The organism is Escherichia sp. MOD1-EC7003, from assembly GCF_002965065.1.
Lineage (GTDB): Bacteria > Pseudomonadota > Gammaproteobacteria > Enterobacterales > Enterobacteriaceae > Escherichia.
This window is the reverse complement of the sequence record NZ_PTRE01000030.1, coordinates 1-107,502: the sequence shown is the minus strand read 5'-3', so window position 1 is coordinate 107,502 and position 107,502 is coordinate 1. Positions and strand designations below refer to the sequence as shown.

Here is a 107,502-nt window from a genome sequence, read left to right as displayed (position 1 = left end):
CCAAAACCTACCAGAATATGGTGTTGGTTTATTAGCGCTGATTTATGGGGATCCCTCAGCGCCAGTGTCGGGTTAAAATAAAACCTGCCTGCGCCACGCTGTAATTCCATCAAAAAACCAGGCTTGAGTATAGCCTGGTTTTTTACTGAACACTGATATTTTGTACAGTAATGTTTGACGAAACGGCATCAACCATCTTCGGTTTCTCATGCGATAAAAAGGTTCCTGCTTTATTCAATGATTGCATTTTCTGATTATCGGACGATTTCTGTTTGGGTTATATTAAGGCAATAAAGTGTAATGCTAATTATATATAAATGGCCGCATATATTCATTATATCTATTGAATTCATTGTTGTGGTGAAAAAATGACTTTAGAAGGAGCAAGGGGAAATGAACACTCTGCCGAGCGATTGTATTATAGTGGTTAGCATAAGTGATAATTTCATTGAAACGGTAGTGACCGGATATGATAACGTTGAAAAAATGCAACGGTTGGGTTTTTCTGGCGATAATGACCGATTTGGCAAAAATATCAGTAATGAAAATGATAAACTAAGTGTAATTAGTGAGCATTATTAATGCAGGTGCTTTATTTTGCTTTGGTTATGGTTGGTATCCATCAGAAATTATGGCTGGTTATATGCAGAAAGGTATTATTAATAGACCCTATAAAATAATCGCCTGGACTAATAAAACGACATATTTGATTGAAGAGCGTAATTAATTTGGAGGGACGATGAGAAAGGTTCGGATTACCATTACACTATACTCTTCAACGCAAAAATCGCATCGTGGCCCTTTGTTATCATCTAACCGTTTTTACGGCTGCCCTGTCTTTTTTAAAGGGATTAATGAATTATCTTCATATGGTTATGACTGCCGGATTTACATCGACGGCTATGGAAAAACGATTCACCCTGGCGAAACGGTACGCAATCTTGAGATAGCGTTCTTATATCCTGAACTTGTAATGCCGTGGATCAGCTGTGGCAGTCAGTTTCTGCTGTGGGAAGCCGGATTTATAGGTGAAGGCGTTATAACGGATATTTTACCCGCAGAAGTATAAGAAAAGGATGATGAAATGAGTAAGTTTCCTATTGTTAAATTGCATGAAAAATTCACGCTGGCGTCATGGGAACCCGTATTAGATTATAGTGGACTCGGTCAACTTATAAAAAATTATTTTCACATTGCAATTCCTGATGAGTATTTAACCTTTATTACCCTAATGGCAGACGTTGAATTAAAAGTGATGGATTCAACGTCGTATATCAGAATTTGGGGAGCCGCAGGCTGTAGTGAGCTGAATGCCGCATACCATATTCAGGATTATATTCCACACGCTCTGGCGATTGGCGATGATGAAGGCGGAAAAGTGATTTTTTATGCCGAAGGAAAAGAGGGGTTTGGTTTATATTTCGTCGGCTTCGGTAATTTAGATCTTGATGATGCGGTGTATATCGCCCCTTCATTAGATGCATTGTTAATTGAGGGAATAGGGGCAGAAATTTTTCTTGCTGCCTGAGTGATAATAAAAAAGAAGCACCTGTTACCCAGATGCTTCTCTTAAATCACTGCCCGTAATATGCCTTCGCACCATGCTTACGCAGATAGTGCTTATCTAACAACGTTTGCTGCATATCTGGCAATTGCGGAGCTAACTGGCGGCAGAAAATCCCCATATAAGCGACTTCTTCCAGCACGATGGCGTTATGCACCGCGTCTTCGGCGTTTTTGCCCCATGCAAACGGGCCGTGAGAATGCACCAGTACACCAGGCATTTGCGCCGCGTCGATACCCTGTTTTTCGAAGGTTTCAACGATGACGTTACCCGTTTCCCATTCATATTCGCCGTTGATTTCCGCGTCGGTCATTTTGCGGGTGCAGGGAATGGTGCCGTAGAAATAGTCGGCGTGGGTAGTGCCGGTTGCTGGAATTGACTGACCTGCCTGCGCCCAGATGGTGGCGTGGCGGGAGTGCGTATGCACAATGCCGCCAATGGACGGGAATGCCTGATAGAGCAACCGGTGAGTTGGCGTGTCGGAGGAGGGCTTTTTCGTTCCTTCAACCACTTCACCGGTTGCGATGCTGACCACGACCATATCGTCGGCGGTCATGGTGCTGTACTCGACGCCGGAAGGTTTGATCACAAAGACACCGCGCTCGCGATCAACGGCGCTGACGTTGCCCCATGTGAGCGTGACCAGGTTGTGTTTTGGCAGCGCCAGATTGGCTTCTAATACCTGACGTTTGAGATCTTCTAACATGTTGACTCCTTCGTGCCGGATGCGCTTTGCTTATCCGGCCTACAAAACCGGAACGCGTAGGCCTGATAAGACGCGTCAGCGTCGCATCAGGCGCTGAATGCCGGATGCGCTTTGCTTATCCGGCCTACAAAACCGAAACGTGTAGGCCTGATAAGACGCGCCAGCGTCGCATCAGGCGCTGAATGCCGGATGCGCTTTGCTTATCCGGCCTACAAAACCGGAACGTGTAGGCCTGATAAGACGCGTCAGCGTCGCATCAGGCGCTGAATGCCGGATGCCGCTAATCAGCGACGAAACCCGTAATACACTTCGTTCCAGCGCAGCGCGTCTTTAAACGCTGGCAGGCGGGTGTCGTTATCAATCACCGTGATTTCAATGTCGTGCATCTCGGCAAACTGGCGCATATCGTTGAGATTCAGCGCATGGCTGAAGACGGTATGGTGCGCGCCACCGGCGAGGATCCACGCTTCGGAAGCGGTTGGCAGATCCGGCTGCGCTTTCCATAGCGCATTCGCTACCGGCAGTTTCGGCAGGGAGTGCGGCGTTTTCACCGTGTCGATGCAGTTAACCAGCAGACGGTAACGATCGCCGAGATCAATCAGGCTGGCGACAATCGCCGGACCGGTTTGGGTATTGAAGATCAGGCGGGCTGGATCATCTTTACCGCCAATACCGAGATGCTGCACGTCAAGGATCGGTTTCTCTTCTACGGCGATCGACGGACAGACTTCCAGCATATGGGAGCCGAGTACCAGGTCATTACCCTTCTCGAAGTGATAGGTGTAGTCCTCCATAAAAGAGGTGCCGCCCTGCAGACCGGTTGACATCACCTTCATGATGCGAAGCAGGGCGGCAGTTTTCCAGTCGCCTTCGCCCGCAAAGCCGTAGCCCTGCTGCATCAGACGCTGTACGGCCAGACCCGGAAGTTGTTTCAGGCCGTGTAAATCTTCAAAGGTAGTGGTGAACGCATGGAAGCCACCTTGCTCCAGGAAACGCTTCATCCCCAGTTCAATACGCGCCGCTTCCAGCACGTTCTGCCGTTTTTCACCGTGGATTTGTGTCGCAGGCGTCATGGTGTAGCTGCTTTCGTACTCATCGACCAGCGCGTTAACATCGCCGTCGCTGATGGAGTTGACCACCTGCACCAGATCGCCAACCGCCCAGGTATTGACGGAGAAACCGAACTTGATCTGTGCGGCAACTTTATCGCCATCGGTGACCGCCACTTCACGCATGTTATCGCCAAATCGGCAGACTTTCAGATGACGGGTATCCTGTTTAGATACCGCCTGACGCATCCAGGAGCCGATACGCTCATGGGCTTGTTTATCCTGCCAGTGACCGGTAACCACGGCATGTTGCTGACGCATACGCGCGCCAATGAAGCCGAACTCGCGACCGCCGTGCGCGGTCTGGTTCAGGTTCATAAAGTCCATATCGATACTGTCCCACGGCAGCGCCGCGTTAAACTGGGTGTGGAATTGCAGCAACGGTTTGTTGAGCATGGTCAGGCCGTTGATCCACATTTTGGCCGGAGAGAAGGTGTGCAGCCACACCACCAGACCGGCGCAACGATCGTCGTAATTAGCGTCGCGGCAAATAGCGGTGATTTCATCCGGCGTGGTGCCGAGCGGTTTCAGCACCAGTTTGCAGGGCAGTTTCGCTTCCGTATTCAGCGCATTAACGACGTGTTCGGCATGTTGGGTGACCTGACGCAGAGTTTCCGGGCCATACAGATGCTGGCTGCCAATTACAAACCACACTTCATAATTATCAAAAATCGTCATTGTCGTGTCCTTATAGAGTCGGAACGGCCTGAGCAGCCTGTGCCGGGGCAGAAGTTGGAAGATAGTGTTGTTCGGCGCTCATCGCCCATTGCTGATAGCGGCGATAAAGCTGTTCAAAGCGTTGTGCCTCTTCGCTGCGCGGTTGCAGGGTTTTCTCTACTGCACTGGCCATTTTTTGCTGTGCTGATGGGATGTCTGCGTGCACTTTCGCGGCGACGGCAGCGAAAATCGCCGCTCCGAGCGCACAGCACTGGTCAGAGGCAACAATTTGCAACGGGCGATTCAGCACGTCGCAGCAGGCCTGCATAATGACCTGGTTTTTCCGCGCGATGCCGCCCAGCGCCATCACGTTATTGACGGCGATCCCCTGATTGGTGAAGCACTCCATAATTGCGCGTGCGCCAAAGGCGGTGGCAGCAATCAAACCGCCGAACAGCAGCGGAGCGTCGGTAGCGAGGTTAAGATCGGTAATCACCCCTTTCAGGCGTTGGTTAGCGTTCGGTGTGCGGCGGCCGTTAAACCAGTCGAGCACCACTGGCAGGTGATCCAGAGATGGATTTTTGGCCCATGCTTCGGTCAGCGCCGGAAGCAGTTGTTTCTGGCTGGCGTTGATTTGCTCTTTCAGTTCCGGATGCTGGGCGGCAAGCTGTTCCAGCGGCCAGCCGAGTACGCGACCAAACCAGGCGTAGATATCACCAAAGGCCGATTGGCCGGCTTCCAGACCGATAAATCCAGGAACCACGCTGCCATCAACCTGACCGCAAATACCTTTCACTGCCCGCTCGCCAACGCTCTGTTTGTCGGCAATCAAAATGTCACAGGTCGAAGTCCCAATGACTTTTACCAACGCGTTAGGCTGTGCGCCCGCGCCGACTGCGCCCATATGGCAGTCAAACGCGCCGCCGGAAATCACCACGCTTTCAGGCAGGCCGAGACGCTGCGCCCATTCCGGGCATAAGGTGCCCACCGGAATATCGGCAGTCCAGGTGTCAGTGAACAGCGGGGAAGGTAAATGACGGTTGAGGATTGGGTCCAACTCATCAAAGAAACTGGCTGGCGGCAGGCCGCCCCAGCTTTCGTGCCACAGTGATTTATGTCCGGCGCTGCAACGTCCGCGACGAATATCCTGTGGCCGGGTGGTGCCGGAGAGCAGGGCTGGCACCCAGTCGCACAACTCAATCCACGATGCGGCAGATTGCGCCACGGCGCTGTCCTGGCGAGTCACATGCAGGATTTTTGCCCAGAACCATTCGCTGGAATAAATACCGCCAATATAGCGAGAGTAGTCAACTTTGCCCGGTGTGTGACACAAGCGGGTGATCTCTTCCGCTTCTTCAACCGCGGTGTGGTCTTTCCACAATACAAACATCGCGTTCGGGTTTTCGGCAAACTCCGGGCGCAGCGCCAGCACGTTGCCGTCGGCGTCAATCGGTGCTGGCGTCGAGCCGGTACTGTCAACGCCAATTCCGACCACCGTTGCGCGCTGTTCGGCGCTAAGCTGTGTAAGCACGGTTTTCAGCGCCGCTTCCATTGACTCAATGTAGTCACGCGGATGATGACGGAACTGGTTATTCGGGGCATCACAAAATTGCCCTTTTTGCCAACGGGGATACCACTCTACGCTGGTGGCGATCTCTTCACCGGTGACGCAGTCCACCGCCAAAGCTCGCACAGAATCACTGCCAAAATCGAGGCCAATTGCAATCGCCATCGTTTCACTCCATCCAAAAAACGGGTATGAGGAAACAGTAGAGAGTTGCGAAAAAAAGCGTCAGGTAGGATCCGCTAATCTTATGGATAAAAATGCTATGGCATAGCAAAGTGTGACGCCGTGCAAATAATCAATGTGGACTTTTCTGCCGTAATTATAGACACTTTTGTTACGCGTTTTTGTCATGGCTTTAGCCCTGCTTTGTTGCAGAATGCTTTTAATTAGCGGGGTTAGCGGTTGGATTCGCGAGAAGAGCCAGTAAAAGACGCAGTGACGGCAATGTCTGATGCAATATGGACAATTGGTTTCTTCTCTGAATGGCGGGAGTATGAAAAGTATGGCTGAAGCGCAAAATGATCCTCTGCTGCCGGGATACTCGTTTAACGCCCATCTGGTGGCGGGTTTAACGCCGATTGAGGCCAACGGTTATCTCGATTTTTTTATCGACCGACCGCTGGGAATGAAAGGTTATATTCTCAATCTCACCATTCGCGGTCAGGGGGTGGTGAAAAATCAGGGACGAGAATTTGTCTGCCGACCGGGTGATATTTTGCTGTTCCCGCCAGGAGAGATTCATCACTACGGTCGTCATCCGGAGGCTCGCGAATGGTATCACCAGTGGGTTTACTTTCGTCCGCGCGCCTACTGGCATGAATGGCTTAACTGGCCATCAATATTTGCCAATACGGGGTTCTTTCGCCCCGATGAAGCGCAGCAGCCGCATTTCAGCGACCTGTTTGGGCAAATCATTAACGCCGGGCAAGGGGAAGGGCGCTATTCGGAATTGCTGGCGATAAATCTGCTTGAGCAATTGTTACTGCGGCGCATGGAAGCGATTAACGAGTCGCTCCATCCACCGATGGATAATCGGGTACGCGAGGCTTGTCAGTACATCAGCGATCACCTGGCTGACAGCAATTTTGATATCGCCAGCGTGGCGCAACATGTTTGTCTGTCGCCGTCGCGTCTGTCGCATCTGTTCCGCCAGCAGTTAGGGATTAGCGTCTTAAGCTGGCGCGAGGACCAACGCATTAGTCAGGCGAAGCTGCTTTTGAGCACCACCCGGATGCCGATTGCTACCGTCGGTCGCAATGTAGGCTTTGACGATCAACTCTATTTCTCGCGGGTATTTAAAAAATGCACCGGGGCCAGCCCAAGTGAGTTCCGTGCCGGTTGTGAAGAAAAAGTGAATGATGTAGCCGTTAAGTTGTCATAATTGGTAACGAATCAGATAATTGACGGCTTGACGGAGTAGCATAGGGTTTGCAGAATCCCTGCTTCGTCCATTTGACAGGCATATTATGCAAGCATTGCTGGAACACTTTATTACCCAATCCACCGTGTATTCATTGATGGCGGTGGTGTTGGTGGCTTTTCTGGAGTCGCTGGCGCTGGTCGGTTTGATTCTGCCCGGTACGGTGCTGATGGCGGGGCTGGGAGCGCTGATTGGTAGCGGCGAGTTAAGTTTCTGGCACGCCTGGCTGGCAGGGATTGTCGGTTGCCTGCTGGGCGACTGGATCTCCTTCTGGCTGGGCTGGCGTTTTAAAAAGCCGTTGCATCGCTGGTCATTTCTGAAGAAAAACAAAGCACTACTCGATAAAACTGAACATGCATTACATCAGCACAGCATGTTCACTATTCTGGTTGGTCGTTTTGTCGGCCCGACGCGTCCGCTGGTGCCAATGGTGGCGGGAATGCTGGATCTCCCGGTGGCAAAATTTATCACGCCGAATATTATCGGCTGTCTGCTGTGGCCACCGTTTTACTTCCTGCCGGGGATTCTGGCGGGTGCGGCGATCGATATTCCAGCCGGAATGCAGAGTGGCGAGTTTAAATGGTTGCTGTTGGCGACGGCGGTATTTTTGTGGGTTGGTGGCTGGCTGTGCTGGCGGTTATGGCGCAGTGGTAAAGTCACTGACCGTTTAAGTCATTATTTGTCGCGCGGTCATTTGTTGTGGCTGACGCCGTTAATTTCTGCCATTGGCGTGGTGGCGCTGGTGGTGTTAATTCGCCATCCGTTGATGCCGGTGTATATCGATATTTTGCGAAAAGTGGTTGGGGTTTAGGGGATAGCCTTGTGCGGGTTGCCTGATGCGACGCTTGCCGCGTCTTATCAGGCCTACAAAACGCACTACCCGTAGGTCGGATAAGGCGTTCACGCCGCTACAGATTAACCTTTAATTCCCAACAGCGCCGAAGCACTCGCCTTACCGCTTAACAACTCATCGGTTTTACCTTGCCAGGCGATACGCCCGTCGACGACGACTACCGAGCGCGTGGCGATCCGCGCCGCATCCTCCACACTGTGCGATACCATCAACAGCGTCATTTTTTGCTGCTGGCAGCTCGTGCTCACCAGCGTCAGCATCTCCTGACGCAGTGCCGGATCGAGCGCGGAAAACGGTTCATCAAGCAGTAGAATGGGCTGTTCGCGCACCAGACAACGCGCCAGAGCCACGCGCTGTCGCTGACCGCCGGAAAGCTCGCCCGGTAACCGCGTCATTAAATTATCAATTCCCATCTGGCGGGCGATAGCGTGCATTTTCTGCTGCTGTGCAGCGTTCAGTTTCAATCCTGGATTAAGCCCCAGCCCGATGTTCTGCGCTACCGTCAGGTGACTGAACAGGTTGTTTTCCTGAAACAGCATCGACACCGGCCGGCGTGACGGCGGCGTCGTGGTGTGATCAATACCGTCGATAGTCAGCGAACCGCTGGCTGGCGTCAGAAAACCAGCGACCAAATTCAGTAGGGTACTTTTACCCGCGCCGCTTGGCCCGAGGAGCGCCACCTGCTCGCCTCGTTCCACCGTTAAGCTAAAACGCATTGGCAAATGGTAGTAAAGCCAGGTGATATCAGTCAGTTTTAACATTTCGCCCCGGTAGTTTTTCAATCACGGTAAACAGCAGAAAACAGAGCAGCAGCAGAATTAACGCGGTGACCGCGCCGTCCTGGCTGCGATAGGAGCCAATTTGCTGGTAAAGATAAAATGGCAGGGTGCGGAAATCATCGTTACCGAACAACGCCACCACGCCAAAATCACCAATCGACAGCACACAAGCAAAGGCCAGCGCCTGCGCCAGCGGACGTTTCAGGGCGCGCAGCTCCACCACTTTTAAGCGCGACCAGCCTTCAATGCCCAGAGACTGGCACAGCATGCTGTAGCGGGCGGTGATATCGCGCATTGGGTTTTCCAGCACCTTCAGGGCGTAGGGGAGCGCCATTAACGCATTGGTGAAAATTACAATGCCGTCAGCAGATTGCGGCAGGCCAATAGTGTTGTTGAGCAGTAAAAAGAAGCCCGTTGCCAGCACAATCCCCGGCATGGCGAGGATCAGCATTCCGCTCATCTCCAGCGCCTGACCCGCCAGTAGTTTTTGCCGCGCCCGCAGTTCGCGACTGCTCCATAGCAGCATCATGGTCAGTATCACGCACAATACACCTGCCGCCAGCGCAATACGCAACGAGGTCCACAGCGCCTGCCACAGCACCGGTTGTGCCAGCACTTCCGGCAACTGGCGATTTACACCGTCGACGATCACCGCCAGTAACGGTGGCAGCAACAGCAGCAGTGCCAGCACAATTAACACCGTGTCGCAAATGCGGCTATGCAGACGATCGTCCGGGTCGCGCCAACCTTGCAGCAGCGTGGTGCCGGGCGCAATGGACTTACTCAATCGCTGACTCAACAGCACCAGCCCAAGGCAACACACCATCTGGATCAGCGCCAGCATCGCCGCGCGGGCGGGATCGTAGTCGTAACTCAGCGCCTGATAAATAGCCAGCTCGATAGTGGTTGCCTGCGGACCGCCGCCCAGCGACAGCACGGTGGCGAAGCTGGCGAAACAGAGCATAAAGATCAGCGCGGCAACCGGCGGGATGTGTCGCCGTAGCCACGGCCATTCAACGAAGCGGAAAAAATGCCAGCCACGCATCCCAAGTTGGGCGGCAAGTTGACGTTGTTCGCCGGGAATGTTTTCCAGTGCCTGGAGCAATAAGCGGCTCGCCATCGGCAGATTAAAAAATACATGCGCCAGCAAAATACCTTGCAGGCCGTAGGGCGAAAATGTCCACTCCAGACCAAGCGTTTGCCAGAGCGAGGCCAGCCACCCCTGGCGACCATAGACGCTAAGAATGCCAAAAACGGCGACCAGCACCGGGAGGATCAAGGTCATTGCGCACAGACGCAACAGCGCTAGTCGCCCCGGAAAGCGCCTGCGATAGAGGGCGCGGGCAAGGAATATCGCGGGCACGACAGAGAGCAGCGACGAGAGAAACGCCTGCCAGAAGGAGAAGCGCACCACATGCCACAGGTAGCTGTCCTGCCAGACTGTCGTCCAGTCACCCTGCGGCGCGTTCCACCACAGGGCGAGAAACGCCGCCAGTGCAACCGCTACCACCAGCGTGGCGGCGCTTACGCCTGGAATTAACCATCCGGGAATTAACGGCTGACGGCGCGTTGCCATTCGCTAATCCATGCCTGACGTTGTGCCGCTACTTCGGCTGGCGTGAACTCCAGCGTGGTTGCTGGTTTGGTTAATTGTTCAAAACCGGCGGGCAGCGTGACGTTTGCTACCGGATACATCCAGTTGCCCGTTGGGATCGCGTTCTGGAAGGCCGGAGAAACCATAAACTGAAGGAATTTTTGTGCCAGCTCTGGCTGCTTGCTGGCAGCGGTGCGGGCGGCGACCTCTACTTGCAGATAGTGACCTTCGCTAAAGTTCGCGGCGGCGTAGTTATCTTTCTTCTCTTCAAGAATGTGATAAGCCGGAGAGGTGGTGTAACTCAGTACCAGGTCGCTTTCGCCTTTCAAAAACAGGCCGTAGGCTTCGCTCCAGCCTTTGGTGACCGTGACCGTTTTCTTCGCCAGTTTCTGCCAGGCTTGTGGGGCGTCATCGCCATAGACTTTTTGCATCCACAACAACAGTCCCAGCCCCGGCGTACTGGTACGCGGATCTTCATAAATCACCCGCCAGTTTTGATCGCTCTCTACCAGCTCTTTCAGGCTTTGCGGCGGTTTTTTCAGTTTGTTCTTGTCATAGACGAAGGCGAAATAGCCGTAATCAAACGGTACGAAAGTGTCATTATTCCAGCCGCCGGGAACGTTCACGGCATTCGCTGCTACACCGCTTTTGGCAAACAGCCCGGTTTTACTGGCGGCATCTAAAAGGTTGTTATCCAGCCCCAGCACCACATCGGCTTTACTATTTTTGCCTTCCATCCGCAGACGGTTGAGCAGTGAGACGCCATCTTCCAGCGCCACCAGTTTCAGTTCGCAGTTGCAGTCGGCTTCGAAGGCTTTTTTAACCACTGGACCTGGCCCCCAGTCGGCGGCGAAGGAGTCGTAGGTGTAGACGGTCAGAACGGGTTTAGCGAAAACAGGCGCTGTACACAACAACAGCAGTGGAAGACATTTTTTTAACACTTTGCACCTCAAAAAAGAGTGGCAAAGGACTTGAGAAGGAGCCTCAAATCCCTTCGCCGGCGTTATCCGGATCAGGTTCGACGGGTATTTTCTCAGCGCACGCGTCCGCGTGGCACCCCGTTGAGAACGGCGTTAGTGTAGTGAGTTTACGGCGACGCGGCAATCATGGATCCGGCGGCGCAAACCATGCTGATTTAAAATCAAACCAGCCGAGGGTGTTCATGCGCAGGCCGCGCATACTGCGCTGCCCCTGAATAATTAGCCAGTGATGGATGAGCGGCACCATTGCTTTACTGGCAACCAGTTGCTGGCACCAGTTCGCCAGATTCATTTCGCCATTGCGCCAGCGGGCGGCGTCGGCTTGCCAGTCGATCGGAATACAGTGTTGTAGCAGCGGCACTTCGCACAGGTGCGCAAACAGCGAAAAATCCAGCGGCAGTGTAAAGTTGGCGCTGTTAAGCCAGATATCGCTTTCGATCTCTCCTTTATGCCACTGATCGTAGCTGATCTCTTGGATTTGCAATGTGACCTGATGACTTGCCAGAATCTGCTGCATGATCCCGGCAATGACCCGATGCTCAATATGATCCTGATAAAAAGTCAGCGTGAGGTTTTCCAGCCCAGCGGGTTTTTCGCAGTGCGTCGGGTGGGCATGATGCCAGCGAGGAAGCAGTCCATAAGCGGGGAACCACAGTTGCTGGTATTGTTCCTCGGCGAAATAGGCCAGATTCGTTGGAGAAAGCACATAACTTATCCAGTCCCTGACTTGCTGATTCGCCCCGCGGTGGGTGCGGCTGTCGAACAGTAAATAGTAGCAACCTTCTTCCTGGCGGCTTTCAATCTCTTTTTCCTCGCCCTGTGGCCCTTTTAGCAACAGACCTCCGGCTGGCTCATTGGAAATTTCCGGCAGAACCCAGACGTTTACTTCGTCGATTAATGCGCGATAACCGAAGAAGTCATCGAATGCCTGAATTTTCAGTTGATTGATGCTGTTGCGGATCACCGCATACGGACCGGTGCCGATGGGATGGCTGGCAAAATTACTGAGGGTTTCCCATTCTCGCGGCAGGATTATCGCCGGAACTTGTCCCAGCAGTAACGGCAACCAGCGGTCCGGCTGCGTGAGATGGATATCCAGCGTCCAGGGCGTCGGCGACACAATTTCAGCAATGTGGGAATAGAGCGGTAGCGTATTGCTTCGTTTTAAAGAAGCGATCACGTCGTTCATTTCCAGTTCACGACCATGATGAAAATGGATGCCAGGACGTAAAAAGAAACGCCAGTGAAGCGGTGAAATTTGCTGCCAGTGGTGGGCTATGTCCGCTTCCAGTTCCCCATTTTCCTCATTTACGCGCGTTAGCGAACTGAAGATTTGCCGGGCGATATGGGTTTCGGAACGGCGCAATGCGCTGCCGGGCAGCAGATTACGCAACGGGCGATAATAGAGCACGCGCAGGATGTGCCTCCCCTGACGGAAGCTACGCCCCAGATGAGAAACCAGCATTTGCCGCACAGTCGCTTTGTCGCCAACCAGCTGTACCAACTGATCGATACGATCCTGCTCCAGCAGGTCCTCTGCTCGCTGCTGTTGTAGCGCCAGCCCGGTATAGAGGAATGTTAAACGCGAGCGTTTGCCGCGCCCGACTTCCGCTTCCCACGTCAGCCAGCCGCGATCCTGCATGGTGTTGAGCAGGGTGCGCATATGACGACGGGAGCAGCTCAATAACTCTGCCAGTTCGTTGAGCGTCGTGTCCTGCGATTTACCCTCGCAGCATTGCCACAGGCGAATGAACTGTTGTTGCAGGCGAGCAGATGGCATAAAAGGGGAACTCCTGCGCAAAAGTCAGCAATTTTATAATCCCTATATTAAGCCAATAATTCCTGACGATGAAGCAAGGAGGTGCCCCATGCGTCAGTTTTATCAGCACTATTTTACCGCGACAGCGACGTTGTGCTGGTTGCGTTGGTTAAGCGTCCCACAACGATTAACCATGCTTGAAGAACTGATGCAGTGGGATGACCGCAATTCTGAAAGTTGACTTGCCTGCATCATGTGTGACTGAGTATTGGTGTAAAATCACCCGCCAGCAGATTATACCTGCTGGTTTTTTTTATTCTCGCCGCGCTAAAAAGGGAACATATGATCTGGATAATGATGATGGCTCGCCGTATGAACGGTGTTTACGCGGCATTTATGCTGGTCGCTTTTATGATGGGGGTGGCCGGGGCGCTACAGGCTCCTACGTTGAGCTTATTTCTGAGTCGTGAGGTTGGCGCGCAACCTTTCTGGATCGGACTCTTTTATACGGTGAATGCTATTGCTGGGATCGGCGTAAGCCTCTGGTTGGCAAAACGTTCTGACAGTCAGGGCGATCGGCGAAAACTGATTATATTTTGCTGTTTGATGGCTATCGGCAATGCGCTATTGTTTGCATTTAATCGTCATTATCTGACGCTTATCACCTGTGGTGTGCTTCTGGCATCGCTGGCCAATACGGCAATGCCACAGTTATTTGCTCTGGCGCGGGAATACGCGGATAACTCGGCGCGAGAAGTGGTGATGTTTAGCTCGGTGATGCGTGCGCAGCTTTCTCTGGCATGGGTTATCGGTCCACCGCTGGCCTTTATGCTGGCGTTGAATTACGGCTTTACAGTGATGTTTTCGATTGCCGCCGGGGTATTCACACTCAGTCTGGTATTGATTGCATTTATGCTTCCGTCTGTGGCGCGGGTAGAGCTGCCGCCGGAAAATGCTTTATCAATGCAAGGTGGCTGGCAGGATAGTAACGTACGGATGTTATTTGTCGCCTCGACGTTAATGTGGACCTGCAACACCATGTACATTATTGATATGCCGTTGTGGATCAGTAGCGAGTTAGGATTGCCAGACAAACTGGCGGGTTTCCTGATGGGGACGGCAGCTGGACTGGAAATACCAGCAATGATTCTGGCTGGCTACTATGTAAAACGTTATGGTAAGCGGCGAATGATGGTCATAGCAGTGGCGGCAGGTGTGCTGTTTTACACCGGATTGATTTTCTTTCATAGCCGTATGGCGTTGATGACGCTGCAACTTTTTAACGCTGTATTTATCGGCATTGTTGCGGGTATTGGGATGCTATGGTTTCAGGATTTAATGCCAGGAAGAGCGGGGGCAGCTACCACCTTATTTACCAACAGTATTTCTACAGGGGTAATTCTGGCTGGCGTTATTCAGGGAGCAATTGCACAAAGTTGGGGGCACTTTGCTGTCTACTGGGTAATTGCGGTTATTTCTGTTGTTGCATTATTTTTAACCGCAAAGGTTAAAGACGTTTGATGACGTGGACGATAGCGGAAAGCCCGGTCATTTGACCGGGCAAGGGAATTAATTCATAAACGCAGGTTGTTTTGCTTCATAACCCGCAATAGCGTCGTCGTGCTGCAAGGTCAGGCCGATGCTGTCCAGACCATTCATCATGCAGTGGCGGCGAAAGGCATCAATAGTAAAGCGATAGGTTTTCTCTCCCGCTTTCACCTCTTGCGCTTCCAGGTCTACATCAAAATGAATCCCCGGATTAGCTTTCACCAGCGCAAACAGCTCATCCACTTCTGCATCGCTTAATTTTACCGGCAGCAGCTGGTTGTTAAAGCTGTTGCCGTAGAAGATGTCAGCGAAACTTGGCGCAATCACCACTTTAAAACCGTAGTCGGTCAATGCCCACGGTGCGTGCTCACGCGAGGAGCCGCAGCCGAAGTTTTCTCGTGCCAGCAAAATGGAAGCGCCCTGATACTGCGGGAAGTTCAGCACGAAGTCCGGGTTTGGCTGTTGGCCTTTTTCATCCAGAAAACGCCAGTCATTAAACAGATGCGCGCCAAAACCCGTACGGGTCACTTTCTGCAAAAACTGTTTCGGGATGATTGCATCGGTATCGACATTGGCGGCATCCAGCGGAACCACCAGGCCTGTGTGTTTGATAAATTTCTCTGCCATGGTGTGCTCCTTATTTAATATTGCGAATGTCGGCGAAATGTCCGGTCACGGCAGCTGCGGCTGCCATTGCCGGGCTGACCAGATGCGTACGCCCGCCGCGCCCCTGGCGGCCTTCAAAGTTACGGTTGCTGGTGGAGGCACAACGTTCGCCCGGATTCAGACGGTCGTTGTTCATCGCCAGACACATTGAGCAGCCAGGCAAGCGCCATTCAAAACCGGCTTCAATAAAGATTTTGTCCAGACCTTCCGCTTCCGCCTGGGCTTTTACCGGACCAGAGCCGGGGACGACCAGAGCCTGTACGCCTGGCGCGACTTTCCGTCCTTTGGCGATTTCTGCCGCCGCACGTAAATCTTCAATGCGCGAGTTGGTGCAGGAACCGATAAACACTTTATCGATAGCCACTTCGGTCAGCGGAATACCCGCTTTCAGCCCCATATAGGCCAACGCTTTTTCTGCTGAGGCGCGCTCAACCGGATCGGCAAACGAAGCCGGATCGGGAATGCTGTCGTTCACGGAAATTACCTGGCCTGGATTGGTGCCCCAGGTGACCTGAGGGGCGATTTCTTCTGCTTGCAGAGTGACAACAGTATCGAAAGTTGCGCCTTCGTCGGTTTGCAGGGTTTTCCAGTAGGCAACGGCATCGTCGAAATCTTTGCCTTTCGGTGCATGTAAACGGCCTTTGACATAGTTAAAGGTCGTTTCGTCCGGCGCAACCAGACCTGCTTTTGCGCCCATTTCGATTGCCATATTGCACAGGGTCATACGACCTTCCATGCTTAAATCACGGATCGCCTCGCCGCAAAACTCCACCACATGACCAGTGCCGCCCGCGCTGCCAGTTTTACCAATAATCGCCAGCACGATATCTTTCGCGGTAATGCCTGGCGCGGCTTTGCCCTGGACCTCAATTTTCATGGTCTTCGCACGACCCTGTTTCAGGGTTTGCGTTGCCAGTACATGTTCAACTTCGGAAGTACCGATACCAAAGGCCAGCGCGCCAAATGCGCCATGAGTGGCGGTATGCGAGTCGCCACAGACAATAGTCATTCCTGGTAAGGTTACGCCTTGTTCCGGCCCCATCACGTGAACGATCCCCTGATAGGGGTGATTCAGGTCATACAGCTCGACGCCAAACTCTTTGCAGTTTTTGATCAGCTCCTGCATCTGGATGCGCGCCATTTCACCGCAGGCATTAATGTCTTTGGTCTGAGTGGAGACGTTGTGATCCATAGTGGCGAAGGTTTTCCCCGGCTGACGTACCGGGCGACCGTGCGCGCGCAGGCCATCGAACGCCTGCGGTGAGGTCACTTCATGTACCAGATGGCGGTCGATATATAACAGAGGGGTTTCGTTTTCGGCTTCGTACACTACGTGAGCGTCGAACAATTTTTCATATAACGTCTTAGCCATGATTACACCCCTTCAGCCACATAGCGGGCAATGATATCGCCCATTTCATCGGTACTAACGGCGGCAGCACCACGGGCTAAATCCCCGGTGCGAACACCTTCTTCTAATGCGCGGTTTATGGCGCGTTCAATGGTGGAAGCCGCATCATCGGCATCCAGACTGTAGCGCAGCAGCAGCGCCAGCGACAGAATTTGCGCAATCGGGTTGGCGATGTTTTTGCCTGCGATATCTGGTGCCGAGCCGCCCGCCGGTTCATACAGACCAAAACCTTGCTCGTTCAGGCTGGCAGAAGGCAACATGCCCATCGAGCCAGTGATCATTGCGCACTCATCAGAAAGAATGTCGCCAAACAGGTTGGAGCACAGCAGAACGTCAAACTGTGATGGATCTTTAATCAGCTGCATGGTGGCGTTGTCGATGTACATATGCACCAGTTCGACATCCGGGTATTCCGTAGCAAGCTCGCTAACAATCTCCCGCCATAAAATAGAGGATTGCAGCACGTTGGCTTTGTCGATTGAGGTGACTTTGCGGCGACGCTTGCGAGCAGATTCAAACGCGATACGGGCAATGCGCTCGATCTCAAAACGGTGATATACCTCAGTATCAAATGCTTTCTCATATTGTCCGCTACCTTCGCGGCCTTTTGGCTGACCGAAATAGATGCCGCCGGTCAGTTCGCGCACACACAGGATATCGAAGCCGTTAGCGGCAATATCAGCACGCAGCGGACAGAATGCTTCCAGCCCCTGATACAGTTTTGCCGGACGCAGGTTGCTGAATAATTTGAAGTGCTTACGCAAAGGCAACAGCGCGCCGCGTTCTGGTTGCTGGTCTGGCGGCAAATGTTCCCATTTCGGGCCGCCTACTGAGCCAAACAGCACGGCATCGGCTTGCTCACAACCTTCAACTGTTGCAGGCGGCAGTGGTTGCCCATGGTTATCAATGGCTGCGCCGCCTACATCGTAATGGCTGGTGGTGATACGCATCGCAAAGCGGTTGCGCACGGCATCCAGCACTTTCAGCGCCTGGGTCATCACTTCCGGACCAATACCGTCCCCCGGCAATACGGCAATATGGTAATTCTTCGACATCACACGGTTTCCTTGTTGTTTTCGTTGTGTTGAGCTTTGCGCTGTAACTCTTTTTCGACTTCTGCGGCCCGCCAGATATTGTTCAGTACGTGCACCATGGCTTTGGCAGAGGACTCGACAATATCGGTGGTCAGGCCGACGCCGTGGAAGCGGCGACCGTTGTAGTTGACGACAATATCCACCTGACCCAGCGCATCTTTACCGTGACCTTTGGCGGTCAGGCTGTATTTCACCAGTTCGACGTTATAGTCAGTGATACGGTTAATCGCCTGATAAACGGCATCTACCGGACCGTTGCCGTTGGCGGCTTCTGCTTTGACTTCTTCGCCGCAGGCCAGTTTGACGGCGGCAGTAGCAATATCGTTAGAACCTGACTGCACGCTGAAGTAATCCAGACGGAAATGTTCCGGCTCTTCTTGCTGTTTACCGATGAAGGCCAGCGCCTCCAGATCGTAATCAAACACCTGACCTTTTTTGTCTGCCAACTTCAGGAAGGCGTCGTACAGATTGTCTAAATTATATTCACTTTCTTTATAACCCATCTCATCCATGCGGTGTTTCACTGCCGCACGGCCCGAACGAGAGGTCAGATTCAGCTGGATTTGGTTCAGACCAATAGATTCTGGTGTCATGATTTCGTAGTTTTCGCGGTTTTTCAGCACGCCATCCTGGTGAATACCGGAAGAGTGTGCGAATGCGCCGCTGCCAACAATGGCTTTGTTTGCCGGGATCGGCATATTACAAATCTGGCTAACTAACTGGCTGGTGCGCCATATTTCCTGGTGATTAATGGCGGTATGGACGTTAAGAATATCCTTACGAACTTTGATAGCCATGATCACTTCTTCCAGGGAACAGTTACCGGCACGTTCGCCGATCCCGTTCATTGCACCTTCCACCTGGCGTGCTCCGGCATGCACCGCCGCCAGTGAGTTGCCGACTGCCAGGCCCAAATCGTCGTGGGTGTGTACGGAAATAATGGCTTTGTCGATGTTAGGCACGCGTTCATACAGGCCGCTGATGATTTCAGCGAACTCAAACGGCATGGTGTAGCCTACGGTGTCCGGAATGTTGATGGTGGTGGCACCGGCATTAATCGCTGCTTCGACGACTCGCGCCAGATCGGCAATGGGTGTACGCCCGGCATCTTCGCAAGAAAATTCAACATCATCGGTATAATTACGGGCGCGTTTCACCATATAGATAGCGCGTTCAATTACGTCGTCCAGCGTGCTGCGCAGCTTGGTGGCGATGTGCATTGGCGAAGTGGCAATGAAGGTATGAATACGGAAGGCTTCGGCGACTTTCAGGGATTCAGCCGCCACGTCAATATCTTTCTCCACGCAGCGAGCTAACGCGCATACGCGGCTGTTTTTGATCTGACGGGCGATGGTTTGCACTGATTCAAAATCGCCCGGCGAAGAGACGGGGAACCCGACTTCCATCACGTCAACACCCATACGCTCAAGGGCCAGCGCAATTTGCAGTTTTTCTTTCACACTCAAGCTTGCCTGTAACGCCTGTTCACCGTCGCGCAATGTGGTATCGAAAATAATGACTTGCTGGCTCATGGTTTGGGTCCTTGTCTCTTTTAGAGCGCCTCGCTTCGGGCATAAAAAAACCCGCGCAATGGCGCGGGTTTTTGTTTGACTGCGTGCTGGCTTAATGCTGAATGCCGCTCACTGGTCTACCGCGCAAAGAAGATGCGTTTAGTAGTAGTAGACCGATAAAGCGAATGATGTGAGTCATTAAATCAGCTCCAGATGAATGCGATATGCTTTTAGAGTTACTGGATACAAAAACGGATGTCAACCCTGATGCAACAAAAACATCCCGCCCGCGTGAGTTCTGCATCCGTCAAATTAGCTAATTGTGCTGTGGCTGTTAAAACAAGCGATATTAATTTCTGCTTAACCATACATACATTTCATTGCTTGACATACTTCAGAATAATTTATTGCATTTAATCAACGAAGCAAGAGTGGGTGAAACGTGCTGGTTACCCAAGCTATCCTGATGATTTATATTGAATTTATATGTTTTGTGAATTTCTTGATATTGATTTGGTGAATATTATTGTTGGATTAATGTTAAGGTTTGATGCATTAAATATATAAATTAATTATTAAAAAGGCACGTTTAATCCATTTTTATGATGATTGAGTATTCGTGGTACTTATGATTAGATCGTTTTCGCAACAAAAACATTATGGATTATTATGCTGTGGTAAATGACTCTTTCCTCGGCAGTGGATTCTGTTTTTATCAGAACCCGTATCTTTATGTTTTCCTAATTTTACGCATTTTCCTTTTTCTTATTTTATATGCATGATAAATCATATTCTTCAGGATTATTTCTCTGCATTCCAATAAGGGAAAGGGAGTTACGTGTGACAGTGGAGTTAAGTATGCCAGAGGTACAAACAGATCATCCAGAGACGGTGGAGTTAAGCAAGCCACAGCTACGCATGGTCGATCTCAACTTATTAACCGTTTTCGATGCCGTGATGCAGGAGCAAAATATCACCCGTGCCGCTCATGTTCTGGGAATGTCGCAGCCTGCGGTCAGTAACGCTGTTGCACGCCTGAAGGTGATGTTTAATGACGAGCTTTTTGTTCGTTATGGACGTGGTATTCAACCAACTGCTCGCGCATTTCAACTTTTTGGTTCAGTTCGTCAGGCATTGCAACTAGTTCAAAATGAATTGCCGGGTTCAGGTTTTGAGCCCGCAAGCAGTGAACGCGTATTCCATCTTTGCGTTTGCAGCCCATTAGACAGCATTCTGACCTCGCAGATTTATAATCACGTTGAGCAGATTGCGCCAAATATACATGTTATGTTCAAATCTTCATTAAATCAGAATACTGAACATCAGCTGCGTTATCAGGAAACGGAGTTTGTGATTAGTTATGAAGACTTCCATCGTCCTGAATTTACCAGTGTGCCATTATTTAAAGATGAAATGGTGCTGGTAGCCAGCAAAAATCATCCAACAATTAAAGGCCCGTTACTGAAACATGATGTTTATAATGAACAACATGCGGCGGTTTCGCTCGATCGTTTCGCGTCATTTAGTCAACCGTGGTATGACACGGTAGACAAGCAAGCCAGTATCGCGTATCAGGGCATGGCAATGATGAGCGTACTTAGCGTGGTGTCGCAAACGCATCTGGTCGCTATTGCGCCGCGTTGGCTGGCTGAAGAGTTCGCTGAATCCTTAGAATTACAGGTATTACCGCTGCCGTTAAAACAAAACAGCAGAACCTGCTATCTCTCCTGGCATGAAGCTGCCGGGCGCGATAAAGGCCATCAGTGGATGGAAGAGCAATTAGTCTCAATTTGCAAACGCTAACTGAATGCAGAATAGGCCAGACATTAATGTCTGGTTTATTCTGTATTTTTTATTGAATGTAGAATTTTATTCTGAATGTGTGATCTCGCTATTTTAGGATTAATTCAAAAAATAGATAAATTGCTGTAAGTTGTGGGATTCAGCCGATTTATTATCAATTTAATTCTCCGTAGTGGAGGATTTTATCGTTTCTTTTCACCTTTCCTCCTGTTTATTCTTATTACCCGGCGTTTATGTCTCTGGCGGCTAATTGCTTAAGCAAGATCGGACGGTTAATGTGTTTTACACATTTTTTTCCGTCAAACAGTGAGGCAGGCCATGGAGATGTTGTCTGGAGCCGAGATGGTCGTCCGATCGCTTATCGATCAGGGCGTTAAACAAGTATTCGGTTATCCCGGAGGCGCGGTCCTTGATATTTACGATGCACTGCATACCGTGGGGGGTATCGATCATGTATTAGTTCGTCATGAGCAAGCAGCGGTGCATATGGCTGATGGTCTGGCGCGCGCAACCGGGGAAGTCGGCGTCGTGCTGGTAACGTCGGGTCCAGGGGCGACCAATGCGATTACTGGCATCGCCACCGCTTATATGGATTCCGTTCCATTAGTTGTCCTTTCCGGGCAGGTAGCGACCTCGTTGATAGGCTACGATGCCTTTCAGGAGTGCGACATGGTGGGGATTTCCCGCCCGGTGGTTAAACACAGTTTTCTGGTTAAGCAAACGGAAGACATTCCGCAGGTGCTGAAAAAGGCTTTCTGGCTTGCGGCAAGTGGTCGCCCTGGACCAGTGGTAGTTGATTTACCGAAAGATATTCTTAATCCTGCGAACAAATTACCTTATGTCTGGCCGGAGTCGGTCAGTATGCGTTCTTACAATCCCACTACCACCGGACATAAAGGGCAAATAAAGCGCGCTCTGCAAGCGCTGGTGGCGGCAAAAAAACCGGTTGTTTACGTAGGTGGTGGGGTCATCACGGCTGGCTGCCATCAGCAGCTGAGAGAAATGGTGGAGGCGTTGAATCTGCCCGTTGTTTCCTCATTGATGGGGCTGGGGGCGTTTCCGGCAACGCATCGTCAGGCATTGGGCATGCTGGGAATGCACGGCACCTACGAAGCCAATATGACGATGCATAACGCGGATGTGATTTTTGCCGTCGGGGTACGGTTTGATGATCGAACGACGAACAATCTGACAAAGTACTGCCCAAATGCCACTGTTCTGCATATCGATATTGATCCTACCTCCATTTCTAAAACCGTGACGGCTGATATCCCGATTGTGGGGGATGCTCGCCAGGTTCTCGAACAAATGTTTGAACTCTTGTCGCAAGAATCCACCCATCAACCGCTGGATGAGATCCGCGACTGGTGGCAGCAGATTGAACAGTGGCGCACTCGTCAATGCCTGAAATATGACACCCACAGTGAAAAGATTAAACCGCAGGCGGTGATCGAGACTCTTTGGCGGTTGACGAAGGGGGACGCTTACGTGACCTCCGATGTTGGGCAACACCAGATGTTCGCCGCGCTTTATTATCCATTCGACAAACCCCGTCGCTGGATCAATTCCGGAGGCCTCGGCACCATGGGCTTTGGTCTGCCTGCGGCGTTGGGCGTCAAAATGGCGTTGCCAGAAGAAACCGTGGTTTGCGTCACTGGCGACGGCAGTATTCAGATGAACATTCAGGAATTGTCTACAGCGTTGCAATACGCGTTGCCCGTACTGGTGGTGAATCTCAATAACCGCTATCTGGGGATGGTGAAACAGTGGCAGGACATGATCTATTCCGGCCGTCATTCACAATCTTATATGCAATCGCTACCCGATTTCGTCCGTCTGGCAGAAGCCTATGGGCATGTCGGGCTTCAGATTTCTCATCCGCAAGAGCTGGAAAGCAAACTTAGCGAGGCGCTGGAACAGGTGCGCAATAATCGCCTGGTGTTTGTTGATGTCACCGTTGATGGCAGTGAGCACGTCTACCCGATGCAGATTCGCGGGGGTGGAATGGATGAAATGTGGTTAAGTAAAACGGAGAGAACCTGATTATGCGCCGGATATTATCAGTCTTACTCGAAAATGAATCAGGCGCGTTATCCCGCGTGATTGGCCTTTTTTCCCAGCGTGGCTATAACATTGAAAGCCTGACCGTCGCACCAACCGACGATCCGACATTATCGCGTATGACCATCCAGACCGTGGGCGATGAAAAAGTGCTTGAGCAGATCGAAAAGCAATTACACAAGCTGGTCGATGTATTACGCGTGAGCGAGTTGGGGCAGGGGGCGCATGTTGAGCGGGAAATCATGCTGGTGAAAATTCAGGCCAGCGGCTACGGACGTGACGAAGTGAAACGTAATACGGAAATATTCCGTGGGCAAATTATCGATGTCACCCCATCGCTTTATACCGTTCAATTAGCAGGCACCAGCGATAAACTTGATGCATTTTTAGCATCGATTCGCGATGTGGCGAAAATTGTGGAAGTTGCTCGCTCTGGCGTGGTCGGACTTTCGCGCGGCGATAAAATAATGCGTTGAGAACGATCTCAATGCGCAATTTGCAGCCCAACATGTCACGTTGGGCTTTTTTTGCGAAATCAGTGGGAACCTGGAATAAAAGCAGTTGCCGCAGTTAATTTTCTGCGCTTAGATGTTAATGAATTTAACCCATACCAGTACAATGGCTATGGTTTTTACATTTTACGCAAGGGGCAACTGTGAAACTGGATGAAATCGCTCGGCTGGCGGGAGTGTCGCGGACCACTGCAAGCTACGTTATTAACGGCAAAGCGAAGCAATACCGTGTGAGCGACAAAACCGTTGAAAAAGTTATGGCTGTGGTGCGTGAGCACAATTACCACCCGAACGCCGTGGCAGCTGGGCTTCGTGCTGGACGCACTCGTTCTATTGGTCTTGTGATCCCCGATCTGGAGAACACCAGCTATACCCGCATCGCTAACTATCTTGAACGCCAGGCGCGGCAACGAGGTTATCAACTGCTGATTGCTTGTTCAGAAGATCAGCCAGACAACGAAATGCGCTGTATTGAGCATCTTTTACAGCGTCAGGTTGATGCCATTATTGTTTCGACGTCGTTGCCACCAGAGCATCCTTTTTATCAACGCTGGGCTAACGACCCGTTCCCGATTGTCGCGCTGGACCGCGCCCTCGATCGTGAACATTTCACCAGCGTGGTTGGTGCCGATCAGGATGATGCCGAAATGCTGGCAGAAGAGTTACGTAAGTTTCCCGCCGAGACGGTGCTTTATCTTGGTGCGCTGCCGGAGCTTTCTGTCAGCTTCTTGCGTGAGCAAGGTTTCCGTACTGCCTGGAAAGATGATCCGCGCGAAGTGCATTTCCTTTATGCCAACAGCTATGAGCGGGAGGCCGCAGCCCAATTATTCGAAAAATGGCTGGAAACGCATCCGATGCCGCAGGCGCTGTTCACAACTTCGTTTGCATTGTTGCAAGGGGTGATGGATGTCACGCTACGTCGCGACGGCAAACTGCCTTCTGACCTGGCAATTGCCACCTTTGGCGATAACGAACTGCTCGACTTCTTACAGTGTCCGGTATTGGCAGTGGCTCAACGTCACCGCGATGTCGCAGAGCGTGTGCTGGAAATTGTCCTGGCAAGCCTGGACGAACCGCGTAAGCCAAAGCCTGGTTTAACACGCATTAAACGTAATCTCTATCGCCGCGGTGTGCTCAGCCGTAGCTAAGCCGCGAACAAAACGACGCGCCAGGTGAATTTCCCACTGGCGCGTCGAGTACGGGAATGGACATCAATATCCTTAAAGTAAATAAGACTATTCCTGGCTATTATTGATAAGTCTTTTTAAACCCGCCCGTTAATTAACTCATTTGCTGAAATTCGCAATAATTAAGTAATATCGGCAGTGCGTTTTTGCATTATTTTGTTACATGCCGAGATGAATTGCCCATTTAGCAAACACTTTTCTTTGCTTTTGCGCAAAACCCGTTGGCATCAAGCGCCACACAGACGCAACAGGGACTGTTAACCGGGGAAGATATGTCCTAAAATGCCGCTCGCGTCGCAAACTGACACTTTATATTTGCTGTGGAAAATAGTGAGTCATTTTAAAACGGTGATGACGATGAGGGATTTTTTCTTACAGCTATTCATAACGTTAATTTGCTTCGCACGTTGGACGTAAAATAAACAACGCTGATATTAGCCGTAAACATCGGGTTTTTTACCTCGGTATGCCTTGTGACTCGCTTGACAAGCTTTTCCTCCGCTCCGTAAACTCCTTTCAGTGGGAAATTGTGGGGCAAAGTGGGGATAAGGGGTGAGGCTGGCATGTTCCGGGGAGCAACGTTAGTCAATCTCGACAGCAAAGGGCGCTTATCAGTGCCTACCCGTTATCGGGAACAGCTGCTTGAGAACGCTGCCGGTCAAATGGTTTGCACCATTGACATTCATCACCCGTGCCTGCTGCTTTACCCCCTGCCTGAATGGGAAATTATCGAGCAAAAATTATCGCGTCTGTCGAGCATGAACCCAGTTGAGCGCCGTGTGCAGCGTCTTCTGTTAGGTCATGCCAGCGAATGTCAGATGGATGGCGCCGGTCGATTGTTAATTGCGCCAGTACTGCGGCAACATGCCGGGCTGACAAAAGAAGTGATGCTGGTTGGACAGTTCAACAAGTTTGAGCTGTGGGATGAAACAACCTGGCATCAACAGGTCAAGGAAGATATCGACGCAGAGCAGTTGGCTACCGGTAACTTATCGGAGCGACTGCAGGACTTGTCTCTATAAAATGATGGAAAACTATAAACATACTACGGTGCTACTGGATGAAGCCGTTAATGGCCTCAATATCCGTCCTGATGGCATCTACATTGATGGGACTTTTGGTCGCGGTGGTCACTCACGTCTGATCCTCTCGCAGCTTGGCGAAGAGGGGCGTTTGCTGGCGATCGATCGCGACCCGCAGGCTATCGCCGTTGCGAAGACTATTGATGATCCGCGCTTCTCCATCATCCACGGACCTTTCTCCGCGCTGGGCGAATACGTTGCCGAGCGCGATCTTATCGGCAAGATCGACGGCATTCTCCTCGATCTTGGCGTCTCTTCACCGCAACTTGATGATGCTGAACGCGGCTTTTCCTTTATGCGCGATGGTCCGCTGGACATGCGTATGGACCCAACCCGTGGGCAGTCAGCCGCTGAATGGCTACAAACCGCAGAAGAAGCCGATATCGCCTGGGTATTGAAAACCTATGGTGAAGAGCGTTTTGCCAAACGCATTGCCCGCGCCATTGTCGAGCGTAACCGCGAACAACCGATGACCCGCACCAAAGAACTGGCAGAAGTCGTGGCTGCCGCAACGCCGGTGAAAGACAAATTCAAACATCCTGCGACCCGTACCTTCCAGGCGGTGCGCATTTGGGTAAACAGTGAACTGGAGGAGATCGAGCAGGCGCTAAAAAGCTCGCTCAACGTGCTGGCCCCGGGTGGGCGGCTTTCGATCATCAGCTTCCACTCTCTGGAAGACCGCATTGTGAAACGTTTTATGCGTGAAAACAGCCGCGGTCCGCAAGTTCCGGCAGGGTTACCGATGACTGAAGAGCAGCTCAAAAAACTGGGTGGCCGTCAGCTGCGAGCACTAGGCAAGTTGATGCCGGGCGAAGAAGAGGTGGCTGAGAACCCTCGTGCCCGTAGTTCAGTTCTGCGCATTGCAGAGAGGACGAACGCATGATCAGCAGAGTGACAGAAGCTCTAAGCAAAGTTAAAGGATCGATGGGAAGCCACGAGCGCCATGCATTGCCTGGGGTTATCGGTGACGATCTTTTGCGATTTGGGAAGCTGCCACTCTGCCTGTTCATTTGCATTATTTTGACAGCGGTGACCGTGGTGACCACGGCGCACCATACCCGTTTACTAACCGCTCAGCGCGAACAATTGGTGCTGGAGCGAGATGCTTTAGACATTGAATGGCGCAATCTGATCCTTGAAGAGAATGCGCTCGGCGACCATAGCCGGGTGGAAAGGATTGCTACGGAAAAGCTGCAAATGCAGCATGTTGATCCGTCACAAGAAAATATCGTAGTGCAAAAATAAGGATAAACGCGACGCATGAAAGCAGCGGCGAAAACGCAGAAACCAAAACGTCAGGAAGAACATGCCAACTTTATCAGTTGGCGTTTTGCGTTGTTATGCGGCTGTATTCTTCTGGCGCTGGCTTTTCTGCTCGGACGCGTAGCGTGGTTACAAGTTATCTCCCCGGATATGCTGGTGAAAGAGGGGGATATGCGCTCCCTTCGCGTTCAGCAAGTCTCTACCTCCCGCGGCATGATTACTGACCGTTCTGGTCGCCCGTTAGCGGTGAGTGTGCCAGTAAAAGCGATCTGGGCCGACCCGAAAGAAGTGCATGACGCTGGCGGTATCAGCGTCGGTGACCGTTGGAAGGCGCTGGCTAACGCGCTCAACATTCCATTGGATCAGCTCTCAGCACGCATTAACGCCAACCCGAAAGGGCGCTTTATTTATCTGGCGCGTCAGGTAAACCCTGACATGGCAGACTACATCAAAAAACTGAAACTGCCGGGGATTCATCTGCGTGAAGAATCTCGCCGTTATTATCCGTCCGGCGAAGTGACCGCTCACCTCATCGGCTTTACCAACGTCGATAGCCAGGGGATTGAGGGCGTCGAGAAGAGTTTTGATAAATGGCTTACCGGGCAACCGGGCGAACGTATTGTGCGTAAAGACCGCTATGGTCGTGTAATTGAAGATATTTCTTCTACCGACAGCCAGGCCGCGCACAACCTTGCGTTGAGCATTGATGAACGCCTGCAGGCGCTGGTTTATCGCGAACTGAACAACGCGGTAGCCTTTAACAAGGCTGAATCCGGTAGCGCCGTGCTGGTGGATGTCAACACCGGTGAAGTGCTGGCGATGGCTAACAGCCCGTCATATAACCCAAACAATCTGAGTGGCACGCCGAAAGAGGCGATGCGTAACCGTACCATCACCGACGTGTTTGAACCTGGCTCAACGGTCAAACCGATGGTGGTGATGACCGCCTTGCAACGTGGCGTGGTGCGGGAAAACTCGGTACTGAATACCGTTCCTTATCGAATTAACGGCCACGAAATCAAAGACGTGGCACGCTACAGCGAATTAACCCTGACCGGGGTATTACAGAAGTCGAGTAACGTCGGTGTATCCAAGCTGGCGTTAGCGATGCCGTCCTCAGCGTTAGTAGATACTTACTCACGTTTTGGACTGGGAAAAGCGACCAATTTGGGGTTGGTCGGAGAACGCAGTGGCTTATATCCTCAAAAACAACGGTGGTCTGACATAGAGAGGGCCACCTTCTCTTTCGGCTACGGGCTAATGGTAACACCGTTACAGTTAGCACGAGTCTACGCAACTATCGGCAGCTACGGTATCTATCGCCCGCTGTCGATTACCAAAGTTGACCCCCCGGTTCCCGGTGAATGTGTCTTCCCGGAATCCATTGTCCGCACTGTGGTGCATATGATGGAAAGCGTGGCGCTACCGGGCGGCGGCGGCGTGAAGGCGGCGATTAAAGGCTATCGTATCGCCATTAAAACCGGTACTGCGAAAAAGGTTGGGCCGGACGGTCGCTACATTAATAAATATATTGCTTATACCGCAGGCGTTGCGCCTGCGAGTCAGCCGCGCTTCGCACTGGTTGTTGTTATCAACGATCCGCAGGCGGGTAAATACTACGGCGGCGCCGTTTCCGCACCGGTCTTTGGTGCCATCATGGGCGGCGTATTGCGTACCATGAACATCGAGCCGGATGCGCTGACAACGGGCGATAAAAATGAATTTGTGATTAATCAAGGCGAGGGGACAGGTGGCAGATCGTAATTTGCGCGACCTTCTTGCTCCGTGGGTGCCAGACGCACCTTCGCGAGCACTGCGAGAGATGACACTCGACAGCCGTGTGGCTGCGGCGGGCGATCTCTTTGTAGCTGTAGTAGGTCATCAGGCGGACGGGCGTCGATATATCCCGCAGGCGATAGCGCAAGGTGTGGCTGCCATTATTGCAGAGGCGAAAGATGAGGCGACCGACGGTGAAATCCGTGAAATGCACGGCGTACCGGTCATCTATCTCAGCCAGCTCAATGAGCGTTTATCTGCACTGGCGGGCCGCTTTTACCATGAACCCTCTGACAATTTACGTCTCGTGGGCGTAACGGGCACCAACGGCAAAACTACGACGACCCAGCTTCTGGCGCAGTGGTGCCAACTGCTTGGCGAAACCAGCGCGGTGATGGGCACTGTAGGTAATGGTCTGCTGGGGAAAGTGATCCCGACAGAAAATACCACTGGTTCGGCAGTCGATGTTCAGCATGAGCTGGCGGGGCTGGTGGATCAGGGCGCGACTTTTTGCGCAATGGAAGTTTCCTCCCACGGGCTGGTACAGCACCGTGTGGCGGCATTGAAATTTGCGGCGTCAGTTTTTACCAACTTAAGCCGCGATCACCTTGATTATCATGGTGATATGGAACACTACGAAGCAGCGAAATGGCTGCTTTATTCTGAACATCATTGCGGTCAGGCAATTATTAACGCCGACGATGCAGTGGGCCGTCGCTGGCTGGCAAAACTGCCGGACGCAGTTGCGGTATCAATGGAAGAACATATCAATCCGAACTGTCACGGGCGCTGGCTGAAAGCGAACGAAGTGAACTATCACGACAGCGGTGCGACTATTCGCTTTAGCTCAAGCTGGGGCGATGGCGAAATTGAAAGCCGCCTGATGGGCGCTTTTAACGTCAGCAACCTGCTGCTCGCGCTGGCGACACTGCTGGCGCTGGGCTATCCACTGGCTGATCTGCTGAAAACCGCTGCTCGTCTGCAACCGGTTTGCGGACGTATGGAAGTGTTCACTGCGCCAGGCAAACCGACGGTGGTGGTGGATTACGCGCATACGCCGGATGCACTGGAAAAAGCCTTACAGGCGGCTCGCCTGCACTGTGCGGGCAAGCTGTGGTGCGTCTTTGGCTGTGGTGGCGATCGTGATAAAGGCAAACGTCCACTGATGGGCGCAATTGCTGAAGAGTTTGCTGACGTAGCGGTGGTAACGGACGATAACCCGCGCACCGAAGAACCGCGAGCCATCATCAACGATATTCTGGCGGGAATGCTGGACGCCGGACATGCCAAAGTGATGGAAGGCCGTGCTGAAGCGGTGACTTGCGCCGTTATGCAGGCTAAAGAGAATGATGTGGTGCTGCTCGCGGGTAAAGGCCATGAAGATTACCAGATTGTTGGCAATCAGCGCCTGGACTACTCCGATCGCGTCACGGTGGCGCGTCTGCTGGGGGTGATCGCATGATTAGCGTAACCCTTAGCCAACTTACCGATATTCTCAACGGTGAACTAAAAGGGGCAGATATTACCCTTGATGCGGTAACCACTGACACGCGAAAACTGACGCCGGGCTGCCTGTTCGTGGCCCTGAAAGGCGAACGTTTCGATGCCCATGATTTTGCCGACCAGGCGAAAGCGGGAGGCGCGGGCGCACTACTGGTCAGCCGTCCTCTTGATATCGATCTGCCGCAGTTAATCGTCAAGGATACGCGTCTGGCGTTTGGCGAACTGGCTGCGTGGGTTCGCCAGCAAGTTCCGGCGCGCGTGGTCGCTCTGACGGGGTCCTCCGGCAAAACCTCCGTAAAAGAGATGACGGCGGCGATTTTAAGCCAGTGCGGCAACACGCTTTATACGGCAGGTAATCTCAACAATGACATCGGCGTACCGATGACGCTGCTGCGCTTAACGCCGGAATATGATTACGCAGTTATTGAACTTGGCGCGAACCATCAGGGCGAAATTGCCTGGACTGTTAGTCTGACTCGCCCGGAAGCGGCGCTGGTCAACAACCTGGCGGCGGCGCACCTGGAAGGTTTCGGCTCTTTGGCTGGCGTGGCAAAAGCGAAAGGCGAAATCTTTAGCGGCCTGCCGGAAAACGGTATCGCCATTATGAACGCCGACAACAACGACTGGCTGAACTGGCAGAGCGTAATTGGCTCACGCAAAGTGTGGCGTTTCTCACCCAATGCCGCCAATAGCGATTTCACCGCCAACAATATCCATGTGACTTCGCACGGTACGGAATTTACGCTACAAACCCCAACGGGTAGCGTTGATGTTCTGCTGCCGTTGCCGGGGCGTCACAATATTGCGAATGCGCTGGCAGCCGCCGCGCTCTCTATGTCCGTGGGCGCAACGCTTGATGCTATCAAAGCAGGGCTGGCAAATCTGAAAGCTGTTCCAGGCCGTCTGTTCCCCATCCAACTGACAGAAAACCAGTTGCTGCTCGACGACTCCTACAACGCCAATGTCGGTTCGATGACCGCAGCAGTCCAGGTACTGGCTGAAATGCCAGGCTACCGCGTGCTGGTGGTGGGCGATATGGCAGAACTGGGCGCTGAAAGCGAAGCTTGCCACGTACAGGTGGGCGAAGCGGCGAAGGCCGCTGGTATTGACTGCGTGTTAAGCGTGGGTAAACAAAGCCATGCTATCAGCACCGCCAGCGGCGTTGGCGAACATTTTGCCGATAAAACCGCGCTTATCGCGCATCTTAAATCACTGATTGCTGAGCAACAGGTAATTACGATTTTAGTTAAGGGTTCACGTAGTGCCGCCATGGAAGAGGTAGTACGCGCTTTACAGGAGAATGGGACATGTTAGTTTGGCTGGCCGAACATTTGGTCAAATATTATTCCGGCTTTAACGTCTTTTCCTATCTGACGTTTCGCGCCATCGTCAGCCTGCTGACCGCACTGTTCATCTCATTGTGGATGGGCCCGCGTATGATTGCTCATTTGCAAAAACTTTCCTTTGGCCAGGTGGTGCGTAACGACGGCCCAGAATCACATTTCAGCAAGCGCGGTACGCCGACCATGGGCGGGATTATGATCCTGACAGCGATTGTGATCTCCGTGCTGCTGTGGGCTTACCCGTCCAATCCGTACGTCTGGTGTGTGTTGGTGGTGCTGGTAGGTTACGGTGTTATTGGCTTTGTCGATGACTATCGCAAAGTGGTGCGTAAAGATACCAAAGGGTTGATCGCTCGCTGGAAATACTTCTGGATGTCGGTCATTGCGCTGGGTGTCGCCTTCGCGCTGTACCTTGCCGGGAAAGACACACCCGCAACGCAGTTGGTGGTCCCGTTCTTTAAAGATGTGATGCCGCAACTGGGGCTGTTCTACATTCTGTTGGCTTACTTCGTCATTGTGGGGACTGGCAACGCGGTAAACCTGACCGATGGTCTCGACGGTCTGGCAATTATGCCGACCGTATTTGTCGCCGGTGGTTTTGCGCTGGTGGCATGGGCGACTGGCAACATGAACTTTGCCAGCTATTTACACATACCGTATCTGCGACACGCCGGGGAACTGGTCATTGTCTGTACCGCGATAGTCGGGGCTGGGCTGGGCTTCCTGTGGTTTAACACCTATCCGGCGCAGGTCTTTATGGGCGATGTCGGTTCGCTGGCGTTAGGTGGTGCGTTAGGCATTATCGCCGTACTGCTACGTCAGGAATTCCTGCTGGTGATTATGGGGGGCGTGTTCGTGGTAGAAACGCTTTCCGTCATCCTGCAGGTCGGCTCCTTTAAACTGCGCGGACAACGTATTTTCCGCATGGCGCCGATTCATCACCACTATGAACTGAAAGGCTGGCCGGAACCGCGCGTCATTGTGCGTTTCTGGATTATTTCGCTGATGCTGGTCCTGATTGGTCTGGCAACGCTGAAGGTACGTTAATCATGGCTGATTACCAGGGTAAAAATGTCGTCATTATCGGCCTGGGCCTCACCGGGCTTTCTTGCGTGGACTTTTTCCTCGCTCGCGGTGTGACGCCGCGCGTCATGGATACGCGGATGACACCGCCTGGTCTGGATAAATTACCCGAAGCCGTAGAACGCCACACGGGCGGCCTCAATGATGAATGGCTGATGGCGGCAGATCTGATTGTCGCCAGTCCCGGTATTGCGCTGGCGCATCCTTCCTTAAGCGCTGCCGCTGATGCCGGAATCGAAATCGTTGGCGATATCGAGCTGTTCTGCCGAGAAGCACAAGCACCGATTGTGGCGATTACCGGTTCTAACGGCAAAAGCACGGTCACCACGCTAGTGGGGGAAATGGCGAAAGCGGCGGGGGTTAACGTTGGTGTGGGGGGCAATATTGGCCTGCCAGCGTTGATGCTGCTGGATGATGAGTGCGAACTGTACGTGCTGGAACTGTCGAGTTTTCAGCTGGAAACTACTTCCAGTTTGCAGGCGGTAGCAGCGACCATTCTGAACGTGACTGAAGATCATATGGATCGCTATCCATTCGGTTTACAACAGTACCGTGCGGCAAAGTTGCGCATTTACGAAAACGCGAAAGTTTGCGTGGTTAATGCCGATGATGCCTTAACAATGCCGATTCGCGGTGCGGATGAATGTTGCGTCAGCTTTGGCGTCAACATGGGTGACTATCACCTGAATCATCAGCAGGGTGAAACCTGGCTGCGGGTGAAAGGCGAGAAAGTGCTGAACGTGAAAGAGATGAAACTTTCCGGGCAGCATAACTACACCAATGCGCTGGCGGCGCTGGCGCTGGCAGATGCCGCAGGGTTACCGCGTGCCAGCAGCCTGAAAGCGTTAACCACGTTCACCGGTCTGCCGCATCGCTTTGAAGTCGTGCTGGAGCACAATGGCGTACGCTGGATTAACGATTCAAAAGCGACCAACGTCGGCAGTACGGAAGCGGCGCTGAATGGCCTGCACGTAGACGGCACGCTACATTTGTTGCTGGGCGGCGATGGTAAATCGGCAGACTTCAGCCCACTGGCGCGCTATCTGAATGGCGATAACGTTCGTCTGTATTGTTTTGGCCGTGACGGCGTGCAACTGGCGGCGCTACGCCCAGAAGTGGCAGAACAAACCGAAACCATGGAACAGGCGATGCGCTTACTGGCTTCGCGTGTTCAGCCAGGTGATATGGTTCTGCTCTCTCCGGCCTGTGCCAGCCTTGATCAATTCAAGAACTTTGAACAACGAGGCAATGAGTTTGCCCGTCTGGCGAAGGAGTTAGGTTGATGCGTTTATCTCTCCCTCGCCTGAAAATGCCGCGCCTGCCAGGATTCAGTATTCTGGTATGGATCTTTACGGCGCTGAAAGGCTGGGTGATGGGCTCGCGGGAAAAAGATACCGACAGCCTGATCATGTACGATCGCACGCTGGTTTGGCTGACTTTCGGCCTCGCAGCGATCGGCTTTATCATGGTGACCTCGGCGTCAATGCCTATTGGGCAACGCTTAACCAACGATCCGTTCTTCTTCGCGAAGCGTGATGGCGTCTATCTGATCATGGCATTCATTCTGGCGATCATTACGCTGCGTCTGCCGATGGAGTTCTGGCAACGCTACAGTGCCACGATGTTGCTCGGATCAATCATCCTGCTGATGATTGTGCTGGTGGTGGGTAGCTCGGTTAAAGGCGCATCGCGTTGGATCGATCTCGGCTTGCTACGTATCCAGCCTGCGGAGCTAACCAAGCTGTCGCTGTTTTGCTATATCGCCAACTATCTGGTGCGTAAAGGCGACGAAGTGCGTAATAACCTGCGTGGCTTCCTGAAACCAATGGGCGTGATTCTGGTGTTGGCAGTGTTACTGCTGGCACAGCCAGACCTTGGTACGGTGGTGCTGCTGTTTGTGACTACGCTGGCGATGTTGTTCTTGGCGGGAGCGAAATTGTGGCAGTTCATTGCCATTATTGGCATGGGGATTTCAGCGGTTGTGTTGCTGATCCTCGCCGAACCGTATCGTATTCGCCGTGTTACCGCATTCTGGAACCCGTGGGAAGATCCCTTTGGCAGCGGCTATCAGTTAACGCAATCGCTGATGGCGTTTGGTCGCGGCGAACTGTGGGGGCAAGGTTTAGGTAACTCGGTACAAAAACTGGAGTATTTGCCGGAAGCGCATACTGACTTTATTTTCGCCATTATCGGCGAAGAACTGGGGTATGTCGGTGTGGTGCTGGCACTTTTAATGGTATTCTTCGTCGCTTTTCGTGCGATGTCGATTGGCCGTAAAGCATTAGAAATTGACCACCGTTTTTCCGGTTTTCTCGCCTGTTCCATTGGCATCTGGTTTAGCTTCCAGGCGCTGGTTAACGTAGGCGCGGCGGCGGGGATGTTACCGACTAAAGGTTTGACATTGCCGCTGATCAGTTACGGTGGTTCGAGCTTACTGATTATGTCGACAGCCATCATGATGCTGTTGCGTATTGATTATGAAACGCGTCTGGAGAAAGCGCAGGCGTTTGTACGAGGTTCACGATGAGTGGTCAAGGAAAGCGATTAATGGTGATGGCCGGCGGAACTGGTGGACATGTGTTCCCGGGACTGGCGGTTGCGCACCATCTAATGGCTCAGGGTTGGCAAGTTCGCTGGCTGGGGACTGCCGATCGTATGGAAGCGGACTTAGTGCCAAAACATGGCATCGAAATTGATTTCATTCGTATCTCTGGTTTGCGTGGAAAAGGTATAAAAGCACTGATAGCTGCGCCGCTGCGAATCTTCAACGCCTGGCGTCAGGCGCGGGCGATTATGAAAGCGTACAAACCTGACGTGGTGCTTGGTATGGGCGGCTACGTATCAGGTCCGGGTGGCCTGGCCGCGTGGTCGTTAGGCATTCCGGTCGTACTTCATGAGCAAAACGGTATTGCAGGCTTAACCAATAAATGGCTGGCGAAGATTGCCACCAAAGTGATGCAGGCGTTTCCAGGCGCTTTCCCTAATGCGGAAGTGGTCGGTAACCCGGTGCGTACCGATGTGCTGGCACTGCCGTTGCCACAGCAACGTTTGGCTGGACGTGAAGGTCCGGTTCGTGTGTTGGTCGTGGGCGGTTCTCAGGGGGCACGCATTCTTAACCAGACAATGCCGCAGGTCGCAGCAAAACTGGGTGATTCAGTCACTATCTGGCATCAGAGCGGCAAAGGTTCGCAACAAATCGTTGAACAGGCATATGCCGAAGCGGGGCAACCGCAGCATAAAGTGACGGAATTTATTGATGATATGGCGGCGGCGTATGCGTGGGCAGATGTCGTCGTTTGCCGCTCCGGTGCGTTAACAGTGAGTGAAATCGCCGCGGCGGGACTACCGGCGTTGTTTGTGCCGTTTCAACATAAAGACCGCCAGCAATACTGGAATGCGCTACCGCTGGAAAAAGCGGGCGCAGCCAAAATTATCGAGCAGCCACAGCTTACCGTGGATGCGGTCGCCAACACCCTGGCCGGGTGGTCGCGAGAAACCTTATTAACCATGGCAGAACGCGCCCGTGCTGCATCCATTCCGGATGCCACCGAGCGAGTGGCAAATGAAGTGAGCCGGGCTGCCCGGGCGTAATTGTAGCGATGCCTTTTGCATCGTATGAATGTAAGAAGTTAATGGCGTAAAGAATGAATACACAACAATTGGCAAAACTGCGTTCCATCGTGCCCGAAATGCGTCGCGTTCGGCACATACACTTTGTCGGCATCGGTGGTGCCGGTATGGGCGGTATTGCCGAAGTTCTGGCCAATGAAGGTTATCAGATCAGTGGTTCCGATTTAGCGCCAAATCCGGTCACGCAGCAGTTAATGAATCTGGGAGCGACGATTTATTTCAACCATCGCCCGGAAAACGTACGTGATGCCAGCGTGGTCGTTGTTTCCAGCGCGATTTCTGCCGATAACCCGGAAATTGTCGCCGCTCATGAAGCGCGTATTCCGGTGATTCGTCGCGCGGAAATGCTGGCTGAGTTAATGCGTTTTCGTCATGGCATCGCCATTGCCGGAACGCACGGCAAAACGACAACCACCGCGATGGTTTCCAGCATCTACGCAGAAGCGGGCCTCGACCCAACCTTCGTTAACGGCGGGCTGGTGAAAGCGGCAGGCGTTCATGCACGTTTAGGCCATGGTCGTTACCTGATTGCCGAAGCGGATGAGAGCGATGCATCGTTCCTGCATCTGCAACCGATGGTGGCGATTGTCACCAATATCGAAGCCGACCATATGGATACCTATCAGGGCGACTTTGAGAATTTAAAACAGACTTTTATTAATTTTCTGCACAACCTGCCGTTTTACGGTCGTGCGGTGATGTGTGTTGATGATCCGGTGATCCGCGAATTGTTACCGCGTGTGGGGCGTCAGACCACGACTTACGGCTTCAGCGAAGATGCCGACGTGCGTGTAGAAGATTATCAGCAGATTGGTCCGCAGGGGCACTTTACGCTGCTGCGCCAGGACAAAGAGCCGATGCGCGTCACCCTGAATGCGCCTGGTCGTCATAATGCGCTGAACGCCGCAGCTGCAGTTGCGGTTGCTACGGAAGAGGGGATTGACGACGAGGCTATTTTGCGTGCGCTGGAGAGCTTCCAGGGGACAGGTCGTCGTTTTGATTTCCTTGGTGAATTCCCGCTGGAGCCAGTGAATGGTAAAAGCGGTACGGCAATGCTGGTCGATGATTACGGCCACCACCCGACTGAAGTGGACGCCACCATTAAAGCGGCGCGTGCAGGCTGGCCGGATAAAAACCTGGTAATGCTGTTTCAGCCGCACCGTTTTACCCGTACGCGCGACCTGTATGATGATTTCGCCAATGTGCTGACGCAGGTTGATACCCTGTTGATGCTGGAAGTGTATCCGGCTGGCGAAGCACCAATTCCGGGAGCGGACAGCCGTTCGCTGTGTCGCACAATTCGTGGACGTGGGAAAATTGATCCTATTCTGGTGCCGGACCCGACGCAGGTAGCCGAGATGCTTGCACCGGTATTAACCGGTAACGACCTGATTCTCGTTCAGGGGGCTGGTAATATCGGAAAAATTGCCCGTTCTTTAGCTGAAATCAAACTGAAGCCGCAAACTCCGGAGGAAGAACAACATGACTGATAAAATCGCGGTCCTGTTGGGCGGAACCTCCGCTGAACGGGAGGTTTCTTTGAATTCTGGCGCCGCGGTGTTAGCCGGGCTGCGTGAAGGTGGTATTGACGCGTATCCTGTCGATCCAAAAGAAGTTGACGTGACACAACTGAAGTCGATGGGCTTTCAGAAAGTTTTTATCGCGCTACATGGCCGCGGTGGTGAAGATGGTACGCTGCAGGGCATGCTCGAGCTGATGGGCTTGCCTTATACCGGCAGCGGAGTGATGGCATCTGCGCTTTCAATGGATAAACTACGCAGCAAACTGCTGTGGCAAGGCGCAGGTTTACCGGTCGCTCCATGGGTAGCGTTAACCCGCGCAGAGTTTGAAAACGGTCTTAGCGATAAGCAGTTAGCCGAAATTTCAGCTCTGGGTTTACCGGTTATCGTTAAGCCGAGCCGCGAAGGTTCCAGCGTGGGAATGTCAAAGGTAGTAGCAGAAAATGCTCTGCAAGATGCATTAAGATTGGCATTTCAGCACGATGAAGAAGTATTGATTGAAAAATGGTTAAGTGGGCCGGAATTCACGGTTGCGATACTCGGTGAAGAAATTTTACCGTCAATACGTATTCAACCGGCTGGAACCTTCTATGATTATGAGGCGAAGTATCTCTCTGATGAGACACAGTATTTCTGCCCCGCAGGTCTGGAAGCGTCACAAGAGGCCAATTTGCAGGCATTAGTGCTGAAAGCATGGACGACTTTAGGTTGCAAAGGGTGGGGACGTATTGACGTCATGCTCGATAGCGATGGACAGTTTTATCTGCTGGAAGCCAATACCTCACCGGGTATGACCAGCCATAGTCTGGTGCCAATGGCGGCACGTCAGGCAGGTATGAGCTTCTCGCAGTTGGTAATACGAATTCTGGAACTGGCGGACTAATATGTCGCAGGCTGCTCTGAACACGCGAAACAGCGAAGAAGACGTTTCTTCTCGCCGCAATAATGGAACGCGTCTGGCGGGGATCCTTTTCCTGCTGACCGTTTTAACGACAGTGTTGGTGAGCGGCTGGGTCGTGTTGGGCTGGATGGAAGATGCGCAACGCCTGCCGCTCTCAAAGCTGGTGTTGACCGGTGAACGCCACTACACGCGTAATGACGATATCCGGCAGTCGATCCTGGCATTGGGTGAGCCGGGTACCTTTATGACCCAGGATGTCAACATCATCCAGACGCAGATAGAACAACGCCTGCCGTGGATTAAGCAGGTGAGCGTCAGAAAGCAGTGGCCTGATGAATTGAAGATTCATCTGGTTGAATATGTGCCGATTGCGCGGTGGAATGATCAACATATGGTCGACGCCGAAGGAAACACCTTTAGCGTGCCGCCAGATCGCACCAGTAAGCAGGTGCTTCCGATGTTGTATGGCCCGGAAGGCAGCGCCAATGAAGTGTTGCAGGGTTATCGCGATATGGAGCAGATGCTGGCAAAGGATAGATTTACTCTGAAGGAAGCGGCGATGACCGCGCGGCGTTCTTGGCAGTTGACGCTGAATAACGATATTAAGCTCAATCTTGGCCGGGGCGATACGATGAAACGTTTGGCTCGCTTTGTAGAACTTTATCCGGTTTTACAGCAGCAGGCGCAAACCGATGGCAAACGGATTAGCTACGTTGATTTGCGTTATGACTCTGGAGCGGCAGTCGGCTGGGCGCCCTTGCCGCCAGAGGAATCTACTCAGCAACAAAATCAGGCACAGGCAGAATAACAATGATCAAGGCGACGGACAGAAAACTGGTAGTAGGACTGGAGATTGGTACCGCGAAGGTTGCCGCTTTAGTAGGGGAAGTTCTGCCTGACGGTATGGTCAATATCATTGGCGTGGGCAGCTGCCCGTCGCGTGGTATGGATAAAGGCGGGGTGAACGACCTCGAATCCGTGGTCAAGTGCGTACAACGCGCCATTGACCAGGCAGAATTGATGGCAGATTGTCAGATCTCTTCAGTCTATCTGGCGCTTTCTGGTAAGCACATCAGCTGCCAGAATGAAATTGGTATGGTGCCTATTTCTGAAGAAGAAGTGACGCAAGAAGATGTGGGAAACGTCGTCCATACCGCGAAATCGGTGCGTGTGCGCGATGAGCATCGTGTGCTGCATGTGATCCCGCAAGAGTATGCGATTGACTATCAGGAAGGGATCAAGAATCCGGTAGGGCTTTCTGGCGTGCGGATGCAGGCAAAAGTGCATCTGATCACATGTCATAACGATATGGCGAAAAACATCGTCAAAGCGGTTGAACGTTGTGGGCTGAAAGTTGACCAACTGATATTTGCCGGACTGGCATCAAGTTATTCGGTATTGACTGAAGATGAACGTGAACTGGGTGTCTGCGTTGTCGATATCGGTGGTGGTACAATGGATATCGCCGTTTATACCGGTGGGGCATTGCGCCACACTAAGGTAATTCCTTATGCTGGCAATGTCGTGACCAGTGATATCGCTTACGCCTTTGGCACGCCGCCAAGCGACGCCGAAGCGATTAAAGTTCGCCACGGTTGTGCGTTGGGTTCCATCGTTGGAAAAGATGAGAGCGTGGAAGTGCCGAGCGTAGGCGGTCGTCCACCGCGGAGTCTGCAACGTCAGACCCTGGCAGAGGTGATCGAGCCGCGCTATACCGAGCTGCTCAACCTGGTCAACGAAGAGATATTGCAGTTGCAGGAAAAGCTTCGCCAACAAGGGGTTAAACATCACCTGGCGGCAGGCATTGTATTAACCGGTGGCGCAGCGCAGATCGAAGGTCTTGCCGCCTGTGCTCAGCGCGTGTTTCATACGCAGGTGCGTATCGGCGCGCCGCTGAACATTACCGGTTTAACGGATTATGCTCAGGAGCCGTATTATTCGACGGCGGTGGGATTGCTTCACTACGGGAAAGAGTCACATCTTAACGGTGAAGCTGAAGTAGAAAAACGTGTTACAGCATCAGTTGGCTCGTGGATTAAGCGACTCAATAGTTGGCTGCGAAAAGAGTTTTAATTTTTATGAGGCCGACAATGATTACGGTCTCAGGCGACAGGCACAAATCGGAGAGAAACTATGTTTGAACCAATGGAACTTACCAATGACGCGGTGATTAAAGTCATCGGCGTCGGCGGCGGCGGCGGTAATGCTGTTGAACACATGGTGCGCGAGCGCATTGAAGGTGTTGAATTCTTCGCGGTAAATACCGATGCACAAGCGCTGCGTAAAACAGCGGTTGGACAGACGATTCAAATCGGTAGCGGTATCACCAAAGGACTAGGCGCTGGCGCTAATCCAGAAGTTGGCCGTAATGCGGCTGATGAGGATCGCGATGCACTGCGTGCGGCGCTGGAAGGTGCAGACATGGTCTTCATTGCTGCGGGTATGGGTGGTGGTACCGGTACAGGTGCAGCACCAGTCGTCGCTGAAGTGGCAAAAGATTTGGGTATCCTGACCGTTGCTGTCGTAACTAAGCCTTTCAACTTTGAAGGCAAAAAGCGTATGGCATTCGCGGAGCAGGGGATCACTGAACTGTCCAAGCATGTGGACTCTCTGATCACTATCCCGAACGACAAACTGCTGAAAGTTCTGGGCCGCGGTATCTCCCTGCTGGATGCGTTTGGCGCAGCGAACGATGTACTGAAAGGCGCTGTTCAGGGGATCGCCGAACTGATTACTCGTCCGGGCCTGATGAACGTGGACTTTGCAGACGTACGTACCGTAATGTCTGAAATGGGCTACGCAATGATGGGGTCTGGCGTGGCGAGCGGCGAAGACCGTGCGGAAGAGGCTGCTGAAATGGCTATCTCCTCTCCGCTGCTGGAAGATATTGACCTGTCTGGCGCGCGCGGCGTGCTGGTTAACATCACGGCGGGCTTCGACCTGCGTCTGGATGAATTCGAAACGGTAGGTAACACCATCCGTGCATTTGCTTCCGACAACGCAACTGTCGTTATCGGTACTTCTCTTGACCCGGATATGAATGACGAGCTGCGCGTAACTGTTGTTGCGACAGGTATTGGCATGGACAAGCGTCCTGAAATCACCCTGGTGACCAATAAGCAGGTTCAACAGCCAGTGATGGATCGCTACCAGCAGCACGGTATGGCACCGTTGACCCAGGAGCAGAAACCGGTTGCAAAAGTCGTGAATGACAACGCGCCGCAAACTGCGAAAGAGCCGGATTATCTGGATATCCCAGCATTCCTGCGTAAGCAAGCTGATTAAGAATTGACTGGAATTTGGGTTTCGAGGCTCTTTGTGCTAAACTGACCCGCCGAATGTATAGTACACTTCGGTTGGATAGGTAATTTGGCGAGATAATACGATGATCAAACAAAGGACACTTAAACGTATCGTTCAGGCGACGGGTGTCGGTTTACATACCGGCAAGAAAGTCACCCTGACGCTACGCCCTGCGCCGGCCAACACCGGGGTCATCTATCGTCGCACCGACTTGAATCCACCGGTAGATTTCCCGGCCGATGCCAAATCTGTGCGTGATACCATGCTCTGTACGTGTCTGGTCAACGAGCATGATGTACGGATTTCAACCGTAGAGCACCTCAATGCTGCACTTGCGGGCTTGGGCATCGATAACATTGTTATCGAAGTTAACGCGCCGGAAATCCCGATCATGGACGGCAGCGCCGCTCCGTTTGTATACCTGCTGCTTGACGCCGGTATCGACGAGCTGAACTGCGCCAAGAAATTTGTTCGCATCAAAGAGACTGTTCGTGTCGAAGATGGCGATAAGTGGGCTGAATTTAAACCGTACAATGGTTTTTCTCTGGATTTCACCATCGATTTTAACCATCCGGCTATTGACTCCAGCAACCAGCGCTATGCAATGAACTTCTCCGCTGATGCGTTTATGCGCCAGATCAGCCGTGCGCGTACGTTCGGTTTCATGCGTGATATCGAATATCTGCAGTCCCGTGGTTTATGCCTGGGCGGCAGCTTCGATTGTGCCATCGTTGTTGACGATTATCGCGTACTGAACGAAGACGGTCTGCGTTTTGAAGACGAATTTGTGCGTCACAAAATGCTCGATGCGATCGGTGACTTGTTCATGTGTGGTCACAACATCATAGGTGCATTTACCGCTTATAAATCCGGTCATGCACTGAATAACAAACTGCTGCAGGCTGTCCTGGCGAAACAGGAAGCCTGGGAGTATGTGACCTTCCAGGACGACGCAGAACTGCCGTTGGCCTTCAAAGCGCCTTCAGCCGTACTGGCATAACGACATTTATACTGTCGTATAAAATTCGACTGGCAAATCTGGCACTCTCTCCGGCCAGGTGAACCAGTCGTTTTTTTTGAATTTTATAAGAGCTATAAAAAAACGGTGCGAACGCTGTTTTCTTAAGCACTTTTACGTACAACTTATCTTCATTCGTGCTGTGGACTTCAGGCTTTAATGATAAGATTTGTGCGCTAATTACGTTTGAATACGATCGGGATGGCAATAACGTGAGTGGAATACTGACGCGCTGGCGACAGTTTGGTAAACGCTACTTCTGGCCGCATCTCTTATTAGGGATGGTCGCGGCGAGTTTAGGTTTGCCTGCGCTCAGCAACGCCGCCGAGCCAAATGCGCCCGCAAAAGCGACAACCCGCAACCACGAGCCTTCAGCCAAAGTTAACTTTGGTCAATTGGCTTTGCTGGAAGCGAACACGCGCCGCCCTAACTCGAATTATTCCGTTGATTACTGGCATCAGCACGCAATTCGCACGGTAATCCGTCATCTTTCCTTCGCAATGGCACCGCAAACGCTGCCCGTTGCGGAGGAATCTCTGCCTCTTCAGGCGCAACATCTTGCATTACTGGATACGCTCAGCGCGCTGCTGACCCAGGAAGGCACGCTGTCTGAAAAGGGTTATCGCATTGATTATGCGTATTTTACCTCACAAGCAAAATTCAGCACGCCCGTCTGGATAAGCCAGGCGCAAGGCATCCGTGCTGGCCCTCAACGCCTCAGCTAACAACAATAAACCTTTACTTCATTTTATTGACTCCGCAACGCGGGGCGTTTGAGATTTTATTATGCTAATCAAATTATTAACTAAAGTTTTCGGAAGCCGTAACGATCGCACCCTGCGCCGGATGCGCAAAGTGGTCAATATTATCAATGCCATGGAGCCGGAGATAGAAAAACTCTCCGACGAAGAACTGAAAGGGAAAACCGCAGAGTTTCGTGCGCGTCTGGAAAAAGGCGAAGTGCTGGAAAATCTGATCCCGGAAGCTTTCGCCGTGGTGCGTGAGGCAAGTAAGCGCGTCTTTGGTATGCGTCACTTCGACGTTCAGTTACTTGGCGGTATGGTTCTTAACGAACGCTGCATTGCAGAAATGCGTACCGGTGAAGGTAAAACCCTGACCGCAACGCTGCCTGCTTACCTGAACGCATTAACCGGTAAGGGCGTACACGTTGTTACCGTCAACGACTACCTGGCGCAACGTGACGCCGAAAACAACCGTCCGCTGTTTGAATTCCTCGGCCTGACCGTCGGTATCAACCTGCCGGGTATGCCAGCACCGGCAAAGCGCGAAGCTTATGCAGCTGACATCACTTACGGTACAAACAACGAATACGGCTTTGACTACCTGCGCGATAACATGGCGTTCAGCCCAGAAGAACGTGTACAGCGTAAACTGCACTATGCGCTGGTGGACGAAGTGGACTCCATCCTGATCGATGAAGCGCGTACACCGCTGATCATTTCCGGTCCGGCAGAAGACAGCTCGGAAATGTATAAGCGAGTAAACAAAATTATTCCGCATTTGATCCGTCAGGAAAAAGAGGACTCCGAAACCTTCCAGGGCGAAGGTCACTTCTCGGTGGATGAAAAATCTCGCCAGGTGAACCTGACTGAGCGTGGTCTGGTGCTGATTGAAGAACTGCTGGTGAGAGAAGGCATCATGGATGAAGGGGAGTCTCTGTACTCTCCGGCCAACATCATGCTGATGCACCACGTAACGGCGGCGCTGCGCGCTCATGCGCTGTTTACCCGCGACGTCGACTACATCGTTAAAGATGGTGAAGTTATCATCGTTGACGAACACACCGGTCGTACCATGCAGGGGCGTCGTTGGTCCGATGGTCTGCACCAGGCTGTGGAAGCGAAAGAAGGTGTGCAGATCCAGAACGAAAACCAAACTCTGGCTTCGATCACCTTCCAGAACTACTTCCGTCTGTACGAAAAGCTGGCAGGGATGACTGGTACTGCAGATACCGAAGCGTTCGAATTTAGCTCAATCTACAAGCTGGATACCGTCGTTGTTCCGACCAACCGTCCAATGATTCGTAAAGATTTGCCAGACCTGGTCTACATGACCGAAGCAGAAAAAATCCAGGCGATCATTGAAGATATCAAGGAACGTACTGCGAAAGACCAGCCGGTGCTGGTGGGTACTATTTCTATCGAAAAATCGGAACTGGTATCAAACGAGCTGACTAAAGCCGGTATTAAGCACAACGTCCTGAACGCCAAATTCCACGCTAACGAAGCGGCGATTGTTGCTCAGGCAGGTTATCCGGCTGCGGTGACTATCGCGACCAACATGGCGGGTCGTGGTACAGATATTGTGCTCGGTGGTAGCTGGCAGGCAGAAGTTGCCGCGCTGGAAAATCCGACCTCAGAGCAAATTGAAAAAATCAAAGCGGACTGGCAGGCACGTCACGATGCGGTACTGGCGGCAGGTGGTCTGCATATCATCGGTACTGAGCGTCACGAATCCCGTCGTATTGATAACCAGTTGCGCGGTCGTTCTGGTCGTCAGGGGGATGCCGGTTCTTCCCGTTTCTATCTGTCGATGGAAGATGCGCTGATGCGTATTTTTGCTTCTGACCGTGTTTCCGGCATGATGCGTAAATTGGGTATGAAACCAGGCGAAGCCATTGAGCACCCGTGGGTGACCAAAGCGATTGCCAACGCCCAGCGTAAAGTTGAAAGCCGTAACTTCGATATACGTAAGCAACTGCTGGAATATGATGACGTGGCTAACGATCAGCGTCGCGCCATTTACTCCCAGCGTAACGAACTGCTGGATGTCAGCGATGTGAGCGAAACCATCAACAGCATTCGTGAAGATGTGTTCAAAGTGACCATCGATGCCTATATTCCACCACAATCTCTGGAAGAAATGTGGGATATTCCGGGGCTGCAGGAACGTCTGAAGAACGATTTCGACCTCGATTTGCCGATTGCCGAGTGGCTGAATAAAGAACCAGAACTGCATGAAGAGACGCTGCGTGAGCGCATTCTGGCGCAGTCCATCGAAGTATATCAGCGTAAAGAAGAAGTGGTTGGCGCTGAGATGATGCGTCACTTCGAGAAAGGCGTCATGCTGCAAACGCTTGACTCTCTGTGGAAAGAACACCTGGCGGCGATGGACTATCTGCGTCAGGGTATTCACCTGCGTGGCTATGCACAGAAAGATCCGAAGCAGGAATACAAACGTGAATCGTTCTCCATGTTTGCTGCAATGCTGGAGTCGCTGAAATATGAAGTCATCAGCACGCTGAGCAAAGTTCAGGTGCGCATGCCGGAAGAAGTTGAAGAGCTGGAACAACAGCGTCGTATGGAAGCTGAGCGTTTAGCGCAAATGCAGCAGCTTAGCCATCAGGATGACTATTCTGCAGCCGCAGCGGCGCTGGCGGCGCAAACCGGTGAGCGCAAAGTCGGACGTAACGATCCTTGCCCGTGCGGTTCTGGTAAAAAATATAAGCAGTGCCATGGTCGCCTGCAATAAAAGCTAACTGTTGAAGTAAAAGGCGCAGGATTCTGCGCCTTTTTTATAGGTTTAAGACAATGAAAAAGCTGCAAATTTCGGTAGGTATTATTCGCAACGATAACAATGAAATCTTTATAACCCGCCGCGCCGCAGATGCGCACATGGCGAATAAGCTGGAGTTTCCAGGCGGTAAAATTGAAATGGGTGAAGCGCCGGAACAGGCGATGGTACGTGAACTGCAGGAAGAAGTCGGGATTACCCCACAACATTTTTCGCTGTTTGAAAAACTGGAATATGAATTCCCGGACAGGCATATAACGCTATGGTTCTGGCTGGTCGAAAGCTGGGAAGGGGAAGCGTGGGGTAAAGAAGGGCAGCCCGGTGAGTGGATGGCGCAGGCCAGCCTCAATGCAGAAGATTTTCCACCAGCCAATGAACCAGTAATTTCGAAGCTTAAGCGTTTTTAAGTCGGATAAGGCGTTTACGCCGCATCCGACATTTGCACATGGTGCCTGATGCGACGCAGACGCGTCTTATCAGGCCTACGTGGTTTATTAATTCATTGATAAATTAGGTTTTGTAGGTCGGATAAGGCGTTTACGCCGCATCCGACATTTGCACATGATGCCTGATGCGACGCAGACCGCGTCTTATCAGGCCTACGTGCGACATCAGACAAAATGTCACTGTTTTGCCTCTTCGCTCCAGTCATCGCTTTCGGAAAGATCGCCACTGCTGGGGATTCGTTTTTCTTCAGCAGCCCATTCTCCGAGGTCGATCAGCTGACAACGTTTGGAGCAAAATGGCCGAAACGGGCTGATTTCACCCCACACCACCGTTTTCCCGCAGGTTGGGCAATTCACCGTAATAGTTTCTGACATTTTTACTCCTTAGCAACAGGCCAGTTCGAAATCCAGACGTTCCGGTACCTGTCCGTTTTCACTGTCCAGCGGCATAAAACGAATGGCAAAACGGCTCTTATGACCGGAAATTTGCGGATAAAGCTGTGAATCGAGCGCCAGATTCAGGCGCAGTAAGTCGGCATCGCCGCCGTTATCCTGATAAAAACCATTCAGGCTGGTTTGTTTGCGGAAGGGAGCCGACTGGCGAATTAAATCCAGCACCATGGTAAGTGCCTGGGTGAGCGGGCTCAGGCTGGCAATCCAGGTTTCGACCTGGCTGTCGCGCTGCGCCTGGGGTAGATGCAGCCAAATGTGCAATGTAGGCAAATCAAAGCTGCAACAGCCGCCCGGGATGCTCAGTCGCTGACGCACCAGGGCTATCAAACGATCTTCACGCAGAAATTGCCCGATACGTGGCGCGGAAATCAACACGCTACCCATCATTTTTAACTGCTGAATTAATGCTTCAATGCGGTTCTGGTCCACGCCAGGCACGCCAATCCAGGTCTGGAGTTTACGCTGCTGGCGGTCAAGCTCTTTCAACAGCTCAGTGCGCACTTCGCCGCGCTCGAAAACATCCAGTAATTCACTGACATTACGGAAGAAATGCAGCGCGCCAGCGTGGTCAACGATGGGTAAATTAACGGTAAGTTGCTGAATTAAAAACTCAATGCGCAGCCATGTACGCATTTTTTCATTTAGTGGATGTTCAAAAAGGACCTGGGTCTGCATTACGGTTTTTCCTGTGAGACAAACTGCGACGCAAGCTGCAAATAGTGTGCGTGCAGGCGGGCAACATCCGATGCGATAGCATCCGGTGCGCCGTTATTATCAATGACGTCATCTGCCACGGCAAGGCGAGCTTCGCGCGGTGCCTGAGCAGCAAGGATTTGTTCGACATGCTCGCGAGTTACATCATCGCGCTGCATGGTGCGCTTAAGTTGCGTTTCTGGGCTGACATCCACCACCAGCACTCGATTCGCTTTTTTATACAGTGAGTTTTCTACCAGCAATGGCACAACCCACAGTACATAGGGGGAAGTTGCTTGCTGGATCTGGTGTTGCGTCTCTTGCTGAATCAGCGGATGCAGCAGGGCGTTAAGCCAGTTTTTCTCTTCCGGGTTGGCGAAGATCCGCTCGCGCAAGGCCCGGCGCTGCAATGTTCCATCAGCAGCAATCATGTTAGCGCCAAAGTGATCAGCAATGGCATGTAGCGCAGGTGCACCTGGTTCAACCACCTGACGCGCAATAATATCGGCATCAATGACGTTAATTCCGAGGTCAGCAAACGCATTGGCAACGGTACTCTTGCCACTGCCAATGCCTCCCGTTAAGGCAACTATATACCTCATAATTTATATTCCCGGGAATTCATCATGATTATCAAAACGTTAAGAATGAGCGCACAAAAGCGAAATTGATGAAACGTTCGCTCACTATTTACCAGGTAAATTTATGGGATTGTAGCGTAAAAAAAGACAATTTCGCAGTCTTGCGCCGCATTGATTAGTGCGTATGATAGCGTCACTGGAGTTGCGCTCTTACCCTTATAGCCATTAGCCCCAGGAATCTGCATATGCGTATTGAAGAAGATCTGAAGTTAGGTTTTAAAGACGTTCTCATCCGTCCTAAACGCTCCACTCTTAAAAGCCGTTCTGATGTTGAACTGGAACGTCAATTCACCTTTAAACATTCAGGTCAGAGCTGGTCCGGCGTGCCGATCATCGCCGCGAATATGGACACCGTAGGCACATTTTCTATGGCCTCTGCGCTGGCTTCTTTTGATATTCTGACTGCTGTGCATAAACACTATTCTGTCGAAGAGTGGCAAGCGTTTATCAACAACTCTTCCGCTGATGTGCTGAAACATGTGATGGTTTCTACCGGCACGTCAGATGCGGATTTCGAAAAAACCAAACAAATTCTCGACCTGAACCCGGCATTAAACTTCGTTTGCATTGACGTGGCGAACGGTTATTCCGAACACTTCGTGCAGTTTGTTGCGAAAGCGCGTGAAACGTGGCCGACCAAAACTATTTGTGCTGGCAACGTAGTGACTGGTGAAATGTGTGAGGAGCTTATCCTCTCCGGTGCCGATATCGTTAAAGTTGGCATTGGGCCTGGCTCTGTTTGTACAACTCGCGTCAAAACAGGCGTCGGTTATCCGCAACTTTCTGCGGTAATCGAATGTGCCGATGCAGCGCATGGTCTTGGCGGCATGATCGTCAGCGATGGCGGTTGCACCACGCCGGGCGATGTCGCTAAAGCCTTTGGCGGCGGTGCCGATTTCGTGATGCTCGGTGGAATGCTGGCGGGCCACGAAGAGAGTGGCGGTCGCATCGTTGAGGAGAACGGCGAGAAATTTATGCTGTTCTACGGCATGAGCTCCGAGTCTGCGATGAAACGTCACGTTGGCGGCGTTGCGGAATATCGCGCAGCAGAAGGTAAAACCGTTAAGCTACCGCTGCGTGGTCCGGTTGAAAATACCGCGCGTGATATTTTGGGCGGCCTGCGTTCAGCTTGTACATACGTTGGGGCTTCACGCCTGAAAGAACTGACCAAGCGCACCACGTTTATCCGTGTACAGGAACAAGAAAACCGCATCTTCAACAACCTGTAATCTCCCAATGCTGGCGTGGCGCAACACGCCAGCGTTAACCCATCCCACTCATCGCATCGCCTAAATGGAAAATTGGCAGATACATTGCCACCACCAGCGTACCGATAATTCCTCCGGTAATGACCAGCAACGCCGGTTCTAGCAAGGCGGCAAGGTTATCTGCCAGCGCCAGTGTGTTATCCCGATGATGATGGGCGAGGTTGTCTAACATGAGATCCAGCGAACCGGATGCCTCTCCTGTTCTCACTAACTGCAAACAGAGCGGGCTAAACTCACCGACATTTTTTAGCGCCAGCCAGATGGGCTGACCGTTACTGATATCGTGCTGGATTTGTGTCAGAAGTTGCACCCAGTACGGGCAGCGCATGGTTTCTCTAACGCTCTCTACGCCCTGTAAAAAAGTAATACCTGCACTTTGTGTCAGCGCCAGAATCGTAAAGATCTGAGTGAGTTTTTGTCCCCGCAGCAGTGACCCCATAATCGGGATGCGTAACAGCAATTTCTGCCGCGCGATAAGCCAGGTCGGGCGGCGCATCAGCAATTTATTGGCTATCGCCAGCAGAAAGGCGAACAACACCAGCAGCCAGCTCCATTCGCGACTAAAGTCTGCCAGCGTCATGATCCCCTGCGTTAGCGCCGGTAGTGGGGTGTTAAAGGTCTTATAAATAGCGGCAAATTCCGGCAGAACAAAATGCAGCATTGCCACAACCACCATGATTGCCATCGCTAAAATGATAATGGGATAACGCAACGCGGATTTTACTTTGTCGGTCAACTGACGATGGGCTTTTTGCTGACGCGCCAGTTCAAAGCAGCATTCATCCAATTTACCGGTCAGTTCACCCGTGCGGATCATCGCCTGATAGAGCGGCGGGAAAACCTCTGACCAGGGTAATAAGGCATTGGAAAAGGCAATGCCCTGTTCGAGATCGTGCGCCAGTGATTGCAGCAACGCTTGCCACTGCTTACTGGGATGCTGTTCTGCCAGCAGTGCCAGCCCTTCAGAAAGCGTTAACCCAGCTTTGAGTAGCGTCGCCAGTTGATGAATGACTTGCGCGCTTTTATCTCCTCGCCACTGCGCAGAATTGGTGGCGATTCGCTTCAGGCTTAGTGGGGTAACCATCTGTTGCTGTAGTGCCATAAGCAGCAAAGCACGGCTCTCTGCCCATCGCATCCCATCTTGCGCATTGCCGTCGCTGGTTATGCCATGCCAGCGCCAGAGTTGCTTACTCGCCATGAGGCATCCCCAATACGCGGATTAACTCCTCAAAGGTGGTTAAGCCTTGCTCCACGGCCAGGCAGCCGTTTTCAAAAAGCGTACGCATACCCGCCTGTCGGGCGTGCGTTTCCAGCGATTCAACGTCGGTATTAGCGGAAATAAGCTGACGTATGACCGGTGTTATGGGCAGAACTTCAAATAAGGCCGTGCGACCATAAAATCCGTGGTAGCAATGTACACAACCGGGGGCTTGCCAGCGGGGTAGCGGCGATGGCCATACATTGTCTGGAATATGAATGGGGTCCCCTTGCTGCAGGCGACAATGTGGGCAAAGTTTGCGTACCAGACGCTGGGCTATTAGCAGCGTAAGCGCCGATGAGAGCATCCAGCGGGCGACTCCCATTTGCTGTAAACGTACCAGCGTCTCGCAGGTGGAATTAGTGTGTAGGGTGGACAACACCAGATGACCCGTTTGCGCCGCTTTAATAGCGATCTCTGCTGTTTCGCCATCGCGAATCTCTCCGATCATGATGACGTCCGGATCCTGGCGTAATAACGCGCGCAAAACGCCCTGAAAGGTAAGACCGGCACGCGGATGGATTTGCGTCTGGTTTAGCCCGGCAATGGGGATCTCAATCGGATCTTCGACGCTACAAATATTAATATCAGCGGTATTCAGCGTTTGCAGGGCACTATAAAGCGTGACTGTTTTGCCGCTGCCGGTAGGGCCAGTTACCAGCACCAGTCCCTGTGGTTGTTGCAAGGCATGAGTAAAGTCCGACAGTTGTAACGGTTGCATTCCTAGCATGTTCACATCCAGTGCCTGGCTCACCTGCTGTAACAACCGTAATACTACCTTTTCACCGCCCCGGCATGGCAAGGTCGCAATACGAAATGGGATGGCGTTCCCAGCCAGTTCGACAGTGAATTGCCCGTCTTGCGGCAGACGATGTTCCGCAATATCCAGGTTTCCCAGCACTTTTAATCTGGCGGTTAATGCGACCCCGGCATCCGGTGAAACATCCGGTAAAGGATGCAGTACACCGTCGATACGCAAGCGGATGCGGTAGGCATTGTCCGCGGGTTCGATATGAATATCCGACGCGCGTTGTTCCAGCGCAGATTGTAACGTTCGAGTTAGCAACTCTGCTTTAGGCTGATGCTTCTCTTGTACCGCTACGGGTAATGTCTGTTGTGCGCGACTGGCGTGACCTTCCATTTGTTGGCGCGTCCAGCAGGTGATCTCAATACGTTTGGTGGTAGCGAAATGCAATGCGTCCAGTAGCTCATGCGAAGGTGCATCGACTACCGCAACATGAATCACCTCTTCGCTGGCATCCAGCAAGACTCCCTGATAACGCAGACACAGGGCGGTGAGCTGTGGAATATTCATTGTCGCTCCTTAGTTGGCGTCATCAAAGCGGAAGACATCTTCGCAGGCTTGCTGCAATGCGCTGTCACTTTGAATATTGCAGTTGCGCGTCCAGCCTGTGACGCCGTTTGCGTTATCCCAACCCGGCGTCATGACGACGCTTAGCCCATTGAGGCTCTCCTGGCCGGTGAGCGACACGACGCCCTTTGCCACACTCATGGCTGAAACATAGCGGGTGGTGGTAGGTGAGGGGATGCCATTGCTGCCACCGTCGCAGGAATCTAATCCACCATGTTCCAGCGCGCACAATTCTACGGCGGTACGGTAAGGCACAAAGGTTTGTAGCATGTCGGTGAGTGCGGCTTTGCGTAGGTAGTTTTGATAAGCGGGAATACCAATGGCGCTTAAAATGGCAATGATGCCAATAACCACCATCAGTTCGATAAGTGTAAAACCGCGTTGCTTGTCCATCTGTTTCGCTCCTTGATTTCGTTGGCGCTACTTTGGCAAACGCCATCGACGCAGGCGAGGGGCAAAAAACAAAACGGGAAAGCGGCTTCCGAGGTTTTTTATTACGTTGCAACGAAAGACAAGAAATTTGCGAGGCGTTACGAAGAACGTTGGGGAAGGGGAGATTATCCCCCCGCGATGGAGTGGATAAATCTGTCAGCAATTAGCGAAAGCGCATTGAAAGGTCGAGTGCCTGTACGTGTTTAGTTAGCGCATCGACGGAGATAAAGTCCACGCCCGTTTCGGCAAATTCGCGCAGTGTTTTGTCAGTGACGTTGCCAGACACTTCCAGTAGCGCCTTGCCGTTGATGCGTTTGACGGCTTCGCGCATCTGTTCTGTTTCGAAGTTATCCAGCATGATAATATCGGCGCCTGCTTTCAGGGCTTCATCAAGTTCTTCCAGATTCTCTACTTCGACTTCTACTGGCGCATCCGGATGCAGCCAGGACGCTTTTTCGACCGCCTGGCGCACTGAGCCGGAGGCAATAATATGATTTTCTTTGATCAGGAAGGCATCAGAAAGCCCCAGGCGGTGATTCGCTCCACCGCCGCAAAGTACCGCGTATTTCAGAGCCGAACGCAGGCCGGGTAAGGTTTTGCGCGTATCCAATAACTGCGTGTTGGTGCCCTCCAGTAATTCGACATAGTGGCGTACCTTACTGGCAACCCCTGAAAGGGTTTGCACAAAATTGAGCGCCGTGCGTTCGCCCGTTAACAGCGCGCGGGATGGGCCTTCAAGTTCGAACAAAGGTTGATTGGCGTTGATGACATCGCCGTCATCCACATGCCAGATTATGGTGACATCGTCGCCTGCCAGTTGAATAAACACCTCTTCAACCCAGCGTTTGCCGCAGAATACGCCATTCTCGCGGGTGATCACCGTGGCATGAGAGCGAGAATTTTCCGGTAAAAGTTTTGCCGTAATGTCATTGTTGGCATCGACTGTTCCACCTAAATCTTCCCGTAGCGCCTGGGCCACCGAGCCGGGGATGTCGAGATTAATGCGTTCCAGCAGCTCGTCACGTCGGGTGTCAGTGTTATAGCGGCGAGGCGGCATGTTAAAACTCCAGATAGCTAACGAATCATAAGGTAGAAACATGCTACTCTGAACCGGGTATTAGCACCACATATAAGGAGATCCTGCATGTTGTTAGAACAGGGGTGGCTGGTTGGCGCGCGCCGCGTTCCTTCACCACATTACGATTGCCGCCCGGATGACGAAACACCCACCTTGCTGGTGGTGCACAATATTAGCCTGCCGCCAGGCGAGTTTGGTGGTCCGTGGATCGATGCATTATTCACTGGAACTATTGATCCGCAGGCACATCCTTTCTTCGCTGAGATCGCCCATTTGCGCGTCTCCGCTCACTGCTTGATTCGCCGTGATGGTGAAATAGTCCAGTATGTTCCTTTCGATAAACGCGCCTGGCATGCGGGAGTCTCTCAGTATCAGGGACGCGAACGCTGCAATGATTTTTCTATTGGGATTGAGCTGGAAGGCACCGATACGCTGGCGTATACCGATGCGCAGTATCAACAGCTTGCGGCGGTTACGCGTGCACTGATTAGCCGCTATCCAGATATCGCTAATAACATGACGGGCCATTGTGATATTGCGCCGGATCGGAAAACCGATCCTGGTTCTGCATTTGATTGGGTACGGTTTCGTGCGCTGGTCAGCAAGGAGACAATATGACGCTATTTACAACCTTACTGGTGTTAATTTTCGAGCGCCTGTTTAAGTTAGGCGAGCACTGGCAGCTTGATCATCGTCTTGAAGCGTTCTTTCGGCGGGTGAAACATTTTTCACTCGGGCGCACGTTAGGCATGACCATTATTGTGATGGGCGTGACTTTTTTATTGTTACGCGCATTGCAGGGAGTATTGTTCAACGTTCCGACGCTGCTGGTGTGGCTGCTGATTGGTTTGCTGTGTATTGGCGCAGGTAAAGCTCGTCTTCATTATCATGCTTATCTGACTGCTGCTTCACGTAATGATAGCCATGCCCGTTCCACGATGGCTGGCGAACTCACTATGATTCACGGCGTCCCTGCAGGCTGCGATGAACGTGAGTATTTGCGTGAGCTGCAAAATGCACTGTTGTGGACCAACTTTCGTTTTTATCTTGCACCGCTGTTCTGGCTGATTGTCGGGGGGACCTGGGGACCCGTTACGTTGATGGGGTATGCGTTTTTACGTGCATGGCAATACTGGCTGGCGCGTTACCAGACGCCGCATCATCGTTTACAGTCCGGCATTGATGCCGTGCTTCATATGCTGGATTGGGTGCCTGTTCGTCTTGCGGGCGTGGTATATGCCTTGATCGGTCATGGTGAGAAAGCGTTACCGGCCTGGTTTGCTTCGCTGGGTGATTTCCATACTTCGCAATATCAGGTGTTAACCTGTCTGGCGCAGTTCTCTCTGGCGCGTGAACCGCATGTCGATAAGGTGGAGACGCCGAAGGCAGCGGTTTCAATGGCGAAGAAAACCTCGTTCGTGGTCGTGGTGGTGATTGCGTTACTGACGATTTACGGGGCGTTGGTGTAAAGATTATTGCCCTCACCCAGCACGGGTGAGGGCGTAGAGAGATTAATGCGCTTTTACGGCTTTGGCGGTTTTCTCTTTGAACAGATAACCGATGCCTAACACGACGAGCCATACCGGGATCAGGTATACCGAAATCGCCATTCCTGGCGTCATCAGCATAATCACCAGTACCGCCACCATAAACAGCAGGCAGATCCAGTTACCCAACGGATAGAGCAGAGCAGGGAAGCGAGTTACCACACCTTGTTCCTGCTTGGCGCGACGGAATTTCATATGCGCCAGGCTGATCATCGCCCAGTTGATCACTAGTGCAGATACTACCAGCGCCATTAACAGTCCGAATGCGGATTCTGGGGCAAGGTAGTTAATTAATACGCACAGTGCCGTAACCAGTGCAGACACCAGAATGGTGTTTACCGGTACGCCGCGTTTGTCGACAGACGCCAGCGCTTTTGGTGCGTTCCCTTGTTGGGCCAGACCAAACAGCATCCGGCTGTTGCAATATACGCAGCTGTTGTATACGGAGAGTGCAGCAGTCAGTACCACGATATTTAGCGCATTCGCCACAAAGGTATCGCCTAACTCGTGGAAGATCAGCACAAACGGGCTGGTGTCAGCGGTAACACGTGTCCACGGCATCAGTGAGAGCAGAACGGCTAACGAACCAATGTAGAAAATCAGGATGCGGTAGATAACCTGGTTGGTCGCTTTGGGAATACTTTGCTCCGGGTTATCAGCTTCTGCTGCGGTGATCCCCACCAGTTCCAGACCACCGAACGAGAACATGATAATCGCCATCATCATCACCAGTCCGGTGAAGCCGTGCGGCAGGAAGCCACCCTGATCCCACAGGTTGCTTACGGTCGCCTGCGGACCGCCGTTGCCGCTGAACAGCAGCCAGCCGCCGAAGATGATCATCGCCACCACCGCGATAACTTTGATAATGGCAAACCAGAACTCCATCTCGCCAAATACTTTTACATTGGTCAGGTTGATAGCGTTGATTACCACAAAGAACACGGCGGCAGAAACCCAGGTGGGGATTTCCGGATACCAGAACTGAATGTATTTACCCACAGCAGTCAGCTCTGCCATGGCAACTAAAACGTACAGTACCCAATAGTTCCAGCCAGAGGCGAAACCGGCAAAGCTGCCCCAGTATTTATAGGCAAAGTGGCTGAAGGAGCCTGCGACAGGTTCTTCTACCACCATTTCACCCAGCTGACGCATGATCAGAAAGGCGATAAAACCAGCAATGGCATAACCCAGGATGATCCCTGGCCCTGCGGACTGTATTACGGAGGCGCTTCCCAGGAATAGCCCTGTCCCTATCGCGCCGCCCAGCGCGATAAGCTGAATATGGCGGTTTTTAAGGCCGCGCTTTAGCTGCTCGCCGTGCTGTTGACCTTCCATCATGAATCCTCGTGCGGTGGTTGTTTTTTTGATCTACGCAGTGATGCGTGTGTAAGTTTGCAATTCCGTTTATTGTATTAATTTGTTTACATCGGTGAGGTTTTAATTGTTACAAAAAGACTTCCGTCAGATCAAGAATAATGGTATGCGGCAGTGAATGCACCCGCTTTATGCATGGTTGAAGATGAGTTGCTTAAAAAGAAACCGTTTGTAAAGTCTCGCCCCAATTATCCTTATCACAATGCGTGAATATAAATTCATCTTAATTGAATTAAAAATCACAAAATTGGTAAGTGAATCGGTTCAATTTGGATTTTTATAGTTTAATAATCGTTAAAAAATCTCTTTCATGCGTAAAGTCTACATTTGTGCATGGTTACAACTTTGAAACGTTATATATGTTAACTTGTTAAAATGTGCACAGTTTCATGATTTCAATCAAAAACTGTATGGACATGAGGTGAATACTTTGTTACTTTAGCGTCACAGATATGAAATTGGTAAGACCAATTGACTTCGGCAAGTGGCTTAAGACAGGAACTCATGGCCTACAGCAAAATCCGCCAACCAAAACTCTCCGATGTGATTGAGCAGCAACTGGAGTTTTTGATCCTCGAAGGCACTCTCCGCCCGGGCGAAAAACTCCCACCGGAACGCGAACTGGCAAAACAGTTCGATGTCTCCCGTCCCTCCTTGCGTGAGGCGATTCAACGTCTCGAAGCGAAGGGCTTGTTGCTTCGTCGCCAGGGGGGCGGCACGTTTGTTCAGAGCCGCCTTTGGCAGAGCTTCAGCGATCCGCTGGTGGAATTGCTCTCCGACCATCCTGAATCACAGTATGACTTGCTCGAAACACGACACGCCCTGGAAGGTATCGCCGCCTATTACGCCGCGCTGCGTAGTACCGATGAAGACAAGGAACGCATCCGTGAACTCCACCACGCCATAGAACTGGCGCAGCAGTCTGGCGATCTGGACGCGGAATCAAATGCCGTACTCCAGTATCAGATTGCCGTCACCGAAGCGGCCCACAATGTGGTTCTGCTTCATCTGCTAAGGTGTATGGAGCCGATGTTGGCCCAGAATGTCCGTCAGAACTTCGAATTGCTCTATTCGCGTCGCGAGATGCTGCCGCTGGTGAGTAGTCACCGCACCCGCATATTCGAAGCGATTATGGCCGGTAAGCCGGAAGAAGCACGCGAAGCATCGCATCGCCATCTGGCCTTTATCGAAGAAATTTTGCTTGACAGAAGCCGTGAAGAGAGTCGCCGTGAGCGTTCTCTGCGTCGTCTGGAGCAACGAAAGAATTAGTGATTTTTCTGGTAAAAATTATCCAGAAGATGTTGTAAATCAAGCGCATATAAAAGCGCGGCAACTAAACGTAGAACCTGTCTTATTGAGCTTTCCGGCGAGAGTTCAATGGGACAGGTTCCAGAAAACTCAACGTTATTAGATAGATAAGGAATAACCCATGTCAGAACGTTTCCCAAATGACGTGGATCCGATCGAAACTCGCGACTGGCTCCAGGCGATCGAATCGGTCATCCGTGAAGAAGGTGTTGAGCGTGCTCAGTATCTGATCGACCAACTGCTTGCTGAAGCCCGCAAAGGCGGTGTCAACGTAGCCGCAGGCACCGGTATCAGCAACTACATCAACACCATCCCCGTTGAAGAACAACCGGAGTATCCGGGTAATCTGGAACTGGAACGCCGTATTCGTTCAGCTATTCGCTGGAACGCTATCATGACGGTTCTGCGTGCGTCGAAAAAAGATCTGGAACTGGGCGGCCACATGGCATCCTTCCAGTCTTCCGCAACCATTTATGATGTGTGCTTTAACCACTTCTTCCGTGCACGCAACGAGCAGGATGGCGGCGACCTGGTTTACTTCCAGGGCCACATCTCCCCGGGCGTTTATGCACGTGCTTTCCTGGAAGGTCGTCTGACTCAGGAGCAGCTGGATAACTTCCGTCAGGAAGTTCACGGCAATGGCCTCTCTTCCTATCCGCACCCGAAACTGATGCCGGAATTCTGGCAGTTCCCGACCGTATCTATGGGTCTGGGTCCGATTGGTGCTATTTACCAGGCTAAATTCCTGAAATATCTGGAACACCGTGGCCTGAAAGATACCTCTAAACAGACCGTTTACGCGTTCCTCGGCGACGGTGAAATGGACGAACCAGAATCCAAAGGTGCGATCACCATCGCTACCCGTGAAAAACTGGATAACCTGGTCTTCGTTATCAACTGTAACCTGCAGCGTCTTGACGGCCCGGTCACCGGTAACGGCAAGATCATCAACGAACTGGAAGGCATCTTCGAAGGTGCTGGCTGGAACGTGATCAAAGTGATGTGGGGTAGCCGTTGGGATGAACTGCTGCGTAAAGATACCAGCGGTAAACTGATCCAGCTGATGAACGAAACCGTTGACGGCGACTACCAGACCTTCAAATCGAAAGATGGTGCGTACGTCCGTGAACATTTCTTCGGGAAATATCCGGAAACCGCAGCACTGGTTGCAGACTGGACTGACGAGCAGATCTGGGCTCTGAATCGTGGCGGTCACGATCCGAAGAAAATCTACGCTGCATTTAAGAAAGCGCAGGAAACCAAAGGCAAAGCGACAGTAATCCTTGCTCATACCATTAAAGGTTACGGCATGGGCGACGCGGCTGAAGGTAAAAACATCGCGCACCAGGTTAAGAAAATGAACATGGACGGCGTGCGCTATGTCCGCGATCGTTTCAATGTGCCGGTGTCTGATGCTGATATCGAAAAACTGCCGTACATCACCTTCCCGGAAGGTTCTGAAGAGCATACCTATCTGCACGCTCAGCGTCAGAAACTGCACGGTTATCTGCCAAGCCGCCAGCCGAATTTCACCGAGAAGCTGGAGCTGCCGAGCCTGCAAGACTTCGGTGCGCTGCTGGAAGAGCAGAGCAAAGAGATCTCTACCACTATCGCTTTCGTTCGTGCCCTGAACGTGATGCTGAAGAACAAGTCGATCAAAGATCGTCTGGTGCCGATCATCGCCGACGAAGCGCGTACTTTCGGTATGGAAGGCCTGTTCCGTCAGATTGGTATTTACAGCCCGAACGGTCAGCAGTACACCCCGCAGGACCGCGAGCAGGTTGCTTACTATAAAGAAGACGAGAAAGGTCAGATCCTGCAGGAAGGGATCAACGAGCTGGGCGCAGGTTGTTCCTGGCTGGCAGCGGCGACCTCTTACAGCACCAACAATCTGCCGATGATTCCGTTCTACATCTATTACTCGATGTTCGGCTTCCAGCGTATCGGCGATCTGTGCTGGGCAGCAGGCGATCAGCAAGCGCGTGGCTTCCTGATCGGCGGTACTTCCGGTCGTACCACCCTGAACGGCGAAGGTCTGCAGCACGAAGATGGTCACAGCCACATTCAGTCGCTGACTATCCCGAACTGTATCTCTTACGACCCGGCTTACGCTTACGAAGTTGCTGTCATCATGCACGACGGTCTGGAGCGTATGTACGGTGAAAAACAAGAGAACGTTTACTACTACATCACTACGTTGAACGAAAACTACCACATGCCGGCAATGCCGGAAGGTGCTGAGGAAGGTATCCGTAAAGGTATCTACAAACTCGAAACCATTGAAGGTAGCAAAGGTAAAGTTCAGCTCTTAGGCTCCGGTTCTATCCTGCGTCACGTCCGTGAAGCGGCAGAGATCCTGGCAAAAGACTACGGCGTAGGTTCTGACGTATATAGCGTGACCTCCTTCACCGAACTGGCGCGTGATGGTCAGGATTGTGAACGCTGGAACATGCTGCACCCGCTGGAAACTCCGCGCGTTCCGTATATCGCGCAGGTGATGAACGACGCTCCAGCAGTGGCATCTACCGACTATATGAAACTGTTCGCTGAGCAGGTCCGTACTTACGTACCAGCTGACGACTACCGCGTACTGGGTACTGATGGCTTCGGTCGTTCCGACAGCCGTGAGAACCTGCGTCACCACTTCGAAGTTGATGCTTCTTATGTTGTGGTTGCGGCGCTGGGCGAACTGGCTAAACGTGGCGAAATCGATAAGAAAGTGGTTGCTGACGCAATCGCCAAATTCAACATCGATGCAGAAAAAGTTAACCCGCGTCTGGCGTAAGAGGTAAAAGAATAATGGCTATCGAAATCAAAGTACCGGACATCGGGGCTGATGAAGTTGAAATCACCGAGATCCTGGTCAAAGTGGGCGACAAAGTTGAAGCCGAACAGTCGCTGATCACCGTAGAAGGCGACAAAGCCTCTATGGAAGTTCCGTCTCCGCAGGCGGGTATCGTTAAAGAGATCAAAGTCTCTGTTGGCGATAAAACCCAGACCGGCGCACTGATTATGATTTTCGATTCCGCCGACGGTGCAGCTGACGCTGCACCTGCTCAGGCAGAAGAGAAGAAAGAAGCGGCTCCGGCAGCAGCACCAGCGGCTGCGGCGGCAAAAGACGTTAACGTTCCGGATATCGGCAGCGACGAAGTCGAAGTGACCGAAATCCTGGTGAAAGTGGGTGACAAAGTTGAAGCTGAACAGTCGCTGATCACCGTAGAAGGCGACAAGGCTTCTATGGAAGTTCCTGCACCGTTTGCAGGCACCGTGAAAGAGATCAAAGTGAACGTGGGTGACAAAGTGTCTACCGGCTCGTTGATTATGGTCTTCGAAGTCGCGGGTGAAGCAGGCGCGGCAGCTCCGGCGGCGAAACAGGAAGCGGCTCCGACAGCAGCTCCTGCACCAGCGGGTGGCGTGAAAGAAGTTAACGTTCCGGATATCGGCGGTGACGAAGTTGAAGTGACTGAAGTGATGGTGAAAGTGGGCGATAAAGTTGCCGCTGAACAGTCACTGATCACCGTAGAAGGCGACAAAGCTTCTATGGAAGTTCCGGCTCCGTTTGCTGGTGTCGTGAAGGAACTGAAAGTCAACGTTGGCGATAAAGTGAAAACTGGCTCGCTGATTATGATCTTCGAAGTTGAAGGCGCAGCGCCTGCGACGGCTCCGGCGAAACAGGAAGCGGCAGCGTCGGCTCCGGCAGCAAAAGCTGAAGCCCCGGCAGCAGCACCAGCTGCGAAAGCAGAAGGCAAATCTGAATTCGCTGAAAATGACGCTTACGTTCACGCGACTCCGCTGATCCGCCGTCTGGCACGCGAGTTTGGCGTTAACCTGGCGAAAGTTAAGGGCACGGGCCGTAAAGGTCGTATCCTGCGCGAAGACGTTCAGGCTTACGTGAAAGAAGCTATCAAACGTGCAGAAGCGGCTCCGGCGGCGACTGGCGGCGGTATCCCTGGCATGTTGCCGTGGCCGAAGGTGGACTTCAGCAAGTTTGGTGAAATCGAAGAAGTGGAACTGGGCCGTATCCAGAAAATCTCTGGTGCTAACCTGAGCCGTAACTGGGTGATGATCCCGCATGTTACTCACTTCGACAAAACCGATATCACCGAGCTGGAAGCGTTCCGTAAACAGCAGAACGAAGAAGCAGCGAAACGTAAGCTGGATGTGAAGATCACCCCGGTTGTCTTCATCATGAAAGCCGTTGCTGCGGCACTTGAGCAGATGCCTCGCTTCAACAGTTCGCTATCGGAAGACGGTCAGCGTCTGACCCTGAAGAAATACATCAACATCGGAGTGGCGGTGGATACCCCGAACGGTCTGGTTGTTCCGGTATTCAAAGACGTCAACAAGAAAGGCATCATCGAGCTGTCTCGTGAGCTGATGACGATTTCTAAGAAAGCGCGTGACGGTAAGCTGACAGCGGGCGAAATGCAGGGCGGTTGCTTCACCATCTCCAGCATCGGCGGCCTGGGGACTACCCACTTCGCGCCGATTGTGAACGCGCCGGAAGTGGCTATCCTCGGTGTTTCCAAGTCCGCGATGGAGCCGGTGTGGAATGGTAAAGAGTTCGTGCCGCGTCTGATGCTGCCGATTTCTCTCTCCTTCGACCACCGCGTGATCGACGGTGCTGATGGTGCGCGCTTCATTACCATCATCAACAACATGTTGAGCGATATTCGCCGTCTGGTGATGTAATGAAAAAGCTGGCCTGACGGTCGGTTCAGATTGTTGACAATGTGCGCGTTGTTCATGCCGGATGCGGCGTGAACGCTTTATCCGGCCTACAGAAACATGTAATTTCAATAGATTGCAGAGATTACGTAGGCCTGATAAGCGTAGCGCATCAGGCAATTTTGCGTTTGTCATCATTCTCGTTTTTTCTGGTAATCTCATGAATGTATTGAGGATATCAGCGAATAGACAAATCGGTTGCCGTTTGTTGTTTAAAAATTGTTAACAATTTTGTAAAATACCGACGGATAGAACGACCCGGTGGACGATGGGCGTCATAAGAAAAACGTCAGACCGCCGGAGATAAATATATAGAGGTCATGATGAGTACTGAAATCAAAACTCAGGTCGTGGTACTTGGGGCAGGCCCCGCAGGTTACTCTGCTGCCTTCCGTTGCGCTGATTTAGGTCTGGAAACTGTAATCGTAGAACGCTACAACACCCTCGGTGGTGTTTGCCTGAACGTCGGCTGTATCCCTTCTAAAGCACTGTTGCACGTAGCAAAAGTTATCGAAGAAGCCAAAGCGCTGGCTGAACACGGTATCGTCTTCGGCGAACCGAAAACCGATATCGACAAGATTCGTACCTGGAAAGAAAAAGTGATCAATCAGCTGACCGCGGGTCTGGCTGGTATGGCGAAAGGCCGCAAAGTAAAAGTGGTCAATGGTCTGGGTAAATTCACTGGGGCTAACACCCTGGAAGTTGAAGGTGAGAACGGCAAAACCGTGATCAACTTCGACAACGCGATCATTGCAGCGGGTTCTCGCCCGATCCAACTGCCGTTTATTCCGCATGAAGATCCGCGTATCTGGGACTCTACTGACGCGCTGGAACTGAAAGAAGTACCAGAACGTCTGCTGGTTATGGGGGGCGGTATCATCGGTCTGGAAATGGGGACCGTATACCACGCGCTGGGTTCACAGATTGACGTGGTTGAAATGTTCGACCAGGTTATCCCGGCTGCTGACAAAGACATCGTTAAAGTCTTCACCAAGCGTATCAGCAAGAAATTCAACCTGATGCTGGAAACCAAAGTTACCGCCGTTGAAGCGAAAGAAGACGGTATCTACGTGACGATGGAAGGCAAAAAAGCCCCGGCTGAACCGCAGCGTTACGACGCCGTGCTGGTAGCGATTGGTCGTGTGCCGAACGGTAAAAACCTCGACGCAGGCAAAGCGGGCGTGGAAGTGGACGACCGTGGTTTCATCCGTGTTGATAAACAGCTGCGTACCAACGTACCGCACATCTTTGCTATCGGTGATATCGTCGGTCAGCCGATGCTGGCACACAAAGGTGTTCACGAAGGTCACGTTGCCGCTGAAGTTATTGCCGGTAAGAAACACTACTTCGATCCGAAAGTTATTCCGTCTATCGCCTATACCGAACCAGAAGTTGCATGGGTGGGGCTGACAGAGAAAGAAGCGAAAGAGAAAGGCATCAGCTACGAAACCGCTACCTTCCCGTGGGCTGCTTCTGGTCGTGCTATCGCTTCCGACTGCGCAGACGGTATGACCAAGCTGATTTTCGACAAAGAATCTCACCGTGTGATCGGTGGTGCGATTGTCGGTACTAACGGCGGCGAGCTGCTGGGTGAAATCGGCCTGGCGATCGAAATGGGCTGTGACGCTGAAGACATCGCGCTGACCATCCACGCGCACCCGACTCTGCACGAGTCTGTGGGCCTGGCAGCAGAAGTGTTCGAAGGTAGCATTACCGACCTGCCGAACCCGAAAGCGAAGAAGAAGTAATTCTTCGCTTGCCGGAACATTCGGTAAATTAAGAAGCGGCTGTCCTGGCCGCTTCAGATTGTTGATAAAGTGCTCGTTGTTAATGTCGGATGCGGCATAAATGCCTTATCCGACCTACAAAATCATGCAAATTCAATATATTGTAGATGCCATGTAGGCCCGATAAGCTTGCGCATCGGGCAATTCGATGTTTGTCACCAGTCTTAAGCGGCTAACAATGCCGCTTTTTTTACGCCTGCATTTTACCTTTCCAGTCTTCTTGCTCCACGCTCAGACAACCGTTCGCGTACCGCAGATCGTTGTTCGTTATTTAATCGGGTCGTGTGGTTACTGTCATTTAGACGCTGCGGGCGGCTCTCCTGAACTTTCTCTCGAAAAACCTGACGTTGTTCAGGTGATGCCGATTGAACACGCTGGCGGGCGTTATCACGTTGCTGTTGGTTCAGTGGGCGCTGCTGTACTTTTTCCTTAAATACCTGGCGCTGCTCTGGTGATGCGGACTGAATACGCTCACGCGCTGCCTCTCTTCGCTGCGGGGTCTGTGGGTTAGTCTGCATTTTCTCGCGGACTGCCTGGCGCTGCTCAGGAGAGGCCGACTGATAACGCTGACGAGCGGCGTCCTTTTGTTGCTGGGTCAGTGGTTGGTGACGGCTGAACTCGCGGAAGTCGTCATAGCTCCCATCGTGTTCAGCTTCATTAAACCGCTGTGCCGCTGCCTGACGTTGGGTATCTCGTGTAATGACTGGTGCGGCGTGTGTTCGTTGCTGAAACTGACTTGCTGCCGCCTGACGCTGGCTGTCACGTGTTGGAGCAGGGAGCTGTGTGGCGCTCATGCCGCCGTTGACATCGGTTTGATGAAATCGCTTTGCCATATCCCGATCATGATAAGGTACGCCATCACGGTAATTTGGGTTGTGCCGCCATGCCATATTCTTGTCAGTGAGATGCTCACCGGTGATGCGATTGAAATTGTTGACGTCGATATTGATGTTGTCACCGTTGTGTTGCCAGCCATTACCGTTACGATGATCGCCATCGTGATGGTAATCATCATTGTCATGATGATGATGGTCATGATCGTCGTCATCCCAGTCGATGCTGCTGAATAACGCGTATGTAGTGGCGACGCCCATACTGTAGCCGAATCCACGCACAAAGCTGTCAACAAAGGGTTCCCCCGCAGGCGGTGGAAGATAAACCGGGGGATAAGCGGTATTGGCCCAGTTCCCATAAACCACGGTTGGGTTATAGTTCGGAATATAAACCACATCCGGATTGGTTGGTTCGATGGTTATTACGGTCGGCGCAGGTTCTGCAATGACGGTGCTGGTTGTTGAAACGGTATCAGATAACGTAACGGGGGCTTTAACGGACTGTTTTACCGGTACAACTTTCTTCGTTGTCGTAATGACTTTCTGTTCGGTTGATGACTTCAGCGAGCCGGTTTGTTGCGCCAGTTGACGCAAACGCTGTACCGAGTCCATTACATCCTGCGGCTGCGCCAGAAACGCATCACCCAGGTTTTGCACCCATTGCGGGTTTTCGCCCATCAACGCCATCAACTGTGGGAAGGCCACCAGTGATTTGACGCTGGCATCCCACGGCTGGCCAGAAACTGCCTGAATAGCCGCATCGCCTTGCTTGAGGGGGTTATCGTGCGACCATTGCACTGCGTGCGCAACGTTTGCCGGATAGGTCGAGGCCATCAGTACTTGTGAAAGCAGGGCATCGGGGTACAGCGCGACAGGCGCAACCCATTGATCTATTTGAGCAGTGCTGAATGCGGATTTGACGACGGCGGGCGTTACAGGCGGCGCGGAGACTGTTGCAGGAAGCGTAACCGTAGCAGCGTCAGACACAGCCAGTTCTGCCGATTGCGGTTCCACAGGCGCTTCCACTGTGCGGCTTTTTATATATAGTCCGGCAGAGGCGGCACAAAGCCCGGCACTGCAAATTAGCGCCAGCACATGGGGTTTAAACGGCAAAGTCATTTTCATAATTCGGATCTCAAGGAAATCGCAATGGTCGGCGAACTGCCACCCGCAGGTGCTGTGAATCCGAGTATAAAGAGACGGTAGTTTAAATTTTGACTAATCTTGGGATTTGTTGATAAAGGTGATTATCACCATGCGAATTAACGAGGTTTTTACGGAGGGAAACCATCTCTAGACCATCCTTAACGATTCAGCCACTTTTTATGTTGCTTTTTTGTAAACAGATTAACATATCGTCAAAATCCTGCTATTCTGCCCGTTGCGGTACTGGGCATTTACCCTACAAACTGCTGTCTCACAGGAGCGTGAAGAGAATCGCCTGCCGCACTATGACAATGAGAGCGAGGAGAACCGTCGTGCTAGAAGAATACCGTAAGCACGTAGCTGAGCGTGCCGCTGAGGGGATTGCGCCCAAACCCCTGGATGCAAACCAAATGGCCGCACTTGTAGAGCTGCTGAAAAACCCGCCCGCGGGCGAAGAAGAATCCCTGTTAGATCTGTTAACCAACCGTGTACCCCCTGGCGTCGATGAAGCCGCCTATGTCAAAGCAGGCTTCCTGGCTGCTGTTGCGAAAGGTGAAGCCAAATCCCCACTGCTGACTCCGGAAAAAGCCATCGAACTGCTGGGCACCATGCAGGGTGGTTACAACATTCATCCTCTGATCGACGCGCTGGACGATGCCAAACTGGCACCGATTGCTGCCAAAGCACTGTCCCACACGCTGCTGATGTTTGATAATTTCTATGACGTAGAAGAGAAAGCCAAAGCAGGCAACAAATACGCGAAGCAGGTAATGCAGTCCTGGGCAGATGCCGAATGGTTCCTGAATCGTCCGGCACTGGCTGAAAAACTGACCGTTACCGTCTTCAAAGTGACCGGTGAAACTAACACCGATGACCTCTCTCCGGCACCGGATGCGTGGTCACGCCCGGATATCCCGCTACACGCGCTGGCGATGCTGAAAAATGCCCGTGAAGGTATTGAGCCAGACCAGCCAGGTGTTGTTGGTCCGATCAAGCAAATCGAAGCTCTGCAACAGAAAGGTTTCCCGCTGGCCTACGTCGGTGACGTTGTGGGTACGGGGTCATCGCGTAAATCCGCGACCAACTCCGTACTGTGGTTTATGGGCGATGACATTCCGCATGTGCCGAACAAGCGCGGCGGCGGCCTGTGTCTCGGCGGGAAAATTGCACCAATCTTCTTTAACACGATGGAAGACGCGGGTGCACTGCCAATCGAAGTCGACGTCTCTAACCTGAACATGGGAGACGTGATTGACGTTTACCCGTACAAAGGTGAAGTGCGTAACCACGAAACCGGCGAACTGCTGGCAACCTTCGAACTGAAAACCGACGTGCTGATTGATGAAGTACGTGCCGGTGGTCGTATTCCGCTGATTATCGGGCGTGGCCTGACCACCAAAGCGCGTGAAGCACTTGGTCTGCCGCACAGTGATGTGTTCCGTCAGGCGAAAGATGTGGCTGAAAGCAACCGTGGCTTCTCGCTGGCGCAGAAAATGGTGGGCCGTGCCTGCGGCGTGAAAGGCATTCGTCCGGGCGCCTACTGCGAACCGAAAATGACTTCTGTAGGTTCCCAGGACACCACCGGCCCAATGACTCGTGATGAACTGAAAGACCTGGCGTGCCTGGGCTTCTCGGCTGACCTGGTGATGCAGTCTTTCTGCCACACCGCGGCGTATCCGAAGCCGGTTGACGTTAATACTCACCATACGCTGCCGGACTTCATTATGAACCGTGGCGGTGTGTCGCTGCGTCCGGGGGACGGCGTAATCCACTCCTGGCTGAACCGTATGCTGCTGCCGGATACCGTCGGTACTGGCGGTGACTCCCATACCCGTTTCCCGATCGGTATCTCTTTCCCTGCTGGCTCTGGTCTGGTGGCATTTGCTGCCGCAACTGGCGTAATGCCGCTGGATATGCCGGAATCTGTTCTGGTACGTTTCAAAGGTAAAATGCAGCCGGGCATCACCCTGCGCGATCTGGTACACGCGATCCCGCTGTATGCGATCAAACAAGGTCTGCTGACCGTTGAGAAGAAAGGCAAGAAAAACATCTTCTCTGGTCGCATCCTGGAAATTGAAGGTCTGCCGGATCTGAAAGTGGAGCAAGCCTTTGAGCTGACCGATGCGTCCGCTGAGCGTTCTGCCGCTGGTTGTACCATCAAGCTGAACAAAGAGCCGATCATCGAATACCTGAACTCTAACATCGTTCTGCTGAAGTGGATGATCGCGGAAGGTTACGGCGATCGTCGTACCCTGGAACGCCGTATTCAGGGCATGGAAAAATGGCTGGCGAATCCAGAGCTGCTGGAAGCCGATGCAGATGCAGAATACGCGGCAGTGATCGACATCGATCTGGCTGATATTAAAGAGCCAATCCTCTGTGCACCGAACGATCCGGACGACGCGCGTCCGCTGTCTGCGGTACAGGGCGAGAAGATCGACGAAGTGTTTATCGGTTCTTGCATGACTAACATCGGTCACTTCCGTGCCGCGGGTAAACTGTTGGATGCGCATAAAGGCCAATTGCCGACCCGCCTGTGGGTGGCACCGCCAACCCGTATGGACGCCGCACAGCTGACAGAAGAAGGCTATTACAGCGTCTTCGGTAAGAGTGGTGCGCGTATCGAGATCCCTGGCTGTTCCCTGTGCATGGGTAACCAGGCGCGTGTGGCAGATGGTGCGACGGTGGTTTCCACCTCAACCCGTAACTTCCCGAACCGTCTGGGTACGGGGGCGAACGTCTTCCTGGCTTCTGCGGAACTGGCTGCTGTTGCGGCGCTGATTGGCAAACTGCCGACGCCGGAAGAGTACCAGACCTACGTGGCGCAGGTTGATAAAACAGCCGTTGATACTTACCGTTATCTGAACTTCAACCAGCTTTCTCAGTACACCGAAAAAGCCGATGGGGTGATTTTTCAGACTGCGGTTTAATAAGTAAGCGCACGCGCTGCGCATAAACGACACAATGCCCGGTGAATGAGATTCCCGGGCATTTTTTATTTCTAAACCATCGCCGTTCCGCTGTTTTTCTCCGGTAAGGCTGCGATAATTACATCAATGGCGCAATGCGATTTCGGCGCATTGCCGGGAGCAGAGGAACACACTATGGATTACGAATTTCTGCGCGATATTACCGGAGTGGTAAAGGTGCGTATGTCCATGGGGCATGAAGTGGTCGGGCACTGGTTTAATGAAGAAGTGAAAGAAAACCTGGCCTTGCTTGACGAAGTGGAAGACGCCGCGCGCATGCTTAAAGGCAGCGAACGTTCATGGCAGCGAGCCGGACATGAATACACGCTATGGATGGACGGTGAAGAGGTGATGGTTCGCGCCAATCAACTGGAATTCGCTGGCGATGAAATGGAAGAGGGGATGAACTACTACGACGAAGAAAGCCTGTCGCTGTGTGGCGTTGAGGATTTTCTTCAGGTGGTGGCGGCGTACCGTAATTTCGTTCAGCAGAGGTAAATAAATCAGACGGAGCCTCTGTGCTCCGCCTGAGTCGTTAAACAGTTGGAATATTGCGCCCGTAATAAATCTCGCGCATTTCTTTCCACAGCGCAGCGGTAATTTCCTGGCGCTCGCTGTCGGTTAAATCTTCCGGTTTGGTGTGGAACATGTAGTGCTTAAGGTTGAACTCTTTAAGCAACATCTTGGTATGGAAGATATTTTCCTGATAGACGTTTACATCCACCATGTCATACAGCGCCTTCATATCCTCGGACATAAAGTTCTGAATCGAATTAATCTCATGGTCGATAAAGTGCTTCATACCGTTAATGTCGCGGGTAAAGCCGCGCACGCGATAATCAATGGTCACGATATCGGATTCAAGCTGGTGGATCAGGTAATTCAGTGCCTTCAGCGGAGAAATCACGCCGCAGGTAGAGACTTCAATATCGGCGCGGAAGGTACATAAACCGCCTTCAGGATGGCTTTCCGGGTAGGTATGTACACAAATATGACTTTTATCGAGATGGGCAACCACCGTTTCGGGCAGTGGGCCGGGGTGTTCTGTTTTGTCGATAAGCTTCGGGTCGACCGGTTCTTCGCTCACCAGAATAGTGACGCTGGCACCTTGTGGTTCGTAATCCTGGCGGGCGATGTTAAGAATATTGGCCCCGATAATGGAACAAGTTTCTGTCAGGATTTCGGTCAGGCGGTTGGCATTATAGAGTTCATCGATATACGCAATATAACCATCGCGCTCTTCGGCAGTTTTGGCGTAGCAGATATCGTAAATACAAAAACTCAGACTTTTGGTCAGATTATTAAAGCCATGTAGTTTCAGTTTTTTCAATTTCTTATCTTCTCCTTAGGACGGCTGGGAAGCCAGTGCGTTTTGTAGATACTGCGGTAAGGCAAAAGCTGCCGTATGGATTGCCGGATTGTAATAACGACATTGCAGGCCAGAGGCGAGAAAACGCGCCTGAATAATTTCGGTAGAGAGATGGCGTAAGGCGTCGTTATCTGTCGCCCATGCAAAGGTCATGATGCCGCCGTAATAAGTCGGGATCGCCGCCTGATAAAAGCCAACGTCGCTGAAGTAATGGCTGAGTTTGCGATGGCTGTCGATGGCTTCTTCCTGCTGTAAAAAGCAGACACCGTTCTGCGCGACGAAAATACCGCCAGGATTCAGGCAACGTTTGCAACCTTCATAGAATGCAGATGTGAACAAACTTTCGCCAGGTCCGATGGGGTCGGTGCAGTCGGAGATGATCACGTCGAAGGTCTGGCTGGTTTGATTAACGAAATTGACGCCATCGTCGATCACCAGTTTAAAGCGCGGATCGTCGTAGCTACCGGCGTTATGGTTGGGCAGATATTGACGGCAGAACGACACGACACCCGCATCAATTTCCACCATCGTGATTGACTCAACGTTTTTATGTCGGGTCACCTCACGCAGCATGGCACCGTCGCCGCCGCCGATAATCAGCACATGTTTCGCGTGGCCGTGGGCCAGTAGCGGAACATGGGTCATCATCTCATGGTAGATAAACTCGTCGCGCTCGGTGGTTTGTACTACGCCATCCAGCGCCATTACGCGACCAAATGCGGCGTTCTCAAAAATGATCAGATCCTGGTGATCGGTCTTTTCATGATACAGAACGTTATCTACCGCAAAGTACTGCCCAAACTGGTCGTGTAGCGTTTCATGCCACTGCTTTTTTTCGGCCATGGGTTGATACCTCCTTTGTTAACACCCGTAAAAAAAGGGCGCAACATAATAGCTAATATTGACCGTGAATGCACGGTCAATATTTCTACAAAAAGGTAACAGGGATTATTTGACGTAGGCAAGCAGGCTTAAGGAATCGCGGGCCAGGGCTTTGCACTTTTTTGCGACGGGAATGCCAATGCCGCTAAGATCGCGGTAGCTGTCTTCACCGAGGGCTTTCATGTCGAAGGTGTCGTAATTGCTGAGATCCCACTGGTTTTGCTGGGCGAAAAAGACCAGTGCGCGACGAATTTGCCCGTTAGGTAAGTTCTGGTAACCACAATCGTTCTTCAGAAAGACAAAAACTGCCGTTAAATCGGCCATATCTTCGGCTTCAGACTCGCTGAGCGCGTAACTGTTTGCGCAGATGGCCATCAAGCTGCTGAATAACACTGTTCTGAAAAACGTCTTCATTGCTTCTACCAGGGGCTTAAAGAAGATAAACGTTAGCACACTGCGAGCGAGGCGACGACCATTATTGTTGATTAAATTGTGTCTGCGGCTTGACCTTCCTGTAAGGAGAAGGTCTATGCTCAACGTTTGATTTTGTTTCGCCTGCTTAAGAATAAGGAAATAACTATGCAACGTCGTGATTTCTTAAAATATTCCGTCGCGCTGGGCGTGGCTTCGGCCCTGCCGCTCTGGAGCCGCGCAGTATTTGCGGCAGAGAGTCCAACGTTACCGATCCCTGATTTGCTCACGACCGATGCCCGTAATCGTATTCAGTTAACTATTGGCGCAGGTCAGTCCACCTTTGGCGGGAACACCGCAACTACCTGGGGCTATAACGGCAATCTGCTGGGGCCGGCGGTCAAATTACAGCGCGGCAAAGCGGTAACGGTTGATATCTATAACCAACTGACGGAAGAGACGACGTTGCACTGGCACGGGCTGGAAGTCGCGGGTGAAGTTGACGGCGGCCCGCAGGGAATTATTCCACCAGGCGGCAAACGCACGGTGACGCTGAACGTTGAGCAACCTGCCGCTACCTGCTGGTTTCATCCACATCAACATGGCAAAACCGGGCGTCAGGTGGCGATGGGGCTGGCTGGACTGGTGGTGATTGAAGATGACGAGATCCTGAAATTAATGCTGCCAAAACAGTGGGGTATCGATGATGTCCCGGTGATTGTTCAGGATAAAAAATTTAACGCCGATGGACAGATTGATTATCAACTGGATGTGATGACCGCTGCCGTGGGCTGGTTTGGCGATACGTTGTTGACCAATGGTGTAATCTACCCGCAACACGCTGCCCCGCGTGGTTGGCTGCGCCTGCGTTTGCTTAATGGCTGTAACGCCCGCTCGCTCAATTTCGCCACCAGCGACAATCGCCCGCTGTATGTGATTGCCAGTGATGGTGGACTGCTGCCTGAACCGGTGAAGGTGAGCGAGCTTCCGGTGCTGATGGGCGAGCGTTTTGAAGTGCTGGTGGAGGTTAACGACAACAAACCATTTGATCTGGTGACGCTGCCGGTCAGCCAGATGGGGATGGCGATTGCACCGTTTGACAAGCCGCATCCAGTAATGCGGATTCAGCCGATTGCTATTAGTGCTTCAGGTTCCTTACCCGACGCGTTAAGTAGCCTGCCAGCCTTACCTTCGCTGGACGGATTAACGGTACGTAAGCTGCAACTCTCTATGGACCCGATGCTCGATATGATGGGAATGCAGATGCTGATAGAGAAATATGGCGATCAGGCGATGGCCGGGATGGATCACAGCCAGATGATGGGGCATATGGGGCACGGCAATATGAAGCATATGAACCACGGCGGGAAGTTCGATTTCCACCATGCTAATAAAATCAACGGTCAGGCATTTGATATGAATAAGCCGATGTTTGCGGCGGCGAAAGGGCAATATGAGCGTTGGGTTATTTCTGGCGTGGGTGACATGATGCTGCATCCGTTCCATATCCACGGTACGCAGTTCCGTATCTTGTCAGAAAATGGCAAACCGCCAGCGACGCATCGCGCAGGCTGGAAAGATACCGTTAAGGTAGAAGGTAATGTCAGCGAAGTACTGGTGAAGTTTAATCACGACGCGCCGAAAGAACATGCTTATATGGCGCACTGCCATCTGCTGGAGCATGAAGATACGGGGATGATGTTAGGGTTTACGGTGTAAAAATACGTATTCGGAAATATGCCCGGATCTCTGCGGGCATTAAACGGATGACAAACGCAAAACTGCCTGATGCGCTACGCTTATCAGGCCTACGCGGTATCTGCAATATATTGAATTTACATGACGATGTAGGCCGGATAAGGCGTTCACGCCGCATCCGGCATGAACACAGCCTGATGTGCTACGCTTATCAGGCCTACGCGCCATATGCAATGTATTGAATTTGCACGATTTCGTTGGCCGGATAAGGCGTTCACGCCGCATCCGGCATGAACACAGCCTGATGCGCTACGCTTATCAGGCCTACGCACCATATGCAATGTATTGAATTTGCACGATTTCGTAGGCCGGATAAGGCGTTCACGCCGCATCCGGCATGAACACAGCCTGATGCGCTACGCTTATCAGGCCTACGCGCCATATGCAATGTATTGAATTTGCACGATTTCGTAGGCCGGATAAGGCGTTCACGCCGCATCCGGCATGAACACAGCCTGATGCGCTACGCTTATCAGGCCTACGCGCCATATGCAATGTATTGAATTTGCACGATTTCGTAGGCCGGATAAGACGTTCACGCCGCATTCGGCATGAACACAGCCTGATGCGCTACGCTTATCAGGCCTACGCGCCATATGCAATATATTGAATTTGCACGATTTCGTAGGACGGATAAGGCGTTCACGCCGCATCCGGCATGAACACAGCCTGATGCGCTACGCTTATCAGGCCTACGCGCCATATGCAATGTATTGAATTTGCACGATTTCGCAGGCCGGATAAGGCGTTCACGCCGCATCCGGCATGAACACAGCCTGATGCGCTACGCTTATCAGGCCTACGAGCCATATGCAATGTATTGAATTTGCACGATTTCGTAGGCCGGATAAGGCGTTCACGCCGCATCCGGCATGAACAAAGCGCACTTTGTCAGCAAAGTGCGCAAGTCTTACTTCACATCATCCGGCAGCGCATAAGCCACAATATAGTCGCCCATCTTCGTACCAAATGAACCGTGACCGCCTGCGGAGATCGCCACATACTGCTTACCATTCACTTCATAGGTCATCGGTGTAGCCTGCCCCCCCGCCGGTAAACGGCCCTGCCACAGTTTTTCACCGTTGCTCATGTTGTAAGCGCGCAGGTAGTTATCTGCCGTAGCAGCGATAAACAGCACGTTACCCGCCGTGGAGATTGGCCCGCCCAGCATCGGCATCCCCATATTGAACGGCACCGGAACGGGCATCGGGAACGGCATGCTGTCCTGCGGCGTACCAATACGTTTCTTCCACACCACTTCGTTGGTTTTCAGATCCAGCGCTGAGATATAGCCCCATGCTGGCTGTTTACACGGCAGACCAAACGGTGAGAGGAACGGATTGAGCGTGACGCCATACGGTACACCGTACTGCGGTTGAATGCCGGATTCCGTACCCGTGCCTTTGGCATCTTTCGGCTGTTCCATCGGATTACCCGGACCGCGCGGGATCAGCTTCGAAACAAACGGCAGTGCCATTGGGTTGGCAATCGCCACTTCACGATTCGGATCAACGGAAATCCCGCCCCATTCGAACATCCCCAGGTTACCCGGGAAGACCAACGTACCCTGTTCAGATGGTGGGGTGAAAATGCCTTCATAGCGCATCTGGTGGAACATCACGCGGCACACCAGTTGGTCAAACATGGTGGCGCCCCACATATCCGCACCGCTCAAATCTTTCGTCGGACGGAAGCTCAGTTCAGAGAACGGTTGAGTTGGGGTAACGTAATCACCTTTCGCTGCGCCTTGTGGCACCGGTTTTTCCGGGGCCGGAACCACCAGTTCACCATTACGACGATCGAGCACAAAAATGTTGCCAGTTTTCGCCGGCGCGTAAATGACCGGCACCTTCTGACCATTAACGGTGATATCAGCCAGCGTCGGCTGTGCCGGAAGGTCCATATCCCACAGGTCATGGTGAACGGTCTGGTAGCTCCACGCCAGTTTCCCGGTAGTGGCATTCAGTGCCAGAATCGAGCTGGCATAACGCTCCTGTTCCGGTGTGCGGTTACCGCCCCAGATATCTGGCGTGGTCACGCCCATCGGCAGATAGACCAGATCCAGTTTCGCGTCATAGGCTGCAGGTGCCCACGAGTTTGGCGAGTTAAAGGTAAAGGTGTGCTCGTCAGACGGGATCGCATTCGGATCTTTTGCTCCCGGATCAAAAGCCCACAGCAGCTCCCCGGTGTTGACATCAAAACCACGGATCACGCCTGACGTTTCGCGGGTTGAGAAGTTATCGGTGACTGAACCGGCCATCACGATGGTTTTATCGGTGATAATCGGCGGCGAAGTCGGCTCATACAGGCCCGGTTTGGTGTCTGGCATATTGCTTTGCAGATTGAGCACGCCTTTATTGGCGAAGGTTTCGCACAGCTTGCCGTTGTCAGCGTTAATCGCAATCAGGCGACCGTCATTCACCGGAAGAATGATACGACGCGGGCAATCTGCCATCACTTCCGGGGAAGCAGTTTCTGCTTTAGCTTCATGATAAGAGACGCCGCGGCAGGTTACGTGCTGGAAAGACTCGTTGGTTTTCAGCTCAGGATCGTAATGCCATTTCTCTTTGCCGCTGGCGGCATCGAGCGCAAACAGACGCTGGTGAGCGGTACACAGGTAAAGGGTGTCGCCCACTTTAATTGGTGTCACTTCATTGGTGATTTCACCCGGATCGTTCGGCTGTTTCACATCACCTGTGCGGAACACCCAGGCTTCTTTCAGGTTATGGACGTTATCGGCGTTAATTTGCTTCAGTGGTGAAAAGCGTTGGCCTTCCTGATTGCGACCATACGCGGGCCAGTCCTGATCGGCAACGGGTGAGATAGCTTCGGCAGGTGTGGCATCGGCGCTTAAGGTGCCGTTGATTTCCTGCGGATCGTTAAATCCGGCCCAGGTCAGGATACCTCCGCTAATCAACAGTGCGACCACCAGTGCGGCAACTGCGCCGCTGGCAGGAATGACCAGGCGACGCCAGACAAACGGTAGGATTAGCCAGATGCCGAAGAAGACCAGAATGTCGCTGCGCGGAGTCAGTGCCCAGAAGTCGAAACCGACTTCCCAGATGCCCCAAATCATGGTGCCAAGCAGCAGAGCGGCGTACAGCCAAAGTGCGGCGCGTTTACTGCGCCACAGCATCCAGCTGACGCCGAGCATCACAAGGCCAGCGATAGGGTAGTACCAGGAGCCGCCAATCGCGACCAGCCAGCCTCCACCAATGAGTAGATACAGCCCGCAAAGCGCTGCAAAAAGAGCTGTTAGCGTGACGAGTAATCGTCGCGAGCCTGTATTGTTAATTGCCATAAAGAGACACCATTTCAATTCATTAATATTTTAGTAGCAATTAATTATAGATTTTAACATGCGTGATCGTCATCACAATTCGAGCTTTATTAACAGACTCCGCGAATGAATCGTTTTGCTGGTATACTGCGTGTCTTGCGCTTTGTTGCGGTGCAAAAAACTGCCCGTGCGAAGTGATTTGTTTTTAAATCATATGGTTAGAGATATGAAACATACTGTAGAAGTAATGTTTTTTATGTTCCTGACTTTTCTAGTGTTTACCCGCTGAATATAAAAAATCAATCAAAATCATTATGTTGTAGTGATTTTGTGTTCATGCTCGATTTCATTTTTTCTGGATATTAATATTTCACGTGTATCAATGCGTGTATCAATATCGGAACGGTGATGATGTCTGGAACGAATAAGCTCAGCGACAGGAAACTAAAGGCGCTGCAAGGAACGCATAGGGATCGTGTTGAAATGCTTGCTGACGGAGAGGGGTTAGGGGTCAGGTTATCAACTAAAGGGCATGTGAGCTGGGTTTTTTCATATCGCCTTGGAGGGCGTGAGAGTTCAGTTATTCGTCTTACTCTAGGGAATTACCCTGATATTAGTCTGAAAGATGCCAGGATGTGGCGTGAGCGTTGCCGTCAATGGTTGGCTAATGGTCTTGATCCAAAAATTGAACTCCAACTTTTTACTGAAGAATCCCGTGCTCCTGTTACTGTTCGAGATGCGTTGGAATATTGGTTGGTCAATTATGCAAGACATAAGCGCAAAGATGAGGAATTGATTAGGGCGCAATTCTGCAAACATGTCTACCCCAGAATAGGCCATTATCCGTTATCACGGTGCGATACTCGCCATTGGGTAAAATGTTTTGATGAGATTCGCGCTATAAGTTCAAAAACGGCGGGGCGTATGTTTCAACTCTCCAAGCAGGCATTGCGGTTTTGCAATGTTCGGCGTTATGCCATCAGTGATGCCCTTGTTCATTTAACGTTAACCGATGTAGGGGAATCTGCCGGACAGCGCGACCGTGTTTTGAGTGATGCCGAACTATCAGATCTTTGGTATTTTGCAAAGGAGAAACATCGGGATATTTATTTTTCTAGATTAATAAAGTTGCTTATTGTCTTTGGGGCTAGAACTGTAGAGATTCGCCGTTCTCATTGGATTGAATGGGATTTTAATGAATGGGTTTGGATTGTTCCAAGAAATAACAGTAAAAGTAACAAAAAGATTATTCGGCCAATTCCCGAAGGTATAAGAGACTGGTTAAAAGAGCTAAAACAGGAAACCGGGAGGACGGGCTTACTTTTGGGTGAGGAGAGAACGCATAGAGCTGTTTCTCTGAAAGGTCGCAGAATGTATAAAATATTCGGACATAATGAAAAATGGACGCTACACGATTTAAGACGGACATTTTCAACTGGGTTAAACAACATGGGGGTAATGCCTCATATTGTCGAGTCATTATTAGGTCACGTATATAATGCTGGCTCCGCAGAATTTAACTATAATCTTAGCCAGTATATCCCATTCAAATTAAAGGCTCTAAATGACTGGCTTGAATGTTTAGAAAAAATGGTTAAAGATAAATAATATGTGAGCGAAAAGAATGACGTTACCACTAAGAGATTACTATCCTATTGAGCGCGCGGCAAAGTTATTAGACTGCGATATTGATGATCTTATTCATTGGGCTGTGACAGGCTGCATTCGTATTTGTATAAAAATTGAATCTGCATATGGAGTATTAAATATCCCAGATGAAAAAGATGTGGTTAATTTCGATTGTCTGCGTAAGTTTCTGGATTCAGAACCATGTAAATCACGGTTATCTGACCTTGATGCCATTTCAGAAAGGGCGGCAGAACACCATGGTTTTAATTATATAAAAACCAAGTCGAGAATTATATTTGATTCAATGTGCGAATCTCTAAGTCATTCATATGTAGCGCCCAAATTTGGTGACATAGCAATTGATACTGCATTTGCTTTGTTAAATTATTATAACAGGGGGTTATATTATGGGGAAAATTATCACATATATAGTGTATATCGAATAGCAACGGATGAAAGAGCTGTGGCAGTTGTACCACCAGTATTTAAAGGTATTCAAGAAAAATACCATAAGTATTTTGTTGAAATAGGCGGTATTTTCGCTTTGGGGGGAAGTTTTTTTGCCAACTATGATTTTAATAAGAAGTTTAAAGCCAACCGAATAATTAATAGCAATATTATAATTGCTTCTGACGTTGATATACATATAGGAGTAATTGTTACTGAGGATGTTTCTTTTGATATTGGTGATTTATATATCTTAAAGAGTGATTTTTTAAAAATACAAAATGCTACAAGCTCCAATAGCGAGTTAAGAAAAGATTATGTTAATCCATTGGCAGACACTTTATATTTGTGTGCGGGTAACAATATATTAAGCTCTGAGGATGGAGAGAAAGATATATGCACCAATAAAAACAATATAGAACGATTATCTAAAACAATGAAGGATTTTTTTCGTGCGATGCTTGTTATTCATTATAAAGAACTCGAAAACAATCCGGTAAAACTTGCTGATATATTGACCGCGGAAGCAAAAGAGGCAGGACTCAATATGCGCTTTGATAAAAGTACTATATCAAGATGGATTAAGGCATCATCTCAGTAAGACCAGCAAGCATCTTAATAAGACCTTTAATACTTGCTTTCAAAACTCCGTAAAACAAAAATCTCCCCCGAAAGTTCAGAAACATAGGGGGAAATATGACTCAATCCGCATTCATTCCACCAACTCCAGAACAGCGCCGCACCATACTCGCCGAGTATGGTTTTGACTGCGAAGAACGCATCAGGGAAGAGAAGTGTAAAAAAATGACCACGCTTTCACGCTCCCGGCGCTGGGAACTGGAGAAGATCGGTGCTTTTCCTCCCCGTCACTCTTTGGGGCGTTGCTCATGTACCTGGCTGTTAAGTGATGTTTTGTGGTGGCTACGTAATCCGCCAGTTATTGCCAAAGTGAATAACCCATACGAAAACGCCAAAAAGAAAAGGGAGAGGGAATCCGGTAGCGCCAGAGTTGAATAAGCCCGGGCGGCTTATTGCAGCCCATCGCTTGGCGGCAAAACTTACTGATGTGAACACGTTGCTACACGTGAGGGGGAGAGGTCGGGCGCTGACAGCAGAGCAAAAAAAAGAAGCTCGCTAAAGCCAGCGAGCCAACCAGTCAAGGATGTGCATTTAGTGCACCTGAAACCAACAATAAGAAATAATAGGCAGAAATGATTATGGCTTTTTTACTCTTAAAAATCAATCACTCAGCGCAAGCGCGCCAAAATAATTTGCAATATTGCTTGACTCGCTTTTTTGTCATGGCGTATCGTTTGCCCGCACCTCATAAAGCGGGTGCCGGGTTTAGCAGCCTGATTGACAAAGCGGGTAGCCGCTATATTTCCGTAATGCGGTTTTTTTGTGCCCGTAATACCACCCTTTCCCGTATTATGGCGGGGCGTAATGGGGAGGCCGTAAGGCCTGCTGGTTTCTTTGTCACCAGTCTGCTAACCCTGTTACGTCCCGCCACCATGTTTAGCAGCGTGCTGGCGAGACTCCGTAAATTAGACAAAGGAGCCGCCAAAATGGCTATATCAACACGCCCTGATTTTATCTGGCGCTTTATGCAGTGCCACGGTAAAAATATCCGCCTTCATACCGTTACCGCTGCCAGTGAGCGCGAAGCGCGCGCCATGCTTCCGGCATCCCGTCTGGTCTTTGTTGCCCGTATCCGTGTCCGGGAGGCGTGCCATGTTTAAGCTCCTTATCACCCTGATTAACTACCAGAACGGCGACGTTCGCCAGATGATTCATTCCTGGGAATATCCGACTTATGACGATGCATGGCGTGATGCCTGTCGTATGGCATATTCCCGCAATGACAAACAGGGGCGATTAACTCACAAATGCGCAGTAAAAATCATGGAGGGGTAACGATGTACGAGATTCATATTAAATTGCGTAATGTGGTAACAGGAGAGGAAGAAAACTTCCACACGATACGTAAATATAAATCAAAAGGAAAAGCGGCAAGGGACGTTATCAGGTATACGGAAGAAATTGCGCCGAAATATCAATTGCCAGAAGAAGAGCTCACAGCATCAGTGGTAAAGGTGAAGAAATGAAAACCCGTTCAGCATCCCGTAAAAATAATGGCAGTGGTGAAAAACGTTTCTTTGTGTTGGGTTATGCCGTTAATAAGCGCGGGTTAACCAAACATGCACATGCAACGGTATACGGAACGGGACCGGGCGAAGCCATACGCCGCGCAGCCGAAGGGCTGGAAGAGCTGGGAATGACACATTTCAGAGCGTTGAAGGTGACGCAGCTTTCCGCCTGATTCCCGAATTGTCCACTGATAACTGAATTCAATTTATATTTCGGCCTTAACTGGCCGGGGAGTTTTTATGTCTGAAAATCAGAATGTCCGCAATATATACAAAAAAGAATACGCTGGCTTTTTCACAGAAGATTCCATTGGCAGTCTTGAGGATGTAATAAATGTTATTGCTCTTTTTTCAGCATTGACAGGTGAAATTAATACCAAAGAGCGAATTGCTGTACAAAGCGATGAAATGGAATCATTAACTAACATTCTTTATCGGGAATTACGAGCGATTAAATCAGGAATGCATCTTTCTGGCGGGATTTTTTCATGGCACAAAGCTGAAGCCGCAGGGATTGCCCGGAAACAAGAAGTAACGAGTAATTAATAAAAACCCCACTGCAAAAGGTGCAGTGGGGGGGGGATTTATATATGAAACATAACACCAGAAAAGAGATTATTAACCGTCTTATTCGTGATTACAACTTTAAAGAAGAAAATAACTATCTTCGTTATGGTGTTTGTCCGCAATGTGGAAAGAAGGAACTGTTTACCAGTCTTGAGAGGCCGTACATCGTACACTGTGGCCGCGAAAATAAATGCGGTGCAGACCTGTTGACCAAAGAACTTTACCCGGATGTGTTTTCGTCATGGTCAGATCGCTATATCAGCACGAAAGACGATCCATACGCAGCGGCGGCAGCTTATCTTCAGGAAGCGCGCAATATTGCTGTGGAGCCACTGAAAGGGGCATTTACTCAGGAGCGATACCAGGACAAGGAAAGCGGCGAACAAGCCGCTACCGTGCGTTTTACGCTGGCTGACGGCGTGTGGTGGGAGCGCATCATAGACCGACCGGAACGCTTCGCTCGCAAGGCGAATTTTTCCGGCAGCTACAAGGGGCTGTGGTGGGCTTATCCGGGAGCTGATTTAAGCAAGGCCAAAGAAATCTGGATTTGTGAGGGTGTCTTTGATGCCATCAGCCTTAACCAGAATGGCATTGCGGCCGTTTCTGTCATGTCTGCCGTGAACTACCCTGATAAGGCGCTGGAAGAACTGGCGAAGCTGTGCGGAGATAATCCCCGTCCGGTTATTGTGTGGGCGCTGGATAACGGGCGTGCGGGTGAGCGTTACGCGAAAAAACATGCAGAACGCAGCGCCGAAGGCGGCTGGAGAACGGCAGCGGCGTTACCGGGTGAAAACAACAATAAACGCGACTGGAATGATTTACACATCGCCGGAAAGCTACGTGGCCATGATGTGAAAAGATACCGTTATTACGGTGATTTATTGCTGGCGAAATCTCCGAGAGATAAGGCACTAATAATGTTTTCCTTTCGTGAGCGAAAGGAATTTCATTTTCCCTTTGATAACCGTGTGTTCTGGTTCAAGCTGGATATTGAGCGCCATATGAAGGCTGTTGAGCGTGTCATTAATGAGCGAAATGTTGACGAAGATGAAGCGCGCAAAATTGCACTCAAGGAATCCGGCGCTGTAAAAGAAATCGCAAACTGTAACCCAGTGCCGCTTTATTACATTCGAAACAATGATACGGATGAAGCATGGTATTACTTCCGCATTACATTCCCGGATGGTGCTACGGTGAAAAACACCTTTACATCAGGGCAATTAACATCCGCATCTGAATTTAAAAAACGTCTGTTGCACGTAGCAAAAGGCGGCATTTATACCGGAACGACTACGCAACTTGACGCATTAATAAAAAATGACCTTCCCGCAATAAAAGAGGTTATTGGTCAGGATTTTATCGGATACAACAAGGCCATTGGGGCATGGTTGTTTAATGATATTGCTGTTTACAAGGGTAAAACTTATGAAATCAATGACGAAGATTATTTTGAAATTGATGGCATAAACGCAAAACCATTAAGCGAAAAACCCACATTACAGATTAACTACAAAAAACCGGATGAATTTACAACGTCATGGGTGGAAGATCTCTGGCTGGCTTTTGGCGAAAAGGGAATTATTACCCTGGCTTTCTGGCTGGGTTCGCTGTTCAGTGAACAAATCCGGGATAAAGAAGAATCCTTCCCCTTCCTTGAAGTCACCGGGGAGCCCGGAACGGGTAAATCAACATTGATTGATTTTTGCTGGCGGCTGTGCGGTCGTGACAACTATGAAGGCGTAGATCCAACCAAAGGATCAGAGGCGGGCTGGAAGCGCACCTTTGGACAGGTCGCCGGATTACCTGTTGTTCTGATTGAAGCGGACCGGGGAGACAATGCGCAAAAAAGAGGTGCGTTTGACTTCGATAACCTGAAAAGTCTCTATAACGGCGGTGGTATCGGCGTTCGTGGTGTTAAGGCCAACAATAACAACACCTATGACCCGGATTTTAAGGGCGCTATCGTAATTGCGCAGAATGCGCGGGTAAACGCCTCGCCGGCAATTATCGAGCGCCTGATACGTATATACACCGATAAAAAACGCCATTCACCTGATACCCGACTGGCGGCGAGACGACTGGAACTCTACCCCGTCGAGAAGGTATCGGGGTTTATTCATCGGGCGGTAAGTCAGGAACGGGCGATTATGCAAACGTTCCTGGAAGTGTCGCCGGCTGAAACGGAACGCCTTTGCGGATGCGAAAATATTCGCCATCCCCGTATCGCCAAAAATCACGCGCAACTTATCGCGCTGGTCAGGGCGCTTAAATGCGTTATTGATATCCCGGCTGAATGGCTTGATGCCACATGTCTGGAACTGGAACAAATGGCAACAGCGCAGGTTAAAGCGGCGGCGGCTGATTTACCGGAAGTGGTGGAGTTCTGGGAAGCGTTCGACTTCCTGGACGGCATAACAAAATACGGTGTAAACCACTACGGCAAGGGATGCTGCGAAGGGATTGCTATCAGTATTCCGCAACTGGCACAGGCAGCCGCCATTCACCGCGTGGAGATCCGAACCGATCGCGAAATGATTGAGTTGCTCGGGGCTGGACGCTCCCGACCGTTGACAGGTCGTAAAACAATTCGTAGTGAGGTGTCCAGACAGGCAAACGCCGGAAAAGGGGTAGCCGAGGCCAGAGAGCCGGAAGTACTGAAATGCCGGATATTCAGTTACAAGGAGGGGCGTTAAACATGCCGATCAGAAAGATGCATGATGGGCGGTGGCTACTCGATATCAGGCCATGCGGACGTAAAGGGAAGCGCATCAGAAGAATATTTGACAAAAAATCTATAGCTACAGCAACTGAACGGTACATCATAGCGAACGCCGAAAAGCGCGAGTTTATACAGGGCTATCGCGACCGGAGAACCCTTAGCGATTTACTGGAATTGTGGTGGGTTTATCACGGTCAGCACAGGCGAAAGGCAAACACGGATAAACAGCAGCTTGGCAAAATTATTAATGAGCTTGGAGCTGACATGTTTGCGGTAGAACTCGACAAATTAAAAATCATTGCATGGCGATCGCAGAAAATTGCGGAAGGATTAAAGCCGTCCTCAGCAAACAGATACATGAACAGATTATCGGGGATGTTTACAGCCCTGAAAAAGATCGGTTTGTGGGATGCAGAGCATCCGGTTCGTGGTATTCCTGTTCTTTATGTAAAGCAGCGGGAAATGGCCTTTTTATCAAAAAACGAGGTCACATTGTTGCTTGACGGGCTGAATGGAGATCAACGAAGGGTTGCGCTCTTGTGTCTTTGTACCGGAGCCCGCTGGAGTGAGGCCAGCAGATTGCATGGAGAGCAAATAGTTCATAATAGAATAACGTTTCTGGAAACCAAAAACGGTAGAAAAAGAACGGTGCCTGTGTCGCAGGAAATATGCGATGCCGTAAAAACAAAAGAAACCGGGCGACTGTTTGATGTGAAGTACAGAGAGTTTTGCCGGGCATTAAAAAAAATAAAACCCGATTTACCGAGGGGGCAGGCTGCGCATGTATTGCGGCATACATTCGCCAGTCACTTTGTGATGAACGGTGGCAACATTCTTGCGCTACAAAAAATCCTTGGGCATGCGACAATTCAGCAGACTATGGCATACGCACATTTTGCACCGGATTATCTGGCAGATGCCATGAGATTTAACCCGGTAGCCAACATAGTGATCACCGAAGAAAAAGAGCCAGCAGAGTAACCCGCAGAACGCTACATTCACAGCAAAAGAGGTCAGTTTCCCGCTGACCTTTTTTGTTGGCCAGAACCAACGGTAACAGCAATGCAATGGTGGTCATATTGCAGTAGTGCCGCCATCAATTTTTTGCTTCCCCTGATTATCAGAAAGAGTCAAACAGTGGCGAGATACATTTCAATCACAGAGAGTTAATGAGAGTGATACAGAGTAAGTGGGTTTAATTAACATTTTAAAGGGTCGCGCTAAAGTTTGGGGGGGGGTGCGCAAAGCGGTTACAACGGTTACAAATTTAAAATCACTTATTTTTGCATTATATATCAATATATTATAACTGGTCGGATGAGTTACAAAAGCGGTTACAACGCGGTTACATGTAACCGTTTTGTTAGGTTACAGGCGGTTACAGGTTAAGTTTTTAATTGATTGATAATAAAGTGCTTTTTGAAACCTGTAACCGTTGTAACCGCAGTGTAACCGCAAAGCGGTTACAAACAATATCCATTAAAATCATGCTGTTAAGTGGTGTTTTTGACTGTTGTAACCGTTGTAACCGCTTTGCGCACCCCCCACCGGATTATGAGGCAGAGCCCCAAAACAACTGGCCTGACCTCTAACAAAAATGCAACATCAATCATTGATTTTTTGGGGCTGTCAGTCACGGGGAGTTGCCCTGTTGTTTGGCAGAAAAATGAAGTATGTACATGCGCGGCGGGGATGGTAAAAAACGTAATACACGCGGCGCAGTTGCCATAAAAAATCTCTCAAAAGCACTCTTTTTGACGCTATTGTTCATCTGCACAAAAGTGCACAAATTTGCACAATTTTTTAGAGTAACTTTTTGCCCATCCGGCCCAGTACTGGCGCGCCCGGAGGGCGATTTCGTGCGTGCACAAAAAACGGTGAGTTTTTCGCGCGCAGGTGACGGGGGAACAGCACGCGTTTCAGGGGGTAAATTACATTTTCGCTAAAGGCTGCGGGAATGCCCCGACCGGGTTAGTTTTATCGCCAGCCAGAGCCGTTCTTACGGCAAGAGAGAACTGATACGGGGAATGTGACGAGTGAGCATGGGAACGGCGCGCCCGTGCGTAATACGCGGCGACTGCTGCGGGTTTATTTGATACAGCCAGAGGGGGGCGGCAGAAGATATAATAGGTTAAATTTCACACCAGTAAGAGGAGCGTGATATGTCTTTCCCTTGCCCGGCCTGTGGCGCTTCAGCCCGCACCCGTGGTCGTTCGTTGGAAGAACACGAACAAAACATCTACAGAACGTATTACCAGTGCAATAATATTGAGTGTGGGGCTTGTTTTTGTACGCTTGAGTCGTTTGTACGCATTACTAAGCGCAGGAAGTCGAAAACTTCATAGTGATTTGTATAACACAGCCAGCGAGTGTGACCGGCTGCGTTATTTCTGTATTACGTCGTGTGGTTCTGGTCATTTGCCCAGGCCCACACATCCCCCGCTACATTGCGCCCGTTGCAGTCTTCTTCCTGCGTTTCCCCGGCCTTAATTCCCTGACTGATAAACATTCTGACGCACTGGGAGTAGTTCATCTCTCTGTCCTGACATATCTGATTTATTTTATGGTCGATTTCGTGCGGGATACGAATACAGCGTAATACGCATCGCATTTTCTTTTGTTTTTTCATCGTGTTGCCTCCCTGATTGTTTATGCCGGGATTTAACACCCGCGATATAAGAAAGCGTAATACAACAGTATTGTGAGCGTATTACGAGAACAAAATCGGCTGGAATGTATTACGCAATATGGAAAAAATCGGCGTAAGTAAAAAAATGTATTACAGGAGCAAATAATGGATATAACTCAGGCAAGCGCCGAACATCAGGTATGTAAAGCACAGTTTGATGCAGCCATGGCAAAACTCAGTGAACAGGAATCATTAATCACCAATCTGGAAGCAACTATCGAACAGACGAAAGGGGAGCTGGAATCTCTCGATCGTGACTGGCAGAACTCAATCCTGTCTGCGCTGGGCGTAAAAACGGAAGCCTCCGCGAAATTATCCATTCAGGCGGGTGTGGCGCGAGAAAATCTTGAGCGTCTGCGGGTGCTGCATGATGAGGCGCGCATCAGGCTACTGGAGTGTCGTTATAACGCGGCAGAGGCTGGTTGTGCTTACGAAAGCATTGATAATAAGTTGCGGGCAGAGATATTTGCAAAAGCACTTCCCGAACTGATTAACGAGCTGACCCCTGCTCTGTTATTGATTCGTGGTTTATGTGAGCTGCTTGGCCAGCCGCTGTATAACGCAGAAAAGAAAATATGCGAAACACTGAAAGCGACAGATACTGCTGAAAGTGTCGGGATGATTCGCGGCCGGATTAACGATACCGAAAGCGACACCTCCAGCCCGCTGCGTTATTGCCCGGAGAAACTCCCGGATTCGGTAAGCCGCGCAATCAGGAACGCCCCTTCACCTGTACAATGGAGCGCGGCGCGACAGAATCCAGAAAAAATGCGCGACCTTGCGGAGGGCAGAGAACTCTGCCGGGGGTGGCAGTAATGGGCGGTCTGAATACTCCACATTTGCACGGCGCTGATATAGTGAGCCGACTCAGGGGATTAATGTCCCGGAATCGCCTGAAAGCAAACACAGCAAGCATAAGCGATGAGACGCGTCGCGCGCTGGACAATGAATATCAAAAACTGGAGCGTGAGCTTGAGCTTCACACCCTGCATACTGCAAGCGGTGGGGGTAATAACGACGGCATTGAGCGTTATAATTGCACTGCTGATTCTGTTGTATCACAACGAAATCAACAGGCTCAGATGGTTTTCAATTGCGCTATCGAGTCGATAACCGGAAAACATCCGAAGGATTTGCACTTTTCCGGTGACACTGCGCGCTATTCGTCAGAAGTTGAACCCGTTCCCCGCCAGAGTGCAACGCTTGCCAGTGGATGGCAGGCAAATTTCCTTGCTGAAATAACTCCCGTGCCTGTTACGGATATATCAGGTCGGGTTGTGCTGGTAGACGCTTCGGGGCCGTTGGCACGTACATCGCCACCTCACGAGCGCCGTTCGCCACTACAGGCGCATTCACTGGTTTCAAGGGGCTACCGCTGCGAGCAGGTTAATTTTGATTTTGCGTTGAGCTACGACAATGCCGATGCTCACGCATCCGCAAACGGCCTTGAAGGAAGTGCGCGGGCCGCTTTTGAACGCCGGAAATGGCTGGATTTAATTCAGATTGGTTTTAACGGCACACATTATGCCGCCGAATCTGACCCTGAAACATATCCGGGGCGTGACGATTGCGGCGTGGGTTGGTTGCAGAAGTTTCGAAATGAAGCGGCGGGAAGGGTTATCAGCGGCCTTTCTGTTTCATCACCGAAAAGTAATACACGCGGTACACACCATACGATAGATGCGCTCGTTCTGGATGCCTGGCAATCCATGATTGATGAACAGTGGCAGGAAGGCATTGTGGCCGTATGCAGTCACAATACGCTGGTCCGTAAGCAATGGCCTTTGATAAACCGTCTTAATCCATCGCAGATGAATCAGGAAATTTTGCTTAACAAGGAAATCATTAAAAATCCCGTTCTGGGGAATCTCCCGGCTGTGACCGTTCCATTTTTCCCGGACAATGCTGTATTGATCACACCTCTTGCCAATCTGTGTCTGTACTGGCAGCGTGGTTCCGTTCGTGGCCTGGTAAAAAACGAGCCTCAGTATAATCGCCTCGCGTTCTATGAGTCCTGTAACCTTGACTGGGTGGTGGGGCAATATGAGGCAGGGTGCTTACTGGATGGGATTGACTGGAAAGAATAGCAAGGAAATTTCCGGTAACGTTGAGGGCTTCTCAGCCCTCCTTTTACTTAAGCAGATGCTCTCCACCAATCAGAGTAATGACTCTTTCAAGCACATCATTAAATACTCCATCTTCTGCCTCTGTAATTAAGCGTGCTTTCCGCTGACGCCAGTCAAGGGTTTGAATGAGTGTGGTTGCTACCACGCTGGGGGCGTCCAGATTTGTTACCGGAACTTCTGTGGGAGCATTTCGTATGCTCGTACTTATGGGGCAGCATATGACAAGCCCGGTGAGTCGGTTATATTGCTCATGGGACAGTATGAGTGCCGGGCGATACTTTCCGATCTCTTTTCCTTTCTGCGGCTCAAAATCCAGCCAGCAAATATCACCACGCTTAGGTACAAACATCAGTAATCAACCTCCTCATTGAATGGGGTGGCAATTTCGTCCGCGTGCGCTGTAACTGGCGTTATCCCGGCGAGTAATTCGGCTTCACTCAGGCGACGGCGTGCAGGCTTTTCTACAAAAAGCCCCTTTTCACTAATTTCAACGTTGACGATATCACCCACTGAAAAACCCGGAACGGTTTTAAGGTTTCCCGTTAGTCGAAGGGCAATGCTATTACCCCATTTTTGCAATACAACCTGTGTGCGCATGTGGGTTAACTCCTGTATCTATTGTGTGTCTACAGTGAGGATAGGCGAGTAATTATTCTGTGTCTACAACAAAGATACATTAAAAGCGTTAGTGAGCTTTTATGGGATCGGGTACAATCCCGACTCAATTTGTTGTTCTCTTGTTTTCTGTCATTTTTTTTGTGCCGTTCTCTGTTTGTGTATCAATCGGTGTATCAATATTGTTTTTTTAAGCATGAAAAATGATGGTTATTTCATTAATAATCAATTGGTTATTTGATAGATGAAACATTATGTAGAAGTAATGATCCCCGAAGCGGAGATTAAAGCGCGTATCGCCGAACTGGGTCGTCAGATTACTGAGCGTTACAAAGACAGCGGCAGCGATATGGTGCTGGTAGGTCTGCTGCGTGGCTCATTTATGTTTATGGCGGACCTGTGCCGTGAAGTTCAGGTATCTCATGAAGTCGATTTTATGACCGCCTCCAGCTACGGTAGCGGCATGTCCACCACCCGCGATGTGAAAATCCTCAAAGATCTGGATGAGGATATCCGTGGCAAGGACGTGCTGATTGTTGAAGATATCATCGACTCGGGTAATACACTGTCGAAAGTGCGCGAAATCTTAAGCTTGCGCGAACCGAAGTCGCTGGCGATTTGTACGCTGCTGGATAAACCGTCTCGTCGTGAAGTGAACGTCCCGGTAGAATTTATCGGTTTCTCGATCCCGGATGAGTTTGTGGTGGGCTACGGTATCGATTACGCACAGCGTTACCGTCATCTGCCATATATCGGTAAAGTGATTCTGCTGGACGAGTAAGCGTGGATTTGCCGGATGTGTTGCATCCGGCATGGTATTTTTATTTGTGGTTGGCGTGTTTCAGTTTGAGGTTGGAAATCCCGTGACGGTAACGTTGCTCAAGGGTTTCGCGATTGGTCGCGGTGACATCCAGATCACGCAGCAAGCCGTCGTGAATGCCGTAGGCCCAGCCGTGAATGGTCACTTTCTGCCCTCGTTTCCACGCTGATTGCATAATGGTGGAATGGCCCAGGTTATACACCTGTTCCATGACGTTCAGTTCACACAAGGTATCCAGACGGCGCTCTTGCGGCATTTCGCCGAGCAATGAGCTATGTTTGAACCAGATATCGCGGATATGCAGCAGCCAGTTGTTGATAAGCCCCAGTTCCGGGTTTTCAACTGCGGCTTGTACGCCGCCGCAACCGTAGTGGCCACAGATAATAATGTGTTCAACTTCGAGTACATCCACTGCATACTGAACTACGGAAAGGCAGTTCAGATCGGTGTGAATGACCAGGTTAGCAACATTACGGTGAACAAAGAGTTCGCCCGGCTCAAGACCGGTTAAACGTTCTGCAGGAACGCGACTGTCGGAACATCCAATCCATAGAAAGCGCGGTTTTTGCGCTTGTGCCAGTTTCTCAAAAAACCCGGGATCCTCTTCCACCAGCATTTTTGACCATAGTGCATTGTTGCTGATGAGTGTATCTATGTCTTTCATGGAGGTTAACGACCTGTAACCAAATAATTACGTTTGGCTAATATAGGGCAACTCCGGGACGATTTAAACCACAGATAAAGTGTAAGAACGTAAGGTAAGTAAAAATTTATGACCATTGCACTGGAACTTCAACAGCTTAAAAAAACCTATCCAGGCGGCGTTCAGGCGCTTCGTGGAATAGATTTGCAGGTCGAATCGGGTGATTTTTATGCGCTTCTCGGGCCGAATGGGGCCGGAAAATCGACCACTATTGGTATTATCAGCTCACTGGTAAATAAAACCTCCGGGCGGGTCAGCGTATTTGGTTACGATCTTGAGAAAGATGTCGTTAACGCTAAACGCCAGTTGGGGCTGGTGCCGCAGGAATTTAACTTCAACCCGTTTGAAACCGTGCAACAAATTGTGGTGAATCAGGCGGGGTACTATGGTGTGGAGCGCAAAGAAGCGTACATCCGCAGCGAAAAATATCTTAAACAGCTCGATCTATGGGGAAAGCGTAACGAGCGAGCGCGTATGTTATCGGGCGGGATGAAGCGCCGTTTAATGATTGCCCGTGCGTTAATGCATGAACCTAAACTACTGATTCTGGATGAACCAACCGCAGGCGTGGATATCGAACTTCGCCGCTCAATGTGGGGATTTTTAAAGGATTTAAATGACAAAGGCACCACTATCATTCTCACCACACACTACCTGGAAGAAGCAGAAATGCTGTGCCGCAATATCGGCATTATTCAGCACGGTGAGCTGGTGGAAAATACCTCAATGAAGGCGCTGCTGGCGAAGCTGAAATCAGAAACCTTTATTCTCGATCTCGCACCGAAAAGCCCGTTACCGAAGCTCGATGGCTATCAGTATCGACTGGTCGATACCGCGACGCTGGAAGTTGAAGTGCTGCGTGAGCAGGGGGTTAACAGCGTATTCACGCAGTTAAGTGAGCAGGGCATTCAGGTATTAAGTATGCGTAACAAAGCTAACCGTCTTGAAGAGCTGTTTGTTTCACTGGTTAATGAAAAACAAGGAGATCGCGCATGATGCATCTTTACTGGGTAGCGCTAAAAAGCATCTGGGCGAAAGAGATCCATCGCTTTATGCGTATCTGGGTGCAGACGCTGGTGCCGCCGGCCATCACCATGACTCTTTATTTCATTATCTTCGGTAACCTGATCGGGTCGCGTATTGGCGATATGCATGGCTTCAGCTATATGCAGTTTATCGTGCCGGGGCTGATCATGATGTCGGTGATCACCAATGCCTACGCCAACGTCGCGTCATCATTTTTTGGTGCCAAGTTCCAGCGTAATATTGAAGAACTGCTGGTCGCTCCAGTACCGACGCATGTGATTATTGCCGGATATGTTGGTGGCGGCGTAGCGCGTGGTCTGTTTGTTGGCATTCTGGTGACGGCGATTTCCCTGTTTTTTGTGCCATTTCAGGTGCATTCGTGGGTATTTGTTGCCTTAACACTGGTGCTCACGGCGGTGTTGTTCTCCCTTGCGGGGTTGCTGAACGGCGTGTTTGCCAAAACATTCGATGACATTAGCCTGGTGCCAACCTTTGTGTTAACGCCACTCACGTATTTGGGCGGGGTCTTTTACTCCCTGACTTTGCTGCCGCCGTTCTGGCAGGGGCTGTCTCACCTGAACCCCATTGTTTATATGATCAGTGGTTTCCGCTACGGCTTCCTCGGCATCAATGATGTGCCGTTGGTCACTACCTTTGGCGTACTGGTGGTTTTTATTGTGGCGTTTTATTTGATCTGCTGGTCGCTTATTCAACGTGGACGTGGTTTGCGTAGCTAAGGCTATTTCCTCTCCTCTGGATTTGGGGGAGAGGAGTTTTGACGGCTATCACCCTTTATCAACAATGGTCAGGGTAGACTGATTTTCGGCTAAGGAGGAAGGCGATGTTAGGTTGGGTAATTACCTGTCACGATGATCGTGCGCAAGAGATACTGGATTCGCTGGAGAAAAAACACGGGGCGCTTCTTCAGTGCCGGGCCGTGAATTTCTGGCGCGGTTTGAGTTCTAATATGCTTAGCCGCATGATGTGCGATGCCCTGCATGAAACGGACTCTGGCGATGGGGTGATCTTTTTAACTGATATTGCCGGAGCGTCGCCCTACCGCGTGGCTTCTCTATTAAGCCATAAACATTCCCGCTGTGAAGTGATTTCTGGTGTCACGTTATCGTTAATTGAGCAGATGCTGGACTACCGTGAAACGTTATCCAGCGCAGAGTTTCGTGAGCGAATTGTCGAACTGGGCGCGCCAGAGGTTAGTAGTCTATGGCACCAACAACAAAAAAATCCACCTTTCGTCCTCAAACATAATTTGTATGAGTATTAACCCGAGATTCTGATGGCGCTTTTGCTACAATAAAAGCGTTGTTTCCCCCCTGGTTATTTTTTCATGTACAAACAAGCTGTTATTCTCCAGCTGATGCTGTTTACTGCAAGTGTCAGTGCCGCGTTACCTGCTCGTTATATGCAAACCATCGAAAATGCTGCGGTCTGGGCGCAAATTGGCGACAAAAAGTTGAAGACGATTTGGGGGACCTTAACAAGCCGTTGAGTAATCAGAACTTAATAAAACGGCTTTATATCTTAAGAACGGATTCGCTGGAGACGATGTCGCGGCTGGTAAGTAACCAGCCGCAGAGATAATAATCAGGAAACCTGTACTGGAATCGCTTTCGCGGTGCGTTTCATTTCATTGTCGCCTTCAAAATAGGCGACATTGGGCCGCCAGGTGCGAGCTTCTTCATCAGGCATGGTGACGAAGCTGGCGATGATGACAATATCGCCGACGCTGGCGCAGTGGGCCGCCGCACCATTAACGGAAATAATTCTCGAACCGCGCTCTGCCGCGATGGCATAGGTGGAGAAACGCTTGCCGTTGGTGACATTCCAGATATCAATGGCTTCGTTTTCAAGAATACCGGCTGCGTCAAGAAAATCCTGGTCAATGGCGCAAGAACCTTCATAGTGCAGGTCCGCATGAGTCACTTTCACGCGGTGGAGTTTGCCCTGCAGCATCGTGCGAATCATAACTTCTACCTTTCTATCCTGTCGTTAACGAAGCAGGCGATGCCTGCTTTGAGGAAATTCTCACGCAGTATTGCCCGATTTTTGATAAGTGTCTACTGATCTGATGGCATTTGCACCAGCAGTTTGCGTACCGCGCCGAAGTGTGCCATGCAATGCTTGTAACTGATTGAAATTTCTCTGAACGCGGCTCGGTAAACAACAAAGAGGCAGCAGACGACAGCGCATATTAGCCGGATACTTCCTTCATACAGGGCAACATGGAAGGCAGGGAAGATGGACGCACCGAGTACCACACCGCATGATGCGGTATTTAAACAATTTTTAATGCATGCGGAGACGGCTCGCGACTTTCTGGAGATACATTTGCCAGTAGAATTACGCGAACTTTGTGACCTCGACACGTTGCATCTTGAGTCAGGGAGTTTTATCGAAGAGAGCCTGAAAGGACACAGCACGGACGTGCTCTATTCCGTGCAGATGCAGGGCAATCCCGGTTATCTGCATGTTGTGATTGAACACCAAAGCAAGCCGGATAAGAAAATGGCCTTTCGTATGATGCGTTATTCTATTGCTGCCATGCATCGGCATCTGGAAGCAGACCACGATAAGCTGCCGTTGGTGGTGCCGATTCTGTTTTATCAGGGCGAGGCCACACCTTATCCACTCTCAATGTGCTGGTTTGATATGTTTTACTCACCGGAGCTGGCGCGACGCGTCTATAACAACCCTTTCCCGCTGGTGGATATCACTATCACACCGGATGACGAAATCATGCAACATCGGCGGATTGCGATTCTCGAACTACTGCAAAAACATATTCGCCAGCGCGACTTAATGTTATTGCTGGAGCAACTGGTCACGCTGATTGACGAAGGGTACACTAGCGGAAGTCAGCTAGTTGCCATGCAAAACTATATGCTGCAACGCGGTCATACTGAACAAGCGGATTTGTTTTACGGTGTGCTGAGAGACAGGGAAATGGGAGGGGAGTCTATGATGACGCTGGCGCAGTGGTTTGAAGAGAAGGGAATTGAGAAGGGAAGACAGGAGGAAAGGCAGGAATTCGCCCTGCGTTTTCTGCGTAAAGGGATGTCTCGGGAAGACGTTGCAGAGATGGCAAATTTACCTCTTACAGAGATTGATAAGCTCATTAACTCTAACTAAGTTGTCTGCGTTATGAATAATCGCTTACAGATGACGTGGCAATCAAAACTGGCGCCATCAGCCGTAGCGCCAGTTAAGTATTACGCCAGTTCGACCATTTGGTTGTCGATCAGGCGAGCATCGCCAAGCCAGGCGGCGATTAGAATCACTGCCCGTTTGCTGTGTTCAGAGACTTCCAGCAATGTGTCGGCATCGCGAATCTGAATATCATCGGCGCGGAAGCCTTTTTCATTCAGTTCTTGCCCTGCAATGGCAATAATTTCATCGAGATCCTGCTCTCCAGCCTGCAATTTGTCGGCAATCGAACTTAAAACTTTGTACAGACCGGGCGCAATTTTGCGCTGTTCTGCCGTCAGATAACCATTACGGGAACTGAGCGCAAGGCCATCTTTGGCGCGCATAATCGGTACGCCAACAATCTCAATATCGAAGCCCATATCGGCAACCATTTTGCGGATCAGCGCCAGTTGCTGAAAATCTTTTTCACCGAAGCAGGCGATGTCCGGCTGGACCAGGTTGAACAACTTGCTGACGATAGTCGACACGCCACGAAAATGCCCCGGACGGCTGGCGCCTTCAAGCATGGTCGAAAGCCCTGGAACGTCAACGTAAGTATGGGTTTCTGTACCGTTCGGGTAGATCTCTTTTACCGAGGGAGCGAAAACCAGATCCACTTTACGTTTGTTCAGCTTCTCGCAGTCTTCCTGCAAGGTGCGTGGATAGCGAGCCAGATCTTCCGGGCGGTCAAACTGCATCGGGTTAACGAAAATACTGACGACGACCACATCGGCGCGGGCTTTGGCTTCATCGACCAGTTTCATATGACCATCGTGCAGGTTACCCATAGTAGGCACCAGCGCCACGCGCTTGCCTTCCATACGCAGGCGGCGAATTTGCTGACGTAGCAGCGGCAGGGTTTCGATTATTAACACAACGTCACTCCTTAATGGAAACTGTGCTCTTCGCCCGGGTAAACGCCGGACTCCACTTCAGCTATATACTGCCGCACCGCCGCGCGGATGTCGCCCGTTTCGGCGAGGAAATTTTTAGCGAATTTAGGAATGTGGCCGCCGGTAATACCGAACGCATCGTGCATCACCAGAATTTGCCCGTCAGTGACGTTGCCTGCGCCAATACCGATAACCGGGATCGCCAGTGCTTCGGTAATGCGTTTTGCCAGTTCAACCGGCACGCACTCCAGTACCAGCAGTTGTGCCCCGGCAGCTTCTAAGGCTAATGCATCGCTGAGCAGTCGATCGCCCGCTTCATCGCCACGCCCTTGTACTTTGTAGCCGCCGAAAATATTCACCGACTGTGGGGTTAGGCCTAAATGACCACAAACAGGAACGGCACGTTCGGTCAGCATTTGTACAGTTTCTACCAGCCACTCACCGCCTTCGATTTTGACCATATTGGCCCCGGCACGCATGACAGTCGCGGCGTTTTCAAAGGCTTGTTCTGGTGTGGCATACGCCATAAATGGCAGGTCAGCCAGCAACAGGGCGTTTGGCGCACCGCGACGCACGGCGGCGGTGTGATAGGCGATATCTTCAACGGTAACGGGCAGCGTGGAGTCGTGCCCTTGTACCGTCATGCCCAGCGAATCACCAACCAACATGACGTTCAGCCCTTCATCGGCAAACAGCTTTGCAAAGCTGTAGTCGTAGGCAGTGATGGTAGCGAAGCGTTGTTTTTCCCGCTTACATTTTTGCAACAAGGCGATAGTGGTGGGTTTCATTTGTGGTCTCCGACTTGAGAATTTCCCTATGCTAACAGAAACCACTCACTGAAGATAAATCTGTTACCCATTGCCGCCAACACTCGCTTAAGGGTACGTTATCTGAAATATGCTGCTGGCTTTAAATTGCCCTGCGGTAATGGTGTCATTGCCATCTTGCATCAGGGTTGCCTGGAAATTTAACGCTTCAGTGGTACCAACAATATCTTTATTGTCTGGATTATAGATGCCGCCATTAACCGCTAACGGATCGGTTTGATCTATCTCAGTCTCACTAACATTAAAAACAGACGTTGCATTGTTAGGTTCCAGTACTTTTGCTGAACCTCCGTTGATGGGCAATGCTTCAATGCGGACACCAACGCCGGATGCGACACCAGAAGATCCTGAAAGCGTATTGGCTAATAATGTTTTGTCATTTTTGCCTACCGTAGCAGAGGTCACTTTTACCTCAATACCTTCGATGCGAATACAGTCCGATAAATTAATGGTAAAAGGTATTGGGGTTGCTCCATTTTTAATTTTCCCGGCAGAATATGTTCCCATATTAACAATATAGGTTGAGTCTGGTTTGGTAACTGAATTACCATCACCGGATACCGTTGCTGTATGACATGTCGGCAGTGTGATTTTTACGCCGGAGAAGGCAAATTTGGAATTGATATAATAATTTGGAGTTAGACCTGTATTATAGTTCTGAAAATGGAAGAAATAATCAGCATTACGTGAAGGTAGGGTTACCTCTAAGTTATTTAATGGTTTAAATTTATCATCAATATAAAAATCCAGAGAAACCGTATAATTGAGACCACCCATTTTATAGAAAATGGACCCGGTTGCAATGTCACAGTTATGTTGCTGATCTGAGTTTGTTATTTTCATATTGAATTTATACTCGTCATACTTCAAGTTGCATGTGCTGCGTCTGCGTTCGCTCACCCCAGTCACTTACTTATGTAAGCTCCTGGGGACTCACTCACTTGTCGCCTTCCTGCAACTCGAATTATTTAGAGTATAGATGGATTGCCAGCGTTACCCATGCTGTTGTTAAGATAGATGCTTTCTTCTTGTGCACTGGCATAGGCTGTCCATATATTTTTTAATTGAATGGTATAATATAGGCCATCGATATTTGTTTTAAATAATACATGACCATCAACGGACCGGCCATTATCGTCAGGAACGGCTGATGTTTCGGCTGAAATACTGTTGCCAGAGCCGCCATTATGGCAATAAACAGACCCTGTGCTGTTCTCCTCTGCGGTGTTTGTCTGGGCGGTAACATTGATTTTAGCAGACTGTAGACCATTAGGTTTATAAAAAACAAGACTCTGCTTAGAAAAGCTGCGCACGCTGCTGTTTTTACCATTACCATTACCATTTATCGATGTATCACTTCCGGTCCCCACCATAAAGTTATGGTTGCCAATGAGATATTACTGTAAATAAATAAGAGGAAGAATGTTACTATATTTTTCATGCTATCTCCTTGACTCACACTCTCTGAACCAATACCTTTGTATTAAAATCAACAACATAATACATCACTTATTCTGAAGCTAACATTAACGCATTTAGTCTCTGGAAATTAAAAGATGCTGCCAAATTAAATAATCTGGCAGCATCTTTATTAATTTATGATGAGAGGTTAATTGTAGGTAATAGAGAATACGCCCGTTGCTACAACCTCGCCACCTTTTACTTCTGCCTTACCATCTCGAACCAATTGTGCAGTAAAGTTTAAAGTATTGGTTGCTCCTGAGACTCCGGAGGGTGTGGAGCTTACATCGATTATATGATAAGTAATGTCCATATCCGGAGCTTTTAAATCATAGGAGACACCGCTATTTGGGACCATCACCGTGCCGCTACCACCAGGGTTGGCACCCAGATAGCGAATTTTCACCCCGACGCCCATATATTCATCTTGTCGGGTTGTCCTCAAATTACCTAATAATGAGGCATCGTTAATGCCTGTTGTGTTTGATGTTAATGCCACTTTTACTGTCTGAACGGATGCACAGGAATCCAGTTGAATAGCAAAGGGGATCTCCGTTGTGTTTCCATTGGTGATCTGCACAGAGGTGTAGTTACCCATGTTAACGGTGTTTTGGTAACTTCCATCTAGCCAAAATGTTTTATTGCCTGTTGCGCTTTCGCCTGTGACTGTGGTGTAGTAACACGTAGGGCCGGAGACATAGAGTGTATTTGCGGCAAGTCGAAAAATAAGATATCTATTTTGCCCATAAAGACCTGCTTTGGCTTGCAAGCCAATTGCCGGACCTTGTGTAGTTCCCCCCCCCCATGGATGAGCAATCGCAAAATTCACTTCGTAAGCGCTCCAGTATAACGCATTATTTATGCTGTTATAGGTAGAGTCTACATAATAACGAATAGTGATATCGAAATAGATTGCCCCCATATTTTCTTTACAGTTATCCAACGTTCCACCGATATCACGTCCCGTATCATCTAAATAAAAAGTTATGGGAGAGAAAGTATAATCTGCGCTATTTAGATTGCTGATTTGAACGGTATAATAAATTCCGGGTTTATCGGTAGCGAAGAGTGTATGGCTATCCACACTTTTCCCACTGGCCAGAAGATTATGGTCAAGCCGGGTACCAGAGCCAGAAGGCCCCTTACCGCAGTGAAAACTCCCTGCCGGGCTGGTTACGTGGGTGGTATATTGAACCATCGTATCAACAGGTGTCGAAGACGTAACCCTGCCAATGGCGACTGCTGACGAGTTTTTATACGGTACCATCTCTACCGTGGTTGCAACATCATCACTAGACGCCGTCCCATTACCTTTTCCATACCAGACATAGTCTGCCCGTGTTGGCAGAATAACCACAAGGCTGGCGAATAACGCCATTATTTTTACTAATGTAGAAAATTTCATCGCTTGTTTTATCCTGTATTTTTCTCTTATTATTCGTAGTGGGCATCAACAATCACGTTAGTTCTTACCTGGCCTGAGCCAACGGGTTGCAGGGCGTTAATGCGTTGCATTCGGGTATAAAATGGCCATGAAACATGGTTTAGGGTATCAATGGTAACGGGATAAATGGCGCGGGATACTCCCGCTTCAGACCAGACGTTAAACATATTATTGTTCGACGCTGAAAATATGACGATACCAACGTTGGCTGCGGCGGCGCTGGCTTCATTAGGAAATATCTGTTTTGAGCCAGGCGCAAAAACCCCTTCTTTGGGTAAAAATTCCAGACGTAACTGTGACAGCGCTTGCGGATTATCAATATCGCAAGCTCGCAGGGTAACGGTAAACTCGCTCCCACCGGCGTAATCCGTTTCGGCAGTAATACCATTGGCAAAGTAGCTTGCACCTACAGTCGGTAGATTAACAATCCCTCCATTGCTCACCTCAACAGAACATGTTCCCTGGGAGATGGTGGCCGTGAGATCAACATCCACAGCCTGGGCGCCGTTGCAGAACAAGATGACACTCGCCCCCAACGCAGTAAATAATGTTTTATTCATTGCACTCCCCTGGTCTGCCTTAATGTATTATTTTTGCAATGGAATCGCGCAAAAAATGGTGTCACGCCGTCGTTACTGGTATTCAATTTCGAATACACCCTGCGCTTTGAACAACCCCGCGGTTAAATCCGAATCCTGAGAACCTGAGTCTGTTCTCAGCGTGGCTTTCAGCTTATATTCCGTATTGATGGTGGGATCATTGACAACATTGACGGATATTTCTTCCGGCGAATTACATTTCAGGATTTTTTTCGCGGGATAACTCACCGCATCATTCTGCTGAATTTCGACCACCACTGCGTTGGCTTTATTGGTGGTGAGCATGTTAGCAAACGCGGAGCCACTGTCATTATTTTCACATTTGGTCTCTCCCCTTTTGGTGAAGGTGACTTTCATGGGCCTTGGACCCGAGGTGCCTTCTCCTGTACCCATACCGATACCGGCGCAATCGCTGAATAACAGGCTGAACTCTTTTGATACCGTTTTGTTTTTTACATCGGTAGTGTAAACGACGGCACTTGAGTTATTAAAGTTCACCACTGTGGCGGAGCTATTTCCATCGACTAAGATGGTGGTCTTACATGTTCCTAATAAAATATTAGCGTTTACCGTGAGTCTCAGATTCTCCGTTGCTGCCTGAGCGGAAGAAAATAATGCGGCGCCACAGACTAGCACACCGAACATATAACTCACTACATTGGTCATTTTCATGATGTGGCCCTGTGATTATTCATAAGTGAAACTAAAAATACCCTGCGCCGTAAAGACGCCTCCGTCGGGTATACGCCCTCTATTGGCTCGGGTTTCACGTAGAAGTACGGTCATTTTCAGGCCACTTGCGATATCGTCTGCTGTCCATGTCAACAGCGTGCCTGGATTATTATATTCGTCGGTGGGGATTATAAGGTCATTCTCAGCCGCGCCCTGACGCTTGATTCCCATCCCCAGATAACCGACGATTGGCATCAGATATTTCTGGTCCGTGGAGGATGTTTTTGAGCCTGTACCGATACCAAGTCGGGTCTTGATTGTAGGGTTCCCTGCACAATCACTGGCAATAATGGAGAAGTTCCTTTCTGCCTGGCTGGTTTTTTTGCTATGTCATAGAGGCTGACATCACCAAATTCCAGGGTGAATTCTGTGCCAGTCGCCGTACCGAAACCACTGATCGCATCGCCTGTAATCGTCATATTGCACGTTGGGACCGTAATCGTGGCCTCAAAATCAATCGAAACATCTGTCGCCAGCACAGGTGTCGCTGACATTACAGCGGCCATAGCCAGATAAGTTAATTTCCGTCTCATTAGGTTATTCCATATCTGCGGAGTCAAGGGGCAACAGATACCGTACACTGTACGTTATCCAGTAAAACAGGAGCTGTTCCCTGCGTTTTCAGTTGTTCTTCAGAAATACGATAATGCGCGGTACAGTACTGCGGCTGTGTACTGCCATTATCCGTCCACTGAATCCGTAATATGCCATTTTCGGCGATACCACGAATAAATGCCTGATTGCCCTGGCCTACGTTACCTAATAGAACACCGTTCTCATCTGTAACATCGGAGGCAAAAGGGAGAGGTTTATTATCACTACGGTGCAGAGTAACAATGGCTGAACGTCGGGTATCGGTTTCAAACGAGGCCACTACCACTGCGCCGTTACGAGGAATAGCTTTCAAACTGGTGCTCTTTAATTCCACGTCGTTTTGCAAATCGGCAATATCCAGCCCGATGCTATTTTCGCGGTAAGCGGAAGCCGACGATGTTGCGCCATAGCCCCAGCGATCGATGGTATTACCGCCGCCATTAATACGCGCGCCATGCGCCCCCGGCGCTTTCACCAGAATAATCGTGGAGGAATCGTTAAAGTTGTCGTTACTGAACGTCAGCCCTTCACTGTGAAGAACAAAACCACCATTGGTACTTAATGATATTTGACGGCTATTGTCGTTATCGGCAGAAACAGAGCCACCAACCATTCCCCATGGTGACTGATAACTTAAATACCCCCCAACACCCGCCAGGTCGGACATTTGTTTATTCATGTCATAATTGGCGTTGAGGCTATAACTGTATAAATCATTACTTCCGCTGGTACTGGTATTCAGGGAATGGTTGCCGTTAAAGTCGGTACTTAAGTGGCTATCCAGGGAGTTAAAGGCAGTCTGTCGCCGCTCTTTACCCAGCAAGGTATCAAACGGGACACTGATACCCACATATAAGCTGTCGTCTTTCTTGCCGTCTTCATTCCATGAGCGCTGTAATGTCAGACTCCATGACCCCCAGCTTTGGCCTTTGCTGTAGCCGATACTGTAGCTACTTTGACTACCAGAGCCGTTCCAGTAATCAGTCCAGCTTCCGTTGGTGTAGATAGAACCATAATCCTGGTTGTTAAAAAGCAGCGGCTGGTTAAGATTCACGGTAAACTGATTGCGCAGACGAGAGTAATTACCGATGGTATCGCGGTCTTTATCATTTGCGCGGTATTTTGCGTCATCCTGTAAATTTAACGCATCATTCAGCCCCAGATAGCTACTGGTTGAATAACGGTAAGCCGCCAGGTTTAATGAAGTATTGGACGGCCCCCACAGTTTGTTCCATGAAATCCGGTAGCTTTGGCCTTGATACGTGCCATCGCCTTCGATTTGGGCATTTGACTGGGTTACATCAACGGAGAACGCACCCAGTGTGGTGTTAACCCCGAGGCCTAAAAGCACAGCCATATAATGACTGTCCGTTGCCTGAATACCAGTATATCCGGTGAAATAGTTATTCAGACCGTAATAGAAGCTTCCCTGAACCACGTTATAGTCGCCGCGCAGGTTATCGTCATCAACCTGCCCGCCGCTGAAATCCCAACGGCCTACGCTAGGGCGCAACATCTGTGTCACTGAGGAGAAGGGCTGTGAGAAGGTCCGTTTAGAGCCGTCAGCTTCTTCGATGGTCACGATCAAATCGTTACCATATCCCGAAGGGATGATGTTATCGATGACGAATTCACCCGCAGGAACAACATCTTCATAAATTTTATAATTTCCCTGGGTAATGGTGACCTTGGCGTTAGTTCTGGCGATACCACGGATAACCGGAGAAAAGCCTGACATATTCGGCGGTAACATTCGGTCGTCGCTGTACACACGAAAACCTTTAATCGCTACCGAGTCGAAGGTTTCACCGGTGGTATAGGTTTCACCGGCAATCAATTGCGAGCGTATAAAGGGCAGATCGCGCTGCAAATAACGGTGTTGGAACTCAAATTCGCTGTCGCCGTCTTTTTGCCAGTTGTAGTTACCGTTGGCGCGGAAATGCCAGTTCCCCAGGTTAATACCGGCATTCATGGCAGAATAGAGTGACTCCGTGGTTTCGCCCTGGTTATGACTGCGCCAGGCATTTAAACGATAAGAAAGCGTTGCCGCATTTATGCCATCTTCCCACAAAGAGGGATCAACATAGCCAGCATAATTAGGCAGTATCCATGCCTGCGGCACAGTAATATCTAAAATAAGATCGCCGACATTAAAGTTAATGGCTGATTGTGGAATGGCTTCAGCCATATTCAGACAATCATCCGCACGGTCTTCACGTTTTTGCAATACGGCCTGGCCATCGTCCAGTTCCGGCTGTTTTACGTGTAAGCGCGCCAGTATTTTAGGCGAAATACATGCCTCGGCGTATTTCTTGCCCGTGTCAATAAACTCAATGGTCATCGTACTGTTGGTTTTATCATTGAGTCGAATTTTAACGTCATAACTTCCCGGTTGTACGGGGTTACCATCTGAATAACGCGACAGATCGATGCCCGCCGCAGAAGTTCCCATTAAGAAACTGGAATCATATTCAATAGATTCCGCAGCACCAGAAATGGAACAATAAACGTATGCCAAACAGGCAGCAACTCGCGTTAGTTTTTTATGTTTCATAGTTATTCTTTTAATATCTGATGCTGGTTTTATCCGGACGGACCCATTACGGGTGAAACAATATATGTTTTACCCGTAACTCGATATGCTTTATAACGAGGCCGTGCCTGTTACGCCGCTGCCATAATCATTGATGGTGGTGTAGTTCAGTTTTGCTCCACTGACAGACGATGTCAGCCCTTTAATCGCAAAACTGGCTTCAGATTTTGGTGGCAGCATATCAGTGGTGACTTCATACTCTTTTCCACCAACTTTTAAATTTGCTGCCGAAAATGAGATGTAGTAAGGCGTTGGATTCGTTGCCCGAACTTTATTACCATCCCAGCGCCATTTCAGTGACTCTGCAGCTTTTAACGGTTCGCCCGCTAAATCTTTGGGACGATAAAATAATTTAATACGTGTACGAAATGCCATTTGCAGCAGGTTTTTATCTTCCAGATCTTTTGCATCAGGCTTGGGGGGGATTTCCAGCACATTAAACCAGAAGATACTTTCTCTATCTTTCGGTAAGGCCTGAGACCCGGTATAGGTAATCGTAATTGTCTGACCGTGTTTCGACTCAATACGTGAAACAGGAGGGGTCGCGTTAAACGGCACTTTGATTGACGCCGGGTCTGCATTATCTTCCCCGGTGTCTAGCCAGGACTGGACTAATAACGGGCGGGTGCCGCGATTATCCAGGCGCATATTGACATTCTTTTCGCCTTCCCGATAAACCACGCGAGTACCATTAATGACAATGTCTGCTTGAGACAGTGAACTAAATAATGCGCTTGCGCCTGCCAGAATGCTGATAATAACTTTTGAACACAGTCTCATATATCCTCCCTGAACAATTTAGTCCAATAATGGGCGTACTAAGTACGCCCGAATATGGGTGACTTATTACTAGAATTGAGTTTTATGCATCAGAATGTGAACGTATCCCTGATGCTGAATGACATAAAACGCAGAAATTAGTTGTAAGCGATGGTATAGGTGGTGTTGGTTTCAACTTGACCTGATTTAACTGTAGTGCCTAAGCCATCAGTTACGTAAGAAGCCTGATACAGCCAGACACCTTTACCGTCGCTATCAAGCGTTGTGGTATAGGTGGTTGAACCATCAACTTTCACCTGTGTATTGTATGCATTACCTGTCTCAAGTTTGTGGTGCAGCGCGATTTCAACACCTTGTGCAGCGTTGCCTGAACTCATATTTTTCAGCGTGCCGCGGTTAGTGTTGTTAAATGTAGAGTAGAAACTCATCGGCAATTTGGTACCAGCAGCGGTACCTGCATTGGAAGTATCACAGGTAACTTCAATCTGGATGTCCTTGATTTCACCCTGAGCTGCATCACCTTTAGGCGTTGTATCTAAGTCATAACCCGCTACTTTGGATGCGCCAATGGTGGCCAACATCACGCTGTAATCATTCTTGTCATTGCCGTTAACACTTAACTTACAAGTTTCAGATGTTACATAACCGCCGATGTTGAGCTGACCACCGTCAGTATCTGCGGCCATTGCAGAACCGGCAGAAAAGAACATACCTGCTAAAACTACGGCCAAAAGCTTCTTGCTCATTTTTTAAAACTCCATGAAATTTGCGAATGAAACAGAAATGTTTCAATAGATCACAATATTATTTTGTGCGGGGCTAATATAAACAATTAAGTGACAGTTTGTAAAATATTAATTCGTGATGTATTTTGTTTAAATATATTCAAGAGGTTAATTATATTCAATGCATGAATGAATAATCGTTTGCTATTGACATGATTTGCTAGGATTATTGTGAAGGGTATTGAATAATACATTGAAAATAAATAAGATAATTCGACGATCACATGTTCTATTTATATTTGTGGTAAATATATAAAAATCAAAAAAATTATCTATCGTGAGTCAATTTGTCAGTATCGTTCATGCAGTGTGGTGCTTTCTTACCTCAATAT

At 50.6% G+C, this 107,502-nt stretch carries 104 protein-coding genes, 2 pseudogenes and 1 riboswitch; of the genes and pseudogenes, 63 read left to right on the top strand and 43 right to left on the bottom strand.

The window, feature by feature from the left end:
* The first annotated feature begins 393 nt into the window (after window positions 1-393).
* The 3 genes from A7090_RS05370 to A7090_RS05360 all read left to right on the top strand — a co-directional run bounded on the left by A7090_RS05370 (window position 394) and on the right by A7090_RS05360 (window position 1,528).
* Window positions 394-582, top strand: coding sequence for a hypothetical protein (locus tag A7090_RS05370; protein ID WP_105273281.1), 189 nt, complete (start codon window positions 394-396; stop codon window positions 580-582).
* A 157-nt stretch (window positions 583-739) separates the two neighbouring features.
* Complete coding sequence (locus A7090_RS05365; protein WP_105273280.1) at window positions 740-1,069, top strand: hypothetical protein; 330 nt, start codon at window positions 740-742, stop codon at window positions 1,067-1,069.
* 15 nt (window positions 1,070-1,084) lie between these two features.
* Window positions 1,085-1,528, top strand: coding sequence for a 1,3-beta-glucan synthase regulator (locus A7090_RS05360; protein ID WP_105273279.1), 444 nt, complete (start codon window positions 1,085-1,087; stop codon window positions 1,526-1,528).
* 46 nt (window positions 1,529-1,574) lie between these two features.
* On the opposite strand, the gene araD is transcribed toward A7090_RS05360, so the two are convergent.
* The 3 genes from araD to araB all read right to left on the bottom strand — a co-directional run bounded on the left by araD (window position 1,575) and on the right by araB (window position 5,768).
* Entirely contained in the window at window positions 1,575-2,270 is a 696-nt protein-coding gene (araD, locus tag A7090_RS05355; protein WP_105273278.1) for an L-ribulose-5-phosphate 4-epimerase, read from the bottom strand.
* 284 nt (window positions 2,271-2,554) lie between these two features.
* Window positions 2,555-4,057, bottom strand: coding sequence for an L-arabinose isomerase (gene araA, locus A7090_RS05350; RefSeq protein WP_000151750.1), 1,503 nt, complete (start codon window positions 4,055-4,057; stop codon window positions 2,555-2,557).
* Window positions 4,058-4,067: 10 nt separating this feature from the next.
* Window positions 4,068-5,768 (bottom strand): ribulokinase, encoded by a 1,701-nt coding sequence (gene araB / locus A7090_RS05345; RefSeq protein WP_105273277.1) that lies wholly within the window; start codon window positions 5,766-5,768, stop codon window positions 4,068-4,070.
* A 337-nt stretch (window positions 5,769-6,105) separates the two neighbouring features.
* On the opposite strand from araB, the gene araC reads away from it, so the two are divergent.
* Window positions 6,106-6,984 carry an arabinose operon transcriptional regulator AraC gene (araC, locus tag A7090_RS05335; RefSeq protein ID WP_105273282.1) on the top strand — a complete coding sequence of 293 codons (879 nt, stop codon included), beginning with the start codon at window positions 6,106-6,108 and terminating at the stop codon, window positions 6,982-6,984.
* Window positions 6,985-7,069: 85 nt separating this feature from the next.
* Window positions 7,070-7,834, top strand: a complete 765-nt coding sequence (locus A7090_RS05330; RefSeq protein WP_001148408.1) for a DedA family protein — start codon at window positions 7,070-7,072, stop codon at window positions 7,832-7,834.
* A 104-nt stretch (window positions 7,835-7,938) separates the two neighbouring features.
* On the opposite strand, the gene thiQ is transcribed toward A7090_RS05330, so the two are convergent.
* The 4 genes from thiQ to sgrR form a co-directional block, all read right to left on the bottom strand.
* Window positions 7,939-8,637, bottom strand: a complete 699-nt coding sequence (gene thiQ, locus A7090_RS05325; protein WP_105273276.1) for a thiamine ABC transporter ATP-binding protein ThiQ — start codon at window positions 8,635-8,637, stop codon at window positions 7,939-7,941.
* Window positions 8,621-10,231: a thiamine/thiamine pyrophosphate ABC transporter permease ThiP gene (gene thiP, locus A7090_RS05320; RefSeq protein WP_105273275.1), complete on the bottom strand. Its 1,611-nt coding sequence runs from the start codon at window positions 10,229-10,231 to the stop codon at window positions 8,621-8,623. The genes thiQ and thiP overlap by 17 nt, the downstream gene beginning before the upstream one ends.
* Window positions 10,207-11,190 (bottom strand): thiamine ABC transporter substrate binding subunit, encoded by a 984-nt coding sequence (gene thiB, locus A7090_RS05315; protein ID WP_105273274.1) that lies wholly within the window; start codon window positions 11,188-11,190, stop codon window positions 10,207-10,209. The genes thiP and thiB overlap by 25 nt, the downstream gene beginning before the upstream one ends.
* Window positions 11,191-11,220: 30 nt before the next feature.
* Window positions 11,221-11,320, bottom strand: a riboswitch (TPP riboswitch).
* Between the two features lie 33 nt (window positions 11,321-11,353).
* Window positions 11,354-13,009, bottom strand: a complete 1,656-nt coding sequence (gene sgrR, locus A7090_RS05310; protein ID WP_105273273.1) for a DNA-binding transcriptional regulator SgrR — start codon at window positions 13,007-13,009, stop codon at window positions 11,354-11,356.
* 88 nt (window positions 13,010-13,097) lie between these two features.
* On the opposite strand from sgrR, the gene sgrT reads away from it, so the two are divergent.
* Window positions 13,098-13,229 (top strand): glucose uptake inhibitor SgrT, encoded by a 132-nt coding sequence (gene sgrT / locus A7090_RS05305; RefSeq protein WP_105273272.1) that lies wholly within the window; start codon window positions 13,098-13,100, stop codon window positions 13,227-13,229.
* Between the two features lie 101 nt (window positions 13,230-13,330).
* Window positions 13,331-14,509: a sugar efflux transporter SetA gene (gene setA, locus A7090_RS05300; protein WP_105273271.1), complete on the top strand. Its 1,179-nt coding sequence runs from the start codon at window positions 13,331-13,333 to the stop codon at window positions 14,507-14,509.
* A gap of 48 nt (window positions 14,510-14,557) precedes the next feature.
* On the opposite strand, the gene leuD is transcribed toward setA, so the two are convergent.
* The 5 genes from leuD to leuL form a co-directional block, all read right to left on the bottom strand.
* A complete protein-coding gene (gene leuD / locus A7090_RS05295) occupies window positions 14,558-15,163 on the bottom strand; it encodes a 3-isopropylmalate dehydratase small subunit (RefSeq protein ID WP_105273270.1) in 606 nt (201 codons plus the stop codon).
* A gap of 10 nt (window positions 15,164-15,173) precedes the next feature.
* Window positions 15,174-16,574, bottom strand: coding sequence for a 3-isopropylmalate dehydratase large subunit (gene leuC / locus A7090_RS05290; RefSeq protein WP_105273269.1), 1,401 nt, complete (start codon window positions 16,572-16,574; stop codon window positions 15,174-15,176).
* Between the two features lie 2 nt (window positions 16,575-16,576).
* On the bottom strand, window positions 16,577-17,668 hold the full coding sequence (gene leuB / locus A7090_RS05285; RefSeq protein WP_105273268.1) for a 3-isopropylmalate dehydrogenase: 1,092 nt from the start codon (window positions 17,666-17,668) through the stop codon (window positions 16,577-16,579).
* A complete protein-coding gene (gene leuA / locus A7090_RS05280; RefSeq protein WP_105273267.1) occupies window positions 17,668-19,239 on the bottom strand; it encodes a 2-isopropylmalate synthase in 1,572 nt (523 codons plus the stop codon). Before leuA ends, leuB begins: the two co-directional genes overlap by 1 nt.
* Window positions 19,240-19,330: 91 nt before the next feature.
* Window positions 19,331-19,417 (bottom strand): leu operon leader peptide, encoded by an 87-nt coding sequence (gene leuL / locus A7090_RS05275; protein ID WP_105273266.1) that lies wholly within the window; start codon window positions 19,415-19,417, stop codon window positions 19,331-19,333.
* Between the two features lie 659 nt (window positions 19,418-20,076).
* Between leuL and leuO the strand changes: the two genes are divergently transcribed.
* The gene (gene leuO, locus A7090_RS05270; protein ID WP_105273265.1) at window positions 20,077-21,021 is read left to right on the top strand and encodes a transcriptional regulator LeuO; all 945 of its coding nucleotides are present in this window, start codon (window positions 20,077-20,079) and stop codon (window positions 21,019-21,021) included.
* Window positions 21,022-21,175: 154 nt separating this feature from the next.
* Here leuO and A7090_RS26120 read toward each other — a convergent pair whose 3' ends face one another.
* Entirely contained in the window at window positions 21,176-21,220 is a 45-nt protein-coding gene (locus tag A7090_RS26120) for a hypothetical protein (protein WP_198599564.1), read from the bottom strand.
* Between the two features lie 119 nt (window positions 21,221-21,339).
* Between A7090_RS26120 and ilvI the strand changes: the two genes are divergently transcribed.
* The 23 genes from ilvI (at window position 21,340) to mutT (ending at window position 47,144) form a co-directional block, all read left to right on the top strand.
* Complete coding sequence (gene ilvI / locus A7090_RS05265; protein WP_105273264.1) at window positions 21,340-23,064, top strand: acetolactate synthase 3 large subunit; 1,725 nt, start codon at window positions 21,340-21,342, stop codon at window positions 23,062-23,064.
* A 2-nt stretch (window positions 23,065-23,066) separates the two neighbouring features.
* Window positions 23,067-23,558: an acetolactate synthase small subunit gene (gene ilvN / locus A7090_RS05260; RefSeq protein WP_001252744.1), complete on the top strand. Its 492-nt coding sequence runs from the start codon at window positions 23,067-23,069 to the stop codon at window positions 23,556-23,558.
* Between the two features lie 11 nt (window positions 23,559-23,569).
* Window positions 23,570-23,656, top strand: coding sequence for a fruR/shl operon leader peptide (locus tag A7090_RS25685; RefSeq protein ID WP_001303787.1), 87 nt, complete (start codon window positions 23,570-23,572; stop codon window positions 23,654-23,656).
* Between the two features lie 81 nt (window positions 23,657-23,737).
* Window positions 23,738-24,742, top strand: a complete 1,005-nt coding sequence (gene cra, locus A7090_RS05255) for a catabolite repressor/activator (protein WP_000762401.1) — start codon at window positions 23,738-23,740, stop codon at window positions 24,740-24,742.
* A 602-nt stretch (window positions 24,743-25,344) separates the two neighbouring features.
* The gene (mraZ, locus tag A7090_RS05245) at window positions 25,345-25,803 is read left to right on the top strand and encodes a division/cell wall cluster transcriptional repressor MraZ (protein ID WP_105273262.1); all 459 of its coding nucleotides are present in this window, start codon (window positions 25,345-25,347) and stop codon (window positions 25,801-25,803) included.
* A gap of 1 nt (window position 25,804) precedes the next feature.
* Complete coding sequence (gene rsmH, locus A7090_RS05240; RefSeq protein ID WP_000970479.1) at window positions 25,805-26,746, top strand: 16S rRNA (cytosine(1402)-N(4))-methyltransferase RsmH; 942 nt, start codon at window positions 25,805-25,807, stop codon at window positions 26,744-26,746.
* Window positions 26,743-27,108 (top strand): cell division protein FtsL, encoded by a 366-nt coding sequence (gene ftsL, locus A7090_RS05235; RefSeq protein ID WP_000625658.1) that lies wholly within the window; start codon window positions 26,743-26,745, stop codon window positions 27,106-27,108. The genes rsmH and ftsL overlap by 4 nt, the downstream gene beginning before the upstream one ends.
* Window positions 27,109-27,123: 15 nt before the next feature.
* Window positions 27,124-28,890 carry a peptidoglycan glycosyltransferase FtsI gene (gene ftsI, locus A7090_RS05230; protein ID WP_105273261.1) on the top strand — a complete coding sequence of 589 codons (1,767 nt, stop codon included), beginning with the start codon at window positions 27,124-27,126 and terminating at the stop codon, window positions 28,888-28,890.
* Window positions 28,877-30,364: a UDP-N-acetylmuramoyl-L-alanyl-D-glutamate--2,6-diaminopimelate ligase gene (gene murE / locus A7090_RS05225; RefSeq protein WP_105273260.1), complete on the top strand. Its 1,488-nt coding sequence runs from the start codon at window positions 28,877-28,879 to the stop codon at window positions 30,362-30,364. The genes ftsI and murE overlap by 14 nt, the downstream gene beginning before the upstream one ends.
* Window positions 30,361-31,719, top strand: a complete 1,359-nt coding sequence (gene murF / locus A7090_RS05220) for a UDP-N-acetylmuramoyl-tripeptide--D-alanyl-D-alanine ligase (RefSeq protein WP_105273259.1) — start codon at window positions 30,361-30,363, stop codon at window positions 31,717-31,719. Before murE ends, murF begins: the two co-directional genes overlap by 4 nt.
* Window positions 31,713-32,795 carry a phospho-N-acetylmuramoyl-pentapeptide-transferase gene (gene mraY, locus A7090_RS05215; RefSeq protein ID WP_000964131.1) on the top strand — a complete coding sequence of 361 codons (1,083 nt, stop codon included), beginning with the start codon at window positions 31,713-31,715 and terminating at the stop codon, window positions 32,793-32,795. Before murF ends, mraY begins: the two co-directional genes overlap by 7 nt.
* Before the next feature lie 2 nt (window positions 32,796-32,797).
* Window positions 32,798-34,114 (top strand): UDP-N-acetylmuramoyl-L-alanine--D-glutamate ligase, encoded by a 1,317-nt coding sequence (gene murD / locus A7090_RS05210; RefSeq protein WP_105273258.1) that lies wholly within the window; start codon window positions 32,798-32,800, stop codon window positions 34,112-34,114.
* The gene (ftsW, locus tag A7090_RS05205) at window positions 34,114-35,358 is read left to right on the top strand and encodes a cell division protein FtsW (RefSeq protein WP_105273257.1); all 1,245 of its coding nucleotides are present in this window, start codon (window positions 34,114-34,116) and stop codon (window positions 35,356-35,358) included. The genes murD and ftsW overlap by 1 nt, the downstream gene beginning before the upstream one ends.
* The gene (murG, locus tag A7090_RS05200; RefSeq protein WP_105273256.1) at window positions 35,355-36,422 is read left to right on the top strand and encodes an undecaprenyldiphospho-muramoylpentapeptide beta-N-acetylglucosaminyltransferase; all 1,068 of its coding nucleotides are present in this window, start codon (window positions 35,355-35,357) and stop codon (window positions 36,420-36,422) included. Before ftsW ends, murG begins: the two co-directional genes overlap by 4 nt.
* Before the next feature lie 53 nt (window positions 36,423-36,475).
* Window positions 36,476-37,951, top strand: a complete 1,476-nt coding sequence (gene murC / locus A7090_RS05195) for a UDP-N-acetylmuramate--L-alanine ligase (protein ID WP_105273255.1) — start codon at window positions 36,476-36,478, stop codon at window positions 37,949-37,951.
* Window positions 37,944-38,864, top strand: a complete 921-nt coding sequence (gene ddlB, locus A7090_RS05190; RefSeq protein WP_105273254.1) for a D-alanine--D-alanine ligase — start codon at window positions 37,944-37,946, stop codon at window positions 38,862-38,864. The genes murC and ddlB overlap by 8 nt, the downstream gene beginning before the upstream one ends.
* A gap of 1 nt (window position 38,865) precedes the next feature.
* Entirely contained in the window at window positions 38,866-39,690 is an 825-nt protein-coding gene (ftsQ, locus tag A7090_RS05185) for a cell division protein FtsQ (RefSeq protein WP_105273253.1), read from the top strand.
* Window positions 39,691-39,692: 2 nt separating this feature from the next.
* Complete coding sequence (gene ftsA, locus A7090_RS05180; protein WP_105273252.1) at window positions 39,693-40,955, top strand: cell division protein FtsA; 1,263 nt, start codon at window positions 39,693-39,695, stop codon at window positions 40,953-40,955.
* A gap of 60 nt (window positions 40,956-41,015) precedes the next feature.
* Window positions 41,016-42,167 (top strand): cell division protein FtsZ, encoded by a 1,152-nt coding sequence (gene ftsZ / locus A7090_RS05175; protein ID WP_000462776.1) that lies wholly within the window; start codon window positions 41,016-41,018, stop codon window positions 42,165-42,167.
* Window positions 42,168-42,267: 100 nt separating this feature from the next.
* A complete protein-coding gene (lpxC, locus tag A7090_RS05170; RefSeq protein WP_000595482.1) occupies window positions 42,268-43,185 on the top strand; it encodes a UDP-3-O-acyl-N-acetylglucosamine deacetylase in 918 nt (305 codons plus the stop codon).
* A gap of 230 nt (window positions 43,186-43,415) precedes the next feature.
* Complete coding sequence (secM, locus tag A7090_RS05165) at window positions 43,416-43,928, top strand: secA translation cis-regulator SecM (protein ID WP_105273251.1); 513 nt, start codon at window positions 43,416-43,418, stop codon at window positions 43,926-43,928.
* A 61-nt stretch (window positions 43,929-43,989) separates the two neighbouring features.
* Window positions 43,990-46,695, top strand: coding sequence for a preprotein translocase subunit SecA (gene secA / locus A7090_RS05160; RefSeq protein WP_105273250.1), 2,706 nt, complete (start codon window positions 43,990-43,992; stop codon window positions 46,693-46,695).
* Between the two features lie 59 nt (window positions 46,696-46,754).
* Entirely contained in the window at window positions 46,755-47,144 is a 390-nt protein-coding gene (gene mutT / locus A7090_RS05155) for an 8-oxo-dGTP diphosphatase MutT (protein WP_105273249.1), read from the top strand.
* 216 nt (window positions 47,145-47,360) lie between these two features.
* Here mutT and yacG read toward each other — a convergent pair whose 3' ends face one another.
* The 3 genes from yacG to coaE are packed head-to-tail and all read right to left on the bottom strand — an operon-like array spanning window position 47,361 to window position 48,931.
* Window positions 47,361-47,558, bottom strand: coding sequence for a DNA gyrase inhibitor YacG (yacG, locus tag A7090_RS05150; RefSeq protein WP_105273248.1), 198 nt, complete (start codon window positions 47,556-47,558; stop codon window positions 47,361-47,363).
* Window positions 47,559-47,567: 9 nt separating this feature from the next.
* Window positions 47,568-48,311, bottom strand: a complete 744-nt coding sequence (gene zapD / locus A7090_RS05145) for a cell division protein ZapD (protein WP_105273247.1) — start codon at window positions 48,309-48,311, stop codon at window positions 47,568-47,570.
* Entirely contained in the window at window positions 48,311-48,931 is a 621-nt protein-coding gene (gene coaE / locus A7090_RS05140; RefSeq protein ID WP_001269517.1) for a dephospho-CoA kinase, read from the bottom strand. The genes zapD and coaE overlap by 1 nt, the downstream gene beginning before the upstream one ends.
* Window positions 48,932-48,955: 24 nt before the next feature.
* Between coaE and A7090_RS26115 the strand changes: the two genes are divergently transcribed.
* On the top strand, window positions 48,956-49,000 hold the full coding sequence (locus A7090_RS26115; RefSeq protein ID WP_198599563.1) for a hypothetical protein: 45 nt from the start codon (window positions 48,956-48,958) through the stop codon (window positions 48,998-49,000).
* 155 nt (window positions 49,001-49,155) lie between these two features.
* Window positions 49,156-50,199 (top strand): GMP reductase, encoded by a 1,044-nt coding sequence (gene guaC, locus A7090_RS05135; protein WP_105273246.1) that lies wholly within the window; start codon window positions 49,156-49,158, stop codon window positions 50,197-50,199.
* A 34-nt stretch (window positions 50,200-50,233) separates the two neighbouring features.
* On the opposite strand, the gene hofC is transcribed toward guaC, so the two are convergent.
* The 4 genes from hofC to nadC all read right to left on the bottom strand — a co-directional run bounded on the left by hofC (window position 50,234) and on the right by nadC (window position 54,357).
* Window positions 50,234-51,436 carry a protein transport protein HofC gene (hofC, locus tag A7090_RS05130; protein WP_105273245.1) on the bottom strand — a complete coding sequence of 401 codons (1,203 nt, stop codon included), beginning with the start codon at window positions 51,434-51,436 and terminating at the stop codon, window positions 50,234-50,236.
* On the bottom strand, window positions 51,426-52,811 hold the full coding sequence (gene gspE, locus A7090_RS05125; RefSeq protein ID WP_105273244.1) for a type II secretion system protein GspE: 1,386 nt from the start codon (window positions 52,809-52,811) through the stop codon (window positions 51,426-51,428). Before gspE ends, hofC begins: the two co-directional genes overlap by 11 nt.
* Window positions 52,812-52,820: 9 nt before the next feature.
* A complete protein-coding gene (gene ppdD / locus A7090_RS05120; RefSeq protein WP_105273243.1) occupies window positions 52,821-53,261 on the bottom strand; it encodes a prepilin peptidase-dependent pilin in 441 nt (146 codons plus the stop codon).
* Window positions 53,262-53,463: 202 nt separating this feature from the next.
* The gene (nadC, locus tag A7090_RS05110; protein ID WP_105273241.1) at window positions 53,464-54,357 is read right to left on the bottom strand and encodes a carboxylating nicotinate-nucleotide diphosphorylase; all 894 of its coding nucleotides are present in this window, start codon (window positions 54,355-54,357) and stop codon (window positions 53,464-53,466) included.
* 87 nt (window positions 54,358-54,444) lie between these two features.
* Here nadC and ampD point away from each other — a divergent pair, with 87 nt between their 5' ends.
* Together ampD and ampE are read left to right on the top strand one after the other, a co-directional pair.
* On the top strand, window positions 54,445-54,996 hold the full coding sequence (ampD, locus tag A7090_RS05105) for a 1,6-anhydro-N-acetylmuramyl-L-alanine amidase AmpD (protein ID WP_105273240.1): 552 nt from the start codon (window positions 54,445-54,447) through the stop codon (window positions 54,994-54,996).
* Window positions 54,993-55,847, top strand: a complete 855-nt coding sequence (gene ampE / locus A7090_RS05100; RefSeq protein WP_105273239.1) for a beta-lactamase regulator AmpE — start codon at window positions 54,993-54,995, stop codon at window positions 55,845-55,847. Before ampD ends, ampE begins: the two co-directional genes overlap by 4 nt.
* Window positions 55,848-55,889: 42 nt before the next feature.
* Here the strand turns inward: ampE and aroP are convergent, their stop codons facing one another.
* Window positions 55,890-57,263, bottom strand: a complete 1,374-nt coding sequence (gene aroP / locus A7090_RS05095; protein WP_105273238.1) for an aromatic amino acid transporter AroP — start codon at window positions 57,261-57,263, stop codon at window positions 55,890-55,892.
* A gap of 540 nt (window positions 57,264-57,803) precedes the next feature.
* Between aroP and pdhR the strand changes: the two genes are divergently transcribed.
* From pdhR to lpdA, 4 genes are all read left to right on the top strand, one after another.
* Window positions 57,804-58,568: a pyruvate dehydrogenase complex transcriptional repressor PdhR gene (gene pdhR, locus A7090_RS05090; RefSeq protein WP_072971335.1), complete on the top strand. Its 765-nt coding sequence runs from the start codon at window positions 57,804-57,806 to the stop codon at window positions 58,566-58,568.
* 160 nt (window positions 58,569-58,728) lie between these two features.
* Window positions 58,729-61,392: a pyruvate dehydrogenase (acetyl-transferring), homodimeric type gene (aceE, locus tag A7090_RS05080; protein ID WP_105273237.1), complete on the top strand. Its 2,664-nt coding sequence runs from the start codon at window positions 58,729-58,731 to the stop codon at window positions 61,390-61,392.
* Between the two features lie 14 nt (window positions 61,393-61,406).
* Complete coding sequence (gene aceF, locus A7090_RS05075; RefSeq protein ID WP_105273236.1) at window positions 61,407-63,299, top strand: pyruvate dehydrogenase complex dihydrolipoyllysine-residue acetyltransferase; 1,893 nt, start codon at window positions 61,407-61,409, stop codon at window positions 63,297-63,299.
* 359 nt (window positions 63,300-63,658) lie between these two features.
* A complete protein-coding gene (gene lpdA / locus A7090_RS05070) occupies window positions 63,659-65,083 on the top strand; it encodes a dihydrolipoyl dehydrogenase (RefSeq protein WP_105273235.1) in 1,425 nt (474 codons plus the stop codon).
* 242 nt (window positions 65,084-65,325) lie between these two features.
* On the opposite strand, the gene A7090_RS05065 is transcribed toward lpdA, so the two are convergent.
* Window positions 65,326-67,080 (bottom strand): DUF3300 domain-containing protein, encoded by a 1,755-nt coding sequence (locus tag A7090_RS05065; RefSeq protein ID WP_105273234.1) that lies wholly within the window; start codon window positions 67,078-67,080, stop codon window positions 65,326-65,328.
* A 353-nt stretch (window positions 67,081-67,433) separates the two neighbouring features.
* Between A7090_RS05065 and acnB the strand changes: the two genes are divergently transcribed.
* Complete coding sequence (gene acnB, locus A7090_RS05055; RefSeq protein ID WP_105273233.1) at window positions 67,434-70,031, top strand: bifunctional aconitate hydratase 2/2-methylisocitrate dehydratase; 2,598 nt, start codon at window positions 67,434-67,436, stop codon at window positions 70,029-70,031.
* A gap of 174 nt (window positions 70,032-70,205) precedes the next feature.
* Entirely contained in the window at window positions 70,206-70,568 is a 363-nt protein-coding gene (gene yacL, locus A7090_RS05050) for a protein YacL (protein ID WP_105273232.1), read from the top strand.
* 37 nt (window positions 70,569-70,605) lie between these two features.
* On the opposite strand, the gene speD is transcribed toward yacL, so the two are convergent.
* The 3 genes from speD to A7090_RS05035 all read right to left on the bottom strand — a co-directional run bounded on the left by speD (window position 70,606) and on the right by A7090_RS05035 (window position 72,735).
* A complete protein-coding gene (gene speD, locus A7090_RS05045) occupies window positions 70,606-71,400 on the bottom strand; it encodes an adenosylmethionine decarboxylase (protein WP_105273231.1) in 795 nt (264 codons plus the stop codon).
* A gap of 15 nt (window positions 71,401-71,415) precedes the next feature.
* Window positions 71,416-72,282, bottom strand: a complete 867-nt coding sequence (gene speE, locus A7090_RS05040; protein WP_105273230.1) for a polyamine aminopropyltransferase — start codon at window positions 72,280-72,282, stop codon at window positions 71,416-71,418.
* Between the two features lie 105 nt (window positions 72,283-72,387).
* Window positions 72,388-72,735 carry a YacC family pilotin-like protein gene (locus tag A7090_RS05035; protein ID WP_105273229.1) on the bottom strand — a complete coding sequence of 116 codons (348 nt, stop codon included), beginning with the start codon at window positions 72,733-72,735 and terminating at the stop codon, window positions 72,388-72,390.
* 165 nt (window positions 72,736-72,900) lie between these two features.
* On the opposite strand from A7090_RS05035, the gene cueO reads away from it, so the two are divergent.
* Window positions 72,901-74,451, top strand: a complete 1,551-nt coding sequence (gene cueO / locus A7090_RS05030; RefSeq protein ID WP_105273228.1) for a multicopper oxidase CueO — start codon at window positions 72,901-72,903, stop codon at window positions 74,449-74,451.
* 949 nt (window positions 74,452-75,400) lie between these two features.
* On the opposite strand, the gene gcd is transcribed toward cueO, so the two are convergent.
* Window positions 75,401-77,791, bottom strand: a complete 2,391-nt coding sequence (gene gcd / locus A7090_RS05025) for a quinoprotein glucose dehydrogenase (protein WP_105273227.1) — start codon at window positions 77,789-77,791, stop codon at window positions 75,401-75,403.
* 387 nt (window positions 77,792-78,178) lie between these two features.
* Here gcd and A7090_RS05015 point away from each other — a divergent pair, with 387 nt between their 5' ends.
* The 12 genes from A7090_RS05015 to A7090_RS04960 all read left to right on the top strand — a co-directional run bounded on the left by A7090_RS05015 (window position 78,179) and on the right by A7090_RS04960 (window position 87,624).
* On the top strand, window positions 78,179-79,378 hold the full coding sequence (locus A7090_RS05015) for a tyrosine-type recombinase/integrase (RefSeq protein ID WP_001570687.1): 1,200 nt from the start codon (window positions 78,179-78,181) through the stop codon (window positions 79,376-79,378).
* 16 nt (window positions 79,379-79,394) lie between these two features.
* Window positions 79,395-80,447, top strand: a complete 1,053-nt coding sequence (locus A7090_RS05010) for a hypothetical protein (protein WP_016242744.1) — start codon at window positions 79,395-79,397, stop codon at window positions 80,445-80,447.
* 95 nt (window positions 80,448-80,542) lie between these two features.
* Entirely contained in the window at window positions 80,543-80,863 is a 321-nt protein-coding gene (locus A7090_RS05005; RefSeq protein WP_000194274.1) for a helix-turn-helix transcriptional regulator, read from the top strand.
* Window positions 80,864-81,057: 194 nt separating this feature from the next.
* A complete protein-coding gene (locus A7090_RS05000; protein WP_032084632.1) occupies window positions 81,058-81,585 on the top strand; it encodes a host cell division inhibitor Icd-like protein in 528 nt (175 codons plus the stop codon).
* Window positions 81,578-81,760: a hypothetical protein gene (locus A7090_RS04995; protein WP_000475520.1), complete on the top strand. Its 183-nt coding sequence runs from the start codon at window positions 81,578-81,580 to the stop codon at window positions 81,758-81,760. Before A7090_RS05000 ends, A7090_RS04995 begins: the two co-directional genes overlap by 8 nt.
* Before the next feature lie 2 nt (window positions 81,761-81,762).
* Window positions 81,763-81,951: a hypothetical protein gene (locus A7090_RS04990; protein ID WP_032084633.1), complete on the top strand. Its 189-nt coding sequence runs from the start codon at window positions 81,763-81,765 to the stop codon at window positions 81,949-81,951.
* Window positions 81,948-82,166 carry a hypothetical protein gene (locus A7090_RS04985; protein ID WP_023486155.1) on the top strand — a complete coding sequence of 73 codons (219 nt, stop codon included), beginning with the start codon at window positions 81,948-81,950 and terminating at the stop codon, window positions 82,164-82,166. The genes A7090_RS04990 and A7090_RS04985 overlap by 4 nt, the downstream gene beginning before the upstream one ends.
* A gap of 67 nt (window positions 82,167-82,233) precedes the next feature.
* Window positions 82,234-82,539, top strand: a complete 306-nt coding sequence (locus tag A7090_RS04980) for a hypothetical protein (protein WP_032084634.1) — start codon at window positions 82,234-82,236, stop codon at window positions 82,537-82,539.
* A 44-nt stretch (window positions 82,540-82,583) separates the two neighbouring features.
* Complete coding sequence (locus tag A7090_RS04975; RefSeq protein ID WP_032084635.1) at window positions 82,584-85,253, top strand: toprim domain-containing protein; 2,670 nt, start codon at window positions 82,584-82,586, stop codon at window positions 85,251-85,253.
* Between the two features lie 2 nt (window positions 85,254-85,255).
* Window positions 85,256-86,260 carry a phage integrase gene (locus A7090_RS04970; RefSeq protein ID WP_001308252.1) on the top strand — a complete coding sequence of 335 codons (1,005 nt, stop codon included), beginning with the start codon at window positions 85,256-85,258 and terminating at the stop codon, window positions 86,258-86,260.
* Between the two features lie 692 nt (window positions 86,261-86,952).
* Window positions 86,953-87,225 carry a hypothetical protein gene (locus tag A7090_RS04965; protein WP_000281924.1) on the top strand — a complete coding sequence of 91 codons (273 nt, stop codon included), beginning with the start codon at window positions 86,953-86,955 and terminating at the stop codon, window positions 87,223-87,225.
* A 216-nt stretch (window positions 87,226-87,441) separates the two neighbouring features.
* A complete protein-coding gene (locus tag A7090_RS04960; RefSeq protein ID WP_001756195.1) occupies window positions 87,442-87,624 on the top strand; it encodes an ogr/Delta-like zinc finger family protein in 183 nt (60 codons plus the stop codon).
* 50 nt (window positions 87,625-87,674) lie between these two features.
* Here A7090_RS04960 and A7090_RS04955 read toward each other — a convergent pair whose 3' ends face one another.
* A complete protein-coding gene (locus tag A7090_RS04955) occupies window positions 87,675-87,908 on the bottom strand; it encodes a hypothetical protein (RefSeq protein ID WP_000744301.1) in 234 nt (77 codons plus the stop codon).
* A gap of 165 nt (window positions 87,909-88,073) precedes the next feature.
* Here A7090_RS04955 and A7090_RS04950 point away from each other — a divergent pair, with 165 nt between their 5' ends.
* Window positions 88,074-88,784, top strand: coding sequence for a hypothetical protein (locus A7090_RS04950; protein ID WP_000355637.1), 711 nt, complete (start codon window positions 88,074-88,076; stop codon window positions 88,782-88,784).
* On the top strand, window positions 88,784-90,055 hold the full coding sequence (locus A7090_RS04945) for a P2 family phage major capsid protein (protein WP_024196624.1): 1,272 nt from the start codon (window positions 88,784-88,786) through the stop codon (window positions 90,053-90,055). The genes A7090_RS04950 and A7090_RS04945 overlap by 1 nt, the downstream gene beginning before the upstream one ends.
* A gap of 43 nt (window positions 90,056-90,098) precedes the next feature.
* Here A7090_RS04945 and A7090_RS04940 read toward each other — a convergent pair whose 3' ends face one another.
* Both A7090_RS04940 and A7090_RS04935 read right to left on the bottom strand, forming a co-directional pair.
* Window positions 90,099-90,443 carry a type II toxin-antitoxin system PemK/MazF family toxin gene (locus tag A7090_RS04940; RefSeq protein ID WP_000497967.1) on the bottom strand — a complete coding sequence of 115 codons (345 nt, stop codon included), beginning with the start codon at window positions 90,441-90,443 and terminating at the stop codon, window positions 90,099-90,101.
* On the bottom strand, window positions 90,443-90,691 hold the full coding sequence (locus A7090_RS04935; protein ID WP_001260304.1) for an AbrB/MazE/SpoVT family DNA-binding domain-containing protein: 249 nt from the start codon (window positions 90,689-90,691) through the stop codon (window positions 90,443-90,445). The genes A7090_RS04940 and A7090_RS04935 overlap by 1 nt, the downstream gene beginning before the upstream one ends.
* Window positions 90,692-90,953: 262 nt before the next feature.
* Here A7090_RS04935 and hpt point away from each other — a divergent pair, with 262 nt between their 5' ends.
* On the top strand, window positions 90,954-91,490 hold the full coding sequence (gene hpt / locus A7090_RS04930; RefSeq protein ID WP_000683851.1) for a hypoxanthine phosphoribosyltransferase: 537 nt from the start codon (window positions 90,954-90,956) through the stop codon (window positions 91,488-91,490).
* Window positions 91,491-91,530: 40 nt separating this feature from the next.
* On the opposite strand, the gene can is transcribed toward hpt, so the two are convergent.
* Window positions 91,531-92,193: a carbonate dehydratase gene (gene can / locus A7090_RS04925; RefSeq protein ID WP_000651599.1), complete on the bottom strand. Its 663-nt coding sequence runs from the start codon at window positions 92,191-92,193 to the stop codon at window positions 91,531-91,533.
* Between the two features lie 108 nt (window positions 92,194-92,301).
* Here can and A7090_RS04920 point away from each other — a divergent pair, with 108 nt between their 5' ends.
* The 5 genes and pseudogenes from A7090_RS04920 to A7090_RS26420 all read left to right on the top strand — a co-directional run.
* A complete protein-coding gene (locus A7090_RS04920) occupies window positions 92,302-93,228 on the top strand; it encodes an ABC transporter ATP-binding protein (protein WP_105273226.1) in 927 nt (308 codons plus the stop codon).
* Window positions 93,225-93,995 (top strand): ABC transporter permease, encoded by a 771-nt coding sequence (locus tag A7090_RS04915; RefSeq protein ID WP_073546641.1) that lies wholly within the window; start codon window positions 93,225-93,227, stop codon window positions 93,993-93,995. Before A7090_RS04920 ends, A7090_RS04915 begins: the two co-directional genes overlap by 4 nt.
* 104 nt (window positions 93,996-94,099) lie before the next feature.
* Window positions 94,100-94,540, top strand: coding sequence for a PTS sugar transporter subunit IIA (locus A7090_RS04910; RefSeq protein ID WP_105273225.1), 441 nt, complete (start codon window positions 94,100-94,102; stop codon window positions 94,538-94,540).
* Between the two features lie 63 nt (window positions 94,541-94,603).
* Window positions 94,604-94,782: pseudogene (locus A7090_RS04905) on the top strand (polysaccharide deacetylase family protein); the annotation flags it as partial.
* A pseudogene (locus A7090_RS26420) lies at window positions 94,774-94,857 on the top strand (hypothetical protein); the annotation flags it as partial. The pseudogenes A7090_RS04905 and A7090_RS26420, both read left to right, overlap by 9 nt.
* A gap of 3 nt (window positions 94,858-94,860) precedes the next feature.
* Here the strand turns inward: A7090_RS26420 and panD are convergent.
* Complete coding sequence (panD, locus tag A7090_RS04900) at window positions 94,861-95,241, bottom strand: aspartate 1-decarboxylase (protein WP_105273224.1); 381 nt, start codon at window positions 95,239-95,241, stop codon at window positions 94,861-94,863.
* Window positions 95,242-95,514: 273 nt separating this feature from the next.
* Here panD and rpnC point away from each other — a divergent pair, with 273 nt between their 5' ends.
* Window positions 95,515-96,405: a recombination-promoting nuclease RpnC gene (rpnC, locus tag A7090_RS04890; RefSeq protein ID WP_105273222.1), complete on the top strand. Its 891-nt coding sequence runs from the start codon at window positions 95,515-95,517 to the stop codon at window positions 96,403-96,405.
* Window positions 96,406-96,485: 80 nt separating this feature from the next.
* On the opposite strand, the gene panC is transcribed toward rpnC, so the two are convergent.
* The 12 genes from panC to A7090_RS04825 all read right to left on the bottom strand — a co-directional run bounded on the left by panC (window position 96,486) and on the right by A7090_RS04825 (window position 107,131).
* On the bottom strand, window positions 96,486-97,337 hold the full coding sequence (panC, locus tag A7090_RS04885; RefSeq protein ID WP_105273221.1) for a pantoate--beta-alanine ligase: 852 nt from the start codon (window positions 97,335-97,337) through the stop codon (window positions 96,486-96,488).
* 11 nt (window positions 97,338-97,348) lie between these two features.
* A complete protein-coding gene (gene panB, locus A7090_RS04880) occupies window positions 97,349-98,143 on the bottom strand; it encodes a 3-methyl-2-oxobutanoate hydroxymethyltransferase (RefSeq protein ID WP_105273220.1) in 795 nt (264 codons plus the stop codon).
* 87 nt (window positions 98,144-98,230) lie between these two features.
* Window positions 98,231-99,025, bottom strand: coding sequence for a fimbrial protein (locus tag A7090_RS04875; RefSeq protein ID WP_105273219.1), 795 nt, complete (start codon window positions 99,023-99,025; stop codon window positions 98,231-98,233).
* A 125-nt stretch (window positions 99,026-99,150) separates the two neighbouring features.
* The gene (locus A7090_RS04865) at window positions 99,151-99,555 is read right to left on the bottom strand and encodes a hypothetical protein (protein WP_157941440.1); all 405 of its coding nucleotides are present in this window, start codon (window positions 99,553-99,555) and stop codon (window positions 99,151-99,153) included.
* A gap of 236 nt (window positions 99,556-99,791) precedes the next feature.
* Window positions 99,792-101,048, bottom strand: coding sequence for a fimbrial protein (locus A7090_RS04860; protein WP_105273216.1), 1,257 nt, complete (start codon window positions 101,046-101,048; stop codon window positions 99,792-99,794).
* Between the two features lie 29 nt (window positions 101,049-101,077).
* On the bottom strand, window positions 101,078-101,647 hold the full coding sequence (locus A7090_RS04855; RefSeq protein WP_105273215.1) for a fimbrial-like protein: 570 nt from the start codon (window positions 101,645-101,647) through the stop codon (window positions 101,078-101,080).
* 72 nt (window positions 101,648-101,719) lie between these two features.
* Entirely contained in the window at window positions 101,720-102,358 is a 639-nt protein-coding gene (locus A7090_RS04850; RefSeq protein WP_105273214.1) for a hypothetical protein, read from the bottom strand.
* A 15-nt stretch (window positions 102,359-102,373) separates the two neighbouring features.
* Window positions 102,374-102,613: a hypothetical protein gene (locus A7090_RS04845; protein ID WP_105273213.1), complete on the bottom strand. Its 240-nt coding sequence runs from the start codon at window positions 102,611-102,613 to the stop codon at window positions 102,374-102,376.
* Window positions 102,613-102,951, bottom strand: a complete 339-nt coding sequence (locus A7090_RS04840; RefSeq protein ID WP_105273212.1) for a hypothetical protein — start codon at window positions 102,949-102,951, stop codon at window positions 102,613-102,615. The genes A7090_RS04845 and A7090_RS04840 overlap by 1 nt, the downstream gene beginning before the upstream one ends.
* A gap of 23 nt (window positions 102,952-102,974) precedes the next feature.
* Window positions 102,975-105,566, bottom strand: coding sequence for an outer membrane usher protein (locus A7090_RS04835; RefSeq protein WP_105273211.1), 2,592 nt, complete (start codon window positions 105,564-105,566; stop codon window positions 102,975-102,977).
* A gap of 90 nt (window positions 105,567-105,656) precedes the next feature.
* Window positions 105,657-106,385 carry a fimbrial chaperone gene (locus A7090_RS04830; RefSeq protein WP_105273210.1) on the bottom strand — a complete coding sequence of 243 codons (729 nt, stop codon included), beginning with the start codon at window positions 106,383-106,385 and terminating at the stop codon, window positions 105,657-105,659.
* 137 nt (window positions 106,386-106,522) lie between these two features.
* On the bottom strand, window positions 106,523-107,131 hold the full coding sequence (locus A7090_RS04825) for a fimbrial protein (protein WP_105273209.1): 609 nt from the start codon (window positions 107,129-107,131) through the stop codon (window positions 106,523-106,525).
* Between the last annotated feature and the right edge of the window lie 371 nt (window positions 107,132-107,502).

Coding starts and splice junctions, on each gene's coding strand:
- A7090_RS05370 (WP_105273281.1), top strand. CDS start 394: ATGAACACTCTGCCGAGCGATTGTATTATAGTGGTTAGCATAAGTGAT.
- A7090_RS05365 (WP_105273280.1), top strand. CDS start 740: ATGAGAAAGGTTCGGATTACCATTACACTATACTCTTCAACGCAAAAA.
- A7090_RS05360 (WP_105273279.1), top strand. CDS start 1,085: ATGAGTAAGTTTCCTATTGTTAAATTGCATGAAAAATTCACGCTGGCG.
- araD (WP_105273278.1), bottom strand. CDS start 2,270: ATGTTAGAAGATCTCAAACGTCAGGTATTAGAAGCCAATCTGGCGCTG.
- araA (WP_000151750.1), bottom strand. CDS start 4,057: ATGACGATTTTTGATAATTATGAAGTGTGGTTTGTAATTGGCAGCCAG.
- araB (WP_105273277.1), bottom strand. CDS start 5,768: ATGGCGATTGCAATTGGCCTCGATTTTGGCAGTGATTCTGTGCGAGCT.
- araC (WP_105273282.1), top strand. CDS start 6,106: ATGGCTGAAGCGCAAAATGATCCTCTGCTGCCGGGATACTCGTTTAAC.
- A7090_RS05330 (WP_001148408.1), top strand. CDS start 7,070: ATGCAAGCATTGCTGGAACACTTTATTACCCAATCCACCGTGTATTCA.
- thiQ (WP_105273276.1), bottom strand. CDS start 8,637: ATGTTAAAACTGACTGATATCACCTGGCTTTACTACCATTTGCCAATG.
- thiP (WP_105273275.1), bottom strand. CDS start 10,231: ATGGCAACGCGCCGTCAGCCGTTAATTCCCGGATGGTTAATTCCAGGC.
- sgrR (WP_105273273.1), bottom strand. CDS start 13,009: ATGCCATCTGCTCGCCTGCAACAACAGTTCATTCGCCTGTGGCAATGC.
- sgrT (WP_105273272.1), top strand. CDS start 13,098: ATGCGTCAGTTTTATCAGCACTATTTTACCGCGACAGCGACGTTGTGC.
- setA (WP_105273271.1), top strand. CDS start 13,331: ATGATCTGGATAATGATGATGGCTCGCCGTATGAACGGTGTTTACGCG.
- leuD (WP_105273270.1), bottom strand. CDS start 15,163: ATGGCAGAGAAATTTATCAAACACACAGGCCTGGTGGTTCCGCTGGAT.
- leuC (WP_105273269.1), bottom strand. CDS start 16,574: ATGGCTAAGACGTTATATGAAAAATTGTTCGACGCTCACGTAGTGTAC.
- leuB (WP_105273268.1), bottom strand. CDS start 17,668: ATGTCGAAGAATTACCATATTGCCGTATTGCCGGGGGACGGTATTGGT.
- leuA (WP_105273267.1), bottom strand. CDS start 19,239: ATGAGCCAGCAAGTCATTATTTTCGATACCACATTGCGCGACGGTGAA.
- leuL (WP_105273266.1), bottom strand. CDS start 19,417: ATGACTCACATCATTCGCTTTATCGGTCTACTACTACTAAACGCATCT.
- leuO (WP_105273265.1), top strand. CDS start 20,077: ATGCCAGAGGTACAAACAGATCATCCAGAGACGGTGGAGTTAAGCAAG.
- ilvI (WP_105273264.1), top strand. CDS start 21,340: ATGGAGATGTTGTCTGGAGCCGAGATGGTCGTCCGATCGCTTATCGAT.
- ilvN (WP_001252744.1), top strand. CDS start 23,067: ATGCGCCGGATATTATCAGTCTTACTCGAAAATGAATCAGGCGCGTTA.
- A7090_RS25685 (WP_001303787.1), top strand. CDS start 23,570: ATGCGCAATTTGCAGCCCAACATGTCACGTTGGGCTTTTTTTGCGAAA.
- mraZ (WP_105273262.1), top strand. CDS start 25,345: ATGTTCCGGGGAGCAACGTTAGTCAATCTCGACAGCAAAGGGCGCTTA.
- rsmH (WP_000970479.1), top strand. CDS start 25,805: ATGATGGAAAACTATAAACATACTACGGTGCTACTGGATGAAGCCGTT.
- ftsL (WP_000625658.1), top strand. CDS start 26,743: ATGATCAGCAGAGTGACAGAAGCTCTAAGCAAAGTTAAAGGATCGATG.
- ftsI (WP_105273261.1), top strand. CDS start 27,124: ATGAAAGCAGCGGCGAAAACGCAGAAACCAAAACGTCAGGAAGAACAT.
- murF (WP_105273259.1), top strand. CDS start 30,361: ATGATTAGCGTAACCCTTAGCCAACTTACCGATATTCTCAACGGTGAA.
- mraY (WP_000964131.1), top strand. CDS start 31,713: ATGTTAGTTTGGCTGGCCGAACATTTGGTCAAATATTATTCCGGCTTT.
- murD (WP_105273258.1), top strand. CDS start 32,798: ATGGCTGATTACCAGGGTAAAAATGTCGTCATTATCGGCCTGGGCCTC.
- ftsW (WP_105273257.1), top strand. CDS start 34,114: ATGCGTTTATCTCTCCCTCGCCTGAAAATGCCGCGCCTGCCAGGATTC.
- murG (WP_105273256.1), top strand. CDS start 35,355: ATGAGTGGTCAAGGAAAGCGATTAATGGTGATGGCCGGCGGAACTGGT.
- murC (WP_105273255.1), top strand. CDS start 36,476: ATGAATACACAACAATTGGCAAAACTGCGTTCCATCGTGCCCGAAATG.
- ddlB (WP_105273254.1), top strand. CDS start 37,944: ATGACTGATAAAATCGCGGTCCTGTTGGGCGGAACCTCCGCTGAACGG.
- ftsQ (WP_105273253.1), top strand. CDS start 38,866: ATGTCGCAGGCTGCTCTGAACACGCGAAACAGCGAAGAAGACGTTTCT.
- ftsA (WP_105273252.1), top strand. CDS start 39,693: ATGATCAAGGCGACGGACAGAAAACTGGTAGTAGGACTGGAGATTGGT.
- ftsZ (WP_000462776.1), top strand. CDS start 41,016: ATGTTTGAACCAATGGAACTTACCAATGACGCGGTGATTAAAGTCATC.
- lpxC (WP_000595482.1), top strand. CDS start 42,268: ATGATCAAACAAAGGACACTTAAACGTATCGTTCAGGCGACGGGTGTC.
- secA (WP_105273250.1), top strand. CDS start 43,990: ATGCTAATCAAATTATTAACTAAAGTTTTCGGAAGCCGTAACGATCGC.
- mutT (WP_105273249.1), top strand. CDS start 46,755: ATGAAAAAGCTGCAAATTTCGGTAGGTATTATTCGCAACGATAACAAT.
- yacG (WP_105273248.1), bottom strand. CDS start 47,558: ATGTCAGAAACTATTACGGTGAATTGCCCAACCTGCGGGAAAACGGTG.
- zapD (WP_105273247.1), bottom strand. CDS start 48,311: ATGCAGACCCAGGTCCTTTTTGAACATCCACTAAATGAAAAAATGCGT.
- coaE (WP_001269517.1), bottom strand. CDS start 48,931: ATGAGGTATATAGTTGCCTTAACGGGAGGCATTGGCAGTGGCAAGAGT.
- guaC (WP_105273246.1), top strand. CDS start 49,156: ATGCGTATTGAAGAAGATCTGAAGTTAGGTTTTAAAGACGTTCTCATC.
- hofC (WP_105273245.1), bottom strand. CDS start 51,436: ATGGCGAGTAAGCAACTCTGGCGCTGGCATGGCATAACCAGCGACGGC.
- gspE (WP_105273244.1), bottom strand. CDS start 52,811: ATGAATATTCCACAGCTCACCGCCCTGTGTCTGCGTTATCAGGGAGTC.
- ppdD (WP_105273243.1), bottom strand. CDS start 53,261: ATGGACAAGCAACGCGGTTTTACACTTATCGAACTGATGGTGGTTATT.
- nadC (WP_105273241.1), bottom strand. CDS start 54,357: ATGCCGCCTCGCCGCTATAACACTGACACCCGACGTGACGAGCTGCTG.
- ampD (WP_105273240.1), top strand. CDS start 54,445: ATGTTGTTAGAACAGGGGTGGCTGGTTGGCGCGCGCCGCGTTCCTTCA.
- ampE (WP_105273239.1), top strand. CDS start 54,993: ATGACGCTATTTACAACCTTACTGGTGTTAATTTTCGAGCGCCTGTTT.
- aroP (WP_105273238.1), bottom strand. CDS start 57,263: ATGATGGAAGGTCAACAGCACGGCGAGCAGCTAAAGCGCGGCCTTAAA.
- pdhR (WP_072971335.1), top strand. CDS start 57,804: ATGGCCTACAGCAAAATCCGCCAACCAAAACTCTCCGATGTGATTGAG.
- aceE (WP_105273237.1), top strand. CDS start 58,729: ATGTCAGAACGTTTCCCAAATGACGTGGATCCGATCGAAACTCGCGAC.
- aceF (WP_105273236.1), top strand. CDS start 61,407: ATGGCTATCGAAATCAAAGTACCGGACATCGGGGCTGATGAAGTTGAA.
- lpdA (WP_105273235.1), top strand. CDS start 63,659: ATGAGTACTGAAATCAAAACTCAGGTCGTGGTACTTGGGGCAGGCCCC.
- A7090_RS05065 (WP_105273234.1), bottom strand. CDS start 67,080: ATGAAAATGACTTTGCCGTTTAAACCCCATGTGCTGGCGCTAATTTGC.
- yacL (WP_105273232.1), top strand. CDS start 70,206: ATGGATTACGAATTTCTGCGCGATATTACCGGAGTGGTAAAGGTGCGT.
- speE (WP_105273230.1), bottom strand. CDS start 72,282: ATGGCCGAAAAAAAGCAGTGGCATGAAACGCTACACGACCAGTTTGGG.
- A7090_RS05035 (WP_105273229.1), bottom strand. CDS start 72,735: ATGAAGACGTTTTTCAGAACAGTGTTATTCAGCAGCTTGATGGCCATC.
- cueO (WP_105273228.1), top strand. CDS start 72,901: ATGCAACGTCGTGATTTCTTAAAATATTCCGTCGCGCTGGGCGTGGCT.
- gcd (WP_105273227.1), bottom strand. CDS start 77,791: ATGGCAATTAACAATACAGGCTCGCGACGATTACTCGTCACGCTAACA.
- A7090_RS05015 (WP_001570687.1), top strand. CDS start 78,179: ATGATGTCTGGAACGAATAAGCTCAGCGACAGGAAACTAAAGGCGCTG.
- A7090_RS05010 (WP_016242744.1), top strand. CDS start 79,395: ATGACGTTACCACTAAGAGATTACTATCCTATTGAGCGCGCGGCAAAG.
- A7090_RS05005 (WP_000194274.1), top strand. CDS start 80,543: ATGACTCAATCCGCATTCATTCCACCAACTCCAGAACAGCGCCGCACC.
- A7090_RS05000 (WP_032084632.1), top strand. CDS start 81,058: ATGATTATGGCTTTTTTACTCTTAAAAATCAATCACTCAGCGCAAGCG.
- A7090_RS04995 (WP_000475520.1), top strand. CDS start 81,578: ATGTTTAAGCTCCTTATCACCCTGATTAACTACCAGAACGGCGACGTT.
- A7090_RS04990 (WP_032084633.1), top strand. CDS start 81,763: ATGTACGAGATTCATATTAAATTGCGTAATGTGGTAACAGGAGAGGAA.
- A7090_RS04985 (WP_023486155.1), top strand. CDS start 81,948: ATGAAAACCCGTTCAGCATCCCGTAAAAATAATGGCAGTGGTGAAAAA.
- A7090_RS04980 (WP_032084634.1), top strand. CDS start 82,234: ATGTCTGAAAATCAGAATGTCCGCAATATATACAAAAAAGAATACGCT.
- A7090_RS04975 (WP_032084635.1), top strand. CDS start 82,584: ATGAAACATAACACCAGAAAAGAGATTATTAACCGTCTTATTCGTGAT.
- A7090_RS04970 (WP_001308252.1), top strand. CDS start 85,256: ATGCCGATCAGAAAGATGCATGATGGGCGGTGGCTACTCGATATCAGG.
- A7090_RS04965 (WP_000281924.1), top strand. CDS start 86,953: ATGTACATGCGCGGCGGGGATGGTAAAAAACGTAATACACGCGGCGCA.
- A7090_RS04960 (WP_001756195.1), top strand. CDS start 87,442: ATGTCTTTCCCTTGCCCGGCCTGTGGCGCTTCAGCCCGCACCCGTGGT.
- A7090_RS04955 (WP_000744301.1), bottom strand. CDS start 87,908: ATGAAAAAACAAAAGAAAATGCGATGCGTATTACGCTGTATTCGTATC.
- A7090_RS04950 (WP_000355637.1), top strand. CDS start 88,074: ATGGATATAACTCAGGCAAGCGCCGAACATCAGGTATGTAAAGCACAG.
- A7090_RS04945 (WP_024196624.1), top strand. CDS start 88,784: ATGGGCGGTCTGAATACTCCACATTTGCACGGCGCTGATATAGTGAGC.
- A7090_RS04940 (WP_000497967.1), bottom strand. CDS start 90,443: ATGTTTGTACCTAAGCGTGGTGATATTTGCTGGCTGGATTTTGAGCCG.
- A7090_RS04935 (WP_001260304.1), bottom strand. CDS start 90,691: ATGCGCACACAGGTTGTATTGCAAAAATGGGGTAATAGCATTGCCCTT.
- hpt (WP_000683851.1), top strand. CDS start 90,954: ATGAAACATTATGTAGAAGTAATGATCCCCGAAGCGGAGATTAAAGCG.
- can (WP_000651599.1), bottom strand. CDS start 92,193: ATGAAAGACATAGATACACTCATCAGCAACAATGCACTATGGTCAAAA.
- A7090_RS04920 (WP_105273226.1), top strand. CDS start 92,302: ATGACCATTGCACTGGAACTTCAACAGCTTAAAAAAACCTATCCAGGC.
- A7090_RS04915 (WP_073546641.1), top strand. CDS start 93,225: ATGATGCATCTTTACTGGGTAGCGCTAAAAAGCATCTGGGCGAAAGAG.
- A7090_RS04910 (WP_105273225.1), top strand. CDS start 94,100: ATGTTAGGTTGGGTAATTACCTGTCACGATGATCGTGCGCAAGAGATA.
- panD (WP_105273224.1), bottom strand. CDS start 95,241: ATGATTCGCACGATGCTGCAGGGCAAACTCCACCGCGTGAAAGTGACT.
- rpnC (WP_105273222.1), top strand. CDS start 95,515: ATGGACGCACCGAGTACCACACCGCATGATGCGGTATTTAAACAATTT.
- panB (WP_105273220.1), bottom strand. CDS start 98,143: ATGAAACCCACCACTATCGCCTTGTTGCAAAAATGTAAGCGGGAAAAA.
- A7090_RS04875 (WP_105273219.1), bottom strand. CDS start 99,025: ATGAAAATAACAAACTCAGATCAGCAACATAACTGTGACATTGCAACC.
- A7090_RS04865 (WP_157941440.1), bottom strand. CDS start 99,555: ATGGTGGGGACCGGAAGTGATACATCGATAAATGGTAATGGTAATGGT.
- A7090_RS04860 (WP_105273216.1), bottom strand. CDS start 101,048: ATGAAATTTTCTACATTAGTAAAAATAATGGCGTTATTCGCCAGCCTT.
- A7090_RS04855 (WP_105273215.1), bottom strand. CDS start 101,647: ATGAATAAAACATTATTTACTGCGTTGGGGGCGAGTGTCATCTTGTTC.
- A7090_RS04850 (WP_105273214.1), bottom strand. CDS start 102,358: ATGAAAATGACCAATGTAGTGAGTTATATGTTCGGTGTGCTAGTCTGT.
- A7090_RS04845 (WP_105273213.1), bottom strand. CDS start 102,613: ATGCCAATCGTCGGTTATCTGGGGATGGGAATCAAGCGTCAGGGCGCG.
- A7090_RS04840 (WP_105273212.1), bottom strand. CDS start 102,951: ATGAGACGGAAATTAACTTATCTGGCTATGGCCGCTGTAATGTCAGCG.
- A7090_RS04835 (WP_105273211.1), bottom strand. CDS start 105,566: ATGAAACATAAAAAACTAACGCGAGTTGCTGCCTGTTTGGCATACGTT.
- A7090_RS04830 (WP_105273210.1), bottom strand. CDS start 106,385: ATGAGACTGTGTTCAAAAGTTATTATCAGCATTCTGGCAGGCGCAAGC.
- A7090_RS04825 (WP_105273209.1), bottom strand. CDS start 107,131: ATGAGCAAGAAGCTTTTGGCCGTAGTTTTAGCAGGTATGTTCTTTTCT.